The organism is Pediococcus sp. EKM201D (assembly GCF_011800215.1).
In the GTDB taxonomy this organism is placed as follows: domain Bacteria; phylum Bacillota; class Bacilli; order Lactobacillales; family Lactobacillaceae; genus Pediococcus; species Pediococcus pentosaceus.
Genome location: NZ_JAALFK010000002.1, coordinates 230,686 through 346,028, shown reverse-complemented (window position 1 = coordinate 346,028; position 115,343 = coordinate 230,686). Strand labels below are relative to the sequence as shown.

Here is a 115,343-nt window from a genome sequence, read left to right as displayed (position 1 = left end):
AAATACATCGTCAGCTGCTTTAGCAATGGAAAAGCGCCTAATCCGATTGCACAAAGCATCAATGTCAGCGGGATTTGATACAAGTTTAAACTAACAGGAGTTACCCATCCCATCATATGGACAACCAGCCATTCACCTACTAATAAGGCTGGAGACACTATAAAGCCGATGATGGAAATCCAAAGACCACATAAGATTCCGGCAACTGCCAAGACAACTCCCATGGTGACAATAACGTTGAACCAGAAAAAACCAAATAATGCTAACCAATTAATTTTTTTCATTTTATGACCTGCTTCCTCTTTCGAATTAGAGGGATGCCTTGCAACCAATTGGTCGAGCGAAACATTATACAACTGCGCAAGATCTTTTAAAGCATATATATTTGGCATCGTTTTTCCTTGTTCCCAACGTGAAATCATTTGTCTGGTAACATACATTTGTGTCGCCACTTCTTGTTGAGTAAGATCTCGTGCTTGCCGTATTTTTTGTAACGTTGTTCCGATTGACATCCAACCACCCCTTCTAGTTCTACTCTGCCACAGTCATTTTAAAAACCAAGCAACAAACCTGTTACATGGCTTAAAAATCAAGTTTTATTAACTTCATTTTATTCCTTTTGAAGTTAAATTTGGGTTAAAAAAATAATGATAGAAAAAATTTCTATCATCATTTTTATTACTTATAACGTTGATTCTTTTAAAACACCATCGTTAATTTCGAACATTTGATCAGCATACGATTTTAAGCGCATATCATGGGTAACAATTACTACCGCTTTATGACGATCGTGTGCTAGATCCGCAAATAAACGACCAACTTCTTTAACCCGTTCACTATCCAAAGCCGCCGTTGGCTCATCAGCTAAGATAATGGCAGGATCGGGATACAAGGCCCGAGCAATCGCCACTCGTTGCTGCTGACCACCTGATAACTCTGTTGGAAATTTATCAACTAAATCTTCGATTCCTAGTTGTTGCAATAATTTATCTAAACTTTCTTTAGATAAATTACCTTCTTTTTTTACTTTATCGACCAATTTGAATTGATCTTTAACCGTTAGAAATGGTAATAAATGGTAATTTTGTAGAACGAAACCAATGTTATTAAGTCTTAATTTTTCAAGGTCTTTACGGGAACTAGTTTGATAATCTTGTCCATTCACTTTAACTTGTCCAGTAGTTGGAGTCCGCAACCCGCCCCCAATGGTTAAGAATGTACTTTTCCCAGAACCACTGGGACCAATAATCAAGCTCAATGTCCCAGCTTCAGCCTTAAAATTAACGTCATGTAATACGTGAACTTTAGCAATCCCTTTTCCATAAATTTGGTTGATATTATTCATTTCAATTGCAGTCATCATTTATCCTCCAATTACACTTACTGGGTCTAGTTTTAGTACACTTCGTATTGGTAACAAGCCCCCTAACAGCCCTGTGATTACCAATCCTACGGCTACTGATGCAAGGATTGGAATATCAAATGCCATTGGAACTGCAGCAGGTAAAATAGCAGCTGTAGCAGCTGTTAGAGCCGTTCCAATAATGGTTCCACTAATCACCAAAATTAGTGATTGAGCTAACGTGCTCCAAACTAACACGCTACTTGGGATTCCTTGAGCTCGTAAAACGGCATAATTTGGAAGTTTTTGGATAGTAAGGATGTATAGGAAGATGGCAATGACGATTAAAGAAATGACCATTAAAAATCCTATCATCAGTGAGAAGGTCATATTCTGAGCTGAGTAACCTGGAAGCTTCTCAATAAAGGATTTAACTTTGTAAGATTTTAGCGGTTCCTTAACCTTTAAATTCTTAGTTTTAGAAACAATTGCACTAGCCTTAGTCTGTGGTGTAGCATGCTTAAGCGCTTGCCAATCGGATAATTTCCCATAAATTACTGGTGCAATATTTAACTTCGCATTCTTAGTAAAACCGACAATTTTAAATGCTTTATCTGCATCATTCAATTCGATTTTATCGCCAAGTCGGTAACCACTTTGTTCGAATTTTTCATCTACCACTACTTCGTGGTCTTGCTTCACTTTATGCCCACTAGTAAGTTTCAAGTCTTTAGCAATGAATTGATCATTATCAATTCCAACAAAACTAGAAGAAATCTTAGCCTGCTTCCCCTTTTGGTCTTTAGCTACTACCGCAACTTGTCCAATCAAGGCATCTTTTTTAGTTAATTTTTGATCTTTTACTTGTTGATCAGTCACCAACGACTGACTTAAATTAACGTTGGCATCTTGGTTTAAAACTACTGTTTCTACTTTCCAGGAGTTAATGGCATCCGTATTTTGATGAGCTAAACCTAGTGCTAAACTAGTTAAAATAAAAATTAAATAACTAATCAAAACAATCATTCCGATAATTAGACTGTATCGTAATTTTTCTTTTTTGATTTCTTTTAAAGCTAGAAACATAATTATTCCTCCAGAATTTTTAGGACTTTTTCTAATTGGTGTAATCGAGCATCGGTAGTCCCTGGTTCAATCAGTGCGCAACGAATTGTATCGTGGATTAGTGTCATTTCCGCCCACTGTATCTCAGCATGCGGTTCAAGTGGTGCAACTAATCTGGTCACATAAACTTCGTTGTAGTGATAGTGCATTTGAAATAGCTTGTAATACTTACTATTCTGAGTATTCTTAATAAATTGGCGAGCTTCATCGACCAAATTTTCGCCACGCCTTTCATTTTGCCGAATTGCCTGGTGGATATCCTGAATTGCGATTTGATATAAATAACGGTAAGCATCTGGTACATCTTTAAAATAATTATAAAATGCACCACGTGAAATTCCGGCACCTTCCACGATGCGAGCAACTTGTGCTTCTGTAACCGGATGATGCGTGAATTCCAATAATAGCGATTCTTCGATGGCCGTTCTTTTATCCGGTTTCAACTTCTGTAAAACATCTGAAGCCACTCCTCCACCTCCTTAAAATAAAAATGACACCGTGTCAACAATGCTAGAATAGCACAAAGTGACACCGTGTCAAAATTATTTGCTTATTTTTTTAAGTTAACGGTCTGCGTTGCAATTTTCTGGACAAACTCTCGATCATGTTCCACCACTAATAAGGTGGGCTTGAACTTCAAAACTAAATTTTGAATTTGTTCCCGTGTGATTACATCTAGGTAGTTTAGGGGTTCATCCCAAATATATAGATTGGCTTCTTCACACAGCGACCGAGCTAAGGCAACTTTTCTCTTCTGTCCCATACTCATCTGCTCAATTCGATAATCAAACATCGTACGTTCAAAACCCAGTTTTCTCAGCATTGCCAGCAAGTCCTGAACTTCAACCTCCTTTTCGGCAGCAAACTGTTCTAGTGTGCCTTGGAGTTGGTCAAAGTCCTGTGGTAAATATGATATTCGTAAATTTTCGCGTATTTTTAGATTACCTTCAGCAATTAGTTCATTTTGTCCCAACATTGCCTTAATTAAAGTTGATTTTCCAGAACCATTTTCGCCTTGAATAACCATCCGCTCATTCTTCTTTAGTTCAAAATTAAGTGGCTGATTTAATAGTTTTCCAGCTCGTTGTAAAACTAAACTATCCGCTTCTAGTAAAGCATTGTTTTGGGGTCCAAGATACGGTTGATAATTCAATTGAAGTTCATCCTGAATTTCAATATTCTTTAGTAACTGTTTCTTATCTGTTAATTTTTTCTCAGCCCGATCCCGAATATTCAAGGCTTTGCTCATCACTTTAGCTGCTTTATGACCTACAAAACCCTTATCCGGAGCGCCAGCTTTTTTACGTTCCGTTGCTCGGGACCACTCTTGCTTTTGGCGCGTGGCCTGTTCTAATTTTTTTATATCTTTTTTCATCGTGGCATTCAAACTGATTTCACGTTCATCCGCATTGGCACGTTCAGCTGCCCAGGTTTCATAATTCCCCTTAAAGCTACTAATTTGAGCACGATCAATTGAAATAACATGATCAATAACTTGATTTAAAAAGTAACGATCATGACTAACCACAATGTATCCTTGTTTTTGTTTTAAATATTTAGCTAAAAGGTCGCGGCCAGCAGCATCCAAATGATTCGTTGGTTCATCAATCAATTGAAATGAATTTTGATCTGCAAACATGGCTGCTAAAAGGGCTTTAGTTTGTTGCCCCGGACTTAGTGATGCATAAGTCTGCTCTAAAATTTCTTCAGCAAGTCCAATTTGGTCTAATTCTCGCTCAACCTCCCAGAAATCAGAGTAATCGCGACCAGTAATTTTCATCAGGATCATTCGCACCGAATCCTGTGGTTCAGTAATTTTAGCTGGAAAATAATTGAACTTCAGGTTGGTTTCCACTTTCCCCTCATATTCAACCTGATTCTGCAAAATCTTCATCAGCGTTGTTTTACCACGCCCATTTCTGCCAACCAGACCTAATTTCCAGCTCGCATCGATTTCCAACGCTACTTGGTCAAAAACCGGTTTTATTTGGTTATCGTAGCTAAAGCTTACGTTTTTTAATTGTATTATTCCCATTTATGTCTCCTCTCTTTCGAGGAGTAGTTCGTTTTAAGGCATAAAAAAGCACCAGGTGTGCAGGCCTGATGCAATACAAAGTGCATAATACCAATAAAAATTTATTTTTGGTCGGCACATCGAATGTATCAAAAACTACAAACTACTCCCGAAAATAAAGAAATCGTCATTCCAATATTTCCAAAATTAGTCTGTAATCTTCAATCCCATCGACATCCCTTCCTAATAAACTAGCCTTAGCTTAACAATGAATGCGTTTTTTTTCAAGAAATATCTCTCTTTGTAATCTGATATTAAAATAAGACCAAAATTAGTGTAACGCTTATTTATTTAGTCATTAATAATATTCCAAAAATGATTAGCGCCCCGTACACAAGTTTAATGGCTCTTTCGGGAGCAATTCGCGCTACTAGCCAATTACCAAAAGGTACCACTACTAGCAAGCCTGGAATAACCATAGCTAATACTTCCAACGCATCTATCGACCAAAAACCCGCTGCTAGATGGCTTGCAACGACCAAGATTCCCACACATAAAAAGTGAGCTTGGAGAATGGCCCGTAACTGTTGGGCTGACCATTTTTTCAAAGTTCCATATACGGCCACTGGCACACCATGGCTGTTGTATGCACTACCCAGCGCGCCTGAAATAATTCCGGTCAAATAATCATAGCCTTGTGCTTGTAGATGGGGGCGCCCGACTCGACCTGAAAAACTATGCCACAAGCTATAAATCCCGTAAGCAATTAAAAAAATTCCTAAGCCATGTAACACAATTGCGGCAGGGACTTTCTTGATGACTAAAATTCCTAGAGGTACTCCAATTAGTGAACCTGTCACTAATCGACGAACCGCTTTAAAATCAATATGATGCCACTCACGAATCGTGGCTGGTAAAGCAACTAGTAATCCCACCGCTCCGATTAATGCGGTGCTGGTCTGTAGATCAAACCCAATTAATGCCAATAATGGCATCGAAACTAGAGCTTCCCCAAATCCGAAAACTGTACGCGTTAGTGCTCCAACCCATGCTATTAGCAATACCCCTAAAATAATCATTTCAATTCCTCATTTCAGTCATTACAAGACTTAATTGTATATGGAAAAAACAAAATCGACAACGGCGTAAACTAATTTTTAGACGTCGATAAAATTAAGATTTCCATTACTCAATTGGTGTTCTTTGACCATTCTACCTTAAAATTGAAGTTCATTTTTTGCTTCAAACTCCATTGCTGAACTTCAATTTAATCAAAAAAGATACGGATGCGTTATAATGGTGGACACAAGGAGTTGAATATTTTGCATATATTAACAGTTATCTTAGTTGCACTCGTAGCCATTGAGCATATTGGCATCATGGGCATTGAATTATTGGGTTCTAGTGCATTTCTTGCCAAAACCTTTGAAATTCCCTTAGTGGAAGTTCAACGCCCTCATTTACGAACGGCGTTAGCCAATCAAGGTCTTTATAACGGCTTCGTGGCCTTAGCCCTCTTCTTGGCACTCTTTATTCCAACAGGAACTATTATGAAGATGATGCTCATCTTTTTCCTAGCAAGCATTTTTATCTTAGCAGCATACGGTGCTCTCACCGTCGCCAAAAAGATTCTTTTAGTCCAAGGTTTACCTGCCTTGATTACTTTGATTTTGGTATTATTTATTTTCTAAATAAAAAAGGATAGCCTTAGAGGCTATCCTTTTTTATTAGATTCGTATAAAATTGCTTTCCGTTTAGTGCCTTCAATAATGAACGCAATGACTACTAAAACAATTAAAATTGTAAATAGTCCTAAACTATAAAGGAAAACAAATGAGGTTGATTCAATTATCATACTACCAACTAAGGGACCGATTGCCCGGCCAGCCGAAGGAAAAGCACTTGCTAGACCTTGATATTTTCCCTTTTGGTCATAAGGTGAAAGACTGTTAACGATTGCTGGAATCGATGGAAAGGCAATTGCTTCTCCAATGGTTAAAACAATCATGGCGATTACAAAGTGGTAATATTCGTGTGCTACGGCTAGAATTCCAAAAGATAGGGTAAAAAATGCAATCCCCAAATAGACTTGATGATATGGATCCTTCAGTAAACGCCCCCCTTTGGAGCTGAGAAGCCCTTGAACGATTAAAATGAATAATCCATTGACCGTCCATAAAAAGCTGTATAAACGAAGCGGAATGTGCAATTTTAGCATATAGATCGAAACCGTACTATTCCATTGTTGATAGAAAATCCACATAATTACCAAACTAATGAAAAATGCCATGATAATTGTCAAGTTAACTTTTGGCATTTTAGTTTTCTCATGATCGTCTTCTTGTACTACTTGAGCAGGGCGATCTTCTTGTGGAATTCGGTAAGTAAAGAACGCTACAATGAAAAATACCGTAAACATAATGGTTGCTATGGTGAAAAGCGGCGTGACACTGTGCTTAAATAAAACTCCCACAATAGCAGTACCTAGCATGACCCCTAAATTTTGGACGAAATATAGCATGTTAAAAACATATCGGCCATCTTTACTCTTAATTGATGTTCCCATTGAGTTATTTAAGGCAACAATCCAACCTGTTCCAAATCCGATTAGTACCAATACAATCGGATATACTGGCCAGCCGTTGAAGAAAATCAACGTAAAGAACGAAATCCAGGTAAATGCAATTCCACCTAAGATTAAATAATAGCTATCATACTTGTCATAAAGGCGCCCGGCAACAAAAGATCCTAAAATACTAGCAACTGAGTTTAAAAATAAAACAATCCCTGCCATTACTAATGAATGGCCTAGTTCTTGGTTCATATAAATTGTTGTTAGTGGCCACACTGAACTCATCGCAATACTATCAATCAAAACTCCTAATAATAACCACTTTAATTTTAATTCGCGCATAATTCCTCCCCTAATTTTTATAATAAAAGACTGATTTAGACTAAAAAGTCTTAAACCAGTCTTGAAAATAATGAATCTCATTTTTCAAATACCTAATGCGCTCCCGCTTCAGGCATATAAGCTAACGAAGAAAATTTATTGTACGACTTAATAAACAACAGATTTACCGTACCACGAGCCCCACTACGGTTTTTTTCAATGATAACTTCAACGGGACCAACATTTTGATCTTCTTCATCCCGTGGATCTTGGTCTCGATCTGCGTCTTCATTGCCATCTTCCCGTTCATAATAATCATCACGGTATAGGAACGCTACAATATCCGCATCCTGTTCAATTGAACCAGATTCACGGATATCAGACATTACCGGGCGCTTATCTTGGCGTTGTTCCACTCCACGTGAAAGCTGTGAAAGCGCAATGACCGGTACGCCTAGTTCCTTGGCGAGTTTTTTAAGTTGTCGTGAAATAGCTGAAACTTCTTGCTGACGATTTTCTCCAGAACCTTCAATTAGCTGCAAGTAATCTACCACAACTAAGCCAAGGTTTCCTTGCTCTTTAGCTAGACGACGACATTTTGCACGAATCTCCGACATTTTAATTCCCGGAGTATCATCGATATAGATACTTGCCTTAGCTAAAGAACCCATCGCCACCACTAAATTTTGCCATTCTTCTTCATTTAGCTGACCGGTTCTTAAATGATTTGCATCAATACTTCCTTCCGCACATAACATACGATTTACCAGCTGTTCAGCTCCCATTTCCAAACTGAAAATAGCCACTGATTTGTCAGTCTTAGTACCCACATTTTGCGCAATATTTAACGCAAACGCAGTCTTACCGACAGCTGGACGCGCTGCAAGAATAATTAATTCATCTGCATGTAATCCAGTAGTAATTTTATCTAACTCTTTAAATCCGGTTGGTAATCCGGTAATCTCATCGTCATTTTGATAAAGACGATCAATTTCTTCCATTGAAGTTGTTAAAACATCTGCAATTGGCTTAAAACCCGTTTGATTACGGTTTTCAGCAACATCCATGATTTCACGTTCAGCTTCGTCCAAGATATTAGCCACATCGTCATCTTGGGTGTAACCTTTTGTAGCAATCGCTGTTGCTGTCTTAATTAATTTTCGTAATAAAGATTTTTCTTGAACAATCTTAGCGTAGTAGCCGACATTGGCTGCGGTTGGAACTGATCCTGCCAATTCAGCAATGTAAGTAATTCCACCGGCATCTTCGATTTGATTATGTTCTTCAAGTGCATTGTTGACTGTCAATGCGTCAATGGCTTCATCCGCATCGTTCAAATCAACCATCACTTTAAAAATAACTTGATGAGCGTGTTTATAAAAATCTTCCGCCGTGACGTATTCCATCGCGTCAATCAATGCATCTGAACTTAAGAAAACAGCTCCCAAAACCGCCTTTTCGGCCTCAATGTTTTGCGGAGGCGTTTGATTTTCTAAAATACCGTTGTCCATGTTACTCTCCCGTACGAATTAGACTCTGAGTTGAGAGCCTTAGTAATCCTATTGCTCAGCTACATGCACCCGAATCGTTGCTGTTACCTTTTGGTGTAACTTAACGGGAACGTTTGTGTAGCCCATGCTACGGATGGGGTTGCTCAACTCAATTTTGCGTTTATCAATTTTAATCTTATATTGTTTTTCAAGGGCCGTAGCGATTTGTTTGTTCGGAATTGAACCAAATAGACGGCCATCTTTTCCAGCCTTGGCTTTGATTTCAACCACGGTCTTATCATTTTCTAAAACCGTTTTAAGCTTTTCAGCATCAGCCAAAATTTCAGCTTCATGCTTAGCTTCGGCCTTTTTTTGACCCTTTAATTCGCTTACCGCAGCGCTTGTAGCAGCTTTAGCTTTACCATTTTTAATTAAGAAATTTTGGGCGTAACCATCGGAAACGTTCTTAACTTCGCCACGTTTCCCCTTACCTTTGACATCTTCCAAAAAAATTACTTTCATCAGAATCACTCCTCATCTTTTTGATTTTCTTGTAAAATTTCAACCAATTGTTGCTCGGCTTCTTCAACACTCACATCTTCTATCTGAGTTGCTGCCATTGCTAAATGACCGCCTCCACCAAGTTTTTCCATGATAACCTGGACGTTTTCCGTTCCTGCGCTTCGCGCCGAAATACCCACAGCATGGTCTCCACGACGTGTGATCACAAATGAGGCTTCTACGCCTGAAATATTCAGTAGTGAATCGGCTGCCTGAGCCGCAATCACTGGATCATACATTCGATCATCTTCACCGGTACAAATTGCATATTTATCTTCAATAAACTGCATTGTATCAATTAAATGGTTTCGTTGCATATAGCTATCAACATTCTCTTTTAAGAGGTAACGAATCGTCTTCTCGTTAGCCCCCACTGAACGAAGATAACTGGCTGCATCAAAAGTTCTTGTCCCCGTACGTTCCGTGAACGATTTAGTATCCACTTCAATCCCTGCCAAAATAGCAGTGGCCTCAATCGGTTGAATTGGTTCACCATCATGGGACTGGTATTCAAACATTTCCGTAATCAACTCACCCGTCGATGATGCATATGGTTCAATGTAAACCAACACGGGATTTTCTGGAAACTCCGTTCCACGGCGATGATGATCAATGATAATCACCCGATTACTAAGCTTATCAAATAGCTCCTCAGATGTCGTTATGGAACGTTTAGAATGATCAACCATCACTAACAAACTTTGGCTATTAGCGAGCTCTACGGCTTGATCTGCACTAATAATGGACTCTTTAAGGTCTTCATGCTCATCCATTTTTTCAATCAAACGCGCTACATCCGAATGCACGCCTTCTTGGTCTAAGACAATCCAACACTCTTTTTTATTCATTTGCGCAATTCGCCGAATCCCGAGCGCTGAACCCACTGAATCTAAGTCCGCATGGGAGTGCCCCATTACAAAGACTTGATCTGCTTGGTTCATTAATTCTTGAACGGCTTGTCCAATCATCCGCGCTCGAACGCGAGTCCGTTTTTCCATCGGATTAGTTTTACCGCCGTAGAAACGAGCTTGTTCATCTTCAGCTTTGACGACAACTTGGTCACCACCTCGTCCTAGCGCTAAATCCAGATTACTTTGCGAAACATCGGCAAGCTTATTAAGATTATCATCCCCGTAAGCAATCCCGATACTTAATGTAACTGGAGAGTTTTGTTTAGAAGTTGCTTCTCGGATAGTATCCAAGAGCTTAAAACTATCCTCTTCCACCTTAGCTAACGTTTCGTTGTACATGATGACAAAGAAATGATCATCATCAACGCGCCTTAAATACATCCCAAACGATTGCGCCCAACTAGAAATCTGGTTGGTAACAAAGTTGTTTAAATTAGAAACTTCCGAATCAGCCATCGACTGTGTAATTTCATCATAGTTATCAATAAAGATTTGACCAATTACCACTTGACGGTCATCGAATTGCTCTTCCATTTTCGCGTATTTAGTCGAATCTAGGAAGTAAACTACGCGATCATCCTTTTGAATTGAAATATCAAAAACGTGATCGTTCCATTTCACACGGCTAACTTTCTCGTCATCTTGATGTTCTTCAATAATCTTCGCCAAATCTTCATCAATTTCATCCAATGGATGTCCCAAAAGTTTTTGTCCTTCAAAATAACTTTGGAAATTAGGGTTAACCCATTCCACTCGATGCTGTTCACTATAAATTAAAATTCCAATTGGCATAGACAACGTAGCGTCTTCTTCAGCCTGATCAATTCGAAACGACAATTCAGAAATATATTTATCAGTCTCATCACTCAGTAAACGCAACGTGCGAACACTAAAAATGCCAGTAACAATAACCAATACTAGCATGATGATGCCGATTAATAAGTTAATATAAAAAGCTAATCCCAGCCCAATCAACGACAGCAAAATAATAACTGCTGTTAAAATCCCGACCCGCGGGTTACGGATAAATGCAGGTAGATGATCTACTAATTTCATAGCACTTCTCCTAAAAAATTGTGTCTAACTATCTCTGATTTTACCATACTTATAACCAATAATTAAAATCGTTTGTTGGAAGGTTATTCTAATAAAAATAGAGCCATAATTGACCAATTATGATCCATCACCGCCCTAATTTTATTTAAACAAAAAGTACCATTCAAGCCTCGGCCTGAATGGTACTTTATATAGCTAAAGATTAGTCTTCAGCAACGAATGGAAGCAAGCCCATGATCCGTGCACGCTTGATTGCAATAGTCAAACGACGTTGGTTCTTAGCACTTGTACCACTGACACGACGAGGTAAAATCTTACCACGTTCTGAAATGAATCGTTTTAACAATTCTGTGTCTTTGTAATCGATGTATTCAATATGGTTTGCAGCAATGTAGTCGACTTTACGACGACGACGGCCACCACGTTTTTGAAATGCCATAATGATTGCCCTCCTCTATTATTTTAGAATGGTAAATCATCGTCAGAAATATCAATTGACTGACCGCTATTAGCAAATGGGTCATTAGGGTTCGAATTGTTAGGTTGTTGTGCACCACTATTATTCGATTGTCCTCCGTCAAATGGATTTCCGGATGATGTTGGTTGTTGTGAAGGGGCAGATTGATTATTGCCAAAATTATTTTCTCCACCTTGACGACGTTCAGAAGATGAACGTGATTCAAGAAGAGAGAAGTTTTCGGCTACAACCTCGGTAACATAAACTCGTTGGCCTTGTTGGTTTTCATAAGAACGGGTTTGAATCCGTCCGTCGATACCAACTAATGAACCCTTCCGAGTGAAGTTAGCAAAGTTTTCTGCAGCTTTACGCCACATAACACAATTAATAAAGTCAGCTTCGCGTTCACCTTGTGAATTAGTAAACTGACGATTAACAGCAACTGTAAAAGTTACTACTGCAGCTCCACTACCTGTATATCGTAGTTCAGGGTCCCTTGTTAGGCGTCCGACAAGCACTGTTCGGTTAATCATAATATCCGCTCCTTCCTAGTTTTTAGTTGTTATTATTAACGTACAACGATCATGTGACGAAGAATTCCGTCAGCAATCTTAGATAGACGATCAAATTCGTTCAAAGCTTCGTCGTCGCTAGCCTTAACGTTAACGATATGATAAATACCGTCGTTAAAACCACCGATTTCGTATGCTAGACGGCGTTTTGACCAGTCTTTTGAATCAACAATTTCAGCACCATTGTCTGTCAAAATCTTGTCAAAACGGTCAACTAAAGCTGTCTTAGCTGCATCGTCAAGATTTGGAGCGATGATGTATGTGATTTCGTAGTTTTTCATTGATTTACACCTCCTCATGGACTTATGGCCTTCTATCACAACGTAGAAAGCAAGGAGAGTTTGCCAAAAAAGCTGGCAACTCACAAATAAGTATTATACCATCCATTTTTAGTGGACGCAATAACAAAAAATCCTAATTAACGATATACAAATGATAAATACACCAAAATTTTCTAATTCATTTTATTAATTAAAAAAGCTGATTAAAAAGTGAAAAATCACTTCAATCAGCTTTTTTAATTAAATTTATTCTTCAGAACTTTCTTCAACAGTTACACTTTCAGTTTCTGCTGCTTCAGTTGCTGGAGTTTGAGTCTGGTTTTCATCATCAACTGGTGCTTCATCAACAATTGCCATTGTAGCAACTTTAGAATTTTCATCCGTCTTGATTACGTGAACCCCTAAGGTCGCCCGACCTGTAGTTGAAACATTATTAACGTCGAAACGAATCATAACCCCACGATCCGTAATCAACATAACATCTTCCGTTCCTTCTACCGTTACTAATCCAGCTAATGGACCATTCTTTTCGGTGATATTCGCAGTCTTAATCCCTTTACCGCCGCGGCCTTTAATTGGGTATTCACTAGCCGGAGTTTGTTTTCCATAACCCTTTTCAGTAATAACCAAGACCTTGCTTTCAGGTTTCAAGATTGCTGAACCGACGACATAATCTTCATCTCGTAAACGAATTCCGCGAACCCCAGTAGCAGAACGTCCCATTGAACGCACATCTGCTTCTTTAAAGCTTACCGCGTATCCGTTATGCGTTCCGATAATAATGTTTTGCTCGCCATCGGTAATAACCACGTTAATTACTTCATCATTTTCCTTCAAGCTAATGGCCTTAAGCCCATTGCTGCGGATATTTAGGAATTCAGCAACCGGTGTTCGTTTTGTCACACCGTTTAACGTTGTAAAGAAGAGGTAACGATTTTCATTATCTTCATCACCGTTATCACGTCCAATATTGATTACAGCCTGAATATTTTCTCCGCTACTAATTCCAAGCAAGTTAATTACTGGAATTCCCTTAGCGGTTCGGCTATATTCAGGGATTTCGTAACCTTTCATCCGGTAAACCTTACCGGCATTGGTGAAGAATAAGAGTACATCATGGGTTGAAGTTGAAACCAGATGTTCGATAAAGTCGTCATCATGAACACCCATCCCTTGGATTCCTCGACCACCGCGATTTTGCGTCTTAAATTCAGACGTAGCCATTCGCTTAATGTAACCATTATGGGTTAAAGTAACCATGACATCTTCTTCTTCGATTAAGTCTTCATCTTCAAGGCTAAGAACTTCACCGACCATCAATTCTGTCCGACGTTCATCCCCAAAGCGCTCTTGAATTTCAAGTAACTCTTTGTAAATGATTTCGTTAATTCGTTCACGGTGAGCTAAAATATCACGGTAATCCGTAATTGCTGCCATGACCTTGTTGTACTCGTCTTCAACCTTTTCACGTTCTAGTCCTGTCAAACGCACCAAACGCATATCCAAGATTGCTTGAGCTTGCTTACTTGATAATGAATAGTTATTCATCAATTTATCTTTAGCAACCTCAGCCGTTTGTGAATTACGAATAATCGCAATAATTTCATCGATGTGGTCCAAAGCAATCCGCAAACCTTCTAAGATGTGCGCCCTTGCTTCAGCCTTCTTCAAATCAAATTCAGTCCGTCGACGAATAACTTCTTCTTGATGAACAAGATAGTGTTGCAAAATTTCCTTTAGGCCTAATACTTTAGGAGCACCATTAACGATGGCCAACATATTAAATCCAAAGGTCGTTTGCATTAATGTCATCTTGTAAAGATTATTCAAAACTACAGATGCACTGACATCACGACGAACATCAATGACAACTCGAAGTCCATCACGATCGGATTCATCATTTACATCAGTAATTCCTTCAATTCGTTTATCACGAGCTAATTCAGCAATGCGTTCGATCAATTTAGCCTTATTGACCATGTATGGTAATTCTGTAGCCACAATGCGTTCGCGACCATTTTTTTCAGTCTCAATATCAACTTTCGCCCGTAAAATAATCGTACCGTGTCCAGTCTCATATGCCTTACGGATTCCCGATTTACCCATCACAATTCCACCGGTTGGGAAGTCTGGCCCAGGGACAGCTTCCATCAAGTCGGCGGTTGTTGCATCTTCGTTATTCATCAAAATATGGATAGCGCTGATGACTTCTGACAAATTATGTGGTGGAATATTCGTCGTCATCCCCACGGCAATCCCAGTTGCTCCGTTAACTAATAAGTTTGGGAAACGTGCTGGTAAAATTGATGGTTCGCGTTCCGTTCCATCATAGTTTTCTTGGAAATCCACGGTATTTTTATTGATATCACGTAGCATTTCCAATGTAATTTTACTCATTCGAGCTTCGGTATAACGCATAGCAGCAGCGCCATCCCCATCGACAGATCCAAAGTTACCATGTCCATCAACAAGCATGTAACGGTAACTAAAGTCTTGGGCCATCCGGACCATTGATTCATAAATTGCAGAGTCACCATGAGGATGATACTTACCCATAACATCCCCAACGATTCTAGCTGACTTCTTATATGGCTTTTCAGGTGTAACTCCTAACTCATTCATCCCGTATAAAATACGACGATGGACGGGTTTTAGTCCATCCCGAACGTCAGGTAAAGCACGCGCAACAATAACACTCATGGCATAATCCAAGAATGATGTACGCATTTGACTACTTAAATTGACATCTGTAATTCGTCCTGACAATTCTTCTGACAATTCGTTTTCCCCCTTATTTTTTGGGCTGTCTAACTTTTAATAATCTTTTTAGATATCCAAGTTTTTAACAAACACAGCGTTCTCTTCAATGAATTTACGACGTGGTTCAACCTTGTCACCCATCAACATTTCAAAATCACCACTTGCAGCATCAGCATCTTCGGCTGAAACTCGTAACAAGCGTCGATTTTCTGGATTCATGGTTGTTTCCCAAAGTTGCTCAGCATCCATTTCACCAAGACCTTTATAACGTTGAATTACAGGTTTTGGTGATGGTGATAATTGTCCAAGTACTGTTTCTAATTCTTCATCAGAATCGATATATTGGATCATCTTACCTTGACGTACTTGGTAGAGCGGTGGTTGAGCAATGTAAACAAATCCTGCATCAATCATTGGACGCATGTAACGATAGAACAGCGTCAATAATAGTGTCCGAATATGAGCACCATCGACATCGGCATCGGTCATGATAATCAATTTATGATAGTTGGCTTTACTTACATCAAAGTCCTCACCAAATCCAGTTCCGAGCGCTGTAAAGAGTGAACGAATTTCTTCATTGGCCAAAACCCGATCCAAAGTGGCTTTTTCAACGTTCAAAATCTTCCCACGAATTGGCAAAATAGCTTGTGTGAGACGCGAACGTCCGGACTTAGCACTACCACCGGCAGAATCACCCTCGACAATGAATAATTCACTAATTGAAGGATCCTTAGAAGTATTATCAGCTAATTTACCAGGAAGATTATTGAGTTCTAGGCCACTCTTCTTACGCGTAACTTCACGAGCTCGTTTAGCGGCAACTCGTGCTTTTGCTGCCAAGATTCCCTTATCAACAATTTGACGTGCAACCTTAGGATTTTCCAATAAGAATTTATTGAAAGTTTCAGCAAACACTTCGTTAACAGCTGTCCGAGCATCTGAGTTACCCAATTTTGTTTTCGTTTGTCCTTCGAATTGAGGATCAGGATGCTTAACGCTGACTACTGCCGTCAAACCTTCTCGAACATCATCACCAGACAATTTATCATCATTTTCTTTTAAAATATTGTTGTTTTTAGCGTAATCGTTAATAACTCGTGTTAAAGCACGTTTGAAACCTTCTTCGTGGGTACCGCCTTCGTAGGTATGAATATTGTTAGTAAAAGTTAACAATTTACTTTGATAACCTTCGATATATTGCATAGCTACTTCAACAGTGATACCTTTTGTAACCCCTTCAACATAGATAGGTTCAGGGAAAATTACTTCTTTGCCTTCGTTTAAGTATTCAACGTAGTGGCGAATCCCACCTTCGTACAAGAAGTCGTCTTCAGTTGGCTTTTCAGGACGCATATCCTTCAAAGTAATCCGTAGACCCTTGTTCAAAAAGGCTAATTCACGAATTCGTGTTTTTAAGATATTAATGTCATATGTGGTAGTTTCTTGGAAAATATCTGGATCTGGAACGAAATGAACAATAGTTCCATGATCGTCAGGATGTTCAGTATCACCAATCGTTTTCATCGGTGTTTTTACTTTTCCTAGCGCAAAATCAATGTAGTAGATTTTACCGTCCTTCATGACGCGCGCATCTAATTCCGTTGATAACGCATTTACAACGGATGCACCCACACCATGCAATCCTCCAGAAACTTTATAACCGCCACCGCCGAATTTACCTCCGGCATGTAGGACCGTAAAGACTGTTTCTAAAGCTGGTTTTCCAGTTTTCTTTTGGATATCAACCGGAATCCCACGTCCATTATCAGTGACGGTAATGCTATTGTCTTTTTCAACGATCACATCAATTTTGTCTGCAAATCCTGCAAGAGCTTCATCAATACCGTTATCAATAATTTCCCAAACCAAATGGTGTAGTCCTTGAGAACTAGTCGACCCAATATACATCCCTGGGCGTTTACGAACTGCTTCGAGCCCCTCTAAAACCTGAATTTGACTCGCATCATATTCTCTGGCTAATTCTGCTTTCGTTTCTTTTTCGTCTGCCAAAAGCTTATTCCTCCTTGCTCTGCATTAAAACTCCGTGATCAATATTAAAGACATGGGGTTCATTAATTAATTGTTGCGCAACACCACTAAGGCTGGTGGTCGTGATGAAAGTTTGTACTTTGTTTTGAATGGCAGTTAACAGGTGTGTTTGACGACTATCGTCAAGTTCAGATAACACATCATCAAGTAAAAGAACCGGATATTCTCCGGTTTCTTCTTTCATCAAATCAATTTCTGCTAATTTAACACTCAGGGCCGTGGTTCGTTGTTGCCCCTGTGAACCAAACGTCGATACGTTTTTGTCATTAACCATAAATCGTACATCGTCAAGATGTGGCCCCACTAAAGTTTTACCTTGTTGAAGCTCCTTTTCACGTTGCTTTTGGAAAAGGGCTTGTAGTGCTGCATAGATTTTTTCAGTAGTATCGGCTTGATCACTACTGATCGGCGAAACATATTGAAAAGATAATTTTTCTTTTCCCTGCGAGATTTCCTTATGCACCTCTTGGGACCATTTTTCCAACTTCTTCAAGAATTGAATGCGTTGGAAAATGATTTCAGCTCCATGGGCTGCTAGCTGATCACTTAAAACATCTAAATAAACTTGGTCACCCTTAGGATTGAACTGTAGCTGTTTAATGTACTGGTTTCGCTGTTTCAGAACGGATCGATATTGCGCCGAGTTATATAGATATTTCGAACTCATCTGTCCAAATTCCATATCAATGAACTTACGGCGAACTGCTGGAGATCCTTTTACAATTGATAAATCCTCAGGCGCAAACAAAATCACATTAAGCTGGCCGACATATTGCGATAAACGGCTTTGCTCAAGGTGATTTACTTTGGCATTTTTCCCTTTGGAAGATAAATTGATTTCAAGCGGTGTAACGGTGTGTTCTTTTTGGACACTCCCTGATACTCGCGCTGCTTTGGTTTTCCAACTAATCAAATCTCGATCACTATTGGTTCGGTGACTTCTAGTCAAAGCTAAGAAATAAATAGATTCTAATAGATTAGTCTTGCCTTGTGCATTTTCACCCAATAGAACATTGATACCCGAACCGAACTCGACAACAAGATCAGCATAATTACGAAAATTATGTAACTCCAGTGTCTTCAGATACATTAGTTACCAGATTTCATTGTAATCTTGAAAGAACCTTCATCTGGAACTTCAACTACATCATCTTCGTAAAGTTTTTTTCCACGGCGATCATCGTGTTCTCCGTTAACCAGGACGGTATTTTCACGTAAAAACCACTTAGCTTGTCCACCAGTGCCAATAATACCCTCTTCTTTCAAGAGTTGTCCTAAAGTAATAAACTCTGTGTTTATTTCAACATCTTTTTGCATACTATCACCCCACGTATCTCATAATATTATACCTTTATTTTAACTAAAAAACAATTTTATCTGTCTTAAAACGGCTTCTCAGCGAATTTAACCCTTCTGAATGTTTTTTGCCTTAAACGGGTTATTTTTTCTCAAATTTACGTATACGCGTTTTTAACCAGATTTATCCAAAAAAAGAGTTTGAGAAATTAATTTTCTCAAACTCCATAGCGTTACTTTATTAAAATGTTCGAACAGGTGTGATTAATTGAATAAAGTTTTCTTGATCTTCAGTTGGTACCAAAGTAAATGGACGTAATGCTGAAGTAAAGGCCATCTTAATTGATGTATGTCCAAATGAACGTAGCGCATCTTTCAAATAGTCTGGGTTAAAGGAAATTTCAAGGTCTTCACCCACAATATCTTTAGTAACCACTTCTTCTTCTACATTACCGACTTCAGGAGAATCACCAGAGATGATTGCTTGCTTGTTAGCCGCGTTAATCGTTAATTTAACCACGTTATTGCGTCCAGCATGTGAAAGCAATGAAGCCCGTTCAATCGAAGCTAACAATTCTGGAGCTTCAAATTCCATTTCAGTTGAACTTTCCTTTGGAATTAAACGGGATGTATCTGGATACAAGCCCTCCAATAGACGTGAATAGAATAAAGTTTCATCAAATGTAAATAATGCTTGGTTTTCTGAAATTTGAAGTGTAATTGTATCAATTTCATCATCTAACATTCTGGAAAGTTCTAAAAGACTCTTCCCAGGGATGATAATATCTTCAGGCATTTTAATTGGTTCTGGGAGATTAATTACCCGTTGGCTCAAACGATGACTATCCGTTGCTACGGCTGATAATTTATTTCCTTCAATCGTAAAATGAATCCCAGTTAAGATTGGACGACTTTCTTGATTAGAAACTGCGATAACTGTTTCATTAATCATTTCGCTAAATACATCAGCTTTTAAAGTAATGGTTGTTTGACTATCAACTTCTGGTAAATGAGGGAAGTTATTAGCATCTAAACCATTAATCTTAAATTCAGAAGCACCTGACGTAATGGTCGTTTGAAAACCGTCTTTTACCTCAAGTAACATAGTGTTGTCTGGTAATTTTTTAACAATATCTCCGAAGAAACGGGCTGTTAAAACTACCGCTCCGGTACTTTCGATATTAAGATGAGCTTCTTCATCGTTAGTTGAAATGGTGGTTTCGATAGAAATGTCAGTATTGCTTCCAGTTAGAATTAAACGATCTTCTTCTGCTTCAATTTTTAATCCAGTCAAAATTGGAATCGTGGTTTTAGAAGAAATGGCTCTTTGAACCGCATTTAATTTTTTGATAAATGTATTTCGAGCGATGGTAAATTTCATTTTACAAAACTCCTTTATGTTGCTCTCTGTTTTATATATTAATTAATAATAAAAAGATAGTAGTAGTAATAAGGGCTGTTGGAACTGTTAATAACTCAAATTAGCCGTCATAATTTAACTTTTAGCCTGTGGACTACCTGTGGATAACTTTCGAAGTTATTAACACTTATCCACAATTTAAGGTTTTAGCTCACTTTTTAAATCTCCAACTTGGCGAGCAAGTTCCTCATCTTTTTCTAGTTCAGCTTTGATCTTATCAAAGGAATGAATAACGGTAGTATGATCTTTACCACCAAATTCTGTTCCAATTTTAGGCAATGAACTTTCAGTTAATTCACGGGATAGATACATCGCAATCTGGCGTGGAATAACGATGGATTTCATCCGTTTCTTTCCTTTAAGGTCAGCTACTGTAACATGGAAATATTTTGCGACCTTGTCTTGAATCATTGGAATCGTAATATGGCTAAGGTTGCTACCGAAATTCAAACTGCGAAGAGCGTCTGAAGCTAAATCGGTGGTAATCGCTGCGTTTTGCAATTTAGCGTAAGCCTGGATTCGAGCCATCGCCCCCTCTAACTCACGAATATTTGAATCAATACGATTAGCGATGTATTCCAAGGTTTCGTCAGGAATTTCAACGTTATCTGCTTGAGCCTTCTCCCGCAAGATTGCAATTCGAGTTTCTAAATTAGGGGGCGTGATATCAATTGAAAGTCCCCACTTAAATCTTGATACCAAACGTTCTTGCAACTTCGGAATTTCATTTGGTAAGCGATCGGATGTCAACACGATTTGTTTTTGGGCATTATACAAGGCCTCAAATGTATGGAAAAATTCCTCTTGAGTTGCTTCTTTATCCGCAAAAAACTGCACATCATCTACTAATAAAAGATCAACGTTACGATACTTCTCATGAAACTCTTCCGTCTTATTCTTTTGAATCGAATTAATGAAGTCGTTAGTGAAGGCTTCACTTGTTACATATTTAACGCGAGTTTTGGGATCATTTTCTAATAACTGATGCCCAATCGCATGCATTAAATGGGTTTTTCCAAGTCCCACTCCTCCATAGAAAAAGAGCGGATTATATAGAACGCCAGGTTCATCTGATACAGCCATCGCAGCTGCATGCGCCATTTGGTTACCACTACCAATAACAAAAGTATCAAAAGTATATCTACTATTAAGTTGGGTATCTTCAGTAGAAGCTTTGGTTTCTTTTTTAGAGGTAGCGGACCTTTCCGCCTGCTGCGTCTTGAATTCATCTTCCGTTACGAATTCAGGCGTAATGTCTTGATCAGTGAACTGGTAGGCATATTCGACAAACTTCTCGATCAAATGCTTTGTCCAGTAATCTCGATGTAGACTCGAAAGAACCTTAATCTTCATTATGTGGTTTTCTAATGAAATGGGTTCTGCCGTTTCTACCCAAGCACCGAAACTGGCCTTTGACATGGAGTCGTCTTTTTCGAAACTATTTTTAATGTTGTTCCAAAGGTCAATATAGTTAGGCACTTTTTCAATTCCTCCAAAATTTTTAGCTCACTAAGTTTAACATAAAAAAATAAAGTTATCCACATGGATGTGGATAACTAAATGGGGTTAAATAACAGTCTGTGATCCGAGTTATCCACAGGGTGTTATCAAGCAATTCTCTTTTCGTAGAAATTTAAGTTATAAACAGAAACTTGTGGATAACTATTATTTTTATATCAACGTTTATTAAACATATCCACAGATTTCCACAAGGCTGTGGATAACTATATAAACACCCTGTGAGCGAAAAAAATTGCTGCGAAAAAGCCTGTTGATAAGTCGAAATCGTTTAAAAAGTTATCCACAAAGTATAGACAAGCTAACGCTCTGTTTGTGGATAAAATTTTGGATTTTATTTTAAATTATTTCCTAATAGGTGGTTTGATTTATTCTGTAGGTATGATATTATGTTAAGGTAATTGTTTAAACGACATAAACTGATTTATCGAAAATTAAAAAATAGATATAAAAATTCAGTATGTGTATTTTCGTTCAGGAGGTGGACCATAATGAAACGAACATATCAACCTAAGAAACGCCATCGTCAACGCGTTCACGGTTTCCGCAAGCGCATGAGCACAAGCAACGGCCGTAAAGTTTTAGCACGTAGACGTCAAAAAGGTAGAAAAGTATTATCTGCATAATAAGGCCACTGATCCCAGTGGTCTTTTATTTTTTAAATTTTTAGAGACAATAGAAGCTTTTTTACATATAATGTTTGTTAGTGATATATATATAGGTTGTGGAGAGAAATAATGCGAAAGTCGTATCGAATCAAAAAAGAACTTGAGTTTCAAAAGGTCTTTGAAACTCGTAATTCATTTGCAAATAAAAAATTTGTCGTTTACGTGATGGACAAACCAGAACAACCTCACTTTAGGGTTGGAATTTCCGTTGGGAAAAAAATCGGTAATGCGGTAATGCGTAATTATACAAAACGTCGAATTCGTCAAAGCATTTTGGAATTCAAGCCTCTTTTACGTCAAGACGTCGATTTTTTAGTTATAGCACGTCCACAAGCTTCTGGACTACCAATGAATGAAGTTAAACAACAATTGGAACATGTTTTTAAGCTAGCAGGGTTGTTTGCTTCAAAACAAAGTGAGGAAGAATAGTGAAACATTTAAAACGAAATATGGCGTTGCTCAGTGTGGCAGCCCTATCCTTCATATTAACTGCGTGTAGCACAGCGCCCATCACCAGTCACAGTACTGGGATTTGGGACGGAGTGATTGTTTACAATTTCTCGAGATTCATCATCTACTTATCCAAGTTGTTTGGTGGCAATTATGGTTGGGGTATTATTGTTTTCACCATAATAATTCGAATTATCATCTTACCATTGATGATTTATCAAACTAGAACAACGATGAAAACAGCTGAACTTCAACCCAAGTTAAAACAGTTACAGCAAAAATATTCATCACGAGATGCTGAAAGTCAGCAAAAACTTCGTGAAGAACAGCAAAAGCTTTATGCTGAAGCTGGGGTAAATCCGATGGCTGGATGTTTGCCATTGATCATCCAATTACCAGTTATGTATGCTTTGTATGCGGCGGTTAGCCGGACCCAAGTGTTAAAAGAGGGTACTTTCTTATGGCTACAATTGAGTGATAAGGATCCTTACTTTATTTTACCCATCTTAGCCGCCTTGTTCACATTTATGAGTACTTGGTTGTCGATGAAGTCACAACCCGCTGGATCACAAAATGGAATGACATCGGCCATGACGTTTGGTATGCCACTAGTAATTTTGATTACTGCTTTAAACTTCCCAGCAGCGATCACATTGTACTGGGTAGTAACTAACCTATTCCAAGTTGGTCAAACACTTATAATTCAGAATCCGTTCAAGATCCAAAAAGAACGTGAAGAAAAAATTCAAACTGAAAAGGCAAAGCGTAAAGCAATTGAAAAAGCTAAACGCCGAGCAATGAAGAGTAAACGAAAATAATTTATGAAAGCAATCGCAACTGTTTCGCAGGGGTGATTGCTTTTTTGATGGACTAAATGCAGGTTGATTTAAGTAACGTGATGATGGAGTGATATGATGCCCATAGAGCTGGATTAGATTAATGAGAATAAAAAATTGACAAATCCGTCTTTAAATTTTATGATGTAGTTCGTATAAAGTGAATATGATGAAGTAGTGAAAGTGCTTTGTCCACCCTATATCCAAGTGGCTAACTGGATTATGGGTGGAACTGCGCTTTTTTTATTGGAAAAAGAAAGGATAACATTATGCAAACTGTTTCAACTGAATTTGACACAATTGCAGCAATTTCAACTCCACCTGGGGAAGGCGGAATTTCAATTATTCGAATTAGCGGAGTGGATGCACTTAAAACTGCCAGCCAGATTTATCGTGGCAAAGATTTGAATAAGGTGAATAGCCATACCATTAATTATGGTCATATTATTGATCCAGAAAATGGAAATGAAGTAGATGAAGTAATGGTGTCTGTAATGCGTGCGCCACATACATACACCAAGGAAGATATCGTCGAAATTAATTGTCATGGTGGGATTGTCGCAACTAACCGAATTTTACAGATTATTTTAGGGTTAGATGCGAGATTGGCTAAACCGGGTGAATTTACTGAACGAGCTTTTTTGAACGGACGAATCGATTTGTCTCAAGCAGAAGCCGTAATGGATTTAATTCGTGCTAAAACTGATCAATCGATGAAAGTGGCGCTTGATCAGTTAGATGGAAATTTATCCCATTTAATTACTAATTTACGTCAAAATATCTTAGATGTTTTAGCACAAGTTGAAGTTAACATTGATTATCCAGAATATGACGATGTCGAAACAATGACAGCTCGGTTACTTAAAGAAAAAGCAATTGAAGTTAAAGCGAAGATTCAACAATTACTTTCAACCGCTAAACAAGGTAAAGTGCTCCGTGATGGGCTGGCTACCGCCATTATTGGGCATCCCAATGTCGGTAAATCTAGTATTCTAAATCATCTTTTACATGAAGATAAGGCCATCGTCACGGATGTTGCTGGTACAACTCGTGATGTAATTGAAGAATATGTTAATGTTCAAGGGGTCCCACTTAAGTTGGTTGACACAGCTGGTATTCATGAAACAGAAGATAAAGTTGAAAAAATTGGAGTGGATCGAAGCCGCAAAGCTCTTTCACAAGCCGATTTAGTTATCTTGGTTTTAGATAGTAGTGTCCCACTGCGCGATGAGGATCGGGAGCTGCTAAGAGAAACCAATCATATGCAGCGGATCGTCGTGCTTAATAAATCAGATTTAGAAGTAAAAATTAACTTAAATGAACTTCAAGAATATGTAGATGATAAAGAAATTATCAAATCATCAGCCGTTTCACCTTTAGGAACCAAAGACCTTGAGGATCGTATTGCAGCAATGTTCTTTGCTGGAAGCATTGAAAATACCTCTAATAATATTATGGTAACTAACGCTCGTCATATTGGATTGTTGAAGCAAGCTGATACAGCTTTAGATGCCGTTCTTGAAGGGATTGAAACAGGAATGCCAGTTGATTTAGTTCAAATCGATATGACACGTACTTGGGATTTATTGGGTGAAATTACTGGTGATAGTTACCAAGACGAATTATTAGATCAGTTATTTAGTCAATTTTGTTTAGGAAAATAAATTTGGAGTTGAAAAATATGTCTGAAGTAAAACAATATGAAGGTCGCGAGTATGACGTAATTGTAGTAGGAGCTGGACATGCTGGCTCGGAAGCGGCGCTCGCTGCCGCTCGAATGGGTAATAAAACCCTCTTAATGACCATTAATCTCGACATGGTGGCATTTATGCCATGTAACCCTTCCATTGGTGGTCCAGCCAAAGGAATTGTTGTCCGAGAAATTGATGCATTAGGCGGCGAAATGGGTCGCAATATTGATAAAACTTATGTTCAAATGCGGATGTTAAATACCGGAAAAGGCCCAGCGGTGCGCGCGCTGCGCGCGCAGGCTGATAAGCATGCTTATCATGCTGAGATGAAAAAGACCATCGAAGCTGAACCTAATTTGACTTTGCGTCAAGGAATTGTAGATGACTTAATTGTTGAAGATGGGGTCTGCAAGGGAGTTATTACTAACACCGGCGCCCGTTATCAAGCTAAAAGTGTTGTTCTAACATTAGGGACAGCTGCTCGCGGTAAAATTATCATTGGTGAACTTCAATATTCATCCGGTCCTAACAATTCTCAAGCTGCGCTAGAGTTAACCAAAAACTTGACCGAAAAATATCACTTTGACTTAGAGCGCTTCAAGACGGGGACACCTCCTCGAGTTGATGGCGGAACTATCAACTACGATGAAACCGAAGAACAACCCGGTGATGAAGTTCCTAATCATTTTAGTTTCCAAACACCAGATAGTAAGTACATTGAACTTAAAAACCAATTATCTTGCTGGTTGACTTACACAAATGAAAAAACTCATGAAATCATTCGCGAGAATTTAGATCGAGCTCCCATGTTTTCAGGAATGATTGAAGGTGTCGGACCTCGTTACTGCCCTTCAATCGAAGATAAGATTGTTCGTTTTGCGGACAAGAGTCGTCACCAGTTGTTCCTTGAACCAGAAGGCCGTAAAACTGACGAATGGTATGTCCAAGGACTTTCAACTTCAATGCCTGAAGAAGTGCAGCAACAAATTTTGCATTCCATTAAGGGGCTAGAAGAAGCTGAAATGATGCGTCCCGGATATGCGATCGAATACGATGTGGTAGCACCTTATCAATTGAAGAACACTTTGGAAACTAAACTAGTAAAGAATTTATATACTGCTGGTCAAACTAACGGAACATCAGGATATGAAGAAGCTGCTGGTCAAGGTCTAATTGCAGGGATTAATGCTGGCCGTCGGGCCCTAGGTAAGGAGCCTTTAACGCTGAAACGTAGTGATGCTTACATCGGTGTAATGATCGATGATTTGGTAACTAAGGGTACTAAAGAGCCTTATCGTTTGTTGACCAGTCGTGCAGAATATCGTTTAATTTTACGTCATGATAATGCTGATTTACGCTTAACAGAAGTGGGACATAACTTAGGTTTGGTTAGTGACGAAGAATATAATGCATTCCTTGAAAAGAAACAAGATATTAAGGATGAACTACAACGTCTGTCAGAAATTCGAATTAAACCTAGTCAAGTTCAAAAATTCCTAGAGTCAAAGGGTTCTAACGGCTTAAAAGATGGGGTTTTAGCATCAGAATTTCTACGGCGTCCGGAAGTTAACTATAGTGACTTATTGAAGTTCATTGATGCTCCAGAAAAAGATTTAGATCGTCGAGTAATTGAACAGGTCGAAATCGAAACTAAATATGCTGGATATATTAAAAAGGCTCAAGATCGGGTGGATCGTTTGAAGCGGATGGAAGAAAAGGCTATCCCAGATCGGATTGATTATGAAGCTATTAATGGATTGGCCACTGAAGGTCGCCAAAAACTCGAAAAAATCCGTCCAACTACCATTGCACAGGCTTCACGGATTAGCGGGGTAACACCAGCTGACATTGCAATTTTGAGTGTTTATATCCAACAAGGAAAAATCGCAAAAATCGCAGAATAACAAAAATTAGCCCCTTGAAAAATTCAAGGAGCTTTTTTTGTTTCACAAAAAAGAATGTTTCACGTGAAACTGAAAAAAATTAATGTTAGTTCTGCTAAAATAGGCAGTAAAAAAGGAGAATGGCATGAAGATAATTATTGCACCAGCTAAGAAGATGCAAGTAGATACAGATTCCTTTGACGCGACGACGATGCCAGTATATTTGAAGCAAACCCAGAAGATTCTGACGATGATGAAACAACTTACGTACTCAGATCTTAAAATGTTATGGAAGTGTAGCGATAAACTTGCTCAATTGAATTATGAGCGTCTGCAAGGTTTAGATTTAAAATATCAGCTAACGCCAGCAATTATGGCTTACGTCGGAATTCAATATCAATATATGGCTCCAGACTTAATGACGGAAAAGCAGTTGGCTTATATACAGGAACATTTAAGAATTCTATCTGGGTTTTACGGAGTGCTACGTCCATTTGATGGGATTGTCCCATATCGACTAGAAATGCAAGCGAAGTTAAAAATAGACAACTATAATAACTTATGCCAATTTTGGGGAGCTAAGCTTTATCAAAATTTATATAAAGATAATCGAGCCGTCGTTAATTTAGCGTCTAAAGAATATGAAAAAGCCGTACGTCCGTTTCTTCAAGAAGACGATAAAATGACTACTTGTATTTTTGGAGAAATTATCGATGGAAAGGTAAAGCAAAAAGCAACTCCGGCCAAAGAAGCTCGAGGAGAAATGGTTAATTTTATGGCGCTTAACCAAGTTAAAAATACCAAAGAACTGAAGAGCTTTGATCGTTTAAACTATGCTTACCGAGCCGATTTATCAAGTGCTGATAAAATGGTGTTTATCAAAAATGAACTTCACAAATAATGACTTAAACAAATTTTGAACTTAAATTGAAGGTGGGTGAATACCCATAGATTGGCAAATATAACAGTTATATTGCAAAAGTATATAAAAATATCAAGTTTTCATTTCAAAAGTAAAATTTCTAAGACAAGTAACTAAGTTTGGGCTACAATAAGATTCATTAAGAGACTAAAGTGTTTGGAGGAAGATCGATGCGTTTTTTGAGAGATTGGATTTTACCAATCGTAATTGGATTATTAGTTGCACTGCTAGTTAAAACATTCCTGTTTCAATTTGTTAAGGTAGATGGCTCTTCAATGCAACCTAACCTACAAGATAGTGAACGAGTATTAGTTTGGAAACCAATGGAAGTTAAGCGGATGAGTGTAATTGTTTTTGATGCTCATGGAGAAGATCCGGCAGCTACTGAACCCGTAGATTATGTTAAGCGGGTCATCGGTGTTCCTGGGGACACAATTAGTTATAAAGATGGAAAGTTGTATGTTAATGATAAGTTAGTTCCTCAAAAATTTATTGATGAAGAACAACGCACAACGGGGACTGGAAACTGGACCTTAGCTTCAATTGCCAACAAATATGGCTGGGCTAAGAGTCCTAAAAAGGTACCCAAGGATTCGTACTTTGTGTTAGGAGATCATCGAAGTGTTTCTAACGATAGTCGATACTGGGGATTTGTTAAGAAGTCTAAAGTAATGGGTGTTGTGAAGGTTCCATTTTGGAGTAAAAATGATCAAGCTAAGAAAAATATCAATAAGTTAGCAACCGATTAAGCTAAGAAAGCTGTGAGATAGTCGCAGCTTTTTTTGTTTGTTTTTATGAAGGTAAGCGCTAAAATTAAATTAACGTACCAGCTAGTAAAAGAGATTGGTAACTTGGAACTTAATCGTGGAGGAATGAAAAATGAAGCGTGATCCGAATTGTGTTTTTTGCCAGAAAACAAAGGAAGATTATATTGTTGAAAATAAATTAGCAGCGTCATTTTTAGATTTTTATCCAGTTAGTAAGGGACATACTTTAATCGTACCTAAACGGCATGTCCGTCAATTGTGGGAATTAAATGAAGAGGAAAGACACGCAATTTTTACATTGGTCGAAAAAAATAAGGCGATCTTAGACCAAAAATACCAACCGGATGGATATAATGTGGTAGTAAATTCAGGTGCGGCGGCAGGCCAGAGTGTTTTTCACTGTCATATCCATCTCATACCACGCTACTGGAATGAAGATCCAAAGCGTAAACCAGTTCCGGGCCAATTCTTAGTACCTCCGGAGCGTCCTCAATTCAAGGGGATGGATTAGAAAATAAATTAGAAAGCATTCGGTACTTTATAAAGTATCGAATGCTTTATTATTTTAAGAAATAAAAAAACGTCTCACCAGGGGGGAGAGACGCATATACAGGTAATAGGTAACTGGTCGTTAGACCTTTCATTCACCTTATGGGGGGAGTAAATGAAAAAGTTATCTATAGTGTCACTATAAAAAGAAATTGTGAAGAAAGTGTGAATTTTTGATTGCTGAGAAATTACAGTTTATCGGGTTTAATGTAATATTTCAAAACGGGTAAAATTTAGTCCTAAAAAAAGGCTAAAATAAAAAAGTTCTTTCATTTTTAAATCTACATAGTATCATGAATCCATACGAGTATAATGGGGGATTTAGATGTTTCAAATTATAAAAGATATTATATATATTATTCTTATTCTAAATATTATTGGTGCCGTTTATACAGTTTTTAGACAACGTCGAGATATAGCTGCTACTTGGGCCTGGTTATTGGTCTTATTTTTCTTGCCTGGTGTAGGCTTTGTGATATACGCCTTTGTGGGACGAAAGCTACCAGAAAACAAATTATTTCCGCTGAAAAGTAAGACTCGCCTTCAATTGGATCAAGTTATGGAGCATCAGCGTCGAGAGCTAAAAAAGAATGAGTTTACTGCTGCCGATCAAGTTGTTAAAGATTCAGAACGAATGGTCCAATTCTTTACTAAAACGGATTATTCTTTTTTAAATCGAAGAAATGAAGTTCAAATCATCACAGATGGAAATGAACTTTTTGATGATATTTTTGCTGAAATTAAAAAAGCGAAAAAGCATATTCACGTTGAATTTTATACAATTTATGATGATCAAATTGGCAATCAGTTACGCGAGCTATTGGAAGAAAAAGCACGTGAAGGTGTTGAAGTTAAGGTGCTATGGGATTCATGGGGATCGCTAGGTACCAAAAGAAGTTTCTTCAAGAAATTGAATGAACTAGGCGGAGAAGCGTATCCATTTCTAGGTACACGTTCAGCTTTAACTGACTTTCGATTGAACTTCAGGGATCACCGTAAAATTGTCGTGATTGATGGTAAGATTGGTTATGTTGGTGGTTTTAATGTGGGAGATCAATATTTAGGCCGTAAGAAGAAATTTGGTTATTGGCGAGATACCCATTTGAAAATCATCGGTTCTGGAGTTTACGGACTTCAATCAAGATTTATCCTGGATTGGAATGCTACAGACCGTAAAAAACAAATTGTCGAAGAGTTTAAAGCTGGATCAGTTTATTTCCCAGTCGCTGAAGTTAAAGGCAATACCAGTCTTCAAATCGTTAGTAATGGGCCAGATTCAGATATTGAAAAAATTAAAATGGGTTATTTGAAAATGATTCATAAAGCCAGAGAATCGGTTTGGATTCAATCACCATATTTAATTCCAGATGATAGTGTCTTGGACGCATTGCGCTTAGCAGCAACATCGGGAGTAGATGTTCGAGTAATGATTCCATGTATGCCTGATCACGCGTTTGTCTATCGTGCAACCCAATATTATGCTTGGCAATGTGCTAAGTGGGGAATTAAAGTTTATTACTACAACAATGGTTTCATCCATGCTAAAACGATGGTAGTGGATGGAAAAATATCTACAGTGGGTTCTGCGAATATGGATTTCCGTAGTTTCAAACTTAATTTTGAAGTTAACGCCTTTATGTATGATGAAAATATTGCAAAACAACTGCAGGAAATTTATGAAGAAGATATCAAACATTCTAGTCTCCAAACCGTAGCCATGTTTAATAAACAATCCACATGGCTGAAGTTCAAACAAACCTTTTCACGTTTGCTTTCACCAATTTTGTAAGTAAAAAGAGTTGACGTTATTTTTAACCCGTGATAATCTTGTAAAAAATCAATTAAAGCATTTTAACTTTCACATTAAGTAGTGCATAATCTGGGTGTCAGAAAGTCGGTGGTTGCTGCGAACCGATCAGGGTTATGTTGTCGAAATACCGTGGAATAGTTTAATTTAACGGAAAATAACTAGAACCGTTATCAATCTAGTGAGTGAAGAGGTCTTTTTGGGTTCTCTTAAGCTGGGTGGTACCACGGTCTCCATATCGTCCCTGTTGCATTTATGATGCAGCAGGGACATTTTTTTGGTCAAAATAAGGGGGACTTGGAATGAAAAAGGTTAGTATTTTAGAAACTAGCACGGTATTGGTTTTAATGTTAGTGATAATGGGGCTAGGAGTAATTAAATTTAAATTATCTCCTCAAACGCCAGTATTGTTAGTTTTAGGTTTAATAACGATGTGGGCTAAGCTACGAGGTTTTGAATGGGAAGATATCAATCAAGGAATTAAAAATGGAATTGAAACGGGGATTATCCCCATCTTTATTTTTATTTTAGTTGGGGCACTAATTAGTGTCTGGATTGCAGCCGGTATTATTCCGACGTTAATGGTAATTGGTTTTAAGTTGATAAATGTAGCATGGTTTGTTCCTTCGGTATTTATCGTCTGTTCACTAGTCGGTACCGCTGTGGGTTCAGCATTTACGGTAATGTCAACGGTGGGAATAGCATTTTTTGGTATGGGAGTCACCATGGGAGTCAATCCGGCCCTCGTAGCTGGAGCAATTATTTCTGGGGCAATTTTTGGTGATAAGTGTTCGCCCCTTTCTGAATCAACTAATTTGTCGGCCGCAGTAGTAGACGCAGACCTATTTGATCATATTAAAAATCTAATGTGGTCAACAGTTCCAGCATTTGTGGGAGCTTTGATTTTATTTACGATAATGGGGATGGGCGAAGCTAAAAGTGCAGACATGAGTAAGATTAACCAAACCGTGGCTATTTTAGAACAGCACTTCAACGTCAACTTCTGGGTTATTATTCCAATTGCTTTAATGTTTATCTGCGCTTGGATGAGAGTACCTGCCGTTCCAACTCTATTTATTAATATCGGGGTTTCTGTAATATTTGTTTTTATCGGCAATCCTCAGATTACAGTAACAAAAATTGCCTCAATTATTGAAAATGGATTTATTTCAAAGACTGGTAATATAGACGTTGATCAGCTATTAACTCGAGGTGGGATTGCTAGCATGATGGGGACCGTAGCTTTGATTGTTGTCACATTATCTTTGGGTGGTATTTTAGTACACTTAGGCTTAATTGAACAAATCATGGCACCAATCGCGCAACGTTTAAATAGCGATGGGAAACTAATCTTAGCGGTAATTGCTAGTGCAATTGGAGTGAATTTATTCATCGGTGAACAATTCCTATCTGTCATCTTACCTGGGAAAGCATTTAAACCAACTTTTGAACGCTCAGGGCTAGCAAACGTCACACTAAGTCGTGCACTTGAAGATGGTGGAACAGTAATTAATTACATTGTGCCATGGGGGGTAGCAGGTACTTTCGCGGCCAATACTTTTCATGTAGCAACTTTAAGTTACCTACCATTCGTATTCTTTAGCTTGTTGTCTCCAGTATTCTCAATTTTAAGTGGTTTTACAGGAATCGGAATCAAACATCGAAATTAAAAAACAGGTTACAAGAGGAGAATATTACTCCGATTGTAACCTGTTTTGAGGTTCAGTAAACCAAGCGACTAAATGGTCACTAATTGCTTTTGATCCTTCTACGTTAGGATGAACTTCATCATTTGTTTCAATTACCCAATCTAAAGTTGGAATAAGTTCGATTTTTAAGGCTTTAGCGACGTTCTTGATGACGTGGGAATGTGCCTGATTAAAAGGTGTAATTATAATAATTCTGGCATGAGGGAATTGCTTTTTAACTTCATTTATAAACCAAACAAAGTACATTTCAAAAACGTCATCCTCATAGCGAGCATCATTAGTCCCAAGATTAATTAAAACCAAATCAGGATTAATCCGAGGAGCTTTAACGCTAAAATTGACATATTTTACAAACTTACCAGCTGGGGGAACTCCTCCCGTTCCGTAACGGATTATACCGGCAGCACTATAGGCAATACGATAATCTTCCCAATCTAAAGCGCGGGATAATTGAGCAGCATAGTTAAGGTCGGCTCCATAACCGATAGAAGGTGCTTTACTACGAACCCAACAGCCAGCGGTGATAGAATCACCAATAAAAGCAACGAGTGGTCCAGCTGGTTTAATAGCCGCTAGGGTGCCTGAAGCAATCGTGATATCTTTAATGGTAAGTCCGTCATTACCTAACCAAATCTCATCTTGGTCAGTATTGCCTGTAAAATAAATCCGAACAATATGAGACTGATTTGAACTTAATTTAAAGTCATTTTTAGACCGAGTGAGTGGGGTTAAATGTAATTCATCATCGATATAAATGCTTAGAGTTTGAGGAGCAGAAAGAGGATTAATTACCGCTTCTAAAGTGAAATAATCAGCATTTTGAACTTCAAACAAAATTTGAGCGCCTAGATTAGTGGTATACATTGCTGGCTTGCTTTCAACGGTCTGAGTTGTCCAACGCCCCATAAAATAGACGTTAGGAATGCACCCATTAGCCGAGGTAGGGATGATTTGATTCATAGTAAGCCTCCGATTTAAGTTAACCAGGATTATACATACATTCTATTTCATGATCATTAATTAATCCAATGGCTTGCATAAATGAGTACGCTGTTACGGGACCCACAAACTTAAATCCACGTTTTTTTAAGTCAGCCGAAATTATTTCAGAGAGCGGGGTTTTGGCGTGAATTTCCTCAGGAATTCGAATATGGTCGTTAATCTGACGGTTATTTACAAATTTCCAAATATATTCATCAAAACTACCGAATTCAAGCTGAACTTCAATAAAGGCCTTAGCATTAGAAATAGTAGCCGCTAATTTACCTCGATGATGTAAAATTTCGGGAGTTTCCATTAATCGATCAATATCGGCTTCAGTCATGGCTGCTACTACGTGAACTTCAAAGTTATGAAAGCCTTTTTTAAAGGCCGCACGCTTATTAATAATTGTATTCCAGCTTAAACCAGCCTGATAACCCTCTAAACAGAGCATCTCAAACATGTAACGATCGTCATGGGAGATTTGCCCCCATTCTTTAGCATGGTATTCTTGCATGAGTTCAGAAGCATTTTGAGCCCATGTACAGATAAAATTATTGTTCATTTTGCATTCTCCAATTCTAAATAAAAATGCTTTTAACTCCCTTTGAAAGGGTAATTAAAAACATTAGTTTAATTAATTCAATTTTAGCACATCTTACATATCCCGATCGTAGCCATTAAATAACAAATTAAGAACGACAGCAGTGATACTAGCAATCACGATGCCGTTGGTAAGTAGCATTTTAATAGTAGCGGGAAGGGCTTGGTAAAGTTGAGGATAAATGGTTGAGCCAAGTCCCATACCAACTGATAGCGAAACGATTAGAATGTTTTTAGTCTGGTTGAAGTTGACTTGTTGTAAGATACGGACCCCTTGAACCCCGACAATTCCGAACATTACCAACATAGCTCCCCCGAGGACGCTGGTCGGCACAATGGTGGCAGTGGCACCAGCCTTAGGAAGTAACCCTAAAACAATAAGGAAACCAGCTGCATAATATAAAGGTTTACGGCTTTTAACGCCTGAAAGCTGGAGAACACCTACATTTTCCGAAAAAGTTGAGTAGGGAAATGTATTAAAGATCCCTCCAAGGATGGCTGCAATTCCTTCTGAACGGTATCCACGTTTTAAATCGTCTTGGGTAATTTCTTTACCTACCAGATCACCTAATGCGAAAAAGACCCCTGTCGATTCAATCATTGTAGTTAAAGTAACCATAATCATGGTTAGAATAGCGGAAAGATTAAAGGTAGGAACTCCAAAATAGAAAGGTTGAGGAATTCGAAACCAACTAGCTTCAGCAATGGGCGATAACGAAACCATGCCCATAAAACTAGCAAGGATGGTGCCGATTAAAATACCAATTAAGATGGCGATAGAACGGAAAAAACCGCGAGCCCACACATTAATACCTACAATAATCAAAACGGTGATTAAGCCTACTAATAGATTACGGGGATCTCCAAAACTTTTAGCAGCAACATTTCCACCGCCAATATCTTGAAAGGCCACAGGAATTAAAGTAAAGCCAATTACGGTAATAATTGAGCCGGTTACGATTGGTGGGAAAAGTCCTTTAATTTTAGAGAAAAGTCCACCAACTAGAAATACAAAGACACCAGAAGCGATAATTGCTCCGTACATGGCGGTGACCCCTAGAGTCCCTCCGATTTGCTGGAGGGGTTGGACGGCTTGCACGGCGCAACCTAAAACGACTGGGAGACCAATCCCAGTTAGAGGAGTGCGTTTAATTTGTAAGAGCGTAGCGATACCACACATGAAAATATCAACAGAGACTAAATAAGTCATTTGAGCGGCTGTAAAATGTAAAAAACCACCGATTAAAAGAGGAACAATAACATCGCCAGAGTACATGGCTAAAAGGTGTTGAAAGCCTAAAATAGCAGCTTTTCCTTCAGTTAATTGTGGTTTAATTTCAGTTACAGGAACTTCGGTGTAACTTGATTCAGTTGTTTTCATGAATTCTCATCCTCGTTTTCATAATTTTCAAATCAATATGAAATCGAGCCTATAAAACTAAAAAAGCTCAAGACAAAAAGTCTCAAGCCATCATAATACATAAGAGTTAGTTTTCCTATAGTCCAACATTTACGGCGTTGGGTAGAAACTGTCAACCAGATTAAGACATTATATAGGCTAAGTTTTATTTGATTGTGACTGAAATTTTAACATATAAAAATTAATGAAACAACCATTCTCAAACTAGAATAGTTATTGTCGAAAAAATTGGAGAAAGAAACAAACAGATTTATAATGTAAAAAAGACTATTTTTAGGAGAAATCAATGAACATATTAGCAATTGGAACAGAACGAGTTATTTCCAAAAAAGTTTTAGAAGAATTAAAACAAAAATCAGATTTTTCAGTAATTATATGTACGCCAAAGCAAGTTAAAAACATTGCGGCGGTTAATTATGATGTAATGTATGTTGATATGCTTCACCTCGGAATGGATGAAGAATTTGAAGGAATTATTGATCAAATTGAGGCTGGTGAAATTAAAGCGAACAAAATTATTTTTCTAGCAACGGCTGGCATGGATAAAGAAATCAATCCAAACTGGATTGAAGTTCAAGATTTGAAAGAACTACTATTAGAAGTCAAATATGTGGCTAAATTAGTGGATGAGACTGAGCTTCCATATACAATTTTACGACCAGTTGAAGTTAGTGATGAAGTTCAGAATGTAGCTTTAAATATAATTCCTGAAGGAGAAAAGATTAGCGTAGATAGAGTTAGTGAAGCTAACTTAAGAACGGTGATTATTGATGCAATTACGACCAATAATTATATTAATCAGTCGATTGGAATTTCTAATAAAGGATAGGAGAAAATATGCCACTTCAATTTATGTATGGACCAGCAAGTATTGACCATTTAGAAGGTATTGCCGACAGGGTAATTGAACTTCAGCAACAGAACGTCGGTCAGCCAGTATATTATTTGGTTCCTAATCACATCAAGTTTCAATCCGAAATACAATTACTTCAAAAGTTGCGACAGAGAAGAGATGTTAAGAGTCATATTTTTGCAGAAAAGGATGTTCAAATTCTTTCAATTAGCCGATTAGCCTGGTTTTTCTTACGAAATAGCAGTATTTACCAATATCCTCGCGTAACGAGCTCGAGTTCTAATATGCTGTTATATAGAGTGATTTTAGAACATCAAGATGAATTAACCTTGTTTCATAATATAGATGCTCAGTTGGGGCTGGTACAGAAGATTGCAACGCAGTTAGCTGAATTCAAGCAAGGGAATGTAGGGCCCGACGAATTAGGTCGAGTTGCGGAAAATATTGCCGAAAACAGCGATGCAGGGATGGATATTAAGGCTAAATTACATGATCTAGGCATAATTTATAGTGCTTATGAAGAAGAAATTCAAAGCCGTTTCATTGATGCTAGTGATATTACGCATACTTTAACAGATGAATTATCTAAAATGGATCTGAGTGGTCAGAGTTTTATAATTAGTGGCTTTTCAAATTTTACTGCTGAAGAAATGAGCCTAATTCAAGCCTTAATGAAGGCCAATGGAAATGTCGTTATTGATTTAATAATGGATAAATTTCCGCTTTATGAAAAAGTTTCAGAAAACAGTTTGTTTTTTGAAAACGAAAAAATAATTTTCAAGTTTAATGCGTGGGCTCATGAAAACAAGGTGAAATCGCTAGAACCAGTTCGTTTACACCGAGTTAGAGTTAATTCTGATCTTTTAAAATTAGAAAAATATTGGATCGAATCAAGTGAAGGTCAAGTAGGAGGTTCTAAACAAGAAAATAACGCATGTGTTACGATTTTCCAAGCGAATAGTCGTTATGCAGAAGTAGAACATGTGGCGACTTTAATACGCCAAAAAATGGCTAAAGATCCAAGTTTAAAATTTTCAGATTTTTCAGTTTTAACCCGACATTTGAGTGACTATTCAACGATTATTAAGCCAATATTTGATCAAATGGAGCTTCCGATCTTTTATGATCTTCAAATTGCAATGAAAGATCATCCATTACTAGAATTGATTAACGCTTTGTTTGATATTAGAGCACATCATTTTCGTTATGAAGATGTAATGCGTCTATTAAAAACGGGTCTGTTATTTCCAGAAACTGAGGATGACCCGCACGGGATGGACTTCTTCAAGAGTGTGCATATTACTGAAAATTACGTTTTAAAACAAGGAATCTATGGAGACCGATGGCTTCAGAAAAAAGATTGGAAATATAGTCGTTTTAACGATATTGACGAAGAGAAGCAAACGGATGAAGAAATCGAAATTAATCAGCGAATTAATACGGTAAAAAATTATGTAGCGGAAACAGTTGTGCCATTTTTTAATCAACTTTCTACTGCAACCACTGGTGTGGAAGCAGCCAAGGCCTTGTATGACTTTTTAATTAAAAATGGAATTGATCAATGCTTACTTGCTTGGCGAGACCAATGGATTGAGGAAGGGCGTTTGGCGAAAGCTGCTGAGCCCGAACAAACTTGGGAAACTTTTATCCAGATGCTCGATGAATTTGTCGATATTCTAGGAGATCAGCCATTTGACCCAGATAATTTTATGGGTCTTTTAAATGCGGGATTTGAAGGGGCAACCTATTCGCAAATCCCATCTACACTAGATCAAATTCTAGTTTCAGAAAGTGGAATGGTCCAGATGGTTGACCGTAAAATTGTATTTATCATCGGAGCTACTGATCGAGTAATGCCGGAACAAATTCAAGATAATGATTTTTTGAATCAAGATGGTAAAAATCAAATAGATCCGTTCTTAGATGATGATCAATTTTTGAGAATTAGTAATGATCGACAGATGCGCCAAGAACCATACCTTAATTATCTAACGTTTATGATTGGTTCAGATGAGTTAATTTTCTCTTATCCAAAAAGTGGAAATGATGGCGTAGAATTAAAAATCTCGCCTTACGTAGAACGGATTGGTAAACATTTTGGGATTATCGCCCAATCATTACCAAGTCGACCTACAACTGAGCCGGTTCGACTGGATCCACCATTTATCGAGCTATTTATTGGTTCCAATCGAAGTACATTGAGTCATTTAATTCAGTATGCGAGAGCCATGCATGAAGCTAAAAGTGAAGCAGACCCACGCTGGAATCTAATTTATACAATTTTGAGACAGAGTACATTGGGTTCTTTAACAGATCAGTTACTAAGCAGTCTGGAATATAAAAATATCCCCGAAAAATTGAAACCAGAAATTGTGGAAGGTCTTTACGGCGATACAATTTATGCTTCAGTATCGAAGCTAGAAGAGTTTTATCGAAATGAATATTCATACTTTTTAAAATATGGGTTGAAGTTACAAGAACGGGAAACATCGGATTTGAGCCCCGCTGATACAGGGCAATATTTCCATGCAGCAATGGATAAACTAATTAAAATGATTACTACTGAGAATCTGAACTTCAATGAAGTTAATCAAGAACAGATTGAACAAATTGCGAAAAGATTAGTTCAACAAATGGAGCAAGATCAACAATTTGACCAGTTTAATGGAACTTATCGGATGGGATTTTTGCGAAAACAGCTAGATCGAACGGTGCAAGCGATGGTCGAAGCAATCTTTAAACAACTGGCTCGCACACGAATGCGTCCGATTGCATCGGAACAATTATTTGGTCAGATTGGTTCGCAATCTGGATTGCCAGCATTGAACTTTAAGGTTGGAGAAGGCAAGGAAATTAACGTACGCGGTAAAATTGACCGTATTGATAAGATTGAAATTGGCGATAAGGACTATTTAGGAATTGTCGATTACAAATCTAGTAACCGTAAATTTGATTTCACAGATGCTTACTATGGGTTAGCGATGCAAATGTTAATGTACTTGGATGTAGTTCAGCGTAATAAAGAAAAGATTGACCCAGCTACAAAAGCAGAAATTTCGAGCGCATTATATATGATTTTCCAGTACCCGCTTCTAAAATCAAAAGAGTGGAAGGGCAGCGATGCTAACCAACTTAACCAAAGCATATTCAAAAAATTCTCACTAAATGGATTTTTATTGAAAGATGAGGAATTAATAAAGGAAATTGATAAGACGATTGAAGACACCAGAAAGTCCGATGTATTTCCAATTGCATTTACTACTAAGGGAACTTTAACGAAGGTTAGTGAAAATAGTATCTTAAGCGAAGATGAACTTCAAAATTTGATTAAACATGCAGAATTGAAGGTACGTGAAGCTGGAGAAAAGATTTTCAAGGGTGAGCTAGATATGAATCCGGTACAGTGGCCTAATCGAAGAACAGTGATGGAATATTCTCCTTATAAAGATGTCATGCAATTCGATGCGATGTTACCTGAGAATAATTATCGAATAATTGAAAAGTTAGATAAAGATAAAGTACTGGAACAGATTCGGGAGGAACAGGAAAAGAATGGCAGATAGAGAGTATACCTTAAGTCAGAAGCAAGCAATTAATAGTTCCGGCCACAACATTTTAGTCTCTGCTTCGGCAGGATCGGGTAAAACCTCCGTTTTGGTGGAACGTGTAATCCAAAAAATTATTAATGGTGAAGATGTTGATCGTCTATTAGTAGTAACGTTTACGGAAGCTGCTGCCAGTGAAATGAAGGAACGTATTCGAGCAGCGATTGTGAAGAAGATTAATGAAGTGAGTGATATTGAACTTCAAAATCATTTTTCAATGCAGCTCAATAAGTTGAATAACGCGAATATCAGTACACTTCATGCATTTTGTATGTCGATAATTAGAAACTATTATTACATCATTGATCTAGATCCCACGTTTAGAATTATGGATCCAACAGAAAGCGAGTTATTGAAAGAAAGTGTCTGGGCGGATCTCCGGGAAGAATTATACGAGAGGGATGAGGATGGTAAATTTGCGCTCCTCACGCGTAATTTTTCAAGCGATCGTTCGGATGAGGGGCTGCAAGATTTAATTTTAGAATTATTTGAGTTTTCGAATGCTAATCCAGACCCTCAAGCTTGGTTACAGCAGATTGCTAAAAATTACGAAGTTCCATCTGATAATGTTATGGATATGGAGTTTATCCAACAGCTTTTAACAGAAGTAAAAACAAAGTTGATGAGAATTTATCGCAAAGACCTAGATCTTACAGAACAAGCAATCAATGGTGGAGAACCTTTAAAAAATGCAGCTGAAAAATTTCAAAATGAAGTTGATGATTTAAAAACTATTATCGACAGCTTAAATGGTAGCTGGGATGATGTACAACAAGCCGTTAGCAAGATGAAGTTCGCGCAACTACCACGAGGTAAAAAAGAAGAAGTCCAAGAATTTAATGCATACGCTAAATCAATTCGAAATGACTTTAAAGATGAGTTTAATACAATTGCGGATAAATACTTTAAATTATCTAGTGAGCAAATGATTGCGGTCTTCAAGGATGCTCACGATTTAATGATGAAGTTAATTGAAGTACAAAACCAATTTGCGGAACGCTTTTTACAGGAAAAACTAACCCGCCGTTCTTTAGATTTTAGTGACTTAGAACATTTTGCGTTACAAATTGTTTTAGATGATTCTGAAGAAGGTCAAGCAATCAGACGCGACTTCCAACAAAAATTTAATGAAGTCATTGTTGATGAATACCAAGATATTAATCCGCTTCAGGAAACGATTCTGACGTCAGTTGCCAGTCCAGACCCAGGAAATATGTTCATGGTGGGGGATGTAAAACAGTCTATTTACGCATTCCGAATGGCCGATCCTAGTTTGTTTATTAGTAAAAATAATCAGTTTAAAGATGAAGAACAAGCAGATGAACGGATTATTTTAGCAGAAAACTTCCGTTCGATGCGAAATGTCGATGATTTTACTAACTTAATTTTTAACCAAGTAATGGATACTGAAGTAGGAGAAATTGAGTACGATGATGATGCACAATTGCAATTTGGTGCAAAATACTACCCAGATGAAGTTCAGAATAACACCGAGGTAATGATTTATGACGACAGCCAAACAGATATAAATGATAAAGAAGCTACTCCAATTATCTCAAACAAAAATGACGGTCAGTTACAGATGATTGCTCAACGTATTCAAAAACTATTTGCGGATCATACTCAGATTTATGATAAAAAAGAACAAAAAATGCGGGACTTAGAATATAGCGATATTGCTCTGCTACACTCAACGGGTAGTAATAACCTTGAGATTGTTGATACATTTAAGAAATATGGAATTCCCATTCAAGTTAATAATGCCCAGGATTATTTCCAAACCACAGAAGTTTCAATCATGATGGCGTTATTGAAAATAATTGATAATCCCTATCAAGATATCCCATTGGCAGCAGTTTTAAGGTCGCCAATGGTGGGGCTGAAGGAAAATGAACTAGCCTTTTTACGAATTGGAAAGAAAAATGGGCATTACTTTGAGGCACTACTTTATTTCTTGAATGAGGCCAAGCTAGATTCTAATAATGAGTTCCAAATGCAGTTAAAAACAAAAATAACTCACTTTTTAGAGCAGTTAGATCATTTTAGTAAATTAGCCCGTCAATCAACTTTGGTGGACCTCTTATGGGCAATTTATGATGAGACAGGTTATCTAGATTATGTTGGTGGAATGCCCGATGGGCCACAGCGCCAAAATAATCTACATGCTTTGTACGATCGGGCGAAAGGGTATGAGGAGTCTAGTTTTAAGGGACTCTTCCAATTTGTTCGATTTGTTGAAAAAATGCGAGATAAGAATAAGGATTTAGCTGAAAATCCAGTAGTTACTGATGTCAAAGCTGTGAAATTAATGACGATTCACGGAAGTAAAGGGCTAGAATTTCCAATTGTATTCCTAATTGATGCCGAACATGGATTCAATACCATGGATGAGAAAGGACGTTACGTTCTTGATCGAGACGCAGGAATGGGAATCACATTGAAGGACTTTATTCATCGGTTAGAGATTGATACAGTCCAAAAGAATTGGATTATTTCAATTAAGAAGCAAAAGGCGTTGGCCGAAAAATTGAGGGTACTCTACGTGGCCTTGACGCGCGCAGAACAAAAGCTAATTATCACTGGAGCAGTTAATTCTGCGGATGACACCTTGAACAAGTGGGCCGAAGCGGTAGACACGGACGAGACGTTGATTCCTGCGGAAGCTAGATCTAAAGTAAGTAACTTTTTAGATTGGATTGGAATGGCAATTATGCGAGTACCTTCTGTGGTTGAAAAATACGCAGATTACAATACCCGAAAATTGCAAGGTACACTAATTCCGGATGTAGAATTGAAGATTATTAATAGCAGTGAGTTAATGGATCAGCAAGGATTAACAGCTTTAAAGTCAGCGCAGATACCTGAGTTACAGCAGTTAAACGCTTTTGATGATATAGCTGATGTTGATAAGTTTAAACAAATTATGAACTTCAAATACCATGATGAAGCCGCAACGACGACAACCGCCTATCAGTCAGTATCTGAAATTAAGCGAGTTTTTGACGATCCTGATAAATTCGAATTGAATTTTAGTGAGGTCGATGCAGATCAACACATTAAACCACAAAATCGGTTTGTAACGGAAAGTTTAATGGCTCCGCGTTTTATGAATGAAGCGACAAAGCCTAAGGCAGCTGAAATAGGGACCGCAACGCATTTAATTTTGCAACAATTAGATTTGAATCAACCGATTAATGAAACAATTATTAAAGATAAAATTGGTGAGTTAGTAATGAACCGAGTGTTGGATGAACAAGTTGCTAACCGGATTCGTATTTCAACAATATTAGACTTTTTTGATAGTGATTTAGGACAGCTAATGATCAACCATCCAGAAAATGTACATCGGGAAGAAGCTTTTTCGCTATTACTACCGGCTAAGGGACTTTTCCCTAAAGTTAAAGGTGATGACGATGTGTTAATTCATGGTATTATCGATGCATATTTCGAAATGGAAGATCGAGTTATCTTATTAGACTACAAGACCGATTTTGTTCTTCCGGGGAGCGTCGAACAAGGTATAGAAAAAGTAATTAATCGATACCAAGGGCAGGTCAATTTATACGCGCAAGCCTTAGGGAGCATTTTGAAACGACCAGTTAATGAAAAATATCTTTATTTGTTATCGATTGGACGACTAGTAGAAATTCAATAAAAAAAGCTGCAACTAATCTAATATGGCAAAATTAGTTGCAGTTTTTTTGCGAAAAAGTGTTTTAAGAGACCACTAGATTAAGAGATGGGGAATAATCCTGAAGCGCGTTTTAACTACAGATGAACTTCGGAGCAAAAAAATGTGGATAACTGTGGATAACTTTGTTAATAACTAAAAAAGTACGAAACTATTTATACACAAAAGTTATTAAATAAACCTTAAGGCCTGTCGAAAAGTTATCCACAGGCAGTGTTGATAACTGTGGATAAAAAAGTTTATAATAATTTTATATTGATAAAAACGCTTATTTGTAGGCGATGTAAGCGTGTGGAATGAAACAAAAATTAAGTTGAATAATTGTGGATAACTAAAAAAACTGTTGACAAAATCTTATCCACAAATGTAGTGCCGAACATAAATTCGACCCAATATGTTGTGAGTGCAAAAATTAGCCTGTGGATAACTTTGTTAATAACTTAAAAAAGGATGTGCAAAAGAAGTGAATATTAAAATTATTGTTGTGGGAAAGTTAAAAGAAAAATATTTGAAACAGGGGATAGCAGAATACTCGAAAAGATTGTCAAAATTTTGTAAGTTCCAAATTATTGAAGTTCCAGATGAAAAAGCACCCGAAAGTTTAAGCGATGCTCAAATGAATGAAGTTAAAGTTAAGGAAGGAGAACGTATTTTAGGTAAAATTAAAGATCGAGACTATGTTTTTACCCTAGAAATCAAAGGAAAAGAACGCTCTTCTGAAGAATTATCAGCAGAGATGGCTAAATTAGCTACTTATGGAAACTCTGATATCACATTTGTGATCGGGGGTTCGTTAGGTCTTAGTGATGCAGTAATGAAACGTTCTAATTCCGCCATTTCATTTGGGCGCTTTACTCTACCGCACCAATTGATGCGACTAGTGTTAACTGAGCAAATTTATCGTTCGTTTATGATTCAGGCGGGAAGTCCGTATCATAAATAATCAAAAACACTTACCAAGTTTGTCTTGGTAAGTGTTTTTTGTTTAAACATAATTATGAACGGATTTAATGTATTATGATGTTTTTTTCATCAGTAAGGTTAGAAATTCTCTGAAATTTAAAATACTATTTTGTTTGCTAAATATTATTTATGGTAATACCTAAGCCAGGTACTGTAATAAATGATATTTCCCAAGAAACCCATAAGGATAAGCCACCCAGAAATGATAGTCAGAGCAGTATATATATCTAAAGTAAAAAGATTAATTAGAGGAATTGCTAGCAATAACAAGAATGCAGCGGCCGTGTAGAAACATAAAAGTATTGAGTGAATTTTATAAATAATGGATCGTTCACGTTCATCTTCAACAAAAACAAGTGCGCTATTGGACTTGATGTGAAGCCTTTTACGATAAGTTGCTGAAGTTATCTGAATCACAAATAAAGAAATAAAGTAGACTATATCGAATGTTATTTGCGACATATCTAGTATGCCAAGAAAATTTGCATAAAAAAGAGCAAGAAGTAATAAAAGTATATTGAGTTCCCAAAAATTAAAACGAATAAAACGAGCAGATTTTGTCATGGTTAATCCTCCTCTTATTGTTCAAATACAAATAATTCATCTACAGTTGTTTGTAGGATATGCGCTAGATTGAAAGTTAGCGCTAAGGAGGGATCGTATTTATCGTTCTCAATGGCGTTGATAGTTTGGCGTGTAACGTGAGTAAGTTGCGCGACTTCGGCTTGAGATAATTTAAGTTTTTTACGCCGGACCGCAATGCTATTTTCCAAAATAACGTCCTCCTAAGTGTAAAATGTTTTTTACATTTAAAGTAAAACATGTTTTACATTTTAAGTCAATAAAATATTTTAAAAAGGGTATGAATGATATAATTTATTTATCGGAGGTTGTTTAATGATGGTACTTACATTGAAAGATTTTGAGCAAACTTATTTTTATAAGACGGAATTAATACAGTTATGTAAAGTTTACGGATTACCGACCTATGGGACTAAAGCGGAGTTAAACAAATACTTAACGTTATATTTATCTGGAACTCCGGCCTGCGATATTAAAGTAAATAGAAAACATACCACTAGTAGAAATAAGACAAAAATCACATTAGAAACAAAGATTCTGGGAGAAGGATTTAGTTTTAATCAAGAGGCAAGAAAACTCTTCGCAGAATATTTTGGTAAAGAAAAGTTTTCATTTAAGAAAGAAATGGCCGTTATTAAACGACAAGCTGAACATAACGGTGAGACCAAAATGACTGTGCGTGATTTATTGGAAAGATATCAAGAGATGGTTGGGCAAGGTAATGTACTAAGGGAGACAGCAGAAGAAGCAACGTATCAATGGAATAATTTTGTGAGGGATTTCTGTAAGAGTTCAGAAAGTCAGAATTATCATCAGAAATTAAAAGTGGCGGCCATTCTATGGGAAAAAGTTAAAAATTCTAAAAACGATAAAAAATTTGAAGCTAGTTTGGTACAAAAGTATGAGAAAAATATTTCAAATTATATGAACAAATAAAAAACGCCTTTTTAGGCGTTTTTTATTTATCCTAACCATTTTCCCACAATTGGAAATTTGCCTTGCAACCAGACAAATGGTCGGGTCTTAATGATACGTTGGTGAGTTTCAGGTGAAGCTTTTTTTACAGAGATTAAAGCGAGAATGAAGAATGGAGAAGCTGGTATAACTGGTAGCGCTAAGCCGATTATTCCTAGGACAGTATTGAAGAAGGCAGAGGTTAGCCAAAAAAATCGTGTGATTATGAAAGTCATTTAGTCATCTCCTTAAGGATATAAGTTAGCATGTTTTAGTAAACTAAACGAGCAAAATGGATGAGCTTTTAAAGTTACTTAAGAATATTAAATGAATTTTTAGACAATTTGGCTTATAATGGGCGCTAAATATTTGAATGATACGGGCAGAAAAATAAGATTGATAATTTTAACTTCAGATGAAGTTAAAGTGGGGTGAGAGGTGATGAAAAAACCGAAGGCACTAGTACGCGGTGATAAAGTAGCGATCGTGAGTCTATCCAGTGGAGTATTGGGTGAGAGCTTTGCTGAACACGAATTGAAGCAAGGAATACAAAGACTAAAAGAATTTGGTTTACAACCAATCATTATGAAAAATGCTTGTCGAGGGATTGAATACTTAAAATGTCATCCAGAGGCCAGAGCTGCTGATCTCAAACAAGCTTTTATGACAGCCGATATTAAAGGAATTATTTGTGCAATTGGTGGAGATGATACTTATCGTTTAGTGCCATATTTGATGGAAGATGAAGAATTTATTAGGGCAGTTCAGGCGCATCCTAAAATTTTTACGGGCTTTTCAGATACGACGATCAATCATTTAATGCTAAATAAACTGGGGCTAATAACGTATTATGGTCCAAACCTATTGAATGATTTAGGCGAGCTAGATAGGCAGATGTTGCCTTATACACGAGCAACTTTTGCTAGCTATTTGAAAAACGAAAACCCAGTCGAAATTAAATCTAGCCCAATTTGGTATGATGAACGGGTCGATTTCTCGATAAAAGCACTGAACACACCACGCGTTAAACATGATGAAAAACATGGTTACCTTGTACTTCGTGGAAAAGGGAAAGTTACAGGAAAATTATTCGGCGGTTGTTTGAATAGTTTGGGTAAATGTGTCTTAGGTGAAGGTCACTCTGATCAACCAGCTATTATTCAAAAATATGGCCTATTACCTGAACCCGAAAAATGGTTAGGAAAAATTCTGTTTATTGAAACAAGTGAAGAGAAGCCTACGCCAAAAGAGTATCGAAAATTATTAGAAACCCTAGATCAGTTTGGAATTATATCTAAAGTTTCAGCTATAATTGTTGGAAAGCCACAAGATGAAATCTATTTTAACGAATATCAAAAAATATTACTTGAGGTAACAGCGATTTATCAAACTCCAATTATGTTTAACTTAAATTTTGGGCATGCTTATCCCCGAACAGTAATACCCTACAATTTAGAAGCTACCGTCGATTTTGATGAAAGAACTTTAACAGTCCAAGAATCCTTGTTCAACTAAAAAAATCCGCCTTTAAAAGGCGGATTTTTAATTATCTGACGATGATATTGCCATCGGAACTAGTGAAAGAATAATGAGTTTTCTGAAATCCTTGATGATAGTAATTTGTATTTTTACCAAAAATTTTAACGTGTCCGTCGTCGCTATCTGCATTAATTGCTAAATTACGGGAATCCTTCAGAGTAGTATGAATATCACCATCACTAGTACGACCGGTTAAAGATTCTGAAATACTAAGCCGATTTAAGTTCAGATCGCCGTCATCACTAACTAACTTAAGCTGTTTGAAGTCAGAATCATTAAGTTCAAGATCGCCATCTGAAGTTAAAATTTTTGATGAGCCCTTAATGAATTTTGAGTCATTAATAGTAACATCGCCATCACTGCTATCATAAGCAAGACTTGCTGCTGAAACTTGTCGTAATTCTAAATCAGAGTAACCACTAACTTGGAGTTCGTCTTTAACGTTAACTTTGTGCAAATCAACATCTTCATTTGAAGATAGATGGATTTGGTTGAAGTTCAAATCAGTAATAGAAACTGTACCACTAGTGTTACAAATTAACTTGTTAAGTTTACTAGTACTTGGTACATAAATAGTAATCGTAGACGGTGCAAAGTTTCCAAGTCCTAGATTAAAGGTAAAACCATTTCTTGAATTATCGTTAATAGAAAGTTGATGGTTGGTTGCTTGGTAATCAAGGGTATTGGTTCCTCGATAAGTGACTTTAATTTGGGATCCAGCGTAAGGCTTAATTTGAACATCATCATCGGCGTTAATTTTTAAATTATGAACTTCTTTGAAGGTAGCATGTTTGATTGAAGTATCTTCGATTTTGAATCCACCATCATGCCAAATTAAATTATGATCGCCATGATGTAAGATGCCTAATCCTAAAAGGACGGCTCCTAAAATGGTGATGATAATCCCCGAAATAAGTGTTTTTTTCATTACCGATCACCTCTTTTTTCTGTTCTTCTTGTGACAATCTTGGTGTATAACCATCTGAAGAAAAGGGAAGTCCCGTGAAGAATTAACATTAATATCCATCGGATAAATGGAATTAAAATTAAATATATCCCAATCACTAACAAACCAAAACCGATGTAATAAATACCAGTCCAAAAAGATGTTGCCAAAAGAGTTAGACCAATAATAAAAATAATAATAGCGATAATGCCAAAGATAGTGAAAGCCAATCCAACTCCAAGAATTGCAACAACCATCCCAAAAATAACACCAAATATGGCCATAAATAAGCCTAGCGCTAGAGGAATTGTAATAGGGGTAGAGAAAATAGCCAGGATAATCAACCAAATGGTTTTAACATCCTGCCGTGGACGTTTAAAATCCGACGATTCGGGTTCAGATTGTTCACCAGCTTTAATAGAATAGTCTGCTAAGATTTTCCGCGCTAATTGTTTAGGTGTTCCTAATGAAGAAACTGCTTGTTGATAGCTTACCAAGCCACTATCTTGTAAATATTCGCTATAAAACTCAATCACGTCAGACCGTTCTGCGCGCGTGAGCGGAGATAAATGGGACTCTAATTCTTCAATGTAATCATTCATTCAAATCACCCCTTGAAACTAGTTTATCAATCCTATTTTTGAAGGTAATCCATTCTGCTTGAATTTCAGCCAAACGAACTTTACCTGCTTGAGTTATCTTGTAATACCTTCGATTACGTCCTTGATAGGGTTCATCATAGGTTGTTAAATAATTATTCTTTTTTAAACGGCGTAAGACAGGATACATGGTTGATTCGGAAATCGGAAAGTCTGCTTGAACTTTCTGTGTCAGAGCATAACCATAGTAATCTCCATGATTTAATATTCCCAAAACGCTACCGTCTAGCAATTCGGTTGGAATTTGGATTGCCATATGCTCACCTCCATAATACTATATCTCATATAGTATTATAAATGATTAAAATAGTAAAGAAAACCCCCAAGCTTATTTACAAGCTTGGGGGTTGAAGTTCAATTTAACGTAAAATTCGTTGGATATCGCGAGCAATCATTAATTCCTCATTAGTTGGCACAACGAGAACTTGAACCGCATCAGTTACTTGATTAATCTGTTGTTCTTTACCACGTACATTATTACGCTCAACATCAGCATTAATGCCGAAGTAGGTAAGTTGTTCCATAATGCGTTCTCGCATTGCAATTCCATTTTCACCACAGCCAGCAGTGAAAATCAGAGCATCTAATCCACCAAGTTCAGCCACATAGCTACCAATAAAACGGACTACGCGGTTAATGAACATTTCCAATGCTAACTTAGCTTGAGGATTAGAATTTTCGGCATCTTCCAAGTCCCGTTGATCAGGAGATAATTGGGAAATTCCTAATAATCCTGATTTTTGATTTAGAATATCAATCACTTCGTTAACACTAATCCCTAATTTTTCAGCTAGAAAACCGACCAGTGATGGATCTAAATCTCCCGATCGAGTCGCCATCATTACCCCGCCTAAGGGAATGAATCCCATAGAGGTATCGATTACATGTCCTTGATTAAAGGCCGTAATTGATGAACCGGAACCGAGATGACACGTAATCATTTTCAAATCGCTTAAATCTTTTTTTAGAAGATCTGCTGCCCGATTGGCGACATACCGATGACTGGTCCCGTGCGCACCATATTTACGAATCCCTAAGTCTGTGTAGTATTCGTAAGGGATGGGATAGAGGCAGTTAACTTTCGGCATATCAGCGTATAACGAAGTGTCGAAAACCGCCACTTGACGAACATCTGGCAGGAGCTGTTTAAAAATTTCAATGTAGCGGGCCTGAACCGGGTTATGAAGTGGGGCATATTCAGCTAAATTGTGGATTTCGGCTAAAACTTCATCATCGATTAAAACCGAGTCTTTAAAGTGTTCGCCCCCTGCGACAACTCGATGTCCAATTCCAGTAATCTCACGTAAATGCTTGACTAGTCCATGATCCTTAAGGAAAGAAAGCAGCATGGTAACCGCTAAATCATAGGTGATTGAAGGTTTTACTACTTTATAAGGATCATGATGGGGGCGTTTAACCATAAAAACGGAGTTGGGAAGATTGATTCGGTCAATCAATCCAGTTGCGATTACTGTTTCATCAGGAATCGAAAACAACTTCCATTTCAGAGTTGAACTGCCCGCACTAATAACTAAGTCTTTTTTCATGAGATATTCCTCGCTAACATGTGTAGATTTATTGGAAATTAGTTTTTGTATCCGCTTACAATTATACCGGATTTCCAACAAAAATACTTAACTATCGATAATAGTTTTTGCGTTAATGAATTCACGAATACCTAAATCGCTAAGTTCACGTCCGTAACCAGAGAATTTAACTCCACCAAATGGGAACTGAGGATATGAAGTTAGTAATTGATTAATGGCAACTTGGCCTGTTTCAATCTTCGAAGCTACTCGTTCAGCTTGTTCTAAGTCTTCGGAAAATACGGTCCCACCTAGTCCGTGTTGAGAAGCGTTAGCAACTTCAATCGCTTCTTCTTCATCCTTAACCTTGTAAACTTGAGCAACTGGACCAAATAGTTCCTGATCATACATCGGGTTATCTGATTTCATACCACTAATGATGAGAGGATAAAAGCCGGCACCAGGGCCTTTAATAGGCGTGTTGTTACCCCAAAGTAGTTTAGCACCACCGGCTAAGGCCATGTCCACTTGTTTTCTTAGTTTTTCTTGAGCAGACTTGGATGAAAGTGGCGCCAAAGTTGTTTCGGGATCTAGTGGGTCTCCCAACCGACGTTTTGCAAATTGCTGGCTAAGACCTTCAAGAAAGGCGTCATAAACATCTTCTTGGACGATAAAACGTTTAGCAGCCGTGCAGACTTGTCCAGCATTGCTAAGACGAGCTTTAGCAGCAACTTCAATTGCTTTTTTCAAATCAGCGTCTTTCAAGACAACAAAGGCATCAGTTCCGCCTAATTCCATGGTTGATTTTTTTAAATTTGCTCCTGCTTCGGACGCAATCTTTTTACCAACCCCTTCAGAGCCAGTTAAAGCAACACCTTGAACCCGATGATCACTGATGATTTGACTAACTTGGTCGTAATTGATAAATAAATTTTTAAATGCTCCCGTTGGAATACCAACCTTCAAGGTCGCGTCCTCGAAGGCTTGAGCACATTCGGGAATGATACTAGGGTCTTTTAGTAAGACAGGGTTTCCCGCAATAAAATTAGGAGCAAAGACCCGCATAATTTGAGCATACGGGAAGTTCCAAGGTTCAATCATAAAGACTGCTCCAATCGATTGGTACTCGACGTGGGCTTTAACCCCTGGAGCATCGTGATACTCAACGTCTGCCAAAGCTGCTGCTCCATTTTTAGCATAGTATTCTGCAAAATCAGAGGTCTTTTGAACTTCAGCTTGAGATTCCTTAAACAACTTTCCCATGTTAGTTGTAATAAGGCGAGCGTAATGGTCAATGTTATTTTTAAACTCATCGGCTAGCTCTTGAAGTTTTTCGGCTCTTTTTTCAATGGGTTGAGTTTTTGCAAATTGATAAAAAATATCAGCATTCTTCAAAGCAACTTCGACTTCTTGGTCGGTTGTATTGGGAAATGTGCGAATTAATTGTCCGTCGTACGGATTTACTGAATGATATGCCATATAAAAGTCTCCTTTTCTAGATATGGTTCTATTGTGCAAAAGAATACGCTTTCATTCAAGTGATAAAGCTTAAATTGGTAAAATTCAATATTTGAGAAATACAGCACATTTTATAGAGTGGTTAGAATAAAGTGAAGGTTCAGATTTGCAAAATAAATTATCTTAGCGTAGACTACAGAGCGAAAACTGAATAGATTTCTTCGGGGCAGGGTGTAATTCCCGACCGACGGTAACAACCAAGGGTTGAAGTCCGTGACCCGCGAGTAGCGGTGGACCTAGTGAGAGTCTAGGACCGACAGTATAGTCTGGATGGGAGAAGAAACGTTATTTAAATTTCGTACTCTTTTGTACGCTTTTTGGCGTACATGCTCGTATGGAGTCTTATTTAGCTATCAAAAATCATGCCCCGCACAAATTTTGTGTGGGGCTTTTTTCGTGGGGTGATTTTGATTAGTGAACAAGATTATATGAATTTAGCTTTCGAAATGGCAGAGAAAGGGAAGTATCAAACGTGGACGAATCCTTTAGTGGGAGCGGTAATCGTTAAGAACAACGTGGTTTTAGCTAAAGGGTATCACCACCAGTTTGGAGCCGCTCATGCTGAAATTGATGCTTTGCAGCACTTAGATGATCTAAAACAAGCTAGAGGTGCTACGATGTACGTCAGCCTAGAGCCGTGCAGTCACTTTGGTAAGACGCCTCCTTGTGCTAAAAAGTTAGCTGAAGTAGGTATTAAAGCAGTTGTAGTTGGTCAAAAAGATCCGAATCCATTAGTCGCGGGTCGAGGACTTCAAATTTTAAGGGATGCTGGAATTGAAATAAAAGTTTTAAACCAAACTGGAGGATTAAATGTTAAATACAATTTTTTCTATCAGCATCAGCGTCCGTATGTAAATGTAAAGTATGCCATGACTTTGGATGGAAAAATTAACCAGCAGGCCAACCAACGCAGCATTATTACTGGTAAAGAAGCCTATCAAGACAGCCAGCAATTACGGGCAGAATATCAAGCAATTTTGGTTGGTGAAAACACATTAAAAGTTGATCATCCCCAATTAACAGTCCGCCAAATCGCTGTTTATCAGCAACCTTGGCGAATGGTTTTGATAAGAGATGTAGATCAACTTAAAGTCGAAGATTATGCGTTTTTTAAAACAGCAGATCCAATCTTATTACTTACTTCATCCGTAACTCGACGACAGTGGCCGAATAACGTAGAAGTGATTTCTGATCGGTGGACCCCCAATAAAATCCTAACGCTACTGGCTAAACGAGGGATTCAAAGTGTTTTAGTTGAAGGTGGGAGTCAAATTCACGCCGAGTTTTTAGCAAGCGGTCTGGTGGATGAAATTAATGTCTATCTTGCACCACGTATTTACGGAGCGACGGGGTTACCAGCGATATTTAACCCTACTCAATTACCATATCAATCGAATGCATATCAGTTAGTTGAAAAAATGGAATTGGGGCCAGATATGAAATTTAGACTGAGGAGAGTATAGATGTTTACTGGAATAATTAAAGCAAAAGGCATTATCAGCCAGATTAAACGCAATCAAGCAACCGCGCAAATTATGATTGCCACACCGATGACCCACCAAATTCATAGCAAAATTGGAGATAGCATTGCCATCAATGGGATTTGTTTAACGATTACTAGCATTTTAAACGAAGGATTTACCGTCGAAGTAATGCCCGAAACAACCCATCGAACGAGCCTTGCGAATATGAAAGATGGAATGGAGGTTAATCTAGAACCGGCTTTGCTAGCCACAGACCGCTTAGATGGTCATTTTGTTTTGGGACATGTAGATACAACGGCCAAATTAGTTAACAGGATGTTAAATGAAAATTCAATCGTCCTAACCTTTGAAATTAATCCTGACTATATAGATTACGTGGTCGAAAAGGGCTCGATCACCATCGATGGAGTGAGTTTAACGGTTTCAGCGGTGGAGAAGCAACTGTTTGAAGTTAGTTTGATTCCACATACCTTACAAGTAACCACGCTAGGTAATTTAAAGGCTAATGATGTTGTGAATGTTGAAACTGATATTTTAGGAAAATACATTTTAAACGAAAATCGTGGTGTAAATAATGAAAAATAGAATAATCGAAAAAATTGAAAATGCTCTACAAACTTTGAAAAATGGCGGCCTCATTATCATAACGGACGATGAAAATCGTGAAAGTGAAGGAGACATGGTGGGGTTGGCCGAATATGTTACCCCAAAAGCAGTCAATACGATGGTTACCAATGCTCGAGGACTGTTGTGCGTACCGATGAGTGCGGAGATAGCTCAAAAATTGGGATTATCACCAATGGTTACTAATGCGGAAGATGCTTTTGGAACGGCGTTTACCATCAGTACCGATGCTAAAACCACTAAAACAGGGATTTCAGCTTTTGACCGCGCTAAAACCATTCAAAAGTTAGCGGATCCCCAAGCTAAATTTAGTGAATTTTATCATCCAGGGCATGTCTTTCCCCTAATTGCTGAAGAAGGTGGGGTGCTAGCAAGAGGTGGGCATACTGAAGCGGCAGTTGATCTGGCTAAGTTAGCTGGAGTTCGGCCAGTAGCCTACATTACGGAAGTTTTGAAAAAAGACGGCACAATGGCCCGTCGAAACACCCTTAAATCCTTGGCCGAAGGAATGCAAATGCCACTATTAACCATTGAAGAAATTAAAATATATCGTTATATGAAAGATGCTGGAATAGTTAAATCGGTTGCGAAAGTCCATTTACCTACTAAATATGGGGAATTTGAGATGGAAGCTTTTGATACGGGGGCTGGGCAGGAACCAACTTTACTTTTAACTAAAGGAAGTCTATCTGAAGTTCAACCCTTGTTACTTCGAATCCACTCCGAATGTTTAACTGGTGATATTTTTGGTTCCAAGCGATGTGATTGTGGTGAGCAATTAGAACGTTCCTTAAAGGAAATCCAAAGCCGTGGAAGAGGAGCTTTGTTGTATTTACGTCAAGAGGGTAGAGGAATTGGTCTTGCTAATAAATTAAAGGCTTATGAACTTCAAGAGCAAGGGATGGATACAGTTGAAGCTAATCTGAAGTTAGGATTTCAAGCTGACGAACGGCATTATGGAGTAGCTGCTGCAATTCTAAGAAAAAAAGGAATCACGAAAGTTAATTTACTAACCAATAATCCTGACAAGATTAAACAATTAGAAACGTTGGGTATCAAGGTAGAGGAGCGAGTGACAATCCAAATCCCAGCACGCCCCGAAAATCGAAGCTATTTAAAAGTTAAAAAAGAAAAAATGCATCATTTATTGAAAGGAATGGATTAAATGACAGAATATTTAGGTACTTTTAATGGAAGTAAACTTAAAATCGCGATCATAGTAGCGCGTTTTAATGATTTAGTGACAAAGCGTTTACTGGATGGGGCTTTTCAAACTTTAGCTCAAAATGGAGTTTCCAAGGAAGATATCGATATTTATTGGGTACCTGGAGCGTTTGAAATTCCACGCGTAGCTCAAAAAATAAGCCAGAAAGGTAATGTAGATGGAATAATTACTTTAGGAGCAGTCGTTCGAGGTGAAACATCGCATTATGAATCGGTTTGTTCAGGAGTAACAAGTGGAATCGCTCAAATAGCGTTAGAAGGAAAAGTACCGGTGATGTTTGGAGTGCTCATGACAGAAAATATGGAACAGGCTCTTAATCGAGCGGGTGGTAAAGCCGGAAATAAGGGTAGTGAATGTGCAACGGGGCTACTGGAAATGATTGATATTGAGCAAACAATAGATAGGGAATAGTGATACAAGGATTTAATGGTTGTTCAAAAAAGCGGTCTACGGAGGTTGAAACCAATATTTTTTTGAAAAACTTTAGTCCTTTAGACCACGGTAAATTTAAATATGTAGTTTTTTCTTAAAATAGCGCTTTCAAAAACCGATAATAGGTATATACCAATTTTAATTTTTATAAAATAAGCCCTATAAAGCGGATTATACCAATAATTTACGCTTGAAATAGCGTTTCCACTAACATAGAATTGGATTATCGCATTTATTCAATATTCTATTTGGAGGTATTATTCATGAAAGCATATTTGCAACGCATGGGTCGTTCTTTACAACTTCCCGTAGCCGTTTTGCCTGCCGCCGCTTTGTTGGTTGGTATTGGTAACTGGTGGGCTTCTTACAGTAATGACGTAGTTGCTCATTTCTTACAAGCCGGTGGTAACGCTGTTTTAGGTCAACTACCGCTATTATTTGCCGTTGGTTTAGCCCTCGGGATGTCTGTCGATCAATCTGGGGCTGCTGCCCTCGCTGGGTTAGTTGCCTTTGAGCTACCGGTCAATGTATTAAAGCCTGAATCGGTTGCTACATTAATGAACATCAAACCTACAGCCGTTGATGCTTCGTTTGCTCAAATTGGAAATGTATTTATCGGTATTATCGCTGGTTTGATTGCTGCAGCATTATACAATCGATTCCACGAAACAAAATTACCGATGGCTCTTTCCTTCTTTAGTGGTAAGCGTTTAGTACCAATTATGGCTGCCCTTGTTATGCTACTTGTCAGTGTAGTGTTACTATTTGTTTGGCCACCAGTTTACGGCGCTCTCGTTGCGTTTGCTAAGTTTATCTTGAACTTAGGCTGGGTTGGTGCTGGATTGTACGGTTTCTTCAACCGTCTCCTTATCCCAACTGGTTTACATCAAGCTTTGAATTCCGTATTCTGGTTTGACGTGGCTGGGATTAATGATATTGGTAAATTCTTGGCTTCTCAAGGTACAAAGGGTGTTACAGGTATGTACCAAGCTGGATTCTTCCCAATCATGATGTTTGGACTTCCAGCCGGAGCTTACGCTATTTACAAAAATGCTCGTCCTGAAAACAAAGCAACTACAGCATCATTGATGTTAGCTGCTGCATTTGCTTCATTCTTCACCGGTGTTACAGAACCACTTGAATTCTCATTTATGTTTGTTGCATGGCCTCTATACGTATTGCACGCAATCTTTACTGGTCTTTCACTCGCATTTGCGGCATTTATGCATTGGACAGCTGGTTTTGCATTCAGTGCCGGTTTAGTTGATTATGTGCTTAGTTTGAAGAACCCGATCGCTAACCAACCATTATGGTTAATTGTTCAAGGCCTCGTAATGGCTGTAATTTACTATTTTGGTTTCGATTTTGCGATTAAGAAATTCCATTTGATGACCCCAGGTCGCGAAGAATTAGCTGAGGACGATGGTGTTGAAGAAGTTGCAACTAATGATTCAGATGATAAGTATACTGTTCAAGCTAAAAAGATCTACGCTGCTCTAGGCGGTTCAGACAACTTACAAGTCGTGGACAACTGTACAACACGTCTTCGTCTTAAATTGAATGATACAGATAATATTAATGAAAATGCAATCAAACGCAGTGGTGCTGCAGGATTGAATAAGATTGATAAGAATAATCTACAAATTATTATTGGTACTGAAGTTCAATTCGTTTCAGATGCACTTGCAAAATTAGAGAATGCTAAGGCCCCAATTTCTTCAGTGAAGACTGCTGATGAAACAGCTTCAACAGAAGAAACGGTTGCTGATGGTATTAAACGGGATGTTACGGAAGAGTTCTATAGTGTTGCTAATGGACAATACATGGATATTGAGGAAGTTCCTGATGACACGTTTGCTCAAAAGATGTTGGGTGACGGATATGCTATTAATCCTACTGATGGAACGATTACTGCTCCAGTTGATGGAACAATTACATCAGTATTCCCTACTAAACATGCAATTGGTTTCAAGACAGATGCTGGTTTAGAAATCCTTCTTCATATGGGAATCGACACTGTTGAATTAAATGGTGCTCCATTCGATGTTAAGGTAGAAGATGGACAAACGGTTAAACATGGTGACGTTGTAGCTAAAGTTGACTTAGACGCAATTAAAAATGCGGGTAAGCAGACACCAATGATCGTCATCGTTACGAACATGGATGCAGTTCGGGTGATGAAGTTCAAAGGTAATGCATTAGTTACACCAGAATCCTTAGTTCTTAAAACAACTACTAAGTAAAATAAGTGAAGCAAAATCCTCTAAATCAACTACAATTGATTTGGGGGATTTTGTTTTCTAATAAAATTGGAGGTAGGGTAGGATAGCATGGTTGAAAAAGTTGTAGTTATCAATACGGGAATGGTTGGTATTTTACAGACGTCAAATGGGGCAGGACCCGTAGTGGAAGCGATGCTCGATTCGAGGTTGGTGAATAAACTAAAAAAGGCGCTCGTAAAGGTGGGAATTGTAGACGTGGATGTTGTTACTGGCGAAGTTGAAGAACTTTCAAAGTTTGCGTCAGATCCTAAAATATTAATTGCAATTAATAAACAAGTGTTGCAAACTAGCTCGCCTAAAATTGATCAAACGACAATTACGAACTTAGTCACTTATAGTAATGGTGAGGTTAGCGACCTTGTAACAAAAATTGAGCAAAAAATTAAGTTAAATTGAAGTTAAAGAGAGCCTTACAAGTAGTTACTTGTAAGGCTCTTTTTTCATAAATCGTAAACAAATTATTGTTGAACAATACCAGCCTTGGATAGAATCTCAAGTGATTCCGTCATTAAAGGAACTAGGCGAGCACGGTCTTCTGAAGAAAGGGCACTAAGGGTTTTATCCAATCTATTGGCAACCCGAAGAAATTGCTGCGCCATTAAATCACTACCTTCTTTGTCGGGGTAAACATTAACGTTACGCCGATTTTCCGTGTTGTGGACCCTTTTGATCATGTGTAGATCTTCTAATTTGCTAACGCTCCGACTTAATTGTGGTTTAGAAATACCGACTCTTTTAGCCAATTCAGACATGGAGGTACCAGGATTACCTAAAATATCCATTAAAATCATAAAATTCAAAGGCGATATTTTAATAGTTTCATCGTTAAAATAGCTAAAAATAGTTTGAGCAAGTGTGCCGAATAATTGCGCGGTTACTTTGACGTTTTCTGGTAACTGATCCCATTCTGATTGGTAAGGTTTATTATCCATTGGGTAGTTCACCTCCTATAAATATTTATATAACGTTATTATAGCACATTAATTTAACTTTGATTAATGGTTGACAATTGTTAACTATTGTCTATAATTAACATAACCAAGTGAAAAAGGAAGTAGCGTATATGTTAGAGTTAAAACATCTAAAGAAATACTATAAGGTCGGTGAAACAACCACCAAAGCCCTTGATGACGTTTCTGTTTCTTTCCGTAATCAAGAATTTGTAGCAATCTTAGGACCTTCTGGTTCTGGTAAGACCACTATGCTGAATATGATAGGCGGTTTAGATCGCTATGATTCTGGTAATTTGGTTATTGAAGGAAAATCAACCGACGACTTTAAAGATTCAGATTGGGATGCCTACCGCAATAATTCTGTAGGATTTATTTTCCAATCGTACAATATTATTGGTCATCTTTCGATTATTGATAACGTTGAGATGGGGATGACTTTATCAGGCGTGAGTGGAGAAGAAAAGAAGCGCCGTGCTAAAGATGCTTTAATTCGAGTTGGTTTAGAGAAGCATATGAACAAGCGACCTAACCAACTATCGGGTGGTCAGATGCAACGAGTAGCTATCGCCCGAGCCATTGCCAATGATCCAGAAATTCTGCTTGCTGATGAACCAACTGGAGCTCTTGATTCAGAGACTTCAGATGAAATCATGCAATTAATTAAAGAACTATCTAAAGAACGTCTGGTAGTAATGGTTACTCATAATCCAGAATTGGCTCGCCAATATGCTGACCGAATTATTGAATTTGCTGATGGTAAAATCCAAACAGATTCCAACCCTTATAATGGGCATGATGAAGTGACCAACTTTAAGCTTAAACATACTAAGATGAGTTATTGGACAGCTTTGAAACTTTCTTTTAAGAATATTATGACTAAAAAAGGTCGGACATTCTTGACGGTTTTTGCTTCCTCGATTGGAATTATCAGTATTGCGATTGTTTTGGCCTTATCAAATGGTTTCCAGAAACAAATTGACCAAACCCAAAGTGATACGATGGCTTCTATGCCGGTTTCAATTGGGGCCGTTGCTTCAGATTCAAGTGCAGCAATGACGGACAGTCAAAACAGTAGCTTCTCCAAACATAAGTATGTGGAAGCTGATTTGAGTAAATCGGATAAAGCCCAACACGTAAATAAAATAGATTCGAAGTACCTAGATTACGTCAAGAAAATGCCTAAAAAATACACTAAAAATATTGCGGTTACTTACAGTACCGGAATGAATTTAATTAGCCAAAAAGATGGTAAATGGCAAACGGTTAAGTTTAGTAATGCTGATCCCGATGCTAAGACAGTAGATACAAGTTCAATGATGGCTTCTGTTACAGGTGTGGGTGGCTCAGTTTATCCCATTGATCGTGATGGAAATCAAAGCTTCTTAAAGAAGAATTATCACGTTTTATCTGGAAGTTATCCAAAGAAGGCTACTGATGTTGTTTTAATTGCGGATCGCGATAATAAGATTAGCATCTCAGCTTTAAAGAACTTTGGAATTACAGCTAAAACTAACCAAAAATTTGATTACAATCAATTGATCGGTAAAACGGCCAAATTGGTAACTAATAATACTTACTATAAAAAATTGCCAACTGGTAACTATGTTCCTAGTGATAGGTATGCATCAATGGCGAATGCTAAAGATACTAAAACGCTAAAAGTTGTCGGTATCTTACGGGTGAAATCTAAGAATAGCGATGGCTTATTATCCAACGGAATCGCCTACAGTGATCAATTAACCAAATCCGTTTACGAAGATAATAAAGATTCTGATATTGTAAAAGCTCAAGCAGCTAGCAAAAAGAATATCATGACTGGTGAAACAATGGATGCTTCTACCAAAAACCAGATGCTAACGATGTTGGGTGGTAGTGAAACACCAAGTACTATCCAAATTTATCCAAGTAACTTTAAGAAGAAGGACCGGGTCTTAGACTACCTCGATAAATATAATGATGGCAAGAAAAAAGCGGATCAAATTGTATATACGGATATGGCCGGTAGTATTTCAAAACTGACTGGTGGAATGATGGATGCCATTACGTACGTCTTGGTGGCTTTTACAGGAATTTCGTTAGTTACATCAATGATTATGATTGCAATTATCACATACACGTCTGTAATTGAAAGAACTAAAGAAATCGGTGTATTGAAAGCTCTAGGAGCACGTAAGAAAGATATTACCCGTGTCTTTGATGCAGAGACGGCCATCTTAGGGATTGGGTCAGGACTTTTCGGAATTGTGGTAGCTTGGTTATGTACTTTCCCAATTAATGTCGTACTGGAAAAGATGACTGGTTTAAGTGGAGTCTCTCAATTAAATCCAGTTCATGCCATTCTCTTAGTCATAGTTAGTGCTGTGTTAACTATTTTAGGTGGACATATTCCAGCTAGAATGGCTGCTAAAAAAGATGCAGCAATTGCTTTAAGAACTGAATAACTTTAGTAAAAAAACGTTTCTTGAGAAAACTCTCAAGAAACGTTTTTTAGGTTATTTAGTTGAATCTTCTTTGTTTTTTAAGTTGGAAAGTAATTCAGGATTATTTACTAATGCATCGCGAATTTCTTTAAGGTAAATTTCACTATTTTCAATTGCTTCAGCTTCATCGTCTTCTTGTTCTTCTTTCTTAGGAAGAAACTTGTTGACTAATTTAACCAAAATAAAGACAACAAATGCAATGATTAAGAAGTTAATGACAGCATTGATAAAACTACCAAACTTGAAAGTAGCTCCGGCTACCTTAAGTACCCAATCTGAAAAATCAATTCCGCCGATAAATAAACCAATTAAAGGATTAATTAAATAATTAACTAATGATTTAACGATGGAAGTAAAAGCTCCACCAATAATAACACCGACAGCTAAATCAAGGACGTTTCCACGTGAAACAAATTCTTTAAATTCTTTAAGCAAATCAACCAACTCCTAGTTTTTTTTAGAGATTAATTCTCTGAATCCCTCTAACAGAATCGAACTGTTATCAAAACTTACCTAAGTGAGGGAACTGTAATTTGAAATAAGACCTTAACTTTATTTATGATATCATTTTTATTCACATTTAAAGTAGGCAAAATGCTCTTACAAATTTTGGTCAACCTTTAAAATGACTGAATTAATTTAGGATTCCCGCCAACGATCTAGTCGCTGAAGTCGAGATGGATAACAAATTAATAAAAATATTTTTTTGAATATATTCATTTTTGATTGTTTGATTTCTTTAATCCCTTTCGCCTTGATGTCATCAATAGTAAGGGTAGGGTCAGTGAAAGCTCCATCTTGATAACATGAAATGCAATAGTAATTTGATGAGTCACCGTTGGCTTTAGTGCCAGCATTTGTAGTAGTAAGTGGTCTTCCACAGCTTTGGCAAAATTTATTCATTACTTACACCTCTCTTTTATAACATCCGATAACTTAATTAGTAACATCAACTTCCCACTGAAAAGTAGCTAAACCCGATTTTGTACAACCATAATTATATATTAATTACTTATGGTTAGCATTAAAAATAAATTAAATCTGAATGCAGATAAAAATAAGATTATCCCGTTGAATTTGAAATTAAATTTTTATAAAAATGTACCTAGAAAAAAGTTAATAGGGGATTATTTTATGATAAATTATCATTTCCGAGTTACATTTTATAGCCATATGAAACATACGGGTATTAATCATGGTTTTGAATAGCACCTGCTAACATTCAAACTTAAAATGAAGTTCAAAATTTGTTTAAATTAATTTAATTCGAACTAAAACACCTCCTATGTGCTACTTATAAATAAGTAACGCGCAAGAGGTGTTTTTAAAATGCTTAAGATGTAATAATTTGAAGCTGTTGAGTACGTTGTAATTGTAGTGATTGAGCTTGATTAATCTCATCATAGAGCACAGTTGCCATTTCTGGGGTAATAACCCCACGGCTTACTCCACGTTGAATAAAGTTATATTCTTGCTGAAAGGCTTGAATGTATAAATCGCTACTTACAAAGACTGCCTGTTTATTATAATCATGACGAACCATTGAGCAGTATCGATTGATAGATCTACGAACGAGGTTAATATATTGGTTATTACTTTGTTTACGTAATAAGCGACCACGCAAAACATCGTCTAAGTATTTATCAGTAGAGTCGATCACTTCATTGTTGAGTTCCAAAAGAGCATCCCGAACGTCCAGACGTTGTTGGAATGTATCCGAAGGTTGAGCAGCCAACCATTTTTGACGAGCAACGGTACGTTGATGTTTGGTAATTTGCCCATTTTTGACGTGCCAGAGGGCGTGTTTGCAAAGACCTGATACCTTTTTAAAGTTCTTTTTAAATATATAATGTACTCGGTTAGCAAAGTGCTCCCGAGGATTAAAGTTAGGAGCTACAAAATTATTTAGAATTTTTTCATAGATATTAACAACTTCTAAACTATATTTAGCTGAAATTGAAGGTCCATGAATGTAAGTGACAATGAAGTCTTTGGTTTCAAACATTAACTCCTGATATTCATCAAAATCAATAATTTGGCCATTCAATGCCCCTTTTTGGGACTGCAACTGTTCCGTTAAAGCCTCACGAACCGCGTGATCATCGATGGTATCACGTAGTTGTAAAGTAGCATAATCCACCATCTTATTACGAACATGATCGATATCAGCGAGTGAATATTCCGTCGTTTTGACAGGAAGCATCAGCGGAAGACTGATAGCACTGACTAACATACTAATTAAAATTACTAGCGTGGCAATCACAATTAATTCTTCACGATAAGGGAAGGGATGACCACCGATTCTAGTAGGAAGTGAAAAGGCCATCGCCAAAGTCACGGTCCCATGCGCACCACTAATTGCAAATATCCTTGACCATAGCTGATGCACGGATTTGTCATGTGGGCCTAAGAAATGGTCAGGATTGTCTGGATTTTCATGAACAGACCACCAGTAACGGATAGCTAGCATTGATAGATAAATCAGTAAACTAATACCAATTAATTGAGCAATCGTCATCGTTCCCATCTGGATAAAATCTTTCCAAACCATCGGTAAAGTCACTCCAAGGAATAAGAAAACGACGCTATTTAGGAAACTTGAGATAGTATTCCAGACGGTTGCTGAGGTAAGCTGAACTCGAGTTGAAGTTAAACGGAGGCGTTCAGATTCCCAATTATGAACCATTCCAGTAGCAACGACGGCTAGAATGCCAGAAGTTCCCAAATGTTCAGCTAAAAGATAGACGAGAAAAGGGGTCAACAGACTAATCGGAATGATGATAGTTTCCGGATTATTAGCGCGCATGTTTAAATTAACGCGAAGAGAAACAATTAAAAAGCCGGCAATAATTCCAATGATTACGCCACCAAGCGCGACAAAAATAAAATGTTCGACTCCGGTAATTGCTGAAAAAGTTCCATTTTGTAAAACAGATAAAGCTAAATCAAGGATTACCAGTCCAGTGGCATCGTTAAATAAGGATTCTAGTTCTAAAGCTTCATTAACATTTTCGGGCATGGCAGTTCCGCTGGTCATCGATTTAACAGCAACCGCATCGGTGGGAGTAACGATGGCTGCTAGGGCAATGGCCACTGGTAGCGTCCATTTGGTTTCAAAATTATTAGTTAAGATTCCAACAACTAAAGCGCTGGCGCCAGCTAAAACTACCGACAGAAAAAATACCACGCGAAAACGTTGGCGAATTCGATTGAAGGATTGTTTTTGACCATCTATAAACATGATAGGTGCAATAACCACTAACATAAAAAATTCTGGTCTTAATTCAAAATTATGAAATGCTGGGGTAAATGATAGGATTACTCCAACGATAATTAAAATAAATGCTTCGGGAATTCGAGGCACAAGTTGTTTAATAATATTAGATAAGATTACACCTGTTAAAAGTAGTGCAATTGTGTAAAATGTTTGCAAGGTTACTACCTAATCTCCTATGAATAAAATTTATAGAAGTCATTATAACAAAAAATGAGATGATGACTTCATCGTCTCATTTTACTACAGCATGTGATATTAGGATGACGTTATCTGATGATAAATTCTGACTCGATGGAAACCGATTTGATAGCGCCCGTAATAGCAAGTTCGCAAGCGGCTTGACCAATCATTTTTAGATGGTGATCAATCGTGAGGATTTTTAATAGACTTCCAGATATTTGATTTTCCTGTCCCATTAAGGCCGGCAACTCTAAATTATTATCTAGGTAGTATTGATAAATGCCAGCAATAATATCGTCGCTATTACCAAAAATGAAATCTGGCGTATCTCTTGCAATTAAATGAGCGGATTGGTAGCCATCATTGTAATTGTAGCAATCCGTATAGACTAAATTGGAGTCTGGGAAAGTTCCAAAAACTTTTTTGTAAGAGTGAAAAATAATTTTACTCGTGGCACTGTTTCCGTACGGACGACTTAAAATAATAGCAATTTTGCTATAGCCACCTTGTTTAACCCATTCGAACGCCTGTTGATAGGTACTTTCACGGAGCGTATAGGCAGCCGCAATGGGATTGCCCTGTGGATTTTCACAGCATACGATGGGGCCATATTTTTGATATTTGATTAATTCAGTTAGTGGCAATTTGCGAGATATAAAAATTAGCGCATCAAAGGCTTTTCGGTGAAGTTTTTCTAAATGTTTTTGTTCTAACTTTTCGTCATACTGAGATTCCAAAAAAAGAACATTATATTCAGCAGCAAAAGCTAAGTCCATAATTCCATGGGTTAACTCAGAAAAAAAAGGGATGACGCATATGAGGTACTACCACACCAATCGTAAACGTCTGGCCCTTACTCAGGTCACGAGCAATGGCATTGGGTACGTAGTCCATTTCGTCAATAATCCGTTTGATCTCCTTACTAGCTTTGTCAGAGACATAACCACTCTGATTGATAAAACGGGAAACGGTAGATGCTGAGTATCCAGATTTTTTAGCAATGGTTCTAATATTAGTCATTATTATCAAGTCCTATTTTAAATTCGATTAAGGTCCATACCCTCATTTTAAAGTATGAAACGCGTTCCACAACCAATATTTTAACTTAGCAATCTTAAGGCTTGCTATGGTACGCGTTTCATAGATTATGCTCTGTTTAAAGGAGGATGATTGATATGTATACGTATGTAGAAGTGACTTCAGAAGGTACCAGAGAGATTGGATATGCTCAAGTTAAGTTTAACGATGAAAAAATGATCTTAACTTTTTCAAATGGTTTAGGAATAACAAGAATGAAATTCAATTTAGACGATGTAGGATACGTTGCTGAGGGGCAATTTATCGGAGGTAACACTTTCACGTTAAATGCCGATGGTTATCGAATCACACTATACGAAGATGGTCTGGCCACTTCGGATTATTTGAGAAACTACTTTAAATATTTATTGGTGCAAGTATAAACATGAAATTAAAATTAATGCTAGATAATAAAAGTCCTTCAAGCTACTTAGTTAACTTGAAGGACTTATTTTATTGCACTAAATCAGAATTGCTATGGATTGATAAGGTTTCAATTTCAGCGTTGTTGTTAATTCAGGATTAGTCTCGTAGTTGTTAATCAAGATTTTAGCAGTTTCAGTGGTGTATTTACTAGGAATTGAGATGGTAGCATCATTTCCATAGAAGTTATTGAGAACCAACAAGCTTTGGTCTTGATAGGTACGAATATAAGCGAATACAGAAGGGTGATTAAGTTCAAAGGATTGATAATCTCCTTCAGAAATAATGGAGAATTCTCGGCGAAGTTGAATTAATTTTTGGTAATAAGCAAAAATTTCACCGTGTTCTAGTTCATTTGCAACGTTAATTTCAGTTTGCTTAGTTGGTTTTAACCAAGGTTGAACTTCAGAAAAGCCAGCATATTTGGAATCATCCCAATGCATAGGAACTCGACTATTATCGCGAGCTTTAGACTTCACGATTTCAAGTGCATCTTGAGGAGATTTATTTTCTTTCAAGAGTCGTTGATAAGCGTTTAAGGCTTCTACATCAACATATTCGTCAATGTTTTGGTAATCTGGATCGACCATGCCGATTTCTTCTCCCTGATAAATATAGGGCGTTCCACGAAGCAAATGCATCGTGGTGGCAAGCATTTCGGCAGACTTAGCTCGGTATTTACCAGAATCTCCAAAGCGATTTAAGGCCCAAGGCTGATCGTGATTATTCCAGAAGAGGGCGTTCCATCCATCACCTTCATCCATGCCCACTTGCCAAGTATTTATCGTCTTTTTAAGTGCAGCAAAGTCAAAAGGAACTTTCGTCCATTTTTGTCCGTGGTCGTAATCTACTTTTAAATGGTGGAAGGTGAAAGCCATGGTTAATTCATGTTCTTCCGGACGAGTATATTTCACACCATTTTCAACTGAAGCTGAAGAAAACTCTCCTACGGTAATTACTTCAGGGTCTTGAAGTGCAGCTTGATGCATTTCCTTAAGATAACTTTGAACGATAGGTGTATCGGTATACATAAATTTTGATTCTACGCCTTCAGGAGCGTCGGTTAACTCTACGTCCTTTCCAGTCACATTAATTACATCAAAGCGGAATCCCTTAACCCCCTTGGCATGCCAAAAATTAATGACCTTGAAAAGTTCTTGGCGAACTTCAGGGTTATGCCAGTCAAGATCGGCTTGATGCTCGTCGTATAAGTGTAAGAAATATTTACCGGTATCACCAAATTTAGCCCAAGCTGGTCCACCAAATTTAGAAGTCCAATTGTTGGGTAAATCACCATTTGGTTTAGGATCTCGAATGTAGAAGTATTTTTGATAGTGTTCGTCGCCAGCTAAGGCTTTTTGAAACCATTCATGCTCAGTAGAAATATGATTTAACACCATATCTAGCATAACTCCGACATGGATTTCCTTTAATTTACGGACTAATTCTTCAAAAGCTGACATCGTACCAAAGACAGGGTCAATTTCATAGAAATTGGCAATGTCATAACCATTATCGTATTGAGGAGAAACGAAAAAAGGATTGAACCAAATCATATCGATATTCAACTTATCAATATAAGGAATTTTTTTGATAATTCCTTGTAAATCTCCAATGCCATCGTTGTTAGAATCATAGAATGATTTGGGATAAATTTGGTAAATAACCTTATTTTTAAAATTCATAGTTAGTGTCCTTTCAATTTTTGTCTTCTAGCAAAATCAACAAAACTAAATTTATCAGCTCGATGAATAGATTCGGTAAATTGGAACAACGTGGTGTCATTGAGATAAGTCATACTTCGAATTACTACGACGTCTTTGTGTGGTGGAATTTTTAATAATTGACGTTGGCGTTCAGTAGGCTCTTCGACCGTGATGGTTTTAGTAGCATAGCTAATATCCAGTCCAAGTTGGTCTTCGAAATATTCATACAGAGAATTTTCAGCAGCCATTTTTGGAATATCATTAACTACCTTTGAGAGTACGTAATCTATATCAATAATGATGGGTTCATCATTAATGGTTCTTAAACGTTCAATATAAGTAGCTTCTAACTCACTATTTTGATCGAGACCAAAATCCTTGGTAGGCACCAAACGAGGCTCTAATGTAAGTACTTTTGTAGTTGAATGCATATTTTGTGATTGATTGAGCTCTTTGAACGATTTGATACCGGAAACTGGGAAAACAAATCTAGAAACATCGAGGACGATTGATCCTTTGCCTTTAATTTTTTGAATGTAGCCCAGTTCTAGCAAGAGCACCAAAGCTTTTCGAACAGTTTCACGTGAAGTTCCATATAGGTCGCAAAGTTCGTTTTCACTAGGTAAATAAGAACCGGCAGGATAGATACCATGAATAATTTTATTGGCAATATCTTGTTTTATTAAATCGTATTTACTTTCCATACAAGAGCTACCCCTTTCTTAGAAACGCTTACATTTTAACATGATGTAACTAGTATATACAAGGTAATATAATTTATTATTTATCAATAACCTGTAATTAAAGGCGCTATCTTTATTGTTGACATCTTGTATATACAAGTTTATGATAAAAGCATGTTAAATAGCAAGCGCTTACAAATATATTGAAATTATATTAGAGCATGTGAGGAATAATCTTATGAAAAAAACAAATGATAATCTCATAGTTGTAGCACCAGCAAGTGGTAAGGTGATTCCACTTGAACAAGTAGAAGACCAAGTTTTTGCCCAAAAAATGATGGGGGGAGGTTTTGGGTTAGAACCTACTAACGGTAATCTAGTTGCTCCTGTGGCTGGGACAGTAATGATGGTAGCTGATAGTAAGCACGCAATTGGTATTAAAACTGATAGTGGTGTCGAAATATTGCTACATCTCGGAATTGATACCGTAGAACTAAAGGGCACCCCATATGATCTTAAAGTTCAAGTTGGCGATCATGTAGAAGCAGGAAGTAGCCTAGGAACTTGGGACTTAGATTTAGTGCGTAATAATGGCAAGCAAACTACTATAATCTTTGCAATCACTAATAGCAGTGAAGTGTTAGAGCAGTTGGAAATTGAAGCTGATACAGTTGAAGTAGGAAAAAATGTTGCAAATCTAAAATTAAAAACGGTTTCAGAAAAAGTGGAGCGTTCTAAAAGTAATGAAGGTAATCGCTTTGAAAAAACAGCTCAAAAAGTAATTGATGCAGTGGGCGGACCCGACAATATCAATAGTGTGATTCACTGTATTTCTCGTTTACGCTTTTATTTGAAGGATATTAATAAACCCGATGATGATATTATTCGAAATGACGACCATGTTATTGATATTATGCGTGCTCAAGGTCAATACCAAGTAGTGATTGGTCCAGATGTAGTCGATGTTTATGACGCAGTTATTGACCAATTAGGGACAGAATTTGGGGATGAAGAAGGAACCGAACAAGCCGTTAAAGCTACGCAACCACAAGGCCCTGATAACCGGAATTTCCTAGAAAAAACAAAAGATGGATTTAATAATTTTATTGGTGTAATTACTGGTTCGATGAGCCCAGTGATTTGGTCATTGGCGGCAGCTGGTATTCTCAAGGGATTATTATCAGTCTTAACGATGCCACAGATTGGGGAACTACTAAGTCCTAAAAGTAATTTATACATCATATTAAATGCCATTGGCGATTCAGTTTTCTTCTTCCTCCCAATTTTAGTAGGATTTTCTGCGGCAAAACGCATTGGTGGAGATCCAATCATCGCAGCCGTAATTGGTGGGGTATTGGTACATCCTACGCTAACTCCGTTGGCTGGAAAATCGTTAGGGATGTTGGGTGGATTTAACTTCCCAATGGTCCAATATTCATACTCGATTTTCCCGATGATTTTAGCTGCTTGGTTGGCATTTAAAATTGAAAATTATTTGAAGAAACATTTACCAAGTTATCTAACCATGATTTTTGTTCCATTTATTACAATTCTGATTGTTAGTGGAATTACGATTTATATTACTGGCCCAGTCATTGTCGGCATTTCTAAATGGATTGCGGTAATGATTTCATGGGTACTGGTTCATAGTGGATGGGCATCAGGAATTCTAGTAGGTGGTTTCCATCAAGTATTGGTAATCTTTGGTTTGCATTGGGGAATTACTCCATTGGTAGTTAATGACATAGCTACCACGGGACACAGTTACTTAAATGCTTTGATTTGCCAAACCATGATTTCACAAGGTGCAGCTGTTTTAGCCGTGGCGATTAAGACTAAGAAAACTAACTTAAAGAGTTTATCATTTGCGGCTGCCATTTCAGCCTTTTGTGGAGTTACTGAACCCGCTATTTACGGGGTTAACCTCCGCTATAGAAGGGTCTTCATTTCTGGATTGATTGGTTCAGCATTTGGTGGATTTATAACCGGGTTGTTCCATGGTAATATGTACGGATTTGCCGGTTCATGGATTGGTTTTGCATCCTTCTTTAATCCAAGCAATCCGTCTGATTTAAGCAGCTTCTGGATTTTCTTGATTTCCTCAGTTGTATCTACCATTATTGCCTTTATTGCAGCATACGTTTGGGGCTACAATGACAAAATGGAAGTTGGTAAAAAGGTTGAAAAACCAATTAACCCTAGTAAAAAATAATTTGTAAAAAGCTAATATGTAGGAGGCCACCATGGGTATTCAATTAATTGCAAGTGATATCGACGGAACTTTTCTAAATGATCAACAGGATTTTGACCATCAACGTTTTCAAGCTCAGTTAGACAAACTTAATGAACGAAAAATTAAATTTGTAGTAGCGAGTGGAAATCAGATGGCTCATTGTCAGGAAGTATTTGCTGGCATTAAGGGTGACTTAACCTTTGTTGCCGAAGATGGTGCCCTTACGATTGAACAAGGGAAAATTTTAGACGATAATCCGCTAAAACCGGCTTTATTACACGACACAATTGAGTACTTATTGACGACTCCGATGTTTAAAGGCGTTGAGCTGATTCTGTCGAGCCAACATCGTGCATTTACTAATATGAAAATGGATAATCCGGAATGGCCCGTTAGCTCGTATTTTTACAGCCAATTAACCCCAGTGGATCACTTTAAAGACATTAAAGATCCAATTTATAAGATTGATGCCCATTGGGTTGATATTGATAATGTGCGTGAACAAGCCGCACTGTTAAAAACCGCTTTAGGGGATAGCTTGGGAAGTGTGATGAGTGGCTTCAATGGAATTGACATTACGATGCCCCATGTTACTAAAGCGTATGGACTTCAGCAATTACAAAATCGTTGGAAAGTTTCGATGGATGAAACGATGGCTTTTGGTGATACCCAAAATGACGAAGCCATGTTGCATCATGCGCGACTAGGCTATGCAATGAAAAACGCAGAACAAGAAGCACTGGACGCCACCGAATTGGTTACACCATTGGATAACAACGATAGTGGAGTGATGGACATGATTGATCGGGTGCTCCGCGGTGAAATTGAATAATTGATAGATTGTTCTTGGTTTATGGACCGCTACTAGGATGGAATGCAATTTTCCATATAGTAGTGGTTTTTTGTATGGAAATGGGTTTCAGGTTTACGTGGGATAACCCTGATTATCCATAAGAAAAACTTATGAAAATTGGTAAGAATCGAAATTGGTTAAGAATGGGGGAGCTTGTAGAATAATTACATAATAAAAATTTGGATGCGGGTGATAGGAATGAACAAACAGAAATTTGGTATGATTTTACCAATTATTTTAATTAGTTATTTTATGATTCTTTTGGATAATTCAATTGTTTTTACAAGTACGGTAAAGATTGCAGCAGACTTGAGTTTGTCGGCTTCGGAATTATCGTGGGTAACTAATGCATATGCATTAACCTTTGGTGGATTATTAATGATTGGTGGACGGTCAGGAGATATTTTTGGTCGAAGAAATGTCTTTTTAATCGGGTTGGTAATCTTTAGTATAGGATCCTTATTGGTTGGTTTATCAACTAATGGTTTAATGATTATCGCCATGCGAGCCTTACAAGGAATTGGATCGGCAATTCTTGCTCCAACCACTTTAGCTTTGTTAATGGATAGTTATCGAGATCAGATGAGAACCAGAGCGATTGTATATTATGGTGCTACTGGTGGATTAGGTGCCAGCATTGGATTAGTTGTTGGTGGATTGATTGCTAGTTACGCTAGTTGGCGCTGGGGCTTCTTACTTAACGTGCCCGTAGGGATACTGATGATTGTGTTAACACTCAAATATATTCCAGCAAGTAAAAAGGTAGAAGGAAAATTAGATTGGTTAGGTTCGATTTTGTCAGTCTTAGGAATTACTGCCCTTGTTTATGGAATTAATGGAGCTAGTCATCCGGTACCCATGGTTATGACCGGGATTTTACTTTTGGTTTTATTTGTATGGCAAGAAAAAGTTTCTAAGCACCCGGTTACACCATTAAAACTATTTAAAGATCGAGAAAGAAGTAGTGCTTATATTGCAAGGTTCTTTTTCTTAGGTGCAATGATTTCATACTTCTTCTTAACGCCACAAGCGATGCAACAGGTTTATCACTTTACGCCATTAATGGCAGCGGTAGGATTCTTACCAGAAACACTACCTCAATTTGTTTTTGCTACATTGGTATCACGGTTAAACGAAAAGTTTACTAATACTCAGATTTTAATTGCTGGAACGGTAATTACCTTAGCTGGATTGGTTTTCGCCGCTGTGATAGGGATACAAGCAGGATATTGGTGGTCAGTAGCTATTCCAATGGTGATTATTGGTATAGGTCAAGGATTTACATTGAGCCCTCTAACCGTAGCCGGAGTAGCAAATACGGATAAGGAAATTGCCGGATCGGCTTCAGGTGTAGTAAATATGGTTCATCAAATTGGTAGTTCAGTGGGACTTTCAATTATCACCGCGCTGACAGCTAATTTAATTAGCCCAGTATTATCATATGACCACGCTATCATCATTATGGCCGTATTTATGTTGATTTCAGTCGGAGCTACTTTAAATATCGGTCTTAAAAAATAAGTGATTTTATAAAGAGAGGGATTATCATGAACGTATTAATTATTGGCGCAACAGGAACGATTGGAAATGCAGTAAGACAAACTTTATTAAGTGAAACAGATGCAAATTTAACCCTTTTTGCTCGAAGTGCCAACCGATTAAAACCCGGTAGTCGTGAAAAAGTGGTGGCTGGTGATGTAAACCAAGCCCATGATTTAGACCAGGCGATGAAAAAGCAAGACGTCGTATTTGTAGCACTTAGTGGTAATTTAGGAACATATGCTGAAAATATTGTATCAGCAATGAAACGTAATCAAATTGACCGCTTGCTATTTATTACCTCGATGGGAATCTATAATGAGATTCCGGCAACAATTGGAAGCAATGGGAATTTAGAATATAATTCGGTCCTAAGTTCATATCGACAAGCAGCTGATGTTGTTGAAGCTTCAGATTTGAATTACACCGTAATTCGTCCAGGTTGGTTTACTAGTGGTCCAGTAGATTACGAAGTTACATTAAAAGGAGAACCGTTCGGAGGACATGATGTTTCGGTTAGTTCAATTGCTGATCTTGTAAAACGACTCACTTTTGATGCTACCTTGTATTCACGGGATAGTGTCGGAATTAACACCCCTCAATGATTATATTTAAGGAAGAGTTGAAATTTATTTCAGCTCTTTTTGTTTTATAATGAGGTAAATCCATGAAGTGAGGTAAACTAATGTTTCAACAAATGCAGTATTTTATTGATGTGGTCGATGCACACAGTTTTACCCAAGCAGCTGCTGACGATAATATTTCTCAATCGGCTATTTCCCAACAAATTAAAGAACTTGAAAATAATCTAGGAGTTTTATTGTTGAAACGTCAGGGTCGGAGCTTCGAAATTACCCCAGCTGGACAGTACTTTTATCAGCATAGTAGGGATGTTTTAGGACAGGTTAAAAAAATTGTTAAAGATACCGTTAGAATTGCCAATGATAACGAACCTGAATTAAGAGTTGGATATTTGAAAAGTTTTGGAACAACGGAGTTCTTACAAACCGTTGCTGAATTTTCTAAATCTTACCCAGAAGTAAAAATTAAAATCAATAATGGAACGCATGAACAATTGTATGATTGGTTGCGTGAAGAAAAAATTGATCTGGCTTTTTCTGATCAACGGCGAGCCCCTTCCAATGAATATGTAAATGATTTTTTGACAGAAAGTGGATTGATGGTTGCAGTAAGTCAAACGGGGGAATTTAGCCACGCAGAGCAAATTGATGTGGCTGATTTAGCTGACTTGCCATGTATTTTAATTACCGATTCAAAGCAACAACTGGCAGAGGAAACATATTATCAAGAAATTTTAGGTGTTAAAGGTGGTTTTCGATTAGTTGCTAACTACGATGAAGCCCAGATGCTGATTGCAGCTAATCAAGGATATTTAATTGTTAATCAGCGAACCCAAAACCTACTCGATAGTGGAATCATTCAAACCGTACCTTTGCACAATGGTGGGCATGAATTGACTCAGAAGTATTATATGTACTGGAAAGTCGATAATTCAGGGTTTTATATTGAAACTTTTGCCGAAATGTTTGAGCATCATTTTAAATAAGTTTTACTTATTTAATAGAGTTAAGATTAGAATAGCTCGGCTCCTTAATTATAGATACCATATAGGATAGAAAGATATCAAAGGAGTAAATCTATGACAAAAGATGAAGAACAAATTGTTCAACTATACCGAGCTGAAAATGAAGCAATGGTGAAAAAAGATATAAGTCGACTAGATATGATTTTAGGCGATCGAATGACTTTAACGCATATGACGGGATACGTGCAACCTAAACTGGAATGGATCGATCAGATACAAAATGAAGAAATGCAGTACTTGGAGTCCAAAGAAGAAGCTATCAAAGATATTCGAGTTGAAGGAAATTTGGGACAATTAACGGGCCAAAATTTAGTAACCGCCAAAATCTGGGGCGGATCGAAGGACGTTTGGCCTCTTCAAATGAAAATGTATTTTGAGAAGAACAATGGGCGATGGGTAATTAGTAAGCAGGTAGCTAGTACGTATTAAAAGTAGAAAAATAGGTATGAAAAAAACAGTGGAAAAGATTATCCACTGTTTTTTAGTGCACAAAAAAATCAGTAACCACGGCTTTACGCTGCGTGACTACTGATTAGTGTGTCGTGTGTTTGATGGGTGGTCAGGGGATCGAACCCTGGACCCACGGATTAAGAGTCCGTTGCTCTGCCAGCTGAGCTAACCACCCATATAATTAATATGTATCAACTCGACTTAAATATAGTATCATGAAAAATAGGGGCTGGCAATACTTTTTTTAAAAAAATTTCGAAAAAAATTAAAAAAATGCAAAAACGATTTAAATCGTGCTACAGATAGCGTTTCCGATTGATTTTAGTGTATATGTTATAATTAACCAAGATTAATGGATTGGACCATTTTTATCAGGAATGCATACCTGATGGCAGATAAATCTTCCAAGGAGGGCTAACATGCCAAAGATTTTAGTAGTAGATGATGAAAAACCGATTTCTGACATAGTTAAGTTTAATTTAGATAAAGAAGGATACGATGTAGTTACTGCATATGATGGTGAGGAAGCTCTTGCCCAAGTCGAAGAAGAAAAGCCCGACTTGATTCTGCTTGATTTGATGTTACCAAAAATTGATGGATTAGAGGTTGCGCGCCAAGTAAGAGCAAAACATAATATTCCAATCATCATGGTAACAGCTAAGGATTCAGAATTAGACAAGGTTGTTGGACTTGAGCTTGGTGCGGATGATTACGTTACTAAGCCATTTTCTAACCGTGAACTAGTGGCGCGGGTAAAAGCCAACCTTCGTCGTCAGGATCAATTGCAACAAGATGATGAGACTGTTAAAAATAATATTAAAATTGGACCTTTAGTGATTAATTCAGATTCATACTCAGTGACTCGTGATGGGATGCAATTAGATTTGACCCATCGTGAATTTGAACTTTTACATTATTTGGCTCAACATACGGGCCAAGTGATGACTCGTGAACATCTTCTTCAAACGGTTTGGGGATATGATTATTTTGGGGACGTTCGTACAGTGGATGTTACCGTACGTCGTTTGCGCGAAAAAATTGAAGAAACCCCAGGAAACCCTCAAATTTTGGTTACACGTCGTGGAGTGGGATACTATTTACGTAATCCAGAAAATGATTAATTAATTCAGGATTTTTGGAGACTAAATGAATAAACGAACGAATTTTTTCAAATCAATTAACTTTAAAATAGCTCTAGTGTTTGCAATGTTGCTAGTCGTAACGTTGGAAGTCGTTGGAGTTATTTTTGTGCGACAACTTGAAACACAAAACTTGAATCAATTTAAAACTCAAGTTCAACTACAACCTTATGTTGAAAATGAGATTAGTACGCAATTAGAACGTGCTAATACGAAGAGCGCTAACTCACAAATATCCGATATCATTGGAAACATCAATAATCAAAATATCACGGAAATTCGAGTGATTGATGCCAAGGGTGTTATTCGGGGAACGAGTAATAGTACTAACCAGAATATTGTTGGTCAAAAGACAACGGATCGCAATGTTAAGGATGTAATCTACAATACGCGAACCTATCAACAAGTTTCGTACAATAAAACCACTAACACGCGTTATTTTGTTTCAATTGTTCCTTTAATTAACACTGCAGGAGCAACCAACAACTTGACGGGTGTTGTTTATATACGCGCTAATCTAGAATCGGTATATCAGAATGTTAATAATATTACGTTAATTTTCGTAGTAGCTGCTTTAATTGCGATTACAATTGGACTAATTTTAGCCGTTTTAATTTCCCGAGCGATTACCCGTCCCATCGAAGAAATGCGGCAACGAACGATTCAAATCGCCCGTGGAGATTATTCTGGTCAGGTTCAGATTTATGGTGATGATGAACTTGGCCAACTAGCAGAAGCTGTTAATGAACTTTCTGTACGGGTAGAAGAATCTCAGGAATCGACTGAATCTGAACGGCGGCGTCTTGATTCCGTCTTGGGCTATATGACTGATGGGGTGCTGGCGACAGATCGACGCGGACGAATAACCATCGTTAATGAAATGGCAACGGATTTCTTGAATCTTGAGAATGACCAAATCGTTGGGAAATCAATTTTAGACATTCTCGATTTACGAGGAACGTTTACTTTACGGGACTTACTTGAAAATCAAGAGCAGGTTGTTTTAGATCTTTCCGATGATGACCAAGATTTAATTTTACATGCTTCATTTGCCTTAATTCAGCGTGAATCAGGCTTTATTAGTGGTCTGGTTTGTGTTTTACATGATGTTACTGAACAGCAAAAAATTGATCAAGACCGAAAACGATTTGTTTCTAACGTTTCGCATGAATTGCGGACACCTTTGACTAGTATGAAGAGTTATATTGAAGCATTGGTTGAAGGAGCCTGGAAAGATCCAGAAGTGGCCCCTAATTTCTTGAAGGTTACGCAAGAAGAAACGGATCGAATGATGCGGATGATTAATGATTTACTAAATTTATCACGTATGGATTTAGGAACGGCTAGATTGGAACGTGAATATGTTAACCTAAATGAATTATTCAACCATATTTTGGACCGTTTCGATATGATTCTGAAAAATAGTGATAAACCAGATAAAAATTACTCTATTAAACGCGACTTTACGCGTCGTGATATTTGGGTTGAAGTTGATACAGATAAAATTCAACAAGTATTGGATAATATCATGAATAATGCGATTAAATATTCTCCAGATGGGGGGATTATTACCTGTCGGCTATTAGAGACCCACAATCACGTGATTATGAGTATTACAGATCAAGGTTTGGGAATTCCAAAGGATTCAATTAGCCACATTTTCGATCGTTTTTACCGCGTGGATAAGGCTCGTTCACGGGCTCAAGGTGGTACTGGTTTGGGATTGGCGATTTCAAAAGAAGTTATCCAACTTCATGGTGGTCGAATTTGGGTCGAAAGTCGCGAAGGTGAAGGATCTACCTTCTACATTTCACTTCCATATGAACCCTTTGAGGAAGGAGATACTTGGGAATAATGAAAGATACTAAAACGCGTAAAATTGTCCGACATGTCATTTTATTAATATTAGCGCTAACTAGCATCGTGCTTTCATGGGTAATTTGGACTAACCCGGCTCGGTATGAACGCGCTAAGCAGGTTTCCAGTGAAAAAGTACAATCAAACCAGGTTAACCGGGATAAAGGCGATGTTATCTTACCAACGCAGGTTATCTATACCAAGGGAGAACAACAAGAATTGATTAATAATTCTAAAAGTAGCCTTCCCAAGGCAGCTGTTAAAGAAATTTCGAGTTGGAAACTATCAAACATAACTCGGGTTTCAAGAGGTAATAAAGAACGTTTTTTGGATTATGCTACGTTAAGTCACAGTTTGATGCTGAAATATCCAAGTAATATCACTGGGAAAATTTTCAATAGTATTTATGATCAAAAGTTAAATACAAACGCTGAAATTAGCCAAATTGTAGTTAACGTGAATAAACCAAACGAGTTTTTCCTGTTAAATGATGCGACTTATGACGTTTACCAAGCTAAAGCTTCTAAACAAGATTTAAAGCAGTTACGCAAATTGATTAAGCAGAGTGATAGTCAGTATAAAGTGAAAGAAACCATCATGAATCATAATCTGATTAATGATTATCAAACTGCAATTAAGGTACCTTATTATAGTTTTTCAGTTAATAAAGAGAGCAGTAGCGTCTTCACTGCCAACTTGTTAACAAATACTGATGCAGATTCAATTGATACGAAGAAAACTAAAGATGGTACAGAATATGTCTCAAATGATACAACCAAACGTTTACTGATTAAAAACAATGGTTTTGTGACATTTAATAATGCCAGCAAAGCTAATGATACTGAAGAAAGCTTAAAGCGAAATCTAGAATTGAGCTTTTATCAGATGAAACAACTAGGGGTACAAGTGGACAACATGCGCTATTTCAATTTCCATGAAAATAATCATGAAATCGAATTTAGAGATTTTGTAGAAGGCTTCCCGATCTTCAATGCAGACGGTCTGGATACGATTAAAGTCGCTCACCAAGCAAAACAAACCACGACCTCATTTTCAATCTATAATCTTGACGTTCCAGTTCCCACATCAAAGAGTGACAAGGAGCTACCAAGTACGCAAGATATGTTGGATGAATTAAAATATAGCGGAATTAATACTGATAAAATTGAAGACATTGATATTGGATATGAACGTCCAAGTACAACTAAAGCTAATTCAACGGTTGAACTTGAACCAACCTGGTTTATCAAGTACCATGGCGACTGGACGTCATATCGCGATTTAGTTAGCTAAGGAGGAACAAAATGGATTTCAGAAGAATCGAAGTCATCTTTATTGTTGTATTCGCTATTTTGAATGCCTATTTATTTGGTTCCTACTGGCAATATCAATTAGAAGCTGGGACGACTTCATCGTCGAATTCAAGCGAAAATTCGACGATACTGAAGGAAATGAGAAACGACCAGATTACTTATATGCCTCTTTCAAATAAAAAAATGAACGGTTACTATGCAAGTGCGACAGTCGACACATCTTTAAAGGATAATATTAAACGTCTCACTGACCAAAGCGCACGAGTAGTTGATAATTACGTTGAAAGTACTTTGAATGAGGAACTTACGGTCGATCCTAAAAAACCGCAAAAAGTACTTAATACATTCGTCAAGAATCGCTACAACATCGTTTATGGCTCTGAATACCAGTACAACCCTAATTTAAGTACCAGTGTCCAAGTAGTTTATACGCAGATGATTGATGGACACCCCGTCTATTCCAAGGCTGGAAAGCTAACTTTTTATGTTAATGCTAGCAATGAAGTTACTGGTTATACGCAAGGACATTTGGTAAATGAGAAACAACTGCGAGAAAAGAGCGAACTGATTAGTCAAACTCGAGCAGTAACGTGGCTATATCAATATAATGAAATTCAAAATGATTCCAAGGTGGAATGGGCCGATTTAGGTTATACAAATTTACTTACCACCGATAACGGAGTAGTATATGTTCCGACATGGGTAATCGGAATTAAGAGTAAGAGTAGCACTGGTATTCAAGTGAAAAGAATTAATGCTTTTTCAGGGGTCTTGATCAAAAAGGACCATGAAGTAACCACAGAGTCCTCGACGCAAGCAAGTGGTAGTACTGCAGCGAGTGATGATAGCAGTAATGTTTCAAGCACGGAAACTTCTGAGTCGGAGGCAACGAGTGCTAGTAGTGATGTGTCTAGTACAACCAACTCAACCAGTCCAGCAAAGACAGAAGCTGGGGTAGAAGCTACAACTAGTACGAGCACCACATATTAAGTTGGTTACGAACTTCATTTGAAGTTCAATTTTTGCATCAATTTAAGTTAAATTAAGTAGGAAGGTCTAGAAATGAGCGAAGATGGTTTGAAAGTTAGCGTACTCGCAAGTGGCAGTACGGGAAATGTAACATATATTGAAACGCCAGAACGAAAAGTCTTGGTGGATGCTGGACTAAGTGGTAAAAAAATCGCAGGTTTAATGGACAGCGTCGGACGCGATATTAGCGAGGTTGATTCACTTTTTGTTACCCATGAACATTCGGATCATATCCAAAGTGTGGGAGTATTAGCTCGAAAATATGGAATTGATATCTATGCTAACCAAGGAACTTGGGATGCCATCGGTGGTAAAATTGGCAAAGTTCCAACTGAGCAAAAATTCATTTTTGATCCTAATACTACTAAGTCTCTAGATGACCTCGATATTGAAAGTTTTTCAGTTTCACATGATGCAGCTGAACCTCAGTTTTATGAATTCCACCATGCGGGTAAATCATTTGTAATTTTAACAGATACGGGTTATGTTTCTGATCGAATTGCTGGAACTATTAGGAACGCAGATGGTTATCTTTTTGAAGTTAATCATGATACTGAGATGCTACGAATGGGTGGTTATCCATGGCCTTTGAAACAAAGAATTATGGGGGACCACGGGCATTTGTCTAATGAAGATGGTGCCAACGCTCTAATGGACGTGATTGGTAATCGAACTAAAAAAATCTACTTAGGTCATTTAAGCCTCCATAATAATATGAAAGAATTAGCGCATCTAACAGTAACTTCCATGATGCAAAATCACGATTTAGCGGTTGGACACGATTTCGAAATTTTAGATACTGACCACAAAATTGCGGATCCTTTAACTTTAATTTAATAAAAATTTCAAATTTTTGAGGACTAAATTCACATAACCATCGTATTTACCATGTACAATAAATTTAAAATAAATTTTGTATGAGGGGGGAGCGGGAAATCCGCGCATTCTTATGAAAACAAACAAATTAGTCATTGTTGCAGCCATTGCGGGCCTACTGGGTGGGGGTGTTGCTTATGGTGGGGCGAGCTTCATTCATAACCAGATGGAATCATCTAGTACAGCAGTACCAACGGGCTCAAATACCACAGGAACAACCAAGACTAGTAATGTTAAAGTTAACGTAAGTAGTCAATCATCCAAAGCATTCTCTACAATTAAGGATTCAGTGGTTTCAGTGATTAACCTACAAAAGGCTAATACTAATGATTCTGACAGTATCATTAGCTCAATTTTTGGAAACGAATCGAGTTCTTCTAGCAAATCATCAAGTAGCTCTTCAGAATTAGAGACCGCCTCAGAAGGATCTGGAGTTATCTATAAAAAGAGTGGTGACACAGCCTATATTGTAACGAATAACCATGTAGTAAGTGGCTCAAGTTCACTTGAGATTATTATGAGCAATGGTAAAAAACTTCCTGCTAAGATTGTGGGAACAGATAGTGTAACGGATTTGGCCGTGTTGAAGATTAATTCATCAGCAGTTACCACCGTTGCTAGCTTTGGTAATTCCGATAACATTAAAGTTGGTGAAACAGCCTTGGCAATTGGATCACCATTAGGATCAGAATATGCTACCTCACTAACCCAAGGAATTATTTCGGCTAAGAAACGAACGGTGGAAACTACCACTGAAAATGGACAGAATAATGGAGAAGCAACTGTTATTCAGACGGATGCAGCCATCAATGCCGGAAATTCTGGCGGCCCACTAATTAACTTAGCTGGCCAAGTAATCGGAATTAATTCGATGAAACTCTCTGCTAGTGGGAGTGATTCTACTACAGTAGAGGGAATGGGATTTGCAATTCCTTCAAATGAAGTAGTAACCATTATTGATCAACTGGTTAAGAATGGTAAAATCACACGTCCTGCGCTGGGTGTCGCTTTAGTCGATTTGACCCAAGTTTCATCTACACAGCAAAAATCAATCCTTAAACTACCTTCTAATGTAACGGACGGGACCGTATTGATGCAAGTTAATAATGGTCCAGCCAAAACAGCAGGTTTGAAGAAATACGATGTTATTACTAAGATTGATGATAAGGCAATTACTGATACAGCCGGACTTCGTGAGGCACTATACAAGCACAAGATTAATGATAAAATCACGGTGGGCTATTATCGTGATGGCAAGTATAAAACAACAGTAGTGACATTGACTAAGACAAGTACAACAACATCATCTACTACTACAAAATAAAAAAGCTGGAGCATCTAGGTGAAATTAACCAACCTAAAATGCTTCCAGCTTTTTATTTTTGACGGCGCAACAAACGATATCCGGTGATTAGGGTAGCAATTAAACAAACACCAAAGGAAACGGTAAAAGCTACATGCATTCCAGCAATAAAAATTTCAGGATGCCCCGGTACAACTGAAGTGACACTATGTCCAGCGATATGGCTCATTGCGGAAAATAATACAGTGGTTGCAAACGAAATTCCAACAACCATTCCGAGATTTCGAGCTAATGAATTAATTCCACCAGCAATGCCCAAGTCTTTAGGTTCAACGGAGCCCATTACAAGTGCATTGTTGGGAGCTTGGAAAATACCATTTCCCAACCCGTTTAAACCGATAAAAATCATGAAAAGCCATAAAGGAGTTGCCAAATTAGTGACGATGTAGCCTAATTGAGCGGCTAAAATAATGAGTAATCCAACAAAAGTTAATTTTTCAGATCCGATTTTATCTGAAATAGCACCGGCTACTGGCGCTGTCACAACATTGATCAGTGGATAAATCATCAAGGTATATCCAGCATAATTAGCAGGCAAACCAAGTGTATTCTCTAAGTAAAATGGAGAAATAACGTTAAAGAAAAATCCAGTAATGAAAATTAAGAAGGCACAGATAATACTGAGGGTAAAACGCATATTTTTGAAAATATATAAAGCTAAAATGGGTGTTTCAACGTGTAATTCCACATATAAAAAAGTGCCCAAGGCGATTAAGGCAACGAACAACATTGTTAGAATCAGTGGCTGGGTAAAACCGACTTCCTGTCCCATAGAAATACCAACGAATAGGGTAATCATCGTGATGGCAAATAAGATCGTACCAGGTTTGTCGATTTTTTGATGAGTCATAATTACATCTTTGGGAAGAATTTTATGACCAACTAAAATGGCTAATAATCCAATGGGAACGTTGATCCAGAAAATATATCCCCAGTTAAAATGGGCTAGAATTAATCCCCCAATTCCAGGCCCAGCAATACTACCAAGGGCGACAAATGAACCAATCATTCCTAAAGCCCGGCCACGCTCTTGGGCGGGGAAAACTTCAGTAATGATGCCATTATTAGTGCTCATCGTCATAGCGGCCCCTACAGCTTGAATAATGCGAGCAATCAATAGGAATGTTAAACCAGTATTAAATCCGCATAGAAGTGATCCTATGGTAAATAACATGGTACCAATTTTAAAGACCCGTATTTTTCCATGAGCGTCCCCCAATTTTCCAAATAAGAGTAAGAGAGTACAGATAACAATGAGGTAAATGGAAACGACCCATTCAGCCTTATTCATAGGAACATTCATAGGAACATGCATAGTACTACTCATGACCGGCAACGCAATATTAACAATGCTACCATCTAAAGTCGACATGAAAGTAAAACTACATACGGCAATTAAAATCCACCACCGATGTTTTTGGATTTCTGGATTATTAACAAAAGATGTTGATTCCATAATTAATTTGTTCTCCTTTGAGGTAATCACTTAAAATTAAGCTAAAAGTTTAATTTAAGTAATTAAACGCTAGTAATATTTTAGTATATATATCGCCTAGTCAGATTACAACTTAGGGCAGAGATGAAGAAAGGATTTTTTGGGGATAAATATAAGAAACATCGTTCTGATTGGAAATCATAATATTTAAAATTAATTATTAATGATAATAGATATTTTTTATACACTTAAAAAGTTGTATACTATATAAAAAGATGTATGTACAAATTTTAAACACCCTTGTTGGATTGTTTTCTAAAAATGGATATGCTATTCTTTTATAAGCTACGAAAAATGAAATTCCGTTTACTTTGGAGATATAGATAGCGTATTCAAGTCTATTATTTAGTCCAAAGGGTAATGATTTTATGAAATGTAATGAAGCAAGGACGAATGCACTAGATGGTGTTATGTCGTTCTTGTTTTCATCTGAAATACTTGGATGAAATTGCATTGCAGTCGTTTAAATATCCAAGTCCATACAAAAAACGGGGTGGAAAATACAAAATTGAAAGTTGATTTAAGCAATTTTGAGCATTACTTAACAAGAAAAGGACTTCAGTGTTAAAAGTATACCTATTTTTGAGGAATAGTAAATTGTTCAGAGAATAGGGGATATGGAGTAGTAAAGGAAAAACTTATGGAAAATACTGTAATGAATACAATCATATATTGGGCAAAAGGTTTTTTTAGTTTTAATACGGTAGTTATTGCGGCAATTACGGTCGGAGTATTATTCATGTTAGCTGCAGGTACCTACGTAGTTGAGATGAATATGGATAAAACAAAAACAAGTTCAACACTCATTGAAGAACTACTATGGGGTGTTGGTCTAACAATCGCGATGGTTTTCTTACAAAACGTGTTTACTCATTTGTACTCAACAATTGCTAGTAGTGAGTTAGGTTGGGAATACTCAACTGCTCAGTTTGTGGTGCTATTCTACTGCCTATATATTGTTCATAGAAAAGTCGTACTGTGGTTTAATATTATTTTACCCATGTATGTATACGGGTTAGGGATAGTACGTGGACAAATTGGATTTGATATTGCTCCTATTTTAGCAATCTTGGTAATTATCTTAATTTCATACACAATCTACCAGCAAAATGACACTTTGATTGATGAGAATGTTAAATATTACAGTACGTTAATTATGTTTGGATTAGCTTGGTGGTTTGTACTTAAGGATATTCATCATCTAACTATCGTCGATATTATATGCTTGACCCTGGAATTTTTAATCGCAATGTCAATCGTCCATTTTGGTAACAAAAAAGTCAGAATGATCATGAAGCAGTATTTAAACTTGATGCAGGAAGTAGATACTGATGCGTTAACAGGGGTTTATAACCGTAATAGCTTCAATAAGGTTGTGAAAGGCGTATTCGAATTTTATTCTAATAATGATGCACCATTAACCATGGTAATGTTTGATATTGATCATTTTAAACAATTTAATGACCAATACGGTCATCAAGTTGGAGATAAAGTTTTAAGGTTGGTTGCGGATCGTTTTTCATATGAACTTGTAGATCGTAAAGCTCATGGTCAACTATTCCGGGTTGGCGGGGAAGAATTCGCCATTATTTTTCGAGGCCGTACTGCGGATGATTGTGAAAAAATTGTAAGAGCCATCCGCGATGATTTGGTAAAAGAAACAATTAGGGTTAATAATCATGATCGAGTTGGAATTAAAGTTTCAATCGGTATTTCTCAATTAAGAGATGATGATTTTGATTTCCAAACATTCTACAAACGTGTGGATGATTATTTGTATCAATCTAAGAGAAACAAACGTAATAGTATTACGGTTGAGGGAAAGGTGGCCTCGCTAAATTGAGCGAACTTGAACAAAAATTAGAAGGAATTTGCTTCTATGAACAACCGATTTTTTTGATAGATGCGGCCGAAAAGGAAGAAAAAAAGGTCATCGGGAGCGAATTACTACTTAGAAAAACTGGTGGAGAGAATCGTTTCCCCGCAATGCTATATAAGGAATACATGCGTGATGATGCATCAAATTTAGTTTTTTGTACATGGTTAGTTAAAAACATCATTGAGATTATTAACGATAATCCTGGTATCCAATATAGCTTTAACCTCGACCCGCAGCAACTATTATATGATTCTACGTTTGAAGCAATGAAAGGTTTAATTCCTTATTGTGATCGGGTGATGATTGAAGTTACGGAAAGTATCCCTAGTAACCGTGATATTGACCAATATTTCAATTATTCTGTACGAGATCAAATTAAGAGAATCCATGAAATGGGCTTCAGTGTTGCAGTTGATGATGTTTCTAGTGGAATGAATAGTTTTAATGCCGTTCGTGAATACACGCAGGATATTGATCGTCTCAAGCTATCACTAATTCAACTACGTAATGTAGAAGAAGGGATGATTACAGTTACAATTTCTTTATGGAAAGCACTAGCTGCAAGTACTGGAATTGATCTTGTAATTGAAGGGATTGATAGTCTTGAAGTTAGTAAATGGCTCTTAGAAAATGGTTTAGAAAAACAGCAAGGTTACTATTTCGCAACCCCAAGAAAATTAAAATAAAAGCTTAAAAAAGCGAAAAAATCAGTTATGATTTTTTCGCTTTTCGCTTATTTAAATTTCTGATTTATTTTCAGAGGTTCCATACATTTTAGGAGAAACGGGTTTTAGATTAGGAGCCGAACCTTCTACTTTTGGTTCGTCATACCAGTGGTATTCACCTTCGCCATCCAAAGCCTCTCCACTGGCCCATGGCCCGGTACTACTCTCATCTCCTTGAGAGAAGTTGTAGAAATCGTAAGCAATGTCTTTACGTTCTTTATCCCGAGGGAAAGTCGTCGGTACTAACATTGAACCCTCTTTTTCTTCGAGTTCTTTAACCGCACTAGCCCAGAGATTTTGGTGATAACTGTCACGAGCTAGTAGGACAGAAAGTAAGTCTTTAACACCTTGGTCGTCAATCATCTCATAGATTCGAGCAACTTGGAGTCGACCTTGGGATTCAGCATTGAGGTTAGCACGAAAATCGGCAAGTAGGTTACCACTAGCAATAATGTAGGCACCACTCCAAGGGTTACCAACGCTGTCAGCAGGGCGAGGGCCTAAACCGGCAACAATAGCATGTTGGGGGTTCATTCCAGAGATGATGGCTCCAACTGTGGGATTCGCTTGCATAGCAGCTTGTTGGTCGGCGATGGGAGCATCTTCTAAAAGTCGTGCCACCATGGTAGCCAACATTTCGACGTGGCCAATTTCTTCAGTGGCGATATCCATTATCATATCTTTATACTTTTCTTCTCCTCGGCAACTCCAGCCTTGGAAAAGATATTGCATGGCCACACTCATTTCACCATATTGTCCCCCAATTAATTCTTGAAGGTACTTAGCAACGATTGGATCTGGGCGATCTGGTTTTGCTTCAAACTGTAGTTCCTTTTGATGTTTAAACATTATACAATCCCTCCTTTTGTGGTTCAGATATTAAAGGTTTTATTGATATAGCTCAAATAAAATGCTTACATTTAAAAAAATAAATTAACTAAATTTACGGGGGTAAATTTGCTATGATATCCATAAAGACTCTAGATAATGAAGGTGATTTTTGTGAAAAATGAGCTGTTAAAAAAAGTTTCGATGATCGAACTTTTCTACGATTTAGTTTTTGTATATATGATTTCACAAGTAACAGGGTTAATCCATCATCTACAAAATGGTGTAATTAGCCCAAGTGCACTAAGTATCTTTACTTTAGTTGTAATCGTTTCGATCAATTCGTGGATGGTTCAGACGGTTTTTAATAATCGCTATGGGAAGTCCCAATGGTCTAATGTAATTTTATCTTTTGTCGATATGGCGATTGTACTTTATATGTCGAATGCTTTTTCCGACACGTTTGACCGACACTTAATTGGCTTCTTTATAGCAGCAGGGCTTTTATCACTAACTTTGGCAATTCAATACTTACTAGTTTTTGTACAAACTAAAAATGAGTATGACCGAAACATTGCGATGGTTTTTATGAGAATTTTGTTTTTTAGAACGGCTTGTTTGTTAGCGGGGGGAGTGTTGGCTGGCAGATGGGGGACGACGATTGCCTTGTTTGGAATTATCACTAGTTGGATTATACCCGCTTTTACCGGGAAACATACTCAAAAGCACCCCATTATTTTCTCTCATTTATTAGAACGACTAACGGCCTTGATTATTATTATGTTCGGTGAAACCATCGTAGGTATTTCAAAATATTTCACGCAAAATACATTTTCAATTCAATCCATAATGATTTTTATAATTGTAGTTAGTCTATTTTTTACGTATATTGTGGAGTTTGATCATTTAATTGAAGAACAGCGTACCCATGAAACTGGAAATTTACTAATATATTTACATTACTTTATTTTGTTTGGCTTGAGTTTAGTCACGGTGGCCTTGGATTTTACCCATGAATCTGAAGCTAATGCTATATTTTCGATTACGTGTCTGTATGTGGGGATAGCGCTATTTTATATCGGAATTGTTATTGCAAGTTATTACAACAAAACTACGCTAAAGTTAGAAAATTATGTAGTCGTTGCTTTCATTGTCGTTACATTGATGGGGTATTTTACATCAATGTGCTTTGCAACGTTTTCGATAATCGCTGGTGTGACAGCTTTAACAACGTTAATTAATGCGGTAGTCATAACGTTATCGTTGGTACGGCGGTATGAAAGGTAGCCGAGATATAAATATCGAAGGACTTAGAAAAGCATTTTTATCAACTCTGAAACAGATTCTACCATCGTCCGCACCTGCTCACGTATGCTATACTTTGACTAACATTTAACGGGGATTATTGAACAATTTTTGGGGGAGTAATATGAAATTTTTTACGAAAAGAACGTTCCTATTGTTAGTCACGATGCTAACCTTCGGTATTTTTTGGAATGTTAAGACAGTTAAGGCGGATTACGAAATTTCACAATTTAGAATGCAGATTAATGTAAATAAGGATGGGAGCGCCAACATCAATCAAAGTGTTTTGTACGACTTTGATGATGATTATCATGGAGTTTATTTGACTCAAGATTTAAGAGGAACTGCGGGAGCAGAATTAGAGGGGATTACCGTTTCTAATAACAAGGGAACCCAAAACCAAGTTCCTATTAATAACAGCGGTGAAAATTTAACTGCTAAAGTTGAATCAAGTAAAAAGCAAATGAAAATTAGGGTTTATAATGCTGTATCAAGTGATGACCAAACCAAAATTACGTACCATTATCGGATTAACGGGGTGGTGACCAACTACAAAGATACAGCTGAAATTAATTGGAAAGTAATTGGATCGGGTTGGGACGTACCCTTAGAGGATGCGCAAGTCACCATTAAATTACCTGGAAAGAATGTTAAAGGACTTCATGCTTGGTCTCATGGGGAGGCTGCAGGCTACACTACGGTGGATAAAGCTAAAGGTAAAGTAACTTTAGATATAGGAGACAATCCAGAGAACACTTTTGTGGAAGCACATATGGTATTCCCCACGGCTTTAACTCCCGATAATAAAAAAATTGTTAATCAAAATCATCTAGCAGCAGTAAAAAAACAGGAATATCAACTGGTAAAGCGTGAAAATGAAGCCCAAGCAAGAGCTCAACGCATTGCGGCTTATGCTAAAATTACCAGTGCCATCATAAGTGTACTGATTTTAATCGGTATGATGGGTTGGTTAAAAAAACATGGATATCATCAATATGATATCCCGACGCCCATGGAACATAGTTTTGACGTCCCAAGCATCTCACCAGCAGAGGCAGAAGCGCTATTTAACAAGAGTAAAGCTGATACTAAGGGTGTTTCTGCTGAAATGTTAGTTTTGGCGGCTGAAGGTAAATTGAAGTTCAAACAGATTCCCTATGGCAAGCGAGGTAAGGAAACCACTGAAATTGAGCGTCAAGGTAAATTCAACATGTCCTTTGTTGATCGCTGCTTGGACCGCATTGGTGATGGTCAACAAGTTACTATCAAGCAAATTAATGATTATGCTAAAAAAGACAAGAAGAATAATGTAGCTACATGGTACAAGGAGTGGCAGTCCGAGGTTGATACCAATTTAGCCCGCTTTAAAGATACGTATAATATTAGTTATCGTCATGGACTGCTTGGGCTAGCAATTGCTACTCCAATCCTTGCTTTCATAGTAGGAATTATCGGAAGATTTGGGGAAGCAACTAACTTGTACTGGATAGGCGGAATAGTCTTAACGTTGATAATTGAAGCTTGGGTTTTAGCTACTTGGGATAAGGTTTCAATGTATAACGAGGCTGGATTGCAGCAATATAATCAAATCCGAGGATTTAAACAGATGATGAAAGATATTGCTCATTTTAATACGGCTGAGATTGGTGACCTAATTCTTTGGGAACAAATTTTGCCATATGCCACCGCTTTTGGGTTGGCAGAAAAGGTTGCTAAAAAACTAAAGACGGATTTTGGAACTCAATTAAATGAAAATGTTCCATTTTATGCCTACTATTATGGAATCAATGGAATGCATGTAGGTATTGCTAACAGTATTAGTACTTCTATTTCACACTCAGTATCAGCTAGTTCCAGTGGTTCGTCCGGCGGATTTAGTGGAGGTAGTTCTGGTGGTTTTGGAGGAGGTTCCGGTGGTGGAGCTTTTTAAACTTTAATTCGTTAAATTTGACACTGCTGAAGTAATAGCGTAAGGTTGAAGATGTTGCTTCGGGTACAGGAGCAAAGGGTATTATTAATTATGTTTTTGTGAATATCTGCATTCTAGCTAAGATATTCATTTTGTTTTAACCCAATTATTTTTCAATTAAAACTTAAGTTATATGCAAACTTCAGGATAACAGTGCTGTTTGATGGATTCTAAAACTTGTTTTTCAGGCTTTGCGAGACATTGTTCATGATATTAGGACATTTTTTAGGTACGTTTGACCATGTTATTTGAAAATAAATAGACAAGAATAAGTAAGTACTTAATCCAAGTACATTCAAAAACTACAATAAATTTAAAATATTAATAATATAAAAAAAGGCTTCAATCAATTCGTTAACATTGATTGAAGCCTTTTTATTATTTATGAACTACACCAATTTCAAATTCCGCCGTGATTTCTTTTAACCCATCTTGTAAAATAGCCTCTTTACGATCCTGAGCTTGCCAAGTTAAAGGTGTCATATTGAAAAGAGCCGTGAATAATTTATCATTAAGCGGAAATTTATAGCTGATTTTAGAAAATTCGACGTGTTCATAGTGTTCGATAAAATGGTTTTTAACCGGAGCATTATCATAGGTCGCATGTTCACCATCAGGGTAGACGAGTTGTCGAAGTTCACTTAGATAATGATTTCCAGGAATCACTTTAATTAATTCACCATGGGTTGCCAGCGTTCGATCAAATTCTTGATAATTGGCTGGAGATAAAATGTTGACGATTGAAGTTAAACCTTGATCTGCGAAAGGTAATTGAGCTAAATCGCCCACCATAAATAAAGGATAGGGTTGAGGAGCAATTCCAGAGCCGGCAATATTAATCGCTGGTTTAGAGATATCCAAACCCACGAAGTCTCCGTCGAAATGAGATGCCATCCATTTAGTAGTAGTTCCTTCTCCACAACCTGCATCTAAAATTAAATCTCCCGAAATATTATTGATAACTTCTTCTAACATCGGGTTGAAAAAACCAGCCGTCAAAAACTGATTTCGATAAGTTAACATCTCATTAGTATATTCAGTGTTAACAGGATTATTTAAAAAGAAGAGACTTCCTTTTTTGGCAATATTAAATGAATGCTGATTATTACAAATTAAAGTCCCGGATTGAACTTCATTGAAATTCGATTTACAGATGGGACACTGAAATTGGTGTAAGTGTCGTTGGATAAATTGGGTTGCTAATTCGATTTTATTCAAGATGAAACCTCGATATTCTGAAAGATATTAAAACTATTCTACCATTTAATACCACCGGATTGTTTCAATCGTTAGTTTAATGTAACGAAAAGAAGCTAGTAGTACTAGGAAAAATTTATTAAATAGCTAAGTTAGTCATCGGAATTGTTATACTAGTTTTATGAACTAGATAGATAGTTTTTAAAACAAAGGGGAAGTTAGCATGCTTAAACAAAAAATAGCGGTGCTGGTCGATTCGTGTTCCGATGTACCAGCTGAAATTGCCAATCGGGAATATTTTGAAATGATTCCGATGGGAGTCTTCTTTGGGGAAGAAGAGTACCAAGATCGTGTAAATATTGAGCCAGATGAATTTTATCAAAAGTTGGCTAAGGCCAATCCTTTGCCAACTACGGCCAGTCCTAAGGGTGAATTAATCACAAAAGCACTAGACAATTTGTCAAAACGAGGCTTTACGCAAATTATTGCTGTCTGCATTTCCTCGGGATTATCTGGAACAGCACAGCAAGTTAAAATATATGCTAAAAATTACCCCCAACTTCAAATTGAGGTAATTGATACTAAAAATATTGGAGTTGCTAGTGGGTTTGCTGCAGTAAGAGCAAGTGAAGTGATTGAAGAAGGCTGGGAGTTCGATCAGATCGTTGAGGAAGTTCAGCGGGTAGCTAATCAAACGAAGGTATTTTTCTATGTTCCAACTTTAAAATACTTAATTGCGGGTGGGCGAATTGGACGTGTCGCCGGCTTGGTGGGTTCCATTATTAATTTGAAGCCGATTATTTCATGTGATGATGAGGGAATTTATTATCCAGTGGCGAAGGCACATGGGGAGAAAAAAGCCCTTAAAAAAATGCTACAATTAGTTGATGATACCCTTGAAAATGCTCAAAAGTTTAATTTAGCTGTGGTACACGGTCTCAATGAGGGGTTAATGAATCAAATTAGTACTGAGTTTAAAAATAAATACCCTAATATGGGAAAATTTTATAATGGAGATATTTCACCTGCATTGGGAGTACATACCGGTCCAGGATTAATTGGCATTGGTGTACAAATTATTAAATAAGGTAATTGAAGGAGATCAAATGGATTCAAAACAATTAGAAAATTTTGCCAAAATGAGCTTGCCCAAATGGGATGAATTACCAAATATTGAACTTCATTTGGACCAAGTAATTGATTTGGCTAATAATTATTTGCGTCCATTAGAAGTCGATTTGTTAACACCAACGATGATGCATAATTATCTGAAGCAAGCAGTCATTATTCGCCCACAAGGTAAACTGTACGGACGGATGCAACTGGCTGCTGTCATCATCATTGGATGTTTAAAAAGCATTTTGAGTTTAGATGAAATTAAACGAGGGTTCGAAGCTGAACTTAAGTTGACCAGTTCAAGGAGGGCTTACAATAATTTTGTGAATGCTTTTAACGAAGAAGTCCAACGAATTTCTCAACATGGACCGCGTAATTTGTGGAACGAACTATTAGCCGAAACGGCGGTGGTTTCCCTCCAGCATAGTGCCATTATTTCTATGCTTACCAAGAAGATGGCTAAGGACTTATTGTCTGATCTAGAAGAAAAATAATTAAAGTTAATCTTAAGGTTGAATTGAATTAAATTTAGCGTTAAGATTTAATTTGTATTTAAATATTCGAATATTCGAATGGAGGAGAAAGATGGTCAAAAACAATGCTGCTCTTGCTGCGTTCAAGAAGAACATCCCACTGTTGGATGCCCTTTCTGACGAACGCCGTCAACAAATTATGATTACACTTGGCGAAAGTGATGCGGGGCTGACGGTGAGTGAACTAACTAAGCTAATTGGTCTTTCACAACCAGCCGTATCACACCATATCAAGCAGTTAAAAGACCTCAATTTGGTTTCCGTCCGCAAGGTTGGGACAAGTAATATTTACCAATTGACGATCAAAGACGCATTGGCTCAGGTCCAAGAACTGATTGACATCTTGAGAAAAGATAAGAAGTTATTGCGATAGATCTTTTAGAAGTACATCATGATTCATATATCCGGATATATAAATTAAAGGTTAAAGGGGACTAGTTGGATGATTCGCAAAGAATGGAAGTTTATAGGGAAAAATAAGTTAATCTTAATTTCAGTTCTGGCAATTATTTTCATTCCTTTCCTATATAGTGTTTTCTTCTTGAAATCAGTATGGGATCCGTATGGAGATACAAAAAATTTGCCAGTCGCAGTGGTTAACTTAGATAAACCCGTTGAGTATCAAGGTAAAAAACTCGCAGTTGGGGACGAGATGGTTTCCAATCTGAAGAAAAATGACCAGTTAGGCTGGAAATTCGTTTCAGCTAATAAAGCTAAAGAAGGAATGAAGGATAAAAAGTACTATACAGTAGTCACAATCCCTAAGAACTTCTCAGCAAATGCTGCAACTGTAACAGATAAAAATCCTAAAAAGATGCAGTTGAAGTATTCTACTAATGCTTCGCTAAACTACATTGGTAAAGTAATTAGTGACGTAGGTACAGAAAAGTTAAACTCTCAAGTACGGGAGCAAGTTACTAAATCTTATGCTACAGCTATGTTTGATCAAGTTAAAAAAGCTGGTAAAGGTTTCAAAGACGCGGCCGATGGTGCTAATAAACTTAAAGACGGCGCGGTTCAACTAAACGATGGTACTAAGACTTATACGGCCGGTGTATCACAATTACACGATGGAATTGCTACAATGGCGGTTTCTGTGGCTCCTCTGCAATCTGGTGTAAAACAGTTAGCAGATGGTTCAAGCCAATTAACTGGTGGCTTGGATGAATTAAACAGTAAGACTGGAACTTTGGCATCCGGTGTAGCTCAATTAGCTGGTGGTTCAAGTCAATTATCAGCTGGCTTAGATCAGTTGAACAGCAAAACTGGTGCCCTATCTTCTGGTGTATCACAGTTGGCTAATGGTTCAGGACAAGTTACTAACGGAGCAGTTGCTCTAAATAAAGGTATTTCTGAATTACAATCTAAGAGTGGTGCTTTAGTTACTGGCGTATCACAACTAAAAGATGGTTCTGCTCAACTAAATGTTGCAGTTCCTCAATATGTTGGTGGTGTTTATCAACTTAATAGTGGTATCCAAAAATTAGATGCTAATACTGGTGAATTAGTAGGTGGCATCAAACAAATTTCATCTGGAGCAAGTGATTTAAATAGCGGAATCAACGAATACACTACTAAAGTTTCTGATGGTACTTCCACTTTACAAAGTGGTATTGCTAGCTTAGCTAATAATACTAAGGACTTACCATCAAGCGTTGGCCAAATGAAGTCAGCTGTTGATAGTATTGCGGGTGGTTCAAAACAACTCTATGGTGCTAATAGCCAAGTTTCTAACGGATTGAACCAACTTTCAAGCCAAATTACTCCATCTGATATGAGTAAGCAAGCTAGTGCTTTGAAGAGTGAATTAAATTCAATCAATTCACAACTAGCAGCGCTATCTAAAACAGATGTTTCTGGCGGAAACAATTCTAGTGCAGCTAGTTCAATTAGTAGCCAACTAAATAAAATTAAGAGTGATGTCGGTGCTTTAGCTAGTTCAGCTAAAACAACGACTACTACTAAAGCAGCACCAGCATCCTCAGGAGTATCACAAGCTACAATCAACGCTAAAATTGATGGAGCTGGTCTATCCGCAGAAGATGCAGCTAAAGCTAAGGCCGCTTTAGCAGGTGTTGCTGGTTCTGGTGCAAGCACAGCCCAATCAACTACAACCTCACAAACTATTGATACAAGTAAAATTTCAGCAATTCAAGGTGAAATTAGTAGTGTTGAAGGTCAAGTTTCAAAATTGAATTCATTATCTTCAAAACAAGCTGATTTAGATGCTAAGATTGCAACTTTAAGTGCTTCATTCCAAAAGGTTGCTTCAGGAATAAATTCACTTTCTGCAAACGGTGACGAAATGGCCACATTAGCTGCTAAGATTAAAGCCTTGGCTCAAGGATCACAAAGTGTTACTGATAACTTGAAGGTCCTCTCAGACAGCTCAAGCAAGCTTTCAGGTGCCGTGGATAAATTCTCAGGCTCAGCATCTAAGTTATCTGATGGTGTGTCGCAATTGAACAACGGTGCAAGTGATTTAGCTAGCCAAACTAATAAGAGTTCAGATAATGTTAAGAAGTTAACTAGCGGTGCTCAAACACTTGATACAGCCTTAACTACTATCAATGGCCAAATGCCGGCATTACAATCTGGAATTAGCCAATTAACTCAAGGTAGTTCTCAACTTAGTGGAAACGGAGCTGCTTTAGTAAATGGTGTAAGCCAACTTAATGGTGGTATCAGTACTGCTAGTTCACAAATGCCAACCTTGGTTAGTGGTGTAGGAATGTTAGCTGCTGGTAGCAACCAATTAGTTGGTGGATCATCACAAGTTACTGGTGGACTTAACCAATTAAATGGTCAAATTCCAGCTCTTGTAGGTGGCGTTCAACAATTAGATTCAGGAAGTCACACATTGAATAGCGGACTTCAAACTCTAAACGGAAGCACAGGAACCTTGATTAGTGGCGTTCAACAGTTAGATTCAGGAAGTCATACCTTAAATGATGGACTTCAAACCTTAAATGGAAGTACAGGTGAACTAATTGACGGTGTTAATAAACTAAATGCCGGTGCAAGTGAATTAGATGCTAACTCTGATCAGCTGCTTGACGGTAGCAAACAAATTAGTGATGGTAATGGTACGCTAGCAGATAGTTTAGAAAAGGGTTCAAAACAAGTTAACAGTGTTCCTCTTACAAGCAAAACTGCTCAAATGTTCGCTGCTCCAACCCATTTGAAACAAACTGATTACAGTTATGTGCCAAATTATGGGCATGCTTTGGCACCATATGTGCTTTCATTAGCCCTTTATGTTGGTGCCATCGTCTTTAACTTCGCTTACCCAATCCGTAAGATTTCTAAGCGTGGTGGTACAGCTACAGACTGGTTCTTGAGTAAAGTATCAGTTGGTACAGCGGTTGCTCTTGGAATGGCCTTGATTGAAGCAACGATTATGATGGTTGCTGGTATCCATGTTGATCATGTAGGTCAATACTACTTAACCGCAATTATGATTGCTTTGACGTCGATGTACATCGTTATGTTCTTATCGATGGCCTTCGATAATCCTGGTCGATTCGTTGCAATGATTCTATTGATGCTTCAACTTGGTGGTTCGGGTGGTACCTTCCCAATGGAAGTTACAAACAGTTTCTATAATGCAATTCATCCATTCTTGCCATTGACGTACTCAATCTTGTCATTCCGTCAATCCATTACGTCTGGTTTAGGAAATATCACGGTTGTTCAATCAATGGGAGCTCTATTATTGTTCGCAATTATAGCTCTTGCATTGCTATGGTTCAGCATGGTTCAACTTCAAAAGAAACATTTAGAAGGTAAATCTCAACTAGATGACAATCAAAAGTTACAAGAAGTTGAAAGATAGAAGGTAATTAAAAATCACATTACGTCAGGTTTGATGTAATGTGATTTTTTATAAATTAAGTAGTCCTCTATAAAAGAGTAATTACAGTTAATTTCCAATTTATCAAATTACTGTATAATAGACTAAACGAGGTGATTATTATGCGACATATGAAAAAACCAGAAAAGCGCTCGTTTGGCTCAATCAATTCGGTGGTTTGGGTTATTCTCGCGTTAATCGTCGTGATTGCAGGGTATAAGTTCTTTTATCCTAATCACGTCACGAACACAACTTCATCTTCTGATAGATCAAGTAGTACAAAAGTGATCAAAGTTGAAGAAGGTAAATCAAGTTCATCTAAAGCACAATCTTCTTCAAAGAAGACTAAAAAGACTGAAAAGAAAATTTGGACTGACAAACAAGATTCAGAATTGGCAGCTTTCATTTCAAGTTGGCAACAAACCATGGGCCAAACTTACACAGGTACGAATGCTAACGCATCCGTTAGTTTCGGTGGAGTAAGTTTCCCTGACTATCTCTCTAAGGGACAAATATATGTCAACCAGCAAGAGGTTTCCATGCAATGGACAAGAAGTGAAAAGGCAGACAGTGAATACAAGGTAGTAGCTGTATATACTGGTGACCAATACATGTACTTATTTACGTTCCATAATGGCCAACCAGAAGTATTAGTAACTTCTCAATCAGCTAGCAATGGAATGAACTTCAAGGTTACGGAAAATGCCGATTTAGTAGCCGAATTCCAAAAGGTTGCTGCGGAAAACACTGATAAATAAAAAACTACAACATAATTTTATAGTGGCCCTCAAAAGTTAGACTAAGACTCTAGCTTTTGGGGGTCGTTATGGTTTATGGGCTAAAATGGAATTTAAAGGTGAAAATAAAGTCATGTCAATTTCTGATAAAGTTAATTTGGTAGATTATTGAGCAATAAACTTTTTCAACTCTTGACTTAAAGTAAACTTTAAGTCGTATACTAAAACCTGCAGTATGGTTCTAAATTTGCAATAAACGATTCGGAGGTTTAGACAGGATGGAAGTCAAACAGGCAATTCAAAAGCGTCATTCCGTACGTCATTTTACGGATCAAAAAATAGATTCAAAACAATTAAAAGAAATGATTGGAATTGCTCAAAAAGCACCTTCATGGGTCAATTCGCAACCGCAAAAAGTTTATGTAGCCCAAGGTGAGACTTTGGAAGCTATTAGAAAGCAACAACAGGAATTGGCAATTACAGGAGCAAAAACTAATTCGGATATTCCTCCAATGTCGCGGAAGCGCTGGTCCGAACAAGCTCAAAAGAACATGGCTGAATGGAGCCATGGCATACCAGCAGTTTTGGGAGATAATTGGCAAGAAACTTTGGGTAAAGAAGCCAGTCAGCTTTATAATGCTCAAGCTGTAGTTTATTTGACCTTACCAAAAGGATATACACCATGGTCTTTGTTTGATTTAGGTGCATTTAGTCAAAATATTTTGTTGGCCACGACTGAACAAGGTATTGACTCGATCGTCGCATATAACTTTGTGAAGTATCCGCAGATTTTAAGAGAGGAGTTAAATATTCCAAGTGATGAGGAAATTATCGTTGGGATTGGCTTAGGATTTGAAGATGAACAGGCACAAGTAAACCGCATAACTTCTAAACGAATGGATACAGAATCTATTTTAAAAATTAAAAAATAAAAAAAGCGTTCAGAAAATTTTTTCTGAACGCTTTTTTTATTCAAGTAAATTGACATCCGCAGATACTGCGCTAGATCGGTATGGAAAACGAGATTCAGAAAATTCAAAAGGGGTTCCATCTACTAAGTAACTAGTTTGGCTAATCACTAGGATTGGATCGCCCAACTTTTCACCCAGAAATTTAGCGTCCTCTTCAGAAACTTTACGGGCAGTGATTTGTCGATGGGAACCAGCTAATTCTAAATGGTACTCATGTTCTAGATATTGGTAAATAGATTTTTTTAAAACTTCTTCGGTTATTGTTGCAATTTTAGTTGGCATAATTGTTTGTTCATAACTATAAGCTTTTCCCTCGATAAAACGCGTCCGTTTGATGACGTAGACCGTCTCACCATCTTCTAGTAGAAGATTTTTCTTTTCGACTTCGTTAGCAATCCGAGCAGTCAAATGAATATATTTACTGGTGACTTTACTATGCGGATGAGTCGAGGTAGTCCCCAAAGGTTTATCAACATCGTTAGTAAATTCGTCATTCAAATGAGCATCTTTTCTAACAAACGTCCCAGCACCACGTTTGCTATAGATAAGCCCTTCAATAATTAGGGATTGGAGTGCTTTGCCAATCGTTATACGAGTAGTATTAAATTCTTTAGCTAATTGATTTTGATCCGGCAGTAAAGCTCCAGGTTTAATTTTTTGTTCAATAATTTGTTTGCGAATCGCTTGCGAGATTTTTTCGTATTTATACATATTGTTTAAAACTCCGTTCTAAGACGTTACCCTCATTTTAGCGTATCTTAAATACAATCACAATTTTTATAAAAGTATAGTCTTTTAAAATAAAAGTATTTACTTAAATAAAAAATAAAGCTATAATGAAAGCGAATTCAATTAGAGAGGAGCGTTATTTTGAAAGGAAAACTACCAGATAATTTTTTATGGGGAAACTCAACATCAAGCATGCAGACAGAAGGAGGTGTTCATGAAGGCGGTAAGGGACCATCAGTTTATGATACATATGAAGCAACCGAAACTACCTCAAACTGGGATGTTGCTATTGATAATTACCATCATTATGAGGAAGACCTAGATTTGATGGCTAATCAAGGAATGAATTGTTATCGTTTCCAAATTTCATGGAGTCGTGTAAACCCTACCGGAGATGGGGATTTTAATGAAGAAGGTATCCAATATTATGACAGATTAATTAATGATTTACTGAAACGTGGAATCAAGCCGATGATTTGCCTGTATCATTTCGATATGCCATTACATTTAGCGGAAAAATACAACGGCTTCATGAGTCGCCACGTGGTTGACGCATTTGTGCGTTTTGGTAAGAAAATGGTGGATTGCTTTAGCGATCGTGTGAAACTATGGGTAACTTTTAATGAACAAAACTTATATTCACAGACAGAAGCTTTCCACATTGCAGGCTATTTGAAAGGTGACCAAACTGACGAAGAACTCCAGTTAATTGCTCATCACGTAATGACCGCCCATGCCCAAGTCGCTAATTATGTGCACGAAACTAGTGATGCTCAAATTGGAGGGATGTTAGCATATGTGGAATCTTATCCTAAAAATTGTCGTCCGCGTGATGTTTATGTGGCCCGCCAAATTGATGAATTTTTGAATCGTAATTTATTGGAGGCTTGGGTACACGGCCACTACTCGACTGAGGTTACCCAGTATATCAAGAATCATCATTTTGATATCGATTTTACAGAACAAGATCAAATAGCATTTGAAAAATTGAAGAGTGATTTTATTTCGTTTAGTTATTATGCAAGTAACGTTGTTGATTCAACCAAAATTCCACAGGGAACGATGCCTAATCGTTATCTAGATTATGGAGGGGTCGAAAATCCATATTTAAAGGCTACAGATTGGGGATGGAACATTGATCCATTAGGATTCCGTGATGTTATCACTAAGACTTACAACGAATACGGTATTCCCATGTTTCCAATTGAAAATGGTATCGGTTATCGTGAAAAATTCGATGGGACAGAGATTCAAGATGATTACCGAATTGAATATCATCGTGACCATATCCAAGCGATGATTGATGCGGTTGTGGAAGATGGTGTCCCAGTCTTAGGTTATCTTGGTTGGGGATTAATCGACATTCCTAGTTCTTCTGGAAATATGGAAAAACGCTATGGGATGGTGTACGTAAATCGTGGCAACCACGAGTTACGTGATATGAAACGGGTCCCTAAGAAGAGTTATAAATGGTTTAAAAAAGTTATTGAAACTAATGGGAACGATTTAGAAAATGATCTTTAATGGGAGGATTTAAAATGGGTAGTTCGAACAAAGAATCAGTCAATGATAAGATGCAAAATTCTAAATTCATTGCTAAGTTCACTGAAATCTCAGTTAAAGTCGGAAACTGGGTATATCTCCGTTCACTCCGTGATGCTTTTGCCGTCATTTTACCAATGTTTATTGTAGCCGGAATTGGGGTATTGTTAAATAACGTTGTCTTTACCTGGTTTTTGAGTGGGGATATGCTGACAAAATTCCAAGTGATTGGAAACGCCATTGTTAATGGGACGTTAAATGTAGCCGGAATTTTAGTTGCGCCAATGATCGGTTATAGTCTTGCTCGTAATAAAGGCTTTAATAATCCAATTGCGGCTGCTGCGATGTCTTTAGCAAGTATTTTCATCCTAATGCCAGGAAGCATTCAGTTAGGAACGGTTGCTTCAGCAGGGGCAAAAATGGCGACGGTCACAGGTGGACTTAGTTATTTGAATACGGGAACGCAAGGAATGTTTGGTGGGATTTTTGTTGGGCTGATTGCAACCGGCCTCTTTATCAAACTTGCCTCGATTAAAAAATTACAAATTCACTTAGGGGAAAATGTACCACCAGCAGTTTCTGCTTCATTTAGTGTTTTAATTCCAGCCATTTTATTAATGTCGTTTTTTGCTATTATTGCAGCGTTGCTGGCAGGATTTTTCAACACCGATTTAATCAACTTAATTAAAACTTGGATCCAAGAACCTTTACGAGGCTTTAATACAAGTATTGTGGGTTACTGTGTAATTTATACTTTAGCTAATTTCCTTTTTGGTTTAGGTATTCATCAAACCGTATTATCAGGTGCATTGCTTGATCCCCTTGTATTAGTTAATATGAACGAAAACATGACTGCTTATGCACATCACCAAGCCATTCCAAATATTATTACAACTTCATTTGTAAGTAATTACACCTTAATCGGTGGTTCAGGTAGTACGATTGCGTTGATTATTGCTATTTTAATTTTTAGTAAAGCTAAATCTTCTCGTCAAATTGCTGGATTATCGTTGGCACCAGGAATCTTTAATATTAATGAACCGATGATTTTTGGTTTTCCAATTGTCTTTAATTTACCTTTGATTATTCCATTTGTTTTATTCCCAGTTGTTGGGAGTTTGATGGGTTACTTTGCTACACTTTGGGGCTGGGTCAGTCGAACAGTAGTATTAGTACCATGGACAACTCCTCCTTTGATCGGACCATATCTTTCAACAGCCGGAGACTGGCGCGCAGTTATTTTACAAATCTTAATTATTGTGGTCGGAGTATTCTTATACTTACCATTCTTGAAGATTAGTGAACGTGTTTCTGAAATTCAAGCTGAAGAAAATCTATAATTGGTCAAAAAATCAAAACCTCAAACTAATTATCAGAATTAGTTTGAGGTTTTTTAGTCTTTCGAAGCTAGTCTTTTTATCTTATAAAAATTAACAACTTTGCTCAAATATGTAAATTTAATGTTGAGGTTTGAACAAAATTGCACAAAACCAAAATTCAATTTAAAACATTTTAAACCCAAAAAATAGCCCTAAAACGGTTCAAATGTGCTATCATAAAGATGTACTTAGAAAGCGCTTCCATTAGCGTGATAAGGGGGTTTAGATTGTGCGATACGTCACATACATGGGAACAGATGCGTACACTAATATTGCAACGGACACATGGCTACTAAATAATTTAAATGCCAAGGAACCAGTTTTTGCACTTTGGCAGAATAATAATGCTATTATTGTTGGTCAGAATCAGAATACTTTTGGGGAAGTTAACCAAGATTTTGTTGATGAACACCAAATTGAGGTTGTCCGGCGAGTGACGGGCGGTGGCGCAGTTTACCATGACTTAGGTAATCTGAACTTCACCTTATTTGTACCAATTGAATCAGCAGCAAATGTTGATTTTAAAAAGTTTTCTGAGCCCGTATTAAGAGCTTTACATACTTTAGGGATTGATGCCGAGGCTTCCGGTCGAAATGATCTGTTAGTAAATGGTAAAAAAATCTCTGGTGTAGCCCAGCGCTATGCCAAAGGATACTTAATGCATCATGGAACATTGCTATTTGATAGTAATGTAGATACCATGGTTCGTTCCTTAAATGTAGCGGATGAAAAATTCATTTCAAAAGCTGCTAAATCGGTCCGAAGTCGAGTGGGAATGATCAAAGATGCAGCTCCAAAAGGGTTAACCCTTCAAGATTTCTGGGATGCGGTTCAGTACGAATTAACCGATCACGGGAAAGACCAAGAGATTGTGTTAACTCCGCAACAAAAACAGGAGATTATCCAACTAACGGCTGATAAGTTTTCAACTTGGGACTGGAATTATGGTCGTTCACCAGAATTTAACTTTAAGAACCATGCTAAATATGACGGTGGAATTATCGATGTTCAAGTCCAAGCTGAGGGTGGAACCATACGTGATATCAATTTCACAGGCGATTTCCTTGGTTTACGCGATTGGCGCGAAATCAAAGACCAATTTATTGGGTTACCATTTGAAACTGTAGAGATTAAGCCCGTCTTTGAACGTAACCATGAAGGCCGGTACTTCGGAAACATTACGGATGATGAATTAATTAAATTATTTGAAGCTTAGGAGGTTTAGTTATGGCTGTAAAAGATGACAATAAACAAGTGTTAGATTTCAATCTTCAAATGGAAAAACAAACAGACAGTTTTCCAATGCTACAAGTTCTAAATAATGATGGTGAGATTGTAGACGAGGATGCTCTTAAAGAGGCTGGTTTGAGTGACGATCAGCTCGTTGAACTTATGAAACAGATGGTATTTAGTCGTGTGCTACATGAACGTTCCACTAAACTAGCAAAACAAGGACGCCTAGGTTTCTATGCTCCAACCATTGGGGAAGAAGCCTCTCAAATTGCTTCGAATTATGCGTTTGAAAAAGGAGATTGGCTTTTCCCAGGTTATCGTGATATTCCGCAATTAGTAATGAAAGGTTGGCCGATTTATAAGGCTTTCTTGTGGTCACGTGGCCATTATGAAGGAAATGAATTTGACGATGTTAATGGCTGGATGCCACAAATTATTATCGGTGCTCAATATGTTGAAGCTGCTGGTGCAGCCCTAGGTTTGAAGATGCGTAAACAACCTAATGTGGCTTATGCCTACACTGGTGATGGTGGTACTTCGCAAGGTGATTTTTACGAAGGAATGAACTTTGCTGGCGCATATAACGCACCCGCCGTATTCTTCTCACAAAATAATGAATACGCTATCTCAACACCACGTAAATTACAAACTAAGGCTCCTCATCTAGCAGCTAAAGGTTGGGCAGCTGGTCTTCCAAGTTTGGTTGTGGATGGAATGGATCCAATTGCAATGTACCTAGCATCTAAGAAGGCACGTCAATGGGCAGTTGATGGTAATGGACCTGTATTTATTGAAACAATTACTAATCGTTTGGGTGCACACTCGATGTCTGGTGATGATCCACTTCGTTACCGTACTCAAGAAGAAATTGATGAATGGACTAAGAAAGAACCACTTATCCGTTTCAGAAAATATCTTGAAGGATTGGGTTTCTGGTCTGAAGAAATTGAAAATGACTGGACCGAAGTGGTTAATGAACAAATTGATAACGGCGTAAAACAAGCAGATGGAATCGATAAACAAAAGATTTCAGACTTTATTGAACAAACTCTAGAAGTTCCAGGACAAGCTGCACAAGAACAAATTAACAAATTTAGAGGGGAGGGCAAGTAATCATGGCACAAAAAACATATATCCAAGCGATTACTGAAGCTCAAGATTTAGCTCTTGCTAACGATGAAAATGTAGTTATCTTTGGTGAAGACGTTGGTAAAAATGGTGGTGTATTTAGAGCTACGGATGGTCTTCAGGCGAAATATGGTGAAGATCGGGTTTTCAACACTCCACTAGCTGAAAGTGGAATTGGTGGAATGGCAATTGGGATGACAACCCAAAACTACCGTCCAATTATGGAAATCCAATTCTTCGGCTTTGTATATGAAGTTATGGATTCACTTGCAGGACAGATGGCACGTGGACGTTTCCGTTTCCATGGAACACGTACATTTCCAATTGTGGTTCGCTCTCCTTATGGCGGTGGAACTAAGACCCCTGAAATGCATGCGGACTCCTTGGAAGGTTTAGTAGCTCAAACACCTGGTCTACGAGTAGTTATGCCAGCTACTCCAGCAGATGCTAAAGGATTGTTACTATCAGCTGTTGAAAGTAATGATCCGGTAATCTTCCTTGAAAATCTTCGTTTATATCGTTCAATTCGTGGCGATGTTCCAGAAGGTTACTACACCACACCATTGGATAAGGCCAATGTGATTCGTGAAGGTAAGGACGTATCAATTATCACCTATGGTGGAATGGTACATACAAGCTTAGCGGCCGCAGAAGAACTTGCTAAAGACGGCATTGACGCTGAAGTTGTAGATTTGAGAACGGTTAGTCCACTTGATCTCGACACAATTGGAGAAAGCGTTGAAAAGACTGGTCGAGTTGTTGTAGCTCAAGAAGCACAACGGCAAGCTGGTATTGGTGCAATGGTAATGAGTGAAATTAGTGAACGCTTCATTATGAGTTTGAAAGCACCAATCGGACGGGTAGCTGCTCCAGATTCAGTATATCCATTTGCCCTTGCTGAAAATGAATGGTTACCAAAAGCAGACGATATCATCGAAAAAGTTAAGGAGGTCGTGAACTTTGACTGAAATTTTTAAGATGCCAGATATTGGCGAAGGAATGGCTGAAGGCGAAATTGCAAACTGGTTAGTAAAAGTCGGCGATACGATTAAAGAAGAAGATGCAGTAGCTGAAGTTCAAAATGATAAGCTATTACAAGAAATCCTTTCTCCTTATGGTGGAAAGATTACAAAACTTTTCGTAGAAGCGGGAACGGTAGTTAAGGTTGGCGAACCATTGATTGAATTCGACGGTGACGGAAGTGGCGCTGGTGCTGAAAGTGAAGTACCTAAAGAAACACCAGCATCTACAGAACCGGAACCAGAATCAAGCGCACCAGTTGACCAAACTGCACCTGAAGTAACCAAGGTAGGTGCAGAATATACTTCAAATGGACAATTGTTAGCAATGCCATCTGTACGAGAATATGCTAGAAAAAATGATATTGATTTAACTCAGGTGCCAGCAACTGGACGGCATGGACATATCACCATGGCTGATGTGGAGAACTTTAAAGCAAGTCCTGCATCAGCACCTACAGCAAGCCCAGCCCCAGCTGCTTCAGTTCCAGAAACAGAATCAGAAAAGGCGCCAAGCGCCCCAGTTACTCCGGCTGCGCCAGCTGAAGTTAAAGCTGGACGGGTACCATTGTCACCAGTTCGTAAAGTAATTGCTAAGACTTTAACTAACCAAGTTCAAACGATTCCACATGTAACAATCATGGATGAAGTAGAAGTTTCTAAGTTAATGGATCTTCGTAACCAATTTAAGGAACAAGCTAAACAAAAAGGCTACAAACTAACATATATGCCATTTATTGCGAAAGCCCTTGCTGGGGCAGCCCATAAGTACCCTGAACTTAGTGCAATGGTTGATATTGAAAAACAAGAAATCGTTTATTACGAAGATACAAATGTCAGTTTCGCAGTTGATACTGATAATGGACTTTTCGTACCAAACGTTAAGAATGTTAAATCAAAATCAATTATGGAAGTTGCGCAAGAAATTGATGACATGGCCATCCGTGGTCGTGCCGGTGATTTGAAGCCTAATGAACTTAAGGGTGGCACAGTTACTATCACCAATATTGGTTCAGAAAGTGGAAGTGGATTCTTTACACCAATTATTAATCCAGGTGAAAGTGCAATTCTTGGAATTGGACGAATTCGTAAGACTCCAGTGGTTAACGAAGATGGTGAGTTAGCAGTTGGAAATACATTAAAACTATCACTTAGCTTTGATCATCGTTTAATTGACGGTGCTCTAGCACAAAAAATTATGAATGAGCTGAAGGCACTTTTGAGTAACCCTGCCTACATGCTAATGGAGGTGTAGTCATGGTAGTTGGTACACAAGCAATTAACGTTGACACTTTAATTATTGGATCTGGTCCTGGTGGATACGTTGCTGCTATTCGAGCAGCTGAATTAGGACAAAAAGTTGTGATTGTTGAACGTGATTATATCGGAGGAGTTTGTTTGAATGTTGGATGTATTCCATCTAAAGCTTTGATTCAAGCTGGACACCTCTACTCAACTTTACAACATGGTAATCCATTTGGAGTTTCGGTATCAGAATCTAAAATTGATTTCACTAAAACTCAAGAATGGAAACAAAATCAGGTTGTTAACAAACTAACTGGTGGAGTGGAACTCTTACTTAAGAAACACAAAGTTGCAATTGTGCGAGGAGAAGCTTACTTCAATGATAACGAAACGGTTAACGTAATCAACGGAGATGATTCCCATGTATATCGCTTTAAGAGAGCTTTGATTGCCACTGGTTCTCGTCCAGTTGAAATCCCACACTTTAAATTTAGTGGTCGAGTAATTGATTCCACTGGAGCCTTGAACTTAAAAGATGTTCCAGAACATCTCATCATTATTGGTGGTGGGGTGATTGGAGCGGAACTTGCTGGAGCTTACATGAACCTTGGTTCAAAGATTACCATCATTGAAGGTTTGGATCACATTTTAAATGGATTTGATGGTGAATTGATTCAGCCAGTTTTGAATAACTTTAAGAAAAATGGAGTCGAAATTGTTACTGAAGCTACAGCGGTTGAGGCAAACCAAACTGACAAAGATGTTACAGTAACCTATGAAGCTGATGGAACAACCAAGACGGTTACCGGAGACTACTGTTTAGTTTCAGTAGGCCGCCGTCCTAACACAGATCAGCTTGGTTTGAATAATACCAATATCAAGTTAAGTAAGCGTGGTTTAATTGAAGTTAATGATTCCATGCAAACATCAGTTAAACATATTTATGCTATCGGTGATGTGGTCGCTGGACCAGCTTTAGCGCATAAGGCTAGTTTTGAGGCTAAGGTGGCAGCAGCTGCTATGGGTGGCGAAGATGCTCATGATACACATTATGTTTTGCCAGCCGTTGCTTACACAAACATTGAATTAGCAACTGTAGGTGAAACTCCGCAATCTATTGCTGAAAAGAAGTTGGATGCTAAATCAAGCAAGTTCCCATTTGCTGCTAGTGGACGTGCCATGACTATGGATCAAACAGAAGGCTTTATCCGTCTAATTACGGATAATCCTACTGGCGGTATTATTGGAGCGCAAATTGTGGGTCCGGAAGCTTCTAATTTGATTTCTGAGCTAACTTTAGCGATTGAAAATGGATTAACAATTAAAGATATTGAATTAACCATTCATCCACATCCAACGTTGGGTGAAGAAATTATGGATGCAGCGGAATTAGCTGCAGGACTACCAATTCACGTTTAAAAAGAATTTGAAATATATTACAGTCATAAGATAAATAAACGGACCGATTCCCGATATGCCAGCTAAGGAATCGGTCTTTCTGTTATCTTAAAGGTGTATAATTAGTGCGTTGATTCTGCATAATGCTAAAGGGAGTGTTACTTTTGAAAAGTTGGCGAGTAAGTAGTTGGGGCTGTTTCTTGATTTTTGTGATTGGTACAGTATTTTTATGGTTCAGAAAGACGGATGGGGCAGGTGTTCAGAATAGTTTACTTAATCAATTAGTTTCCATCGGAATTTGGGCTTTTATATTTATCATCATTTTGATTATCCATTTGATTTGGTGGTTTTCACTAAGAAAAAAATGATTTGTAATAAAAATTAACTCACTTATTTTGAATATTAACTTCAAGATAATTGAGTTTTTTTGTTCAAACCTGTTGACTTTAAAATAACAGGTGGTATGATTAAGCTGTTAATAATAAAAAAACAGCTCAAGGAGAATTATGAATATGAAATATGCAATTACTGCTGCAACAGGAAACTTTGGACAAATCGCGATAAAAAAATTAATTGATTTAGTAGGAACCGACAACGTAATCGCCATTGTTAGAAATCTAGAAAAGGGTCAAAAGCTACTTCCTAAAGGTGTAGAAATTCGTCAAGGTGATTACGATGATATAACTACAATGGAAAAAGCTCTGAAAGGGATTGATCGAGTGCTCTTTATTTCTTCGCAACCAGGTGGTAAAGTAGCTCGAGGAACTCAGCACCAAAATGTTGTAACAGCAATTAAAAATGCGGGTGTTGATTTTGTAGCTTATACTAGTTTTCCAAATGCTCAAGCATCAACCAGTGCTTTAGCAAACGACCATCGATTAACTGAGAAACTAATTGAAGAACAAGGAATCAAACACTCATTTCTACGTAACAACTGGTACCTTCAAAATGAAATGGGCTTTTTACAAAGTGGTGCTAATAATCAAACAGCAACCTACTGGACAGATCAACAAGCTGGATGGGCTTTAGAACGTGAGTATGCTGAGGCTGCTGCAAAGGTAATTACGTTAGAAAATCCAGATGCTATCTATGAATTTGCTGGTAAAATTCGTTCGTATGCTGATTTGGGCGCAGCCCTTCAAACAGCAACTGGAAATAGTTTTGAACTTAAGCAGGTTTCGAGGGATGCCTATCAAGCTCAACTTCAAGCGGGAGGCCTAGATGCAGATACTGCGGCACTATTTACTTCTTTTCAGGCACCAATTGAAGATGGCTCTCTCAGTCATCAATCAGATAGTTTAGCAAAAGTTTTGGGTCGGGAATTAACTAGTTTACCAGAGGCTATTAACGAAATTTTAAATTAGGTGGTAACGATGAAGTATTCCTATAAGTTAAGCGATGCAATCCATATTTTGACGTACTTAATTATTTATAAGGACGGCGACTTATCAAGTAAGACCATTGCAGATAGTATTGAATCCAATGCTAGTACTGTAAGAAATTTGATGTCGGATTTACGAAGTGCGGGACTAATTACGACAAAAGTAGGGAGTGCTAGCCCAGCGTTAAATGCTCGTCCGAGTGAGATTAGTATTTTAGATGTTTATAAGGCGGTGAATATGGATCATAACCTCTTGCATATCGACCCTAAGACAAATCCACAGTGTGTTGTCGGTGGCAGTATTCAAGACGTGTTAGATGATGCATACGCTGAAATACAGCAAAGTGCCTTTCAAAAAATGGATGAAATAACGATTGCTGATATTACTGAAGGTATTTTGCAACGACAACAACAAGATTAGGCACCAAAATTTAGTTAACATGGCTATTTTCAATTACTTAGTAATAAGTTTTAACAATTTTCGAGGTACAATTATAGAAGAAATAGCGTTATTTTAAAGAAGGGAATGGTACCAAAATGAATAAAACAATGTGGTCAATTGGATTTCAAAAACATTTACCCATCAATGAAGAAGCAAGTTTGTTTCGTTTTGAAACGGCGGTTCCTCAGCCTGAAGGACGTGATCTACTGGTTAAAGTCGATGCAGTATCAGTAAATCCAATCGATGTGGCGGTGCGTAAAAATGGGACTGAAACTTTAGACGAACCTAAAGTGATTGGTTGGGATGCAGTTGGAACTGTGATAGCTAAAGGCGCATCAGCTGGATATTTTGAAATTGGTGACCGTGTGTTTTATGCTGGTTCATTCAAACGGGCCGGAAGCGATAGTGAATATCAGCTAGTAGATGAACGGGTGGTGGGACATGCCCCCGAAAAGCTTAGCAATGCTGAAGCAGCTGCGATGCCATTGACTTCATTAACGGCGTGGGAAGCATTATTTGAACAATTAGAAATTGATCGAGAGGATGTGCAAGGAAACGCCGATAAGTCGATTCTAATTATTAATGGGGCTGGTGGCGTAGGTTCCATTGCAACCCAATTAGCCCAAAAAGCCGGTTTACATGTGATCGCCTCGGCTTCTCGTCCAGAAACTATTGAATGGTGTCTAAAACATGGCGCCGACGAAACCGTTAATCATCGTAATAACTTGATTGATGAAGTTCGTAACTTAGGTCATCAATACGTAGATTATATTTTAGAGTTAAACAATATTGATGCTCATTGGGATGAAATGGTCGAGCTGATTAAACCGAATGGCAGGATGACTTCAATCACTCAAAACCATGAACCGGTAGATTTGAAAGCACTAAAACATAAACGGGTTACTTTTGCTTGGGAATGGATGTACACGAAGTCCTACTATGAAACACCAGACATGGAGACTCAGCATGTATATTTGGACGAAATTGCTCGTTTATTAGACGCTGGAGAACTGATTTCAACCCTGACTAAGCAATTATCCCCAATTAACGTGGAGAACCTAAAACAGGCGCATAAGCTGGTTGAGGGAAACCATATGATGGGTAAAGTGGTAGTTGAGAATTTAGAAGATTAACTCTAAAAATTTGTTTGAATAAATCAGGTACTATAAAAAGCTGAATCAAGAACTTTTCTTGATTCAGCTTTTTTAGTCGTCAAAATCTTCGTCATGGTCTTGAATTTCAAATTCATCTAAAAAACGCTGGAAACTAACTGTTTTGGAATACTTTTTATAGAGGTTATCGACACTGGTATTATCTTGTTTGGTTGTATAAAGCACCTTGTTGTTATCGATAGTAATATGGGCTTTTTGTTCAAAATAATCATTTTGCTCAGTTCCCGCATCGAAAGCAATTTTTTTATTATCAGTATCTTCTACAACATTTCTTGCGCTGGGTTCGATGTCATCGTTAAGCTTTTCAAGTTGGCCATTGGATTTCATCAAATGATAAGTAGCCAGAGCGATAGTAGTGGCGTTTGTACGTTGAACTTCATGGACGCGGGCAGGTGAAGAAGCTTTTTCAGTAGCTGGTGCTGTGGCTGATTTTTTGTCTGCACAACCAGCTAATCCAACCAGTGAAAAAGATGCTAAGGTAATCAAAAATACTTTAGATAATTGATGCATGCTGAGTCCCTCCGTTTCGACTAAAAGGCTTACTTTATACATAAATTATACTAAAGTATTTAATTTGAACCTATTTTAAAGGCTTGTAGTTATTTGGTTTGGTAGTAGATTTTACTATCTGCGAGCAGATAGGGATAGATTAACATTTTCTCCAAGTAGATAAATTACGACGGCGCCGATTAGCATCACGCCTAGTTCTCCAAGACTAACCGTTCCCCAAGTATAGAAAAATGGAACTTTCAAAACATAGGCGAGCTCAATAGCAACTAAAAAGCCCATTAGAACAGTAGTGATGGCAACACAGAGGCCCATCTTTACCTTCGTATCGCTAAATTTACGAATGACTAAGTAAACAATTGAAAGCGTAACGATAGTTGTGAGGGTCCCCCATGTAATATCGATAATTCCTAAAGATGATTGCATATTGGAAATTAAGACTCCCAACGAAATGCCCCAGATATAGCGTTTGTCATAAATCACTAAACAGTTTAACATTTCAGCTAAGCGAAACTGAATTGGTCCAAAGCTAATAGCAGAAAAGACAAATGTAATTGCCACATAAAGAGCGGCAATCATGGCAGATAAAACAATCTCACGGGTGTTTATTTTAGAACTAGACATATTAAATTCTCCTTTATAACGTAAACGTCACTAATTTTACTATGACCAAAGGAACCCAAAGAATGGGAGAAGTGTCATAGGTGGAACAAAATTTCTAACAGAATTCTATCATAACAGTTTCGAACTAATTGCAAAAGGTGTTGAAGTTCAGATGAAGGTTAAAATTGTCGAACAAAGCCAAAGAAAGCCTTTACATTTTAATGAAAATGAATCATGCTAAGACTGTACAAAAATAAGGAAGGGGAACTAAATTCATATGATAAAGTTAAAAAACGATCGTCTCGAAGTTGAAATTGATAATATGGGAGCCCAATTGACCCATGTTATTGGAAACGAAAGTGGTTATGACTACATTTGGAATGGTGATGCTTGGAAGAAACATGCACCCATTCTATTTCCAGCGATTGGTAAGTCAAATAACGATGAATATGTAGTGGATGGTAAGACATATCGAATGCCCCAACATGGATTTGCACGAGATTTTGATTGGCAGAAAGTTAATCAAGCAGAAAATCGAGTGATGTTAGAGTTAAAGTCAAATGCTAAAACAAAGGAAATGTTCCCATTTGATTTTACCCTTCAAGTTGAATACAAATTAGATCAGAACCAACTTTTGATTGGATACCGGGTGATTAATAATGACCAGCGGATGATGCCATATGCTTTAGGATCTCACCCAGCTTTTAATCTTCCAATTGATGATGATGGTGTTTTTGAAGATTATCGCCTAACATTTGGACCAAAACAAAAACAAATTAAAAGACTCGGAGTGGGCCCCATTCCTTTCCGCGATGGAACTGAAGCTCCATATCCATCAATCCAAGCTAGTGAATTAGCTTTAAATCACGAAATGTTTGATGATGGACTTATTATTTTGAATGCTAAGAAGCTTGAAAATGTGACCCTTCATTCCAACCAAACTGCTCATGAAGTTAAATTGAACATCAAACAATTCCCATATCTAACGCTATGGGCGATGGAA

At 37.6% G+C, this 115,343-nt stretch carries 103 protein-coding genes, 1 tRNA gene and 2 riboswitches (2 of these 106 only partly in view); of the genes, 59 read left to right on the top strand and 45 right to left on the bottom strand.

From position 1 onward, the window contains the following. From HFC68_RS04495 to HFC68_RS04470, 6 genes are all read right to left on the bottom strand, one after another. On the bottom strand, positions 1-512 hold the 5' portion of the coding sequence (locus tag HFC68_RS04495) for a helix-turn-helix domain-containing protein (protein WP_167399700.1). 61 nt of this gene lie to the left of the window's left edge; the window shows 512 of its 573 coding nt (coding positions 1-512); its start codon is at positions 510-512; its stop codon lies off the left edge, out of view. Between the two features lie 170 nt (positions 513-682). Further along, positions 683-1,360: an ABC transporter ATP-binding protein gene (locus tag HFC68_RS04490; RefSeq protein WP_002833878.1), complete on the bottom strand. Its 678-nt coding sequence runs from the start codon at positions 1,358-1,360 to the stop codon at positions 683-685. A 3-nt stretch (positions 1,361-1,363) separates the two neighbouring features. After that, positions 1,364-2,428 carry an ABC transporter permease gene (locus tag HFC68_RS04485; RefSeq protein WP_002833877.1) on the bottom strand — a complete coding sequence of 355 codons (1,065 nt, stop codon included), beginning with the start codon at positions 2,426-2,428 and terminating at the stop codon, positions 1,364-1,366. A 2-nt stretch (positions 2,429-2,430) separates the two neighbouring features. After that, positions 2,431-2,934, bottom strand: a complete 504-nt coding sequence (locus tag HFC68_RS04480; RefSeq protein WP_011672771.1) for a TetR/AcrR family transcriptional regulator — start codon at positions 2,932-2,934, stop codon at positions 2,431-2,433. Positions 2,935-3,017: 83 nt separating this feature from the next. Further along, positions 3,018-4,502: a ribosomal protection-like ABC-F family protein gene (gene abc-f / locus HFC68_RS04475; protein WP_011672770.1), complete on the bottom strand. Its 1,485-nt coding sequence runs from the start codon at positions 4,500-4,502 to the stop codon at positions 3,018-3,020. 326 nt (positions 4,503-4,828) lie between these two features. Beyond that, complete coding sequence (locus tag HFC68_RS04470) at positions 4,829-5,560, bottom strand: sulfite exporter TauE/SafE family protein (protein WP_011672769.1); 732 nt, start codon at positions 5,558-5,560, stop codon at positions 4,829-4,831. A 243-nt stretch (positions 5,561-5,803) separates the two neighbouring features. On the opposite strand from HFC68_RS04470, the gene HFC68_RS04465 reads away from it, so the two are divergent. Further along, positions 5,804-6,172 (top strand): DUF1304 domain-containing protein, encoded by a 369-nt coding sequence (locus tag HFC68_RS04465; protein ID WP_002833872.1) that lies wholly within the window; start codon positions 5,804-5,806, stop codon positions 6,170-6,172. Positions 6,173-6,195: 23 nt separating this feature from the next. Here the strand turns inward: HFC68_RS04465 and HFC68_RS04460 are convergent, their stop codons facing one another. The 13 genes from HFC68_RS04460 to dnaA all read right to left on the bottom strand — a co-directional run bounded on the left by HFC68_RS04460 (position 6,196) and on the right by dnaA (position 21,709). Next, on the bottom strand, positions 6,196-7,395 hold the full coding sequence (locus HFC68_RS04460; protein WP_011672768.1) for an MFS transporter: 1,200 nt from the start codon (positions 7,393-7,395) through the stop codon (positions 6,196-6,198). 92 nt (positions 7,396-7,487) lie between these two features. Then, positions 7,488-8,885, bottom strand: coding sequence for a replicative DNA helicase (gene dnaB, locus HFC68_RS04455; protein ID WP_002833870.1), 1,398 nt, complete (start codon positions 8,883-8,885; stop codon positions 7,488-7,490). Positions 8,886-8,933: 48 nt separating this feature from the next. Further along, the gene (rplI, locus tag HFC68_RS04450; RefSeq protein ID WP_011672767.1) at positions 8,934-9,386 is read right to left on the bottom strand and encodes a 50S ribosomal protein L9; all 453 of its coding nucleotides are present in this window, start codon (positions 9,384-9,386) and stop codon (positions 8,934-8,936) included. A 5-nt stretch (positions 9,387-9,391) separates the two neighbouring features. Then, positions 9,392-11,392, bottom strand: coding sequence for a DHH family phosphoesterase (locus HFC68_RS04445; RefSeq protein ID WP_002833868.1), 2,001 nt, complete (start codon positions 11,390-11,392; stop codon positions 9,392-9,394). 202 nt (positions 11,393-11,594) lie between these two features. Next, complete coding sequence (rpsR, locus tag HFC68_RS04440; protein WP_002833867.1) at positions 11,595-11,831, bottom strand: 30S ribosomal protein S18; 237 nt, start codon at positions 11,829-11,831, stop codon at positions 11,595-11,597. Positions 11,832-11,854: 23 nt separating this feature from the next. Continuing rightward, on the bottom strand, positions 11,855-12,382 hold the full coding sequence (gene ssb, locus HFC68_RS04435) for a single-stranded DNA-binding protein (RefSeq protein ID WP_011672766.1): 528 nt from the start codon (positions 12,380-12,382) through the stop codon (positions 11,855-11,857). 35 nt (positions 12,383-12,417) lie between these two features. Beyond that, the gene (gene rpsF, locus HFC68_RS04430) at positions 12,418-12,702 is read right to left on the bottom strand and encodes a 30S ribosomal protein S6 (protein ID WP_002833865.1); all 285 of its coding nucleotides are present in this window, start codon (positions 12,700-12,702) and stop codon (positions 12,418-12,420) included. Between the two features lie 246 nt (positions 12,703-12,948). Continuing rightward, positions 12,949-15,429: a DNA gyrase subunit A gene (gene gyrA / locus HFC68_RS04425; protein WP_269668170.1), complete on the bottom strand. Its 2,481-nt coding sequence runs from the start codon at positions 15,427-15,429 to the stop codon at positions 12,949-12,951. A 99-nt stretch (positions 15,430-15,528) separates the two neighbouring features. Continuing rightward, on the bottom strand, positions 15,529-17,475 hold the full coding sequence (gene gyrB, locus HFC68_RS04420) for a DNA topoisomerase (ATP-hydrolyzing) subunit B (RefSeq protein WP_002833863.1): 1,947 nt from the start codon (positions 17,473-17,475) through the stop codon (positions 15,529-15,531). Positions 17,476-17,479: 4 nt separating this feature from the next. Further along, positions 17,480-18,604 carry a DNA replication/repair protein RecF gene (gene recF / locus HFC68_RS04415; RefSeq protein WP_011672764.1) on the bottom strand — a complete coding sequence of 375 codons (1,125 nt, stop codon included), beginning with the start codon at positions 18,602-18,604 and terminating at the stop codon, positions 17,480-17,482. Next, positions 18,604-18,831 (bottom strand): S4 domain-containing protein YaaA, encoded by a 228-nt coding sequence (gene yaaA, locus HFC68_RS04410; RefSeq protein ID WP_002833861.1) that lies wholly within the window; start codon positions 18,829-18,831, stop codon positions 18,604-18,606. Before yaaA (HFC68_RS04410) ends, recF begins: the two co-directional genes overlap by 1 nt. 220 nt (positions 18,832-19,051) lie before the next feature. Continuing rightward, positions 19,052-20,191 (bottom strand): DNA polymerase III subunit beta, encoded by a 1,140-nt coding sequence (gene dnaN / locus HFC68_RS04405; protein ID WP_002833860.1) that lies wholly within the window; start codon positions 20,189-20,191, stop codon positions 19,052-19,054. Between the two features lie 177 nt (positions 20,192-20,368). Then, a complete protein-coding gene (gene dnaA, locus HFC68_RS04400) occupies positions 20,369-21,709 on the bottom strand; it encodes a chromosomal replication initiator protein DnaA (RefSeq protein ID WP_011672763.1) in 1,341 nt (446 codons plus the stop codon). A gap of 530 nt (positions 21,710-22,239) precedes the next feature. Between dnaA and rpmH the strand changes: the two genes are divergently transcribed. The 10 genes from rpmH to nhaC all read left to right on the top strand — a co-directional run bounded on the left by rpmH (position 22,240) and on the right by nhaC (position 32,991). Beyond that, positions 22,240-22,374 carry a 50S ribosomal protein L34 gene (gene rpmH / locus HFC68_RS04395; RefSeq protein ID WP_002829327.1) on the top strand — a complete coding sequence of 45 codons (135 nt, stop codon included), beginning with the start codon at positions 22,240-22,242 and terminating at the stop codon, positions 22,372-22,374. A gap of 111 nt (positions 22,375-22,485) precedes the next feature. Further along, positions 22,486-22,845: a ribonuclease P protein component gene (rnpA, locus tag HFC68_RS04390; protein WP_002833858.1), complete on the top strand. Its 360-nt coding sequence runs from the start codon at positions 22,486-22,488 to the stop codon at positions 22,843-22,845. Next, the gene (yidC, locus tag HFC68_RS04385) at positions 22,845-23,684 is read left to right on the top strand and encodes a membrane protein insertase YidC (RefSeq protein ID WP_002833857.1); all 840 of its coding nucleotides are present in this window, start codon (positions 22,845-22,847) and stop codon (positions 23,682-23,684) included. Before rnpA ends, yidC begins: the two co-directional genes overlap by 1 nt. A gap of 287 nt (positions 23,685-23,971) precedes the next feature. Further along, positions 23,972-25,366 (top strand): tRNA uridine-5-carboxymethylaminomethyl(34) synthesis GTPase MnmE, encoded by a 1,395-nt coding sequence (gene mnmE, locus HFC68_RS04380; protein ID WP_011673925.1) that lies wholly within the window; start codon positions 23,972-23,974, stop codon positions 25,364-25,366. A gap of 17 nt (positions 25,367-25,383) precedes the next feature. Beyond that, complete coding sequence (gene mnmG / locus HFC68_RS04375; RefSeq protein ID WP_011673924.1) at positions 25,384-27,297, top strand: tRNA uridine-5-carboxymethylaminomethyl(34) synthesis enzyme MnmG; 1,914 nt, start codon at positions 25,384-25,386, stop codon at positions 27,295-27,297. 124 nt (positions 27,298-27,421) lie between these two features. Continuing rightward, positions 27,422-28,177, top strand: a complete 756-nt coding sequence (gene yaaA, locus HFC68_RS04370) for a peroxide stress protein YaaA (RefSeq protein WP_011673923.1) — start codon at positions 27,422-27,424, stop codon at positions 28,175-28,177. 191 nt (positions 28,178-28,368) lie between these two features. Continuing rightward, complete coding sequence (gene lepB, locus HFC68_RS04365) at positions 28,369-28,947, top strand: signal peptidase I (RefSeq protein ID WP_002833853.1); 579 nt, start codon at positions 28,369-28,371, stop codon at positions 28,945-28,947. A gap of 130 nt (positions 28,948-29,077) precedes the next feature. Continuing rightward, positions 29,078-29,476 carry an HIT family protein gene (locus HFC68_RS04360; protein ID WP_011673922.1) on the top strand — a complete coding sequence of 133 codons (399 nt, stop codon included), beginning with the start codon at positions 29,078-29,080 and terminating at the stop codon, positions 29,474-29,476. A gap of 363 nt (positions 29,477-29,839) precedes the next feature. Continuing rightward, positions 29,840-31,303, top strand: coding sequence for a cardiolipin synthase (gene cls / locus HFC68_RS04355; RefSeq protein WP_002833851.1), 1,464 nt, complete (start codon positions 29,840-29,842; stop codon positions 31,301-31,303). Positions 31,304-31,623: 320 nt separating this feature from the next. Further along, positions 31,624-32,991, top strand: a complete 1,368-nt coding sequence (gene nhaC / locus HFC68_RS04350) for a Na+/H+ antiporter NhaC (protein WP_002833850.1) — start codon at positions 31,624-31,626, stop codon at positions 32,989-32,991. Between the two features lie 24 nt (positions 32,992-33,015). Here the strand turns inward: nhaC and HFC68_RS04345 are convergent, their stop codons facing one another. The 3 genes from HFC68_RS04345 to HFC68_RS04335 all read right to left on the bottom strand — a co-directional run bounded on the left by HFC68_RS04345 (position 33,016) and on the right by HFC68_RS04335 (position 35,995). Then, entirely contained in the window at positions 33,016-33,990 is a 975-nt protein-coding gene (locus HFC68_RS04345) for an SGNH/GDSL hydrolase family protein (RefSeq protein WP_011673921.1), read from the bottom strand. Positions 33,991-34,009: 19 nt separating this feature from the next. Beyond that, positions 34,010-34,576: a DNA-3-methyladenine glycosylase I gene (locus HFC68_RS04340; protein WP_002833848.1), complete on the bottom strand. Its 567-nt coding sequence runs from the start codon at positions 34,574-34,576 to the stop codon at positions 34,010-34,012. 93 nt (positions 34,577-34,669) lie between these two features. After that, complete coding sequence (locus HFC68_RS04335) at positions 34,670-35,995, bottom strand: nucleobase:cation symporter-2 family protein (protein ID WP_011673920.1); 1,326 nt, start codon at positions 35,993-35,995, stop codon at positions 34,670-34,672. 98 nt (positions 35,996-36,093) lie between these two features. Continuing rightward, positions 36,094-36,191: riboswitch (purine riboswitch) on the bottom strand. A gap of 129 nt (positions 36,192-36,320) precedes the next feature. On the opposite strand from HFC68_RS04335, the gene HFC68_RS04330 reads away from it, so the two are divergent. The 4 genes from HFC68_RS04330 to rlmH all read left to right on the top strand — a co-directional run bounded on the left by HFC68_RS04330 (position 36,321) and on the right by rlmH (position 45,126). Further along, positions 36,321-36,863 (top strand): NAD(P)H-binding protein, encoded by a 543-nt coding sequence (locus HFC68_RS04330; protein ID WP_167399699.1) that lies wholly within the window; start codon positions 36,321-36,323, stop codon positions 36,861-36,863. Positions 36,864-36,871: 8 nt separating this feature from the next. Beyond that, positions 36,872-40,450, top strand: a complete 3,579-nt coding sequence (locus HFC68_RS04325; protein WP_011673919.1) for a PD-(D/E)XK nuclease family protein — start codon at positions 36,872-36,874, stop codon at positions 40,448-40,450. Next, on the top strand, positions 40,440-44,147 hold the full coding sequence (gene addA, locus HFC68_RS04320) for a helicase-exonuclease AddAB subunit AddA (protein ID WP_011673918.1): 3,708 nt from the start codon (positions 40,440-40,442) through the stop codon (positions 44,145-44,147). Before HFC68_RS04325 ends, addA begins: the two co-directional genes overlap by 11 nt. A gap of 499 nt (positions 44,148-44,646) precedes the next feature. Beyond that, positions 44,647-45,126 carry a 23S rRNA (pseudouridine(1915)-N(3))-methyltransferase RlmH gene (rlmH, locus tag HFC68_RS04315; protein ID WP_011673917.1) on the top strand — a complete coding sequence of 160 codons (480 nt, stop codon included), beginning with the start codon at positions 44,647-44,649 and terminating at the stop codon, positions 45,124-45,126. A 143-nt stretch (positions 45,127-45,269) separates the two neighbouring features. Here the strand turns inward: rlmH and HFC68_RS04310 are convergent, their stop codons facing one another. Then, entirely contained in the window at positions 45,270-45,710 is a 441-nt protein-coding gene (locus tag HFC68_RS04310) for a hypothetical protein (protein ID WP_011673916.1), read from the bottom strand. Between the two features lie 14 nt (positions 45,711-45,724). Beyond that, positions 45,725-45,919, bottom strand: a complete 195-nt coding sequence (locus HFC68_RS04305) for a helix-turn-helix transcriptional regulator (RefSeq protein WP_011673915.1) — start codon at positions 45,917-45,919, stop codon at positions 45,725-45,727. Positions 45,920-46,043: 124 nt separating this feature from the next. On the opposite strand from HFC68_RS04305, the gene HFC68_RS04300 reads away from it, so the two are divergent. Further along, positions 46,044-46,664 (top strand): SAP domain-containing protein, encoded by a 621-nt coding sequence (locus tag HFC68_RS04300; RefSeq protein WP_011673914.1) that lies wholly within the window; start codon positions 46,044-46,046, stop codon positions 46,662-46,664. A 26-nt stretch (positions 46,665-46,690) separates the two neighbouring features. On the opposite strand, the gene HFC68_RS04295 is transcribed toward HFC68_RS04300, so the two are convergent. Continuing rightward, positions 46,691-46,918 (bottom strand): DUF454 family protein, encoded by a 228-nt coding sequence (locus HFC68_RS04295; protein WP_011673913.1) that lies wholly within the window; start codon positions 46,916-46,918, stop codon positions 46,691-46,693. Between the two features lie 205 nt (positions 46,919-47,123). On the opposite strand from HFC68_RS04295, the gene HFC68_RS04290 reads away from it, so the two are divergent. After that, positions 47,124-48,197: a S66 peptidase family protein gene (locus HFC68_RS04290; RefSeq protein ID WP_011673912.1), complete on the top strand. Its 1,074-nt coding sequence runs from the start codon at positions 47,124-47,126 to the stop codon at positions 48,195-48,197. A 31-nt stretch (positions 48,198-48,228) separates the two neighbouring features. Here HFC68_RS04290 and HFC68_RS04285 read toward each other — a convergent pair whose 3' ends face one another. The 5 genes from HFC68_RS04285 to HFC68_RS04265 form a co-directional block, all read right to left on the bottom strand. Continuing rightward, positions 48,229-49,149 (bottom strand): DUF4097 domain-containing protein, encoded by a 921-nt coding sequence (locus HFC68_RS04285; RefSeq protein ID WP_011673911.1) that lies wholly within the window; start codon positions 49,147-49,149, stop codon positions 48,229-48,231. Beyond that, positions 49,149-49,769, bottom strand: coding sequence for a DUF1700 domain-containing protein (locus HFC68_RS04280; protein ID WP_011673910.1), 621 nt, complete (start codon positions 49,767-49,769; stop codon positions 49,149-49,151). Before HFC68_RS04280 ends, HFC68_RS04285 begins: the two co-directional genes overlap by 1 nt. Beyond that, positions 49,762-50,082: a PadR family transcriptional regulator gene (locus tag HFC68_RS04275; RefSeq protein ID WP_002833836.1), complete on the bottom strand. Its 321-nt coding sequence runs from the start codon at positions 50,080-50,082 to the stop codon at positions 49,762-49,764. Before HFC68_RS04275 ends, HFC68_RS04280 begins: the two co-directional genes overlap by 8 nt. 103 nt (positions 50,083-50,185) lie before the next feature. After that, positions 50,186-51,373, bottom strand: a complete 1,188-nt coding sequence (locus HFC68_RS04270; protein ID WP_011673909.1) for an acetate/propionate family kinase — start codon at positions 51,371-51,373, stop codon at positions 50,186-50,188. Positions 51,374-51,460: 87 nt separating this feature from the next. Next, a complete protein-coding gene (locus HFC68_RS04265) occupies positions 51,461-52,831 on the bottom strand; it encodes an NAD-dependent succinate-semialdehyde dehydrogenase (protein ID WP_002833834.1) in 1,371 nt (456 codons plus the stop codon). 192 nt (positions 52,832-53,023) lie between these two features. Then, a riboswitch (FMN riboswitch) is annotated at positions 53,024-53,156 on the top strand. 115 nt (positions 53,157-53,271) lie between these two features. Here HFC68_RS04265 and ribD point away from each other — a divergent pair. From ribD to HFC68_RS04235, 6 genes are all read left to right on the top strand, one after another. Then, entirely contained in the window at positions 53,272-54,333 is a 1,062-nt protein-coding gene (ribD, locus tag HFC68_RS04260; RefSeq protein WP_011673908.1) for a bifunctional diaminohydroxyphosphoribosylaminopyrimidine deaminase/5-amino-6-(5-phosphoribosylamino)uracil reductase RibD, read from the top strand. After that, a complete protein-coding gene (locus tag HFC68_RS04255; RefSeq protein WP_011673907.1) occupies positions 54,334-54,939 on the top strand; it encodes a riboflavin synthase in 606 nt (201 codons plus the stop codon). Beyond that, positions 54,929-56,143: a bifunctional 3,4-dihydroxy-2-butanone-4-phosphate synthase/GTP cyclohydrolase II gene (locus HFC68_RS04250; RefSeq protein WP_011673906.1), complete on the top strand. Its 1,215-nt coding sequence runs from the start codon at positions 54,929-54,931 to the stop codon at positions 56,141-56,143. Before HFC68_RS04255 ends, HFC68_RS04250 begins: the two co-directional genes overlap by 11 nt. Beyond that, entirely contained in the window at positions 56,144-56,614 is a 471-nt protein-coding gene (gene ribH / locus HFC68_RS04245) for a 6,7-dimethyl-8-ribityllumazine synthase (RefSeq protein WP_011673905.1), read from the top strand. It abuts the gene before it with no gap. A gap of 284 nt (positions 56,615-56,898) precedes the next feature. Beyond that, on the top strand, positions 56,899-58,878 hold the full coding sequence (gene nagE, locus HFC68_RS04240) for an N-acetylglucosamine-specific PTS transporter subunit IIBC (RefSeq protein ID WP_011673904.1): 1,980 nt from the start codon (positions 56,899-56,901) through the stop codon (positions 58,876-58,878). An 87-nt stretch (positions 58,879-58,965) separates the two neighbouring features. Beyond that, on the top strand, positions 58,966-59,313 hold the full coding sequence (locus tag HFC68_RS04235; protein WP_002833828.1) for a hypothetical protein: 348 nt from the start codon (positions 58,966-58,968) through the stop codon (positions 59,311-59,313). A 62-nt stretch (positions 59,314-59,375) separates the two neighbouring features. Here the strand turns inward: HFC68_RS04235 and HFC68_RS04230 are convergent, their stop codons facing one another. Beyond that, positions 59,376-59,849: a MarR family winged helix-turn-helix transcriptional regulator gene (locus tag HFC68_RS04230; protein ID WP_002833827.1), complete on the bottom strand. Its 474-nt coding sequence runs from the start codon at positions 59,847-59,849 to the stop codon at positions 59,376-59,378. Positions 59,850-59,980: 131 nt separating this feature from the next. Between HFC68_RS04230 and HFC68_RS04225 the strand changes: the two genes are divergently transcribed. After that, entirely contained in the window at positions 59,981-62,311 is a 2,331-nt protein-coding gene (locus tag HFC68_RS04225) for an ATP-binding cassette domain-containing protein (RefSeq protein ID WP_160211255.1), read from the top strand. Between the two features lie 51 nt (positions 62,312-62,362). On the opposite strand, the gene mscL is transcribed toward HFC68_RS04225, so the two are convergent. From mscL to HFC68_RS09415, 5 genes are all read right to left on the bottom strand, one after another. After that, positions 62,363-62,785, bottom strand: a complete 423-nt coding sequence (mscL, locus tag HFC68_RS04220) for a large-conductance mechanosensitive channel protein MscL (RefSeq protein WP_002834294.1) — start codon at positions 62,783-62,785, stop codon at positions 62,363-62,365. Between the two features lie 204 nt (positions 62,786-62,989). Next, positions 62,990-63,253 (bottom strand): zinc ribbon domain-containing protein, encoded by a 264-nt coding sequence (locus HFC68_RS04215; RefSeq protein ID WP_011673902.1) that lies wholly within the window; start codon positions 63,251-63,253, stop codon positions 62,990-62,992. A 430-nt stretch (positions 63,254-63,683) separates the two neighbouring features. Then, positions 63,684-65,783, bottom strand: a complete 2,100-nt coding sequence (locus tag HFC68_RS04210; RefSeq protein ID WP_167399698.1) for a sodium:proton antiporter — start codon at positions 65,781-65,783, stop codon at positions 63,684-63,686. A 110-nt stretch (positions 65,784-65,893) separates the two neighbouring features. After that, positions 65,894-66,583 (bottom strand): LacI family transcriptional regulator, encoded by a 690-nt coding sequence (locus tag HFC68_RS04205; protein ID WP_306106532.1) that lies wholly within the window; start codon positions 66,581-66,583, stop codon positions 65,894-65,896. Positions 66,584-66,599: 16 nt separating this feature from the next. Further along, positions 66,600-66,827: a LacI family DNA-binding transcriptional regulator gene (locus HFC68_RS09415; protein ID WP_306106533.1), complete on the bottom strand. Its 228-nt coding sequence runs from the start codon at positions 66,825-66,827 to the stop codon at positions 66,600-66,602. A 155-nt stretch (positions 66,828-66,982) separates the two neighbouring features. Between HFC68_RS09415 and HFC68_RS04200 the strand changes: the two genes are divergently transcribed. Continuing rightward, positions 66,983-67,267 carry a hypothetical protein gene (locus HFC68_RS04200; protein ID WP_011673899.1) on the top strand — a complete coding sequence of 95 codons (285 nt, stop codon included), beginning with the start codon at positions 66,983-66,985 and terminating at the stop codon, positions 67,265-67,267. 78 nt (positions 67,268-67,345) lie between these two features. On the opposite strand, the gene treC is transcribed toward HFC68_RS04200, so the two are convergent. Both treC and treR read right to left on the bottom strand, forming a co-directional pair. After that, positions 67,346-68,992, bottom strand: coding sequence for an alpha,alpha-phosphotrehalase (gene treC / locus HFC68_RS04195; protein ID WP_011673898.1), 1,647 nt, complete (start codon positions 68,990-68,992; stop codon positions 67,346-67,348). Between the two features lie 2 nt (positions 68,993-68,994). Further along, positions 68,995-69,717 (bottom strand): trehalose operon repressor, encoded by a 723-nt coding sequence (gene treR, locus HFC68_RS04190; RefSeq protein ID WP_011673897.1) that lies wholly within the window; start codon positions 69,715-69,717, stop codon positions 68,995-68,997. Between the two features lie 217 nt (positions 69,718-69,934). Here treR and HFC68_RS04185 point away from each other — a divergent pair, with 217 nt between their 5' ends. The 6 genes from HFC68_RS04185 to HFC68_RS04160 all read left to right on the top strand — a co-directional run bounded on the left by HFC68_RS04185 (position 69,935) and on the right by HFC68_RS04160 (position 76,356). After that, positions 69,935-71,908, top strand: coding sequence for a PTS glucose transporter subunit IIABC (locus HFC68_RS04185; protein ID WP_167399697.1), 1,974 nt, complete (start codon positions 69,935-69,937; stop codon positions 71,906-71,908). 31 nt (positions 71,909-71,939) lie between these two features. After that, positions 71,940-72,761, top strand: coding sequence for a Cof-type HAD-IIB family hydrolase (locus tag HFC68_RS04180; RefSeq protein ID WP_002834287.1), 822 nt, complete (start codon positions 71,940-71,942; stop codon positions 72,759-72,761). Positions 72,762-72,980: 219 nt separating this feature from the next. Beyond that, positions 72,981-74,303, top strand: coding sequence for an MFS transporter (locus HFC68_RS04175; RefSeq protein ID WP_011673895.1), 1,323 nt, complete (start codon positions 72,981-72,983; stop codon positions 74,301-74,303). Positions 74,304-74,326: 23 nt separating this feature from the next. Next, positions 74,327-74,926 (top strand): NAD(P)H-binding protein, encoded by a 600-nt coding sequence (locus HFC68_RS04170; protein ID WP_171030518.1) that lies wholly within the window; start codon positions 74,327-74,329, stop codon positions 74,924-74,926. Between the two features lie 80 nt (positions 74,927-75,006). Further along, complete coding sequence (locus HFC68_RS04165; RefSeq protein ID WP_011673894.1) at positions 75,007-75,888, top strand: LysR family transcriptional regulator; 882 nt, start codon at positions 75,007-75,009, stop codon at positions 75,886-75,888. A gap of 93 nt (positions 75,889-75,981) precedes the next feature. Further along, on the top strand, positions 75,982-76,356 hold the full coding sequence (locus HFC68_RS04160) for a nuclear transport factor 2 family protein (RefSeq protein ID WP_011673893.1): 375 nt from the start codon (positions 75,982-75,984) through the stop codon (positions 76,354-76,356). Between the two features lie 123 nt (positions 76,357-76,479). Here HFC68_RS04160 and HFC68_RS04155 read toward each other — a convergent pair. Further along, positions 76,480-76,552 (bottom strand) — tRNA-Lys (locus tag HFC68_RS04155). A gap of 244 nt (positions 76,553-76,796) precedes the next feature. Here HFC68_RS04155 and yycF point away from each other — a divergent pair. From yycF to HFC68_RS04125, 6 genes are all read left to right on the top strand, one after another. After that, positions 76,797-77,498: a response regulator YycF gene (gene yycF / locus HFC68_RS04150; protein ID WP_002834282.1), complete on the top strand. Its 702-nt coding sequence runs from the start codon at positions 76,797-76,799 to the stop codon at positions 77,496-77,498. Between the two features lie 25 nt (positions 77,499-77,523). Further along, positions 77,524-79,371, top strand: coding sequence for a cell wall metabolism sensor histidine kinase WalK (walK, locus tag HFC68_RS04145; protein WP_011673892.1), 1,848 nt, complete (start codon positions 77,524-77,526; stop codon positions 79,369-79,371). Then, entirely contained in the window at positions 79,371-80,666 is a 1,296-nt protein-coding gene (locus tag HFC68_RS04140) for a YycH family regulatory protein (protein WP_011673891.1), read from the top strand. The genes walK and HFC68_RS04140 overlap by 1 nt, the downstream gene beginning before the upstream one ends. Positions 80,667-80,677: 11 nt before the next feature. Further along, positions 80,678-81,676, top strand: coding sequence for a two-component system regulatory protein YycI (locus HFC68_RS04135; protein ID WP_011673890.1), 999 nt, complete (start codon positions 80,678-80,680; stop codon positions 81,674-81,676). A 72-nt stretch (positions 81,677-81,748) separates the two neighbouring features. Continuing rightward, a complete protein-coding gene (locus HFC68_RS04130; protein WP_011673889.1) occupies positions 81,749-82,552 on the top strand; it encodes an MBL fold metallo-hydrolase in 804 nt (267 codons plus the stop codon). 112 nt (positions 82,553-82,664) lie between these two features. After that, positions 82,665-83,915 carry a S1C family serine protease gene (locus tag HFC68_RS04125; RefSeq protein WP_011673888.1) on the top strand — a complete coding sequence of 417 codons (1,251 nt, stop codon included), beginning with the start codon at positions 82,665-82,667 and terminating at the stop codon, positions 83,913-83,915. Between the two features lie 52 nt (positions 83,916-83,967). Here HFC68_RS04125 and HFC68_RS04120 read toward each other — a convergent pair whose 3' ends face one another. Then, entirely contained in the window at positions 83,968-85,410 is a 1,443-nt protein-coding gene (locus HFC68_RS04120; RefSeq protein WP_011673887.1) for an MFS transporter, read from the bottom strand. 679 nt (positions 85,411-86,089) lie between these two features. Between HFC68_RS04120 and HFC68_RS04115 the strand changes: the two genes are divergently transcribed. After that, positions 86,090-87,292, top strand: a complete 1,203-nt coding sequence (locus HFC68_RS04115; RefSeq protein ID WP_167399696.1) for a GGDEF domain-containing protein — start codon at positions 86,090-86,092, stop codon at positions 87,290-87,292. Continuing rightward, positions 87,289-88,014: an EAL domain-containing protein gene (locus tag HFC68_RS04110; protein WP_011673885.1), complete on the top strand. Its 726-nt coding sequence runs from the start codon at positions 87,289-87,291 to the stop codon at positions 88,012-88,014. Before HFC68_RS04115 ends, HFC68_RS04110 begins: the two co-directional genes overlap by 4 nt. Before the next feature lie 51 nt (positions 88,015-88,065). Here HFC68_RS04110 and HFC68_RS04105 read toward each other — a convergent pair whose 3' ends face one another. Then, positions 88,066-88,902 (bottom strand): manganese catalase family protein, encoded by an 837-nt coding sequence (locus HFC68_RS04105; protein WP_011673884.1) that lies wholly within the window; start codon positions 88,900-88,902, stop codon positions 88,066-88,068. A 153-nt stretch (positions 88,903-89,055) separates the two neighbouring features. Between HFC68_RS04105 and HFC68_RS04100 the strand changes: the two genes are divergently transcribed. After that, the gene (locus HFC68_RS04100) at positions 89,056-90,168 is read left to right on the top strand and encodes a low temperature requirement protein A (protein ID WP_160211257.1); all 1,113 of its coding nucleotides are present in this window, start codon (positions 89,056-89,058) and stop codon (positions 90,166-90,168) included. 142 nt (positions 90,169-90,310) lie between these two features. Further along, entirely contained in the window at positions 90,311-92,116 is a 1,806-nt protein-coding gene (locus HFC68_RS04095; RefSeq protein WP_011673881.1) for a DUF2207 domain-containing protein, read from the top strand. Positions 92,117-92,533: 417 nt separating this feature from the next. Here the strand turns inward: HFC68_RS04095 and HFC68_RS04090 are convergent, their stop codons facing one another. Then, complete coding sequence (locus HFC68_RS04090; protein WP_011673880.1) at positions 92,534-93,373, bottom strand: methyltransferase domain-containing protein; 840 nt, start codon at positions 93,371-93,373, stop codon at positions 92,534-92,536. Positions 93,374-93,575: 202 nt separating this feature from the next. Between HFC68_RS04090 and HFC68_RS04085 the strand changes: the two genes are divergently transcribed. From HFC68_RS04085 to HFC68_RS04060, 6 genes are all read left to right on the top strand, one after another. Next, positions 93,576-94,439, top strand: a complete 864-nt coding sequence (locus tag HFC68_RS04085) for a DegV family protein (protein WP_167399695.1) — start codon at positions 93,576-93,578, stop codon at positions 94,437-94,439. 19 nt (positions 94,440-94,458) lie between these two features. Next, positions 94,459-94,962, top strand: a complete 504-nt coding sequence (locus HFC68_RS04080) for a DUF1836 domain-containing protein (protein ID WP_049752783.1) — start codon at positions 94,459-94,461, stop codon at positions 94,960-94,962. Positions 94,963-95,053: 91 nt separating this feature from the next. Next, entirely contained in the window at positions 95,054-95,374 is a 321-nt protein-coding gene (locus tag HFC68_RS04075; RefSeq protein WP_011673877.1) for a helix-turn-helix transcriptional regulator, read from the top strand. A gap of 69 nt (positions 95,375-95,443) precedes the next feature. After that, positions 95,444-98,836, top strand: a complete 3,393-nt coding sequence (locus tag HFC68_RS04070; RefSeq protein WP_011673876.1) for a YhgE/Pip domain-containing protein — start codon at positions 95,444-95,446, stop codon at positions 98,834-98,836. Positions 98,837-98,976: 140 nt separating this feature from the next. Further along, positions 98,977-99,612, top strand: a complete 636-nt coding sequence (locus tag HFC68_RS04065; RefSeq protein ID WP_011673875.1) for a DUF4767 domain-containing protein — start codon at positions 98,977-98,979, stop codon at positions 99,610-99,612. Between the two features lie 257 nt (positions 99,613-99,869). Further along, complete coding sequence (locus tag HFC68_RS04060) at positions 99,870-100,523, top strand: nitroreductase (protein WP_011673874.1); 654 nt, start codon at positions 99,870-99,872, stop codon at positions 100,521-100,523. Positions 100,524-100,559: 36 nt separating this feature from the next. Here the strand turns inward: HFC68_RS04060 and HFC68_RS04055 are convergent, their stop codons facing one another. Next, entirely contained in the window at positions 100,560-101,273 is a 714-nt protein-coding gene (locus HFC68_RS04055) for a GntR family transcriptional regulator (protein WP_011673873.1), read from the bottom strand. 159 nt (positions 101,274-101,432) lie between these two features. On the opposite strand from HFC68_RS04055, the gene HFC68_RS04050 reads away from it, so the two are divergent. The 11 genes from HFC68_RS04050 to HFC68_RS04000 all read left to right on the top strand — a co-directional run bounded on the left by HFC68_RS04050 (position 101,433) and on the right by HFC68_RS04000 (position 113,191). Next, positions 101,433-102,815, top strand: a complete 1,383-nt coding sequence (locus HFC68_RS04050; protein ID WP_011673872.1) for a glycoside hydrolase family 1 protein — start codon at positions 101,433-101,435, stop codon at positions 102,813-102,815. A 14-nt stretch (positions 102,816-102,829) separates the two neighbouring features. Next, positions 102,830-104,173 (top strand): PTS sugar transporter subunit IIC, encoded by a 1,344-nt coding sequence (locus HFC68_RS04045; RefSeq protein WP_011673871.1) that lies wholly within the window; start codon positions 102,830-102,832, stop codon positions 104,171-104,173. A 268-nt stretch (positions 104,174-104,441) separates the two neighbouring features. Further along, entirely contained in the window at positions 104,442-105,428 is a 987-nt protein-coding gene (locus tag HFC68_RS04040; RefSeq protein WP_011673870.1) for a lipoate--protein ligase, read from the top strand. 11 nt (positions 105,429-105,439) lie between these two features. Further along, positions 105,440-106,558, top strand: coding sequence for a thiamine pyrophosphate-dependent dehydrogenase E1 component subunit alpha (locus tag HFC68_RS04035; RefSeq protein WP_167399694.1), 1,119 nt, complete (start codon positions 105,440-105,442; stop codon positions 106,556-106,558). Positions 106,559-106,560: 2 nt separating this feature from the next. Then, positions 106,561-107,541, top strand: coding sequence for an alpha-ketoacid dehydrogenase subunit beta (locus HFC68_RS04030; RefSeq protein WP_002834184.1), 981 nt, complete (start codon positions 106,561-106,563; stop codon positions 107,539-107,541). Continuing rightward, a complete protein-coding gene (locus HFC68_RS04025; RefSeq protein ID WP_167399693.1) occupies positions 107,534-108,847 on the top strand; it encodes a dihydrolipoamide acetyltransferase family protein in 1,314 nt (437 codons plus the stop codon). Before HFC68_RS04030 ends, HFC68_RS04025 begins: the two co-directional genes overlap by 8 nt. 2 nt (positions 108,848-108,849) lie before the next feature. Beyond that, positions 108,850-110,256 (top strand): dihydrolipoyl dehydrogenase, encoded by a 1,407-nt coding sequence (gene lpdA / locus HFC68_RS04020; protein ID WP_160211259.1) that lies wholly within the window; start codon positions 108,850-108,852, stop codon positions 110,254-110,256. Between the two features lie 143 nt (positions 110,257-110,399). Continuing rightward, positions 110,400-110,603, top strand: a complete 204-nt coding sequence (locus HFC68_RS04015; RefSeq protein ID WP_011673866.1) for a DUF3923 family protein — start codon at positions 110,400-110,402, stop codon at positions 110,601-110,603. Positions 110,604-110,747: 144 nt separating this feature from the next. Next, positions 110,748-111,599 carry an SDR family oxidoreductase gene (locus tag HFC68_RS04010; protein WP_167399692.1) on the top strand — a complete coding sequence of 284 codons (852 nt, stop codon included), beginning with the start codon at positions 110,748-110,750 and terminating at the stop codon, positions 111,597-111,599. 9 nt (positions 111,600-111,608) lie between these two features. Further along, complete coding sequence (locus HFC68_RS04005; RefSeq protein WP_002834180.1) at positions 111,609-112,037, top strand: Rrf2 family transcriptional regulator; 429 nt, start codon at positions 111,609-111,611, stop codon at positions 112,035-112,037. Positions 112,038-112,153: 116 nt separating this feature from the next. After that, positions 112,154-113,191: a zinc-binding alcohol dehydrogenase family protein gene (locus HFC68_RS04000; RefSeq protein ID WP_011673864.1), complete on the top strand. Its 1,038-nt coding sequence runs from the start codon at positions 112,154-112,156 to the stop codon at positions 113,189-113,191. Positions 113,192-113,263: 72 nt separating this feature from the next. Here HFC68_RS04000 and HFC68_RS03995 read toward each other — a convergent pair whose 3' ends face one another. Together HFC68_RS03995 and HFC68_RS03990 are read right to left on the bottom strand one after the other, a co-directional pair. Continuing rightward, the gene (locus tag HFC68_RS03995) at positions 113,264-113,740 is read right to left on the bottom strand and encodes a hypothetical protein (RefSeq protein WP_011673863.1); all 477 of its coding nucleotides are present in this window, start codon (positions 113,738-113,740) and stop codon (positions 113,264-113,266) included. A 114-nt stretch (positions 113,741-113,854) separates the two neighbouring features. Continuing rightward, complete coding sequence (locus HFC68_RS03990) at positions 113,855-114,361, bottom strand: QueT transporter family protein (protein ID WP_011673862.1); 507 nt, start codon at positions 114,359-114,361, stop codon at positions 113,855-113,857. 256 nt (positions 114,362-114,617) lie between these two features. Between HFC68_RS03990 and HFC68_RS03985 the strand changes: the two genes are divergently transcribed. Then, a protein-coding gene (locus HFC68_RS03985) for an aldose 1-epimerase family protein (RefSeq protein WP_011673861.1) crosses the window boundary here: on the top strand, positions 114,618-115,343 show its 5' portion. It continues 153 nt past the right edge of the window; only the first 726 of its 879 coding nucleotides appear in the window; the start codon lies at positions 114,618-114,620; the stop codon falls past the right edge of the window.

Coding starts and splice junctions, on each gene's coding strand:
- HFC68_RS04230 (WP_002833827.1), bottom strand. CDS start 59,849: ATGGATAATAAACCTTACCAATCAGAATGGGATCAGTTACCAGAAAAC.
- HFC68_RS04140 (WP_011673891.1), top strand. CDS start 79,371: ATGAAAGATACTAAAACGCGTAAAATTGTCCGACATGTCATTTTATTA.
- HFC68_RS04445 (WP_002833868.1), bottom strand. CDS start 11,392: ATGAAATTAGTAGATCATCTACCTGCATTTATCCGTAACCCGCGGGTC.
- HFC68_RS04275 (WP_002833836.1), bottom strand. CDS start 50,082: ATGGCAATCCAAATTCCAACCGAATTGCTAGACGGTAGCGTTTTGGGA.
- walK (WP_011673892.1), top strand. CDS start 77,524: ATGAATAAACGAACGAATTTTTTCAAATCAATTAACTTTAAAATAGCT.
- treC (WP_011673898.1), bottom strand. CDS start 68,992: ATGAATTTTAAAAATAAGGTTATTTACCAAATTTATCCCAAATCATTC.
- cls (WP_002833851.1), top strand. CDS start 29,840: ATGTTTCAAATTATAAAAGATATTATATATATTATTCTTATTCTAAAT.
- HFC68_RS04135 (WP_011673890.1), top strand. CDS start 80,678: ATGGATTTCAGAAGAATCGAAGTCATCTTTATTGTTGTATTCGCTATT.
- rpsF (WP_002833865.1), bottom strand. CDS start 12,702: ATGAAAAACTACGAAATCACATACATCATCGCTCCAAATCTTGACGAT.
- HFC68_RS04080 (WP_049752783.1), top strand. CDS start 94,459: ATGGATTCAAAACAATTAGAAAATTTTGCCAAAATGAGCTTGCCCAAA.
- HFC68_RS04345 (WP_011673921.1), bottom strand. CDS start 33,990: ATGAATCAAATCATCCCTACCTCGGCTAATGGGTGCATTCCTAACGTC.
- HFC68_RS04205 (WP_306106532.1), bottom strand. CDS start 66,583: ATGGACTTAGCTTTTGCTGCTGAATATAATGTTCTTTTTTTGGAATCT.
- HFC68_RS04160 (WP_011673893.1), top strand. CDS start 75,982: ATGACAAAAGATGAAGAACAAATTGTTCAACTATACCGAGCTGAAAAT.
- HFC68_RS04335 (WP_011673920.1), bottom strand. CDS start 35,995: ATGAAAACAACTGAATCAAGTTACACCGAAGTTCCTGTAACTGAAATT.
- HFC68_RS04175 (WP_011673895.1), top strand. CDS start 72,981: ATGAACAAACAGAAATTTGGTATGATTTTACCAATTATTTTAATTAGT.
- HFC68_RS03995 (WP_011673863.1), bottom strand. CDS start 113,740: ATGCATCAATTATCTAAAGTATTTTTGATTACCTTAGCATCTTTTTCA.
- HFC68_RS04055 (WP_011673873.1), bottom strand. CDS start 101,273: ATGTATAAATACGAAAAAATCTCGCAAGCGATTCGCAAACAAATTATT.
- HFC68_RS04075 (WP_011673877.1), top strand. CDS start 95,054: ATGGTCAAAAACAATGCTGCTCTTGCTGCGTTCAAGAAGAACATCCCA.
- nhaC (WP_002833850.1), top strand. CDS start 31,624: ATGAAAAAGGTTAGTATTTTAGAAACTAGCACGGTATTGGTTTTAATG.
- treR (WP_011673897.1), bottom strand. CDS start 69,717: ATGGAAAGTAAATACGATTTAATAAAACAAGATATTGCCAATAAAATT.
- HFC68_RS04045 (WP_011673871.1), top strand. CDS start 102,830: ATGGGTAGTTCGAACAAAGAATCAGTCAATGATAAGATGCAAAATTCT.
- HFC68_RS04165 (WP_011673894.1), top strand. CDS start 75,007: ATGTTTCAACAAATGCAGTATTTTATTGATGTGGTCGATGCACACAGT.
- recF (WP_011672764.1), bottom strand. CDS start 18,604: ATGTATCTGAAGACACTGGAGTTACATAATTTTCGTAATTATGCTGAT.
- HFC68_RS04060 (WP_011673874.1), top strand. CDS start 99,870: ATGGAAGTCAAACAGGCAATTCAAAAGCGTCATTCCGTACGTCATTTT.
- HFC68_RS04285 (WP_011673911.1), bottom strand. CDS start 49,149: ATGAAAAAAACACTTATTTCGGGGATTATCATCACCATTTTAGGAGCC.
- mnmG (WP_011673924.1), top strand. CDS start 25,384: ATGTCTGAAGTAAAACAATATGAAGGTCGCGAGTATGACGTAATTGTA.
- HFC68_RS04070 (WP_011673876.1), top strand. CDS start 95,444: ATGATTCGCAAAGAATGGAAGTTTATAGGGAAAAATAAGTTAATCTTA.
- yycF (WP_002834282.1), top strand. CDS start 76,797: ATGCCAAAGATTTTAGTAGTAGATGATGAAAAACCGATTTCTGACATA.
- HFC68_RS04300 (WP_011673914.1), top strand. CDS start 46,044: ATGATGGTACTTACATTGAAAGATTTTGAGCAAACTTATTTTTATAAG.
- HFC68_RS04185 (WP_167399697.1), top strand. CDS start 69,935: ATGAAAAAAACAAATGATAATCTCATAGTTGTAGCACCAGCAAGTGGT.
- HFC68_RS04215 (WP_011673902.1), bottom strand. CDS start 63,253: ATGAATAAATTTTGCCAAAGCTGTGGAAGACCACTTACTACTACAAAT.
- ribH (WP_011673905.1), top strand. CDS start 56,144: ATGACAGAATATTTAGGTACTTTTAATGGAAGTAAACTTAAAATCGCG.
- HFC68_RS04255 (WP_011673907.1), top strand. CDS start 54,334: ATGTTTACTGGAATAATTAAAGCAAAAGGCATTATCAGCCAGATTAAA.
- HFC68_RS04000 (WP_011673864.1), top strand. CDS start 112,154: ATGAATAAAACAATGTGGTCAATTGGATTTCAAAAACATTTACCCATC.
- HFC68_RS04120 (WP_011673887.1), bottom strand. CDS start 85,410: ATGGAATCAACATCTTTTGTTAATAATCCAGAAATCCAAAAACATCGG.
- rplI (WP_011672767.1), bottom strand. CDS start 9,386: ATGAAAGTAATTTTTTTGGAAGATGTCAAAGGTAAGGGGAAACGTGGC.
- HFC68_RS04130 (WP_011673889.1), top strand. CDS start 81,749: ATGAGCGAAGATGGTTTGAAAGTTAGCGTACTCGCAAGTGGCAGTACG.
- HFC68_RS04280 (WP_011673910.1), bottom strand. CDS start 49,769: ATGAATGATTACATTGAAGAATTAGAGTCCCATTTATCTCCGCTCACG.
- HFC68_RS04115 (WP_167399696.1), top strand. CDS start 86,090: ATGGAAAATACTGTAATGAATACAATCATATATTGGGCAAAAGGTTTT.
- gyrA (WP_269668170.1), bottom strand. CDS start 15,429: ATGCGTACATCATTCTTGGATTATGCCATGAGTGTTATTGTTGCGCGT.
- HFC68_RS04340 (WP_002833848.1), bottom strand. CDS start 34,576: ATGAACAATAATTTTATCTGTACATGGGCTCAAAATGCTTCTGAACTC.
- HFC68_RS04460 (WP_011672768.1), bottom strand. CDS start 7,395: ATGCGCGAATTAAAATTAAAGTGGTTATTATTAGGAGTTTTGATTGAT.
- abc-f (WP_011672770.1), bottom strand. CDS start 4,502: ATGGGAATAATACAATTAAAAAACGTAAGCTTTAGCTACGATAACCAA.
- HFC68_RS09415 (WP_306106533.1), bottom strand. CDS start 66,827: ATGACTAATATTAGAACCATTGCTAAAAAATCTGGATACTCAGCATCT.
- HFC68_RS04125 (WP_011673888.1), top strand. CDS start 82,665: ATGAAAACAAACAAATTAGTCATTGTTGCAGCCATTGCGGGCCTACTG.
- yaaA (WP_002833861.1), bottom strand. CDS start 18,831: ATGCAAAAAGATGTTGAAATAAACACAGAGTTTATTACTTTAGGACAA.
- HFC68_RS04265 (WP_002833834.1), bottom strand. CDS start 52,831: ATGGCATATCATTCAGTAAATCCGTACGACGGACAATTAATTCGCACA.
- lepB (WP_002833853.1), top strand. CDS start 28,369: ATGCGTTTTTTGAGAGATTGGATTTTACCAATCGTAATTGGATTATTA.
- yaaA (WP_011673923.1), top strand. CDS start 27,422: ATGAAGATAATTATTGCACCAGCTAAGAAGATGCAAGTAGATACAGAT.
- ssb (WP_011672766.1), bottom strand. CDS start 12,382: ATGATTAACCGAACAGTGCTTGTCGGACGCCTAACAAGGGACCCTGAA.
- lpdA (WP_160211259.1), top strand. CDS start 108,850: ATGGTAGTTGGTACACAAGCAATTAACGTTGACACTTTAATTATTGGA.
- HFC68_RS04270 (WP_011673909.1), bottom strand. CDS start 51,373: ATGAAAAAAGACTTAGTTATTAGTGCGGGCAGTTCAACTCTGAAATGG.
- addA (WP_011673918.1), top strand. CDS start 40,440: ATGGCAGATAGAGAGTATACCTTAAGTCAGAAGCAAGCAATTAATAGT.
- HFC68_RS04295 (WP_011673913.1), bottom strand. CDS start 46,918: ATGACTTTCATAATCACACGATTTTTTTGGCTAACCTCTGCCTTCTTC.
- dnaN (WP_002833860.1), bottom strand. CDS start 20,191: ATGAAATTTACCATCGCTCGAAATACATTTATCAAAAAATTAAATGCG.
- dnaB (WP_002833870.1), bottom strand. CDS start 8,885: ATGGACAACGGTATTTTAGAAAATCAAACGCCTCCGCAAAACATTGAG.
- HFC68_RS04180 (WP_002834287.1), top strand. CDS start 71,940: ATGGGTATTCAATTAATTGCAAGTGATATCGACGGAACTTTTCTAAAT.
- HFC68_RS04225 (WP_160211255.1), top strand. CDS start 59,981: ATGTTAGAGTTAAAACATCTAAAGAAATACTATAAGGTCGGTGAAACA.
- HFC68_RS04250 (WP_011673906.1), top strand. CDS start 54,929: ATGAAAAATAGAATAATCGAAAAAATTGAAAATGCTCTACAAACTTTG.
- HFC68_RS04490 (WP_002833878.1), bottom strand. CDS start 1,360: ATGACTGCAATTGAAATGAATAATATCAACCAAATTTATGGAAAAGGG.
- HFC68_RS04310 (WP_011673916.1), bottom strand. CDS start 45,710: ATGACAAAATCTGCTCGTTTTATTCGTTTTAATTTTTGGGAACTCAAT.
- HFC68_RS04330 (WP_167399699.1), top strand. CDS start 36,321: ATGAACATATTAGCAATTGGAACAGAACGAGTTATTTCCAAAAAAGTT.
- HFC68_RS04290 (WP_011673912.1), top strand. CDS start 47,124: ATGAAAAAACCGAAGGCACTAGTACGCGGTGATAAAGTAGCGATCGTG.
- HFC68_RS04105 (WP_011673884.1), bottom strand. CDS start 88,902: ATGTTTAAACATCAAAAGGAACTACAGTTTGAAGCAAAACCAGATCGC.
- HFC68_RS04325 (WP_011673919.1), top strand. CDS start 36,872: ATGCCACTTCAATTTATGTATGGACCAGCAAGTATTGACCATTTAGAA.
- HFC68_RS04095 (WP_011673881.1), top strand. CDS start 90,311: ATGAAATTTTTTACGAAAAGAACGTTCCTATTGTTAGTCACGATGCTA.
- HFC68_RS04035 (WP_167399694.1), top strand. CDS start 105,440: ATGGCTGTAAAAGATGACAATAAACAAGTGTTAGATTTCAATCTTCAA.
- rpmH (WP_002829327.1), top strand. CDS start 22,240: ATGAAACGAACATATCAACCTAAGAAACGCCATCGTCAACGCGTTCAC.
- mnmE (WP_011673925.1), top strand. CDS start 23,972: ATGCAAACTGTTTCAACTGAATTTGACACAATTGCAGCAATTTCAACT.
- HFC68_RS03990 (WP_011673862.1), bottom strand. CDS start 114,361: ATGTCTAGTTCTAAAATAAACACCCGTGAGATTGTTTTATCTGCCATG.
- HFC68_RS04200 (WP_011673899.1), top strand. CDS start 66,983: ATGTATACGTATGTAGAAGTGACTTCAGAAGGTACCAGAGAGATTGGA.
- HFC68_RS04485 (WP_002833877.1), bottom strand. CDS start 2,428: ATGTTTCTAGCTTTAAAAGAAATCAAAAAAGAAAAATTACGATACAGT.
- HFC68_RS04235 (WP_002833828.1), top strand. CDS start 58,966: ATGGTTGAAAAAGTTGTAGTTATCAATACGGGAATGGTTGGTATTTTA.
- HFC68_RS04005 (WP_002834180.1), top strand. CDS start 111,609: ATGAAGTATTCCTATAAGTTAAGCGATGCAATCCATATTTTGACGTAC.
- HFC68_RS04360 (WP_011673922.1), top strand. CDS start 29,078: ATGAAGCGTGATCCGAATTGTGTTTTTTGCCAGAAAACAAAGGAAGAT.
- HFC68_RS04030 (WP_002834184.1), top strand. CDS start 106,561: ATGGCACAAAAAACATATATCCAAGCGATTACTGAAGCTCAAGATTTA.
- rnpA (WP_002833858.1), top strand. CDS start 22,486: ATGCGAAAGTCGTATCGAATCAAAAAAGAACTTGAGTTTCAAAAGGTC.
- HFC68_RS04010 (WP_167399692.1), top strand. CDS start 110,748: ATGAAATATGCAATTACTGCTGCAACAGGAAACTTTGGACAAATCGCG.
- HFC68_RS04470 (WP_011672769.1), bottom strand. CDS start 5,560: ATGATTATTTTAGGGGTATTGCTAATAGCATGGGTTGGAGCACTAACG.
- HFC68_RS04065 (WP_011673875.1), top strand. CDS start 98,977: ATGCGACATATGAAAAAACCAGAAAAGCGCTCGTTTGGCTCAATCAAT.
- HFC68_RS04085 (WP_167399695.1), top strand. CDS start 93,576: ATGCTTAAACAAAAAATAGCGGTGCTGGTCGATTCGTGTTCCGATGTA.
- nagE (WP_011673904.1), top strand. CDS start 56,899: ATGAAAGCATATTTGCAACGCATGGGTCGTTCTTTACAACTTCCCGTA.
- rpsR (WP_002833867.1), bottom strand. CDS start 11,831: ATGGCATTTCAAAAACGTGGTGGCCGTCGTCGTCGTAAAGTCGACTAC.